Genomic DNA, 112789 nt, shown 5'->3' on the forward strand with positions numbered 1-112789 from the left:
GATGAAGGTACCGTTGTCCGTCATCAGGGGCATGTCGCCCATGTAGACGTCCTGCTCCTTGATATCGAGGACGGAGCGGGTTTCGGTTTCCTGGTCGACTTCGAAGACGATCAGGCGCAGCGTGACCTTCATCGGCGCGGCGTAGGTGATGCCGCGCTGGCGGCATTCGACGATGTCGTATTTCGGCTGTTCGAGCTCGTAATGCACGAAGTCGAGTTCGGCGGTGCCGGCGAAGTCGCGGATCGGGAAGACCGAGCGCAGCGTCTTTTCGAGGCCGGAGACGTAATCGATCTCCTTGTTCGAACGCAGGAACTGTTCGTAGCTCTCGCGCTGAACCTCGATCAGGTTCGGCATGTCGACGACTTCGTGGATGTCGCCGAAAATCTTGCGGATACGCCGCTTTGCGGTGCCCGACGATGTGTTGCGGGGTGCCTTCGCCTTGGTAGCCATAAAGGAGCTCGTGCCTCTTTTCGTGTGCCTGCAACCCCGCGCGGACAGGGTTGCCAATAGATGTCTCATGCGCGTGAGAGCCCAATCGCGAGACGCAAAAAGGCCGCAGAAAAAGCACACCCGGTCGGGCGGCGGCTGCAGCTCTTAGAGAACGTCGCGATATGGAAACGCCGCTTCCATCCTGGTTCCGATCCCCGCGCATGAATCGGACTCGCTCGAAGCGTGCGGTCGGGGGAGCATGTAGGAAGCGCGCAAGGGAAAGTCAAACGCCTGTTCGAAGGCGGCGGAAGCACCTTGGCGAAGAGGCTTTCCTACTGACGCGCCGGTGGGCCAGACAAGCCCCGCACCTGTAGTCGACCATCCCTCTTCTCAAACCCCCAAGCCCTCCCCCGCCAAACGCCATTGATGAATGTGTCAACCAAGCCAGATCGACCCAAGGCCCAGAAAAACAGCCAATTCCGGGGTTTTTCAAAGGCGACACGGTGTCGCCTTCGTCACCCGGGCAGGCCCTCAAACGTTGTCTATTATCGTTTTTCGATATTATCGATTGACAATAAATGCGACTCGCCTTATTGATTATCGATATTGAAGATCAAGGAGTTCGATAAATGACGCGTTTCACCAATCACCTCGCCGCAGTGTCCGCCGCTATCGTGATCACGGTCCTTTCGCTGCAGGCAGTCACCGCCGTTCCGCTCGCCGAAACGACCGTACTGGTCGCACCGGCCATTGCCTGACCCCTGCTTTAGGAGACAGCCATGACCCAGACGCTTCCCAATGACGGCCTGCTCAAGGCGGCGCGCATCGTCGCCCTGATCTTTCAATGTATTCTCGGCGTGGCGTTCGTTGCCCTGCTGATCGCGATCCCGATAGTCCTGATGAGCCAGGCCCATATCGTCGACGAGATGCTGCCGACCGCCACCGTGGCCGCGGGAACGGTGGCCGCCACGATCGCGACCGTCCTCTTCCTTGGCGCGAGCGTGGTCGCCATCGGATTTGTCTTCCTGCGCATACTTCGCCGCATCATCGGCTCGGTCGGGGAAGGCGATCCCTTCATCCTCGAAAACGCCGACCGCCTGCGCACGATGGGCTGGCTGGCCGTCTCGATCGAATTGCTCAAGCTTCCCGCCAGCGCCCTCGCCGTATTCATCGCGCAGCAGGTGAAGCAGGACACCTTCACCGTCGATGTCGAGCTTTCGATTACCGGCCTCCTGATTGCGCTGGTGCTCTTTATCCTCGCCCGCGTATTCCGCCACGGCGCCGCGATGCGCGAAGATCTCGAAGGGACCGTGTGATGCCAGCCGAAGACGAAGGAGCCACCATCATGGTCAAACTCGACGACCTCCTGCACGAACGCCGCATGACGCTCACCGAACTGGCCGAACGCGTCGGCCTGACCCTCGCCAACCTCTCGATTCTCAAGACCGGCAAGGCCAAGGCAATCCGTTTCTCGACGCTGGCGGCCATTTGCCGGGAACTGGATTGCCAGCCGGGAGACCTGCTTTCCTACGAGAATGCTTGACTCAGCCCCCGAAATCCTTAGAGGCCCGCCGCGAAGGCGGGTCTCTTTGTATTCGCCCTCATCCGTCCGAGACAGTTGGTGACCGGGATTTGCCGGTCTTAATTTCCAGCCTAGACGGGGAAAAGAGATTTTCCGGCAGGCTTGATGCCCGCCGTTTCGCGCCAGATGGCGCACTCCTTCCCCCATCAACGGACTCGCCCGTGTTGTTTCGACAGCATGGACAAACGTAGCCGATCCCGGCGGAGCCATCCGGCGGGGTCATAGTGAAGGAGTATGGCATGGATCGTTCGCAGAAAGCCGATGCGGTCGCCCAGCTCAACGAAGTCTTCAACCAGGCTGGCGTGGTCGTCGTGACCCGCAACCTGGGCCTTACGGTCGCACAGTCGACCGAATTGCGTACGAAGATGCGTGAAGCCGGTGCGTCCTACCAGGTTGCGAAGAACCGTCTCGCCAAGCTCGCTCTCGACGGTACCGATTACACCGGTATCGCCGACCACCTGACCGGCCCGACCGCCCTCGCTTACAGCGAAGACCCGGTTGCAGCTGCCAAGGTGGCAGTGGATTTCGCCAAGACGAACGACAAGCTCGAAATCGTCGGTGGTTCCATGGGAGCGGTTGCGCTCGACGAAGCCGGGGTCAAGGCACTCGCCTCGATGCCGAGCCTCGACGAACTGCGTGGCACGATCGTGGGCCTCCTCAACGCGCCGGCAACCAAGGTTGTCCGCACGGTCAAGGAACCCGTTTCGATGCTCGCACGCGTCTTCGGTGCCTATGGCGCCAAGGAAGCGGCGTAAGAGACCTCTCGCAAACGCGACTTATTCATCGGGGCAAACCAATCATCCGCCCCGGCCTATTTATTGGAGTGAAACATCATGGCTGATATCGCCAAGCTTGTTGAAGAACTGTCGAAGCTGACTGTCATGGAAGCCGCTGAGCTTGCCAAGGCACTTGAAGAAGAGTGGGGCGTTAGCGCCGCTGCTGCTGTTGCTGTTGCTGGCCCCGCCGGCGGCGGCGCAGGCGAAGCTGCTGCTGAAGAAAAGGACGAATTCGACGTCGTCCTCACCGGCGACGGTGGCAAGAAGATCCAGGTCATCAAGGAAGTCCGCGCCATCACCGGTCTCGGCCTCACCGAAGCCAAGGCTCTTGTCGAAGGCGCTCCCAAGGCGCTCAAGGAAGGCGTCAACAAGGCTGAAGCCGAAGAAATCAAGGGCAAGATCGAAGCAGCCGGCGGTACCGTCGAGCTCAAGTAAGCTTTTCGCTTACGCTTCGGTCTCTCACCCGAGAGATCACGAGAGGGCGGTACCGCAAGGTGCCGCCCTTTTTCGTCCCATGCACAAGTGCCGCTGACGAACGGAGGGCGAAATTTTACTTAAGTCTCAGTTTGGCTTAGAAAGTCTGCGCCTTTCCGGGAGAGACGAGACATGACCGTTCTTACATCCGCGGTAGCAATACTGGCTATGGGACTTAGCACGCCATCAATGGCCTATTCGGAGCAGGTCGAGACGATCGCGCTTGCCACGGCCTCCTTCCAGACGTGCGAGCAGCTGGGCTTCTCCGTCGACCGGAAGGGTATCTCGGACTGGATCGAATCTGCGCAGGAAAGCGCCATTGCTGCAGGATTGGACGAGACCGAAGTTCAATCCAGTCTGAAGTCCAGGATCGATTTTGAATGGCAAAGAGCGCTGGACCGTCATGCCCGCGACAAGCTTATGCAGCACTCGCCGGAGAATGTATGGCGCAACAACCGCTATTGGCAGTCGCGTTGCGAGAAGCTGGCTGACGATCCGGCAAGTTCCAGATATTTCTCGCAACCTGAAACCTGATCTGCGTCTAGGCGGAGCCCGCGGTAGCCACCTTCCAAAGTGCGTAAAACAAGCATCGTCATTGGCCGCTCCGCACCTGATTCATGACCTTCTTACATGCGGTAATTCAGCCGTAGCCCCATCATGTCGATGCCGGGGTTCTGTTCGGAATTGAACAGGCGCGCATTGCTGATGTGAACCCAGCTAGCCTCGATCGACCACCGCGGGTCGAGGTCCACACCGATCGCAATTTCCGGTTCGAACAGGACGCGGCTGCCGAGATCGGTGCGCATTTCGGTTGCGGGATCGACGCGAAGCTCGGGCGCATCGTGGATCACCAGCCCGACCCCCGGGCGCAGGTAGACCTTGCCGAGCTCCGCTTTCCAGCTCACGCCCACGCCTGCGAAATTCGTATCGCCGTCGGAGTTGACCGAGCCGAAGACGTAGGGCTGCGGCCCGCCAAGGCCCTCCAGCCCGGCGATCGGGTCGAAGCGGTACCCCAATTGCAGGTCGGCTCCGCCCTCGCCCGTATCGAAGGTGAAAGGCGTATCGACGCCGTGCGCATAGCCGCCGCCATAGATCTCGTCCGCCTGGGCGGTGGCAGGAAGGCCGAGGGCGAGGGTTGCAGCCAGCATCGCCGGTAGTCGAATGCGCATTGCAGGTCCTTGATCGTCTGGAATGGCAGGAAGCTAATCGCGCCATACTTTCCGCTGGCTGAAGCGAGAAAGGTTTGCGCGGCGTTAACCAGACCGCGAAACCTCGTCTTGACGGCAACGCTTTAGCTGGGAGGGCATGGTCGATGCGCCCAACCTGCCCCGCCGTTCACGATCCGGCATAACCCTCGCCCTCGCTGGCGCCGGGTTCGCGGCAATATTGGCGACGCCAGTGCAAGCAGCAAGCCCTCAGATCCTCCTCGCCGCCGCTCCCGGCATCGCGGGTGCTGCCGATTGCGATGCGGTTCAGCCTGCCGCTGCCGCACGATCGGGTGCGACACTATCGCGGCAGAGCAAGACCACAGCCATTCTCGGTCAGGCAAGCGCCCTCGACGCCATTCGCGCACAGCAGGAAAACCGGGAAGACCATCCGTTGTTTGCAGGCTCTCCGGCCCAGCCGCTCGAACCGGCTGCCGGCCCCGCACCTGCGAGACAGGCTGGCTGCGGCGTCGCGAGCCCCTTCGCAGCGCGCGCCGTGTTCGATCCAGTCCAGCCGTTGTCTTTCATGCCCCGCCCTACAGCCCAGCCGCCGATGGCAGCTGCTCCGGCAGTGGGTGGCGCAGAGGACCGCATCCTTGGCAGCAAGTTGGTACCAGTCGGGTCGACAAGCTTCGACAGCGCTTTCGCCAGGGTCAGCCGCGCACGCACGAACCTCGGCCCGACGCTCGCCGCTATCGGCGCGCCGCGTGTCGACCAGAAGGCGCTGGTCGCCTCGGTCAACCGCTGGGTCAATCGCAGCATTGCCCATGCCGAAGACCGCGAGCTGTTCGGCCGCGCCGACTATTGGGCCGATGCGGGAACCACACTGCGCCTCGGCAAGGGCGATTGCGAGGATTTCGCGCTTCTCAAGATGGAATTGCTCGCTGCTGCAGGCATCTCGCGGGAAGACATGATCCTGACGCTGGCGCGCGACCTCATTCGCCGCCGCGATCACGCCGTCTTGCTGGTAAAGACCGACGAGGGCTATCTCATGCTCGACAATGTCGGTGATGCACCGCTCGATGCCCGTGCCGACCACGGCTATCGCCCGGTCATGAGCCTCGGCGCCAGGCAGAGCTGGCTCCACGGATATTGAGATCGTGGCTGAGCGCGCTCAGCGCTCGGTCATGGCCCTGTCGAAAGCGCGGTTCACCGGCTTGAACAGATAGGACAAGACGCTCCGGCGTGCCGTCAGGATTTCGACATCGCAGATCATGCCAGGCACGATCGGCAGGCGGACGCCGCCTTTCTCGATGAATGCCCGGTCGGTTTCGATGACGACTGCATAATAGGCCTCGCGCTCGACCTCGTCGAAAATGCTGTCCGCGCTCACCTGCGCAACGCGCCCCTTGATCCCGCCGTAGATCGAGAAGTCATAGGCGGTGACCTTGACGTTTGCATTGTCGCCCACCTTGACGAATGCTCGGTCGCTCGGTGAAATACGGGCCTCAATCAGCAGCCTGTCGCCCACGGGGACGATCTGCATGATCTGTTCGCCTGCACCCACGAAGCCCCCTTGCGTGGTGACCTGAAGATCGTTGACGATCCCGTCCGACGGCGCGCGCAATTCGTTGCGGTCGCGCCGCGCTGAGGCACCGCGGATACTCTCTTCATTGACCGCGATACGCGTGGTGACTTCGCTGCGTTCGGCCAGTGCCTGCTGGCGGAAATCGGCCCGTGCCTGGCTGAGATCGGCCTGCGCCTGGCTGATTGCAGCCGAAGCTCTGCCCGCTGCCTGTCTTGCGGCTGCAAGCCTGCCCTGCAGATCGACGACCTCGCGCTGGGCTGTCAGCAGGTCGGTCTGCGGAACGATGTTCTGCGCTGCAAGCGGGCGCAGCATCTCGACCTGCTCGCGCGCCAGGCGAAGGCTGCTCTCGAGGCTTTGCGCGGTTGCCTGCGCTTCCGACAGGTCGCGGCGCCGCTGTTCGACCGCCGATGCGAGCGAACTCTCGCGGGCACGCGCCGTCGCCCGCCGCGCCTGCGCCAGTCGCGCTTCTTCCGCGCACGCCGTGCCCGGTTCGCACCCGATCTGGCCACCGGAAGCCTCGGAATCGAGCCGCTGTGCGCGTGCGGCCAGTCGTTCGTTTTCGGTCTGGAGCTCGCCGAGCGCGGCAGACGACTGCGTATCGTCGAGCCGCACGAGCAGGTCGCCCTTCTTCACGCTCTGCCCGTTGCGAACGAGGATTTCCGCCACCACTGCGGGTTCCGCCGGCTGGACGAGTTGCGCCTTGCTGGAAGGGATGACCTTTCCCGTACCCCGCGTGATCTGGTCGACCTGTGCAAAGGCCGCCCATGCAAACAGCAGCGCGATACCCACGGCTGCAATAACGATCAGGCGCTGTGCGGCGGGCATGGTGCGCCAGCTTGCTCCCAACTTCATGGCATGGTCCCGTTCGGCATGTCTGGCTGCGCAACAGCCTCACCCTGCTCGGTAAGCGTCGAGCGGTATCCCGCGCTCGCAGAAACCGGGTCGGGAATGGAGAGACGCCAGGTCTTGGTTGTATCGATGCGGCCACCGACATCGGCTGCGGCATGGCGGTCCTTGACGTCGGGCGCTACGGTCAGCCCCGGCGTAAACGTCTCTTCCATGACAACCTGTTCTTCAGCCTGCGCCGCGAGACGGAACCGCTCGAAATCGACCTGCGGGAGGTATTCGCTGCCGCCCCAGCCGCGGTAAAAGCTGGCGGCCCGGCCGGGCGAACCCGGGAAGCGGTAGAAGATATGCCGCCCGATCTGGGTGATCTTGCCGAGCGTGTATGCCCATTTCGGGACCACATAATCGGCGTGGTAATGCGTCGCGGTACCGACATCGGCAACGACATGCCCTGCGAGCGCGTCGCGAGCGATTGCCTTGGCTTGCTTCCACAGGTTCGCCTGCGGCGTACGGGTCAAGGCGCCATCGCAGGTGAAGCTGAACTGGCAGACCGGGCGGTTGTAGCCCTGGTAGACGACGCCGCAGACCGTGTTGGGATAGGCTGGATGCCGCACCCGGTTCAAAACGACCTGCGCTACTGCGCGCTGGCCCTTCTCCGGCTCGAGTGCAGCCTCGTAATAGACGGCTTGCGCAAGACACTGGTTGGCCGTCTTGTACGACGCCGAACTCATCGGAATGCCGGCAAAGCGGCCGGCGGTTTCCAGTCGCGCCTTCATCATCGGGATGGCGAGATTGCGACTCTGGGCATCGACGATCTGGGCTGCGCCCAATTCCTCGATCTCGACCGCCCCGGTAGTCATCTCGGCGATATCCCGCTGGAGCGACGGGGCGAGCTTCGCCATCGCCTGTGCCGAATTGGCGGGCGCGAGCAGGGACGAGGTGCCGACGAGCAGGCTGGCCAGCGCCAGGAATGCGAGAGCGCCGAAACGGCGCGCCTTGGTGACAGTAGCAGCAGTCATGATGCCGCTCCCTTAGCTGCACCCGCTTTCGCGAGGACCTCAGCAACGGGGCCGTCCGCTGCCACGCGGCCACGGTCGAGCACGATCAGGCGGTCGCAGATCGAGAAGAGCGCCGGACGATGGGTTGCGATGACGAGCGTCTGTTTCTTATCGAGCGAATTGCCGAGACGGTCGACGAACATCTTCTCGGTATCGCTGTCCATCGCGCCGGTCGGTTCGTCCAGGAACAACAACTCGCGCGGGGCGACCATGGCGCGGGTGAGCGCGAGGAAACTACGCTGGCCGCCGGAAAGCTGGCGACCATCTTCGCCCACCGCACGATCGAAACCGCCGCTGTCGCGGGACAGGAAGAAGTCCGCCCCGGTGGCGCGCATCGCAGCTTGCAAGTCCTCTTCCGAGATACCCATGCGGCCCAGCGTCAGATTGTCGCGGACGGAGCCCGAGAAAAGCGCGGCGTCCTGGCCGACGAAACCAAGCGCATCCCGCAACTGCTGGGGGCGGTACTGATGCACGTCGATACCGTTCACGAGCATGGCGCCGCCGGTGGGCCGGTATAGTCCGCACAGCAGGCGGCCGAGCGTGGATTTGCCCGATGCAACCCGCCCGACCAGCGCCACGCGCTCACCCGGTTCGATCGTCAGGTTGAGACCGGAGAGCGCGGGCTGCGCATTCTCGTCATAGGCGAACTCGGCATTGTGGAATTCGATGCGCGGGTTGCGAATAGCTGCGGGGGCTACGCTGGCGCCCAGGCGGCGCTCGTCCTCGCCCTCGAACAGGCGCTCGATACTGCCGAGCGTTTCCTGGGCCTGCCGTCCCCGTGTCAGTAGGAAGGCGATTTGCCCGGCGGGCGCCAGCGAGCGCGAAGCCAGCATCACGATAGCGATGATAGCGCCCATGGTGATTTGTCCGGAAGCGAACAGGTAATAGCCGCCGATGATCAGCGACACGGTCGAAATCTGCTGGAAGACCTGGGCAAGGCCCACAGCCAGAGAGTTGATCGACCGCAGGCGCAATTGGGAATGTCCGCCGATTTCGGCCAACTGGTGCCAGCGGGACAGCATCCCGCCCTCGCCGCCCATCGCCTTCAGCGTTTCAGCGCCGGTCAGGGATTCTACCAGCAGGGTCTGCTGCAATCCGTAATCGGCCTGCGCATCCTGCGAGGCTTCGACCACTTTCTTCTGGAGTATGTAGCCGGCGATCATCATGGCGAAGATGATCGTCAGCGGGACCAGCGCGAGCCAGCCGGCGATGATTGCGATGACCCCGACGAAAACCAGCAGGAAGGCAACGTCGACGACGAGCACGACCGACGTCGATGCGAAGAAATCGCGCACCACGGCATATTCCGCCACGCGTGCCGCAAGCGATCCGGTATGTCCCTTGCGCTCCGACAGCGGAACGGCGAGCAGGCGCGAGAAAATCTTCTGGCTGAGCTTGAGGTCCAGACGCTGCGCAATCTCGTCGACGATAGAGGTGCGCGCGCGGCGCAGGGCAAATTCGAGTGCGAAGGCCAGGACCACCCCGGTGCCCAGTACCCAGAGCGTTTCCTGCGCCTGGTTCGGGATGACACGGTCGTAGACGTTCATCGTGAAAATCGGCAACGCGACCGCGAGCAGGTTGATCAGCAGCGAGGCAAGCAACACCGGCATGAACGACCTGCGTTCGCGGCGCAGTTCGCCCCAGAACCAATGCTGGCGGGCCTTGGCATGCCAAGGCGCTTCGTCGGTGCGCATCTTGTCCGGATCGCCATGGATCGGGATCAGCGTACCGGAAAAAGCGTCTGCGATGCCGTCGCGTGCTTCCCAGATTTCGCTACCTGACTCGGGGCGCCAGACGAGCAATTCGTCGCCCTGCGTGTCGAGCAGCAGGACGTATTGCCGCTCGCCCAGCGCGACGATGGCAGGCAGGTCCTTCGCCGTCGAAGGCAGCTTGCGCCGCTTCTCGATATCGTAATTCAGCCCTGCAAGTTCGAGCGCGGCAGGAGCCTGGTGGAGGGGAAGCAGACCGTCACGGTTGCGCGGTAGCTGCGCCAACAGGTCGCGTGCGAAGGGAAGCCCGTAACGACGGGACCCTTCTGCAACGCACTCGACGAGCGGATCAAGGACCCGCCCGTCGATCTGTTCTGAAACCGTTTGTTCCATGGCCTCCACGAGCCTTAGCGTGTCAATCTCCGTCGACGCGCCTTTGCAGCTCGGCCTCTACCGGCGGGCCATAATCGAACCGCTGGCGTTCCTGCTCCATCGCACCGGCACCCGGTGCAATGCTCAGCGCATCTAGGAACTGGTTTGTAGCAGCTAACGTCTGGTACTGCGCAAACAATTGCGAGAAGCGTGCCGTTTCGAGACGTACCTGGGTGTTAAACCTAGTATTCTGCGCATCCAGCACATCGAGCAGCGAGCGGCGGCCGATGTTGAACTGGCTGCGATACGACAGCAGCAGGTCGTCGCTCACCTGGCTCTGGCGCGCGAGTTGTTCGGTCACGCGGCGCTGGGTGTAAAGCTGCTGCCAAGCGAGGCGAACGTCTTCTTCCGCTTCGCGCTGGCGGTCATGCAGGGCGTAGCGGGCAAGGCTTGCCTGCCGAACGTTTTCCTGCAGCTTGGCACGGTTGATCCCGCCGTCGAACACATCCCAGCGCAGCACGACGCGGGCCTGGATGTCGTTCGTTTCGCCGCGGAAACCGTCGATATCTTCACCGACACGGCCACGCGCTTCGAGGCCGATCGTGGGCCACAGGTCGCCTTCCGCGGAATCGACGAGGGCGTTCGCGGCATCAACATCGGCCTGCGCTTCACGCACCAGCGGGTTGTTGATCCGCGCAAGTCCGATTGCGCTCGGCAAGTCCGGCGGCATCGCGCTGGCAAGGTTCGGCGGCAGGGTTGCCGCCGATACGTCGAGCCCCGTGAGACGACGCAGCGAGATATAGGCGTTCTCGAGTTCGAGCCCCGCTTCCTCGCTACGGACCAGCGCCGATTGCAGGCGCTCTTCCGCCTGTTGCTGGTCGGCAATCGAGATCGAGCCTTCATCGACGCCGCGCGACAGGTCCGTCACGAGCGACTGGTGAAACGCCGCATTGTCACGCGCGGCAGCGACAACGCGCTGCTGCAGCAGGACGTCAAGGTACTGGCGGGCGATCTGCAAGGCGATGAACTCGGAGCGTTCGAGCACGCGCAGCGAGGCGCCATCGACGCGCGCCGCCTGCCGCAGAAGTTCGCCGCGGCGACGACCGAAGTCGAAAACGGTCCATTCTCCGGTGATCCCGGCCTCGAGCGGATAGAGCTCTTCGTCAGCAATACCCAGCGTGCGGCGGGTATTGTTCTCCAGGCGGCGGATACCCGCGCTGGCTTCGATGTTCACGCGCGGCAAGTACAGACCTTGCGCCTGGCGGCGTTCGAACTCGATCGCCTCCTTGTTGTACTGCGCCTGCAGGATCTGCGGGTTCGACTGCATCGCAATCGTGATCGCCTCCTGCATGGTGACGGCTTCGGTCACAGCATCCTGCGCCATGGCTGCCGGAGCTGCGCCTGCAAGCAGGAGCGCTGCGGTCATTGCTAGGGTTGTCGTACGCATTATTCGTCCCCCCTCTTATTCGCTGACCTGGATTTCGACGCGGCGGTTCTGCAACTCGCGCACGCCATCGGCAGTCGGCACACGCGGCGATTCCTCGCCCTGTGCCTGGGTCGTGATGCTGGAAGCCGGGATACCGCGGCTCGCCATCAAATTCGCCACCGCTTCGGCGCGGCGCTGCGAAAGGCCTTCGTTGTAGGCATTGCTACCGGCGCGATCGGTATGGCCGATCACGGTGAAGCTGTTCCAGTCGCAGGCGGGTGCATTCTCGACGACGTACTGGACCGTCTCGACCGCATCCTGCTGCGGCGTGGCGGAATCGAATTCGAAGAAGATCAGCCCCGGCGCGTCGCGGTTGCACACTTCCGGCGCCGGCTGCGGCGTCGGTAGCGGTGCCGGTTCGACGCGCGGGCGCGGGGCACGCTGCATCATGTCGTAGGCGAGTGCGCAACGCGAGAGGCTTACCTCGTCTCGCGTGCTGGACTTGAGATAGCCGAGAGCGATGCCGCACTGGGCCTTGGTTTCGCTGGCCCAGATGTAGCGCGGGTCGTTGGCGGCCACGACTGAAGCGTCGTTCGTCATCGCCAAACCTGCGTCGTAGCGCCGCTGTACTTCGGAGCGGAGCTCGTCCATGCCGAGCGCCATCAGGTCATCCTGCGCGAAAGCCGCGGAGGGCGTCAGCCCTACCGCAGCTCCTGCCAGCGTGAATACCGCTGTTATTTTCTTCATTGCAAGTTCCCCTGTTGCAGAGTTTCCTGAGTAATCATGCTGCCGTCCCTGCAAGGGCGGCATCGTCAAGCTGGTCGACGGTCAGGCCGTTTGCCAGCGATTGAGCGAGGCCCGGCTGGACCATCGTATCGAGCAGGCCTTCGGTCGGTACGGTCGAGTGCCATCCGTCGTTTGCCGCCCCGCTGTCGCCTGCAAAATGCGTCACGAGTGCATCGACGCTGGCTTCGGCGGTGAGGTCGGAAATCGCCTCACCGATGGCGGCCTTGGCGTCGAACGCCGCAATCGCACCATCAGGCAGCGGAGCTTCCATGAGCAGCAGTGCCTCCATCGAAGCTGCGGCATCGCCTGCGGCCATATCCAGACCATCGAAAGCATCGTTCGATGCAAATGCACCGACTACCGGAGCGTCATAGGCGGCATAGTCGATGCCCATCTCCGGAGCGTCAAAACCGAACACCGGAGTGCTGTTTCCAACCAGGGAGCCATCCCCGAGGATATTGGTCTCGAACGGAGCGATCTGGGCCGAGGCGAGATCGAAATCGGCCTCCTGGATGAACTCCTGCGTGAAGCCGTTCTCGTCACCGGACAGCTTCAGCGCGCCGTCCATTTCCATGAAGGAATAGCTCGTGGTCGAACCGTCCCCCTGGCTGTCGGGCGAGAACGCGTCGGTTCCCCCGGTATCGCCAATCATGAAGGCGGACGCTGCTGCTGCGATCATGGTCGTTTCCATGGTGCGGGCGCTGCTGGTCGTCGTCGTGGTGGTAGAAGCAGACACCGACGGATTCACCAGCAGGTGCTGCGTCGCAGTCTCGTCGCCATCGCTGTCGCGAACGGTGACACCGAAATCAAGCGTCAGAGTTTCGGAGTTCGTGACCGTACGGATCACACCGATATCCGTGATCTTGATCACGTCGTTGTCATCATGGCCGGCGAACGATTGGGTTGCACCGTTAGTGCCGCCTGCATCGCCGGTCGCCCGGTTGAAGGCGAGGCCAGTCCCTGTGACACCCTCTGTCGAAGGCACAAGCTGCGCACCCGTAATGACATAGTCATTACTTGTTTCACCGCCCAGCAGGTAGTCGTTTGCTTCGATGACAACGAAGCCGTCATTGCTGTCGAGCGGCGAGCTTAGGGTATACCCGTCAGGAAGCGTGTCACCCTGGCGGAAGATGTCCGCATTATCGACGACGATTGCCCTTGTCGTCAGAGTTACCGAGGGATCGTTCGGATCGGCAAGCTGGAGGACGACAATGAAATCCGTCGAGTTGCCCACAAGGTCCAAGCGCAGCGTCAGGCCAGTGGCAAAGGCTGTCGGAGCCTGATCGAGCCCATCTTGCGGAGCGCCGCCGCCATTGTCGAATGTGCCCGGATTATCGGTAAAGAACTGCAGGTTCAGGACCTCGCCACCCTGACCCTGGATCGTGTCGCCCGACACGCCATTCGCCGCACCAGAGATCGTCACATAGTCGAGATCACCGGAGAAGAGGTCTCCGTTGTTGAATACCGTGTCGTTCGGCGTCGTGCCGTTAAGGCTGTCGGCATTGGAAACGCCGACGAAGCGGACGTAAACCGGATCCGTGGCACCCAGCTGCAGGACTGTGTACTCGGCTTGAGAAGCAGGCCCGGTCAGGTTGTAATCGAATTGGCCTACGGCATCGCTCGTCTGGCTGATCGAATAGGACTCGATCGGCGCATCCAGCGTCACGACATACTCGCCGAGATCCTTATCGAAGGTGATCGTGCCCGATCCCTGCGACAGCGGATTGGTATCCGAATTGGGATTGGCGTCGTAGTCGAAGTCGAAATCGAAGACCGCGGAGTTCTCGTCCTCGCTGGTCCAGCTGACGGCCACGTTGGAAATCGCGATACCGCCAACTGCACCAGTCAGCGACACCGCTAGATCGGAAGTGAGAGCCGAATAGACACCGCCTGCCGGATTCTGGTCGGCACCGATGGCATATTCGAACGAGCCAGTGCTGGAAGTCGTCCCGCTAAGGGTCACGTCGGTCGGTGCCGAAAGGATGACCGGAGTGTCATCATCGACGAAGATGACGAGATCGCCGATTGCGTCGACAGTGTCGCCGTCCGCATCGGTCGCCTGCACCAGCGGACCGAAGTCGATACCGATATCGTCCTCGAAATTATTCTGCGGATGATCCAGCGGACCGAAGAGGTCGAACTGCCAGTCGCCGTTCGTCGCAAGGAAGAAAGTGAATACCGGCGAACCGTCCGCCGTCGCTGTAATCGAATTGCCGTTCACGAGGAATGCCAACGGATCTCCGCCCGAGGAGAGATTGAGACTGGTGAGGTATGCCTGCGCCGCGGCGACGTCGAAGCCATAGGTCAGCGGGGCATCGGCACCTGCATTGAACAGGCCCGCTGCGCTGCCGCTGGCCGTGTCCGTATAGGTGCCTGCGCCATTATCGGCATCAGACGGACCGCCTTCGATGCCGTTCGGCAACGCGTCTTCGTCGACGACGCCGCTTATGAGCACCGCATTCGCCGTCGGCGTATCGTCGTCGACATTGATCGTCAGCGTGCCATCGGCCGTGTCGAGATCGCCATCGGTCACGCGGTAGTTGAGCGTGAAGCTGAGGTCGTTCTCGTCACCTCCCGCTGCATGAAGCACGTTGGCATTTTGCGTGACCGTATATGCTCCGGTTGTCGGAACCAACGTCACCGTAACAACCGTCACCCACGATCCACCCTGGTCCTGCTGGACAAGGATATCGTCGCCGCTTTCTACATACCGGAAGTCTGCCGGTGCACCCGTCGTGAGGAAGGCGATCGAGCCGCCGTCGTTGCCGAAACTGTGTGACAGGGTTCCGCTGGTGCGGGCAGTGTCGGGATCCACGTCGCCCGTGCCGCCCGGATTGCCGCCGGTCTGCGTATCGTCATCCAACTGGACGGGCTGATTGGTACCGGTCGATGGATTATCGTCGACGAAACGCAAGTCCGAACCGATCTGGATCGTAGCAGTGTCGGTATCGCCGTCGCCGTCAGTCCCGGTCGCCGTCAGAGTGATCAAGTTATCCGATGCCAGGAAAACCGGTTCGTTCGCGTTCAGCGGGTTCGGGTGAACCACTGCACGGATCTGGTCGAGCGTCACCGTACCGTCGGCATCGACGGTCAGGGTGAACACCTGATCGCCGGTCGCGGCATCGGTAGCGTCGGTGCCTTCGCGGCCAACGACCACGCCGCCTTCCACGAAGAGGAACACGCTGTTGCCACTCGCCGTATCGACCAGGCCGCTATCGGCGCCGCTGGCCGAGATGCCGAGGGCGTAGCTTTCGCCGCCACCAACGGAGCCCGGGCCGTCGGCACCGAAATCGAAGGTGAAGACGTCGCCGAATTCCGCACTGGCATCGGTTCCCAGGAAGCTCTCATCGACCGAGAGAAGCGGGATTGCGCCGGTCACCGTCACGTCGGGACCATGGTCTGCGAAGCGGATATTGCCGCCAAGGTCGAGCGTTACGGTCTCGCTTGCCTTGTCGCCGTCGCGATCTTCGATAGTGGCGGTGCCGCGCAGCGTCACGAGGCCCGAGCCAAGGATTTCGAACTGGGTGTCGTAATCATTGGGCGAGCCCGGTAGATCGTGATCGATCTCCGCGTACTGCGTCAGGGTCACGATGCCTGTGTCTTCCGCCACCTCGATGGTGAAGACGAGCGAGCCATTGGCGCGGCCTTCGACCACATCGCCGTTCATAGCTATAGTCACTGCGACGCCGTCGCTGGTCAGGCCCGACGGGTTGCCAGAGACGAGCAGGTCATAGGACCAGTCAACCGAACCTGCGCCATCTGCGCCGTAATCGGAACTGGCGATCGAGAAAGCATCACCAAAATCGGCGCTGGAGCTGTCCACGCCTTCGCCACCGATAGTATCGGCATCGAAAGTTGTCAGCAGGACGGTGTCGTTATCGACGACACCCGCATCGATGCTCGGGCCGTCGTCGCGGAAGCTGAAAGCCCCGCCGATATTGGCTGTGGCATCGATGGTGTCGCCGTCGCCGTCGGTCACTGTCGCGGTCAGGGTGACAAGATCGTCAGCAAGGCCGCCGGTGGTATCGTCGGGATCGGTGTCGTCTGTATGCACGACAGCACGAAGCTGGGTCAGAGTGACGGTGCCATCGCTGGCTACCGTTATCGTGAAGACGAGGTCATCGCTCGTGACGCTGCGGCCTTCGATCGTGGCGCCGTTCATCGACACTTCGACCGCTTCGCCTGTGGCAGTGTCCACCAGGCTGGTGGTGGAGCCGGTCAGGCCGAGGACGTAGCCGCCGACGCTGCCCGGGCCGTCCGCATTGTAGTCGGGCGTGAACAGGCCGGAGAAGTCGGCATCGGCCGGAACGCCGAGATCGGTTTCATCGACCTCGATCGAATCCGCAAGCGGTGCGGCGGCCTCGAGAGTTGGACGGTCATCGGATACTCGGACCAGTACGCTGCCGGTAGCAGTATCGCCGTCGATATCGGTGGCGATTACATCAACCGAACCAAGCAGGCTGTTGTCATCAATCAGCGGGTTCGGGTGGCCAAGATAGTTGTCCTCCAGCGTCGCCGTGACCGTCGCGTCATTGCCCGAAATGCTGAGTTCAAGCGTGATGACAAGGCGGCCTCCATCGGAGCCGGTGATGGTCGTGTCATCGACGCGAACCCATGTAAGGCCGCCGAGCAGGCCCGACGTATCCCCGAAAACGAAGCTCGCGAACGGGTCGGAACCTTCGGTGAAGTTCAAGGTAAAGCTGTCGAAGTCATCGCCCGCGGGTGTGCTTCCGTCGGCGAGGTTCTGGTCGTCTACCGTGACCGAACCCGGATCGGGATCCGCAGGGCCGGTGCCATCTTCGATCCGGATCGGCTGGCTGGCCGTGTCGACATCGCCATCGCCGTCCGTCAGCGTATAGGTGAAGTCGGCGACGATCGGCCCGCCCGTCTGGTCGAGGCTATCGGTCGGGTTGAACGTCCAGTTGCCGTCCATGTCGATAGTATAGGTGCCATTCGCATTGGTCAGCGTTGCCACATTGCCGTCCTGCGGGACGGCAACGGTGTCCGAACCGACCGTAATCGCGGTAACGGTTGCGCTGTCAGCACCTTCCGTATCGGCGACCCCGTCGGTCATGACATTGCCGCCGATATCAGCTGCATCTTCGGCGACCGTGATCAGTGCCTGGTCGGTTGCAGTCGGGACATCGTCGACGATGCTGACCCGGATTTCACCGGTGCCGATGACGTTATTGTCCTGGTCAACGACCTGGTAAGTGAAGGTCTCGAAACCGGTAACGACAGTGGCATTGACGGTATTTTCGCCATTGTCGCCGCCCTGGTCGGGCGTAAGGGTGTCGCCATCGACCGGCGCGGTGAGCGTATAGGTATACTCGCCAGTCACCGGATCGAGGGTCAGCGTGCCGTAGCTTCCGGTGGCGCTCGAGGTCAGCGAATAGGTGAGCGTCCCGCTCGCACCGGTAACGGTGATCTGGCCGTTCGCGTCGATTTCGCTGTCCGAACCTGCGTCGCTTCCGATGCCGTCCAGTCCTGCTTCGAATACCAGCGCATCGTTGTCGGAAACATTGCCCGAAACGTTGTTGATCGTGATGACCAGCTGCGCCTCGGAGATATCGCCGTCGGCATCGATGATCTGATACGTGAAGGTATCGGTCGTATTGGCGTTGGTCGAATTGGCGAAGCTGTCGTAGGTGTAGTCGCCATTGGCCTGCACGGTCAGCGTGCCGAGCGAAGAGGTAACCGTGAACGGGCCGGTCGTATCGCTGTCGCCCGAGCCGTCGCTGGTTACGCCGACAATGCCTGCGAGGCCATCGGCACCTGCCACGTCGACACCGAAGCCGTCGTCGTCGGTGAGGATATTGCCATTCGTGCTGGCACCTTCCGATACGGAATTGGCATTGTCCTCGGCGACGGGGATGTCATCGACGATGGAGATGACGATCTGGCCCGGGGTTGCGTCGCTGTCGCCGGTGGCGTCGGTGACGCTCATGGTGATCGTGTCGCTCAGGGGGTTCACCTCGCCCTGGCCCGTGTGGGTCAGCGCTGCAGAGAGCGTGTATGTGTACTGGTAGGTGAAGTTGCCACCGCCATTGTCGACGATGCCCGTGATCTCGATCACGCCCTTGGTCGTCGTCAGCGTGTCGCCGATGGCCGGATCGGTCAGCGTGTTGCCGTTGTCCGCTTCCAGCGTGAAGGTGACGTCTTCACCATTGGTCACGAGATCGAAGCTGCCTGCAGCCGTCTCGCTGTTCGCACCGTGCTGGACGCCGTCTGCAAGACCGTCTTCAAAGACCGTCAGCGCATCGCCGGTGATGTCGGGAGCGTTGGGATCCTGGTTCAGCGTGATGACCAGCTCTGCCAGGTCCGTATCGCCGTCGGCGTCGGTGATCTGGTAGGTGAAGGTATCGCTCGTGACGCCCGAGGGGATCGAGGCGGTCGTCAGCGTATAGGTATAGCTGCCGTCCGGATTGATCGTCAGGTCGCCATAGGCGCTCGAGACCGTCACTGCGCCGCCAACTGCCGTCAGCGCGCCTGCATCGCCCTCTTCGCCGGTGCGCACACCGGTAACCTCGATACCCGACGTGCCATCGGTATCGGCGCCAAGCTCGTCGGGATTGTCGCCCACGCCTGCGCCGTCATAGACATTGCCGGTCGTGAAGTTGCCGAGACCCTCGACGACGCTGTTCGTGTCGTCCTCGGCCGTGGGAACATCGTCGATGACCTGGATGTCGAGCGATGCGGTATCCAGCGATCCGTCGGTATCGGTGGCCACCACTTCGAAGCTGTCGGTGACGTCGTCTTCGCCGGCAGCGTCATGCTCGAGCGTGTTGTCGCTCAGCTCGTATTCGTAGAACACGGTTGCCGAGACCACATCGCCATTGGCGTCGGTGGTTACGGTCACATCGGTGATCCGGGCGGTGCCGAACTCGCCGGTGATCGAGACCGGATAGGTCTCGCCATTGCCCCAAACCGCAGTGCCGCCAACCGTCAGCACGCTCAGCCCGTCGGGGCTGTCGACCGTGAAGCTGCCGTCCTGCACCAGTGCGGCCGCATCGGGCGACGAGCCTTCCGGCAGGTCGTCTTCGTCGACAATTTCTTCAGGCGTCTCGAGGTCGAGACCGTTGATGGTCACGATGTCGTCCGCGCCGTTGATCGTGATCGTCAGCGTGGTGGGGCGGTCGTCGCCGTCACCATCGCTCAGCGTGTAGTCGAAGACTTCCGTCAGGGTCTCGTTCGAGTCGAGGCCCTGGACCAGCGGGTTCGAATTATCGAGTTCGTAAGTGTAGCTGCCATCCGCATTGAGCGTCAGCGTACCGTAGAGACCGGCAAGCGGAGCGCCCACCGTGCCCGCATCGGTGCCGAACGAGAAAGCCGACACTTCGGCGCCGTCCGCACCCTGCGTATCTCCGCCATTGTCGCCATTGGCTTCGGCATCGGTGATGACATTGCCGCTGGCCGTGAGCGGACCGTCTTCGGTCACGCTGTCAGTATCCGGACGTACGGTGGGCACATCGTCGACGATGTCGATATCGAGATCGCCGGAGGTCGTGTCGCCATCCTGGTCGGTAACGGTCACTTCGAAGCTGTCGAAGGTGTCGTCGCCGTCGGTATTGGTGGTCAGCTCGTAAGTGTAACCGATCTCGCCTTCGGCGATCGAGGTCACGGTCAGAGTACCGAAGCTGCCCGTGAAGGTCTGGCCAACGGCGGTCAGTGCAGTGCCGCCGATCGTGATCACCGCCGGGCCATCGGGCGCGGTATAGGTGAAGGTGCCGCTCGTGAACTCGCCATCGGTCGCCGCAGCCGAACCTGCCGGAAGACCGGCCTCATCGACTTCGGTACCGGCTTCGCCGGCAACCGGAAGATCCAGCGTGACCGGGCTGTCAGCGATGGAGATGACCAGCGTGGCCGTGGCCGTATCGCCGTCACCGTCCGTGATTACGTAGTCGAAGCTGTCTTCGACATCGCCGGGCGTACCCGCATCGCGGGTGTAGCTGTAGGTGCCGTCGGCCGCGATCGTCAGCGTGCCGTATGCGCCCTGCACGGTTTCGCCCGCAGCGCCCGAACCGCCGGAACCGGTGAAGGACGTGACGTTTGCATCGTCTGCACCGACAGTGTCGTTGGAAAGTACGTTGCCGCCGACCGGGCCATATTCGCCCGCAGCAATCGCATTGCTGTCATCCTCGGCACTGGGCGCGTCGTCGATGATCGCGATGACCAGCGTGGTCGAAGCCGTATCGCCGTCGCTATCGGTAACGGTGAGCGAGAAGCTCTCGCTGTCCGGATCGGAGAGCGTATTGTCGAGCAGTTCGAAGCTGTAGCTGTAGGCGCCATTGCTTTCGGTGATCGTCAGTACGCCGCTGTCGGTCGCAACCTGTCCGCCAGCGGTCACATTGACACCGTTAATGACGAGCGAGGCAATTGTGTCGCCGCCGGTCGTGATCGAGATGACACCGGTTGCGATTTCACCGTCGCTCGCCGAATTCGAACCGGCGGGTTCGCCATCGCGAGCGCCCAGGGCGGCCTCGTCGACGTCATTGTCTCCTTCGACAGCAATTTCCGGAGTGGAATCGGGCGAAAGGGTCAGCGTTACGGTGGCGGTAGAAACGTCACCGTCGCCATCCGTAATAGCGTACTGGAACGTGACGGTTCCGGTCTCACCCGCACCCGGGGTGTAGGTGAAGCTGCCGTCGCCATTGTAAGCAAGGCTGCCGGTGCCGCTGAGCGAACCGTCCACTGCTTCAACGCCGGTCGCAAGATCCACGCCGTCAGCGCCAACCGTGTCGTTGGCGAGAACGTCGATGGAAATCGCTGCATTTTCGGACGACTGCGAAGCGCTGTCGTCGACCGCCTCCGGAACGTCGTCGACGATCGTGATTTCGAGATCGTCTTCGGCCCGGTCCCCATCGAGATCGGTAATTACGATCGGGAAAGTGACGGTCGTGCCGTCGGTATCGCCGGTGTTGTCGGTCAGTTCGTAATCGTAGGTGATGGTGCCGACGCCGGTAACCGGGTCGTAGGTATAGCCGGTAATGGTAAGCGTGCCGGTTTCGTCCGAAACGACGACCTGCGGCAGGTTGTCGGGGCCGAGGACAGTGCCGCCGATGGTGATCGTGTCGACGCCATCGGGCGAAGTGAAAGTGATCGTGCCGGTCGCAGTCTCATCATCACCGTCGAAGTTCGAACCTTCGGGCTCGTCATCGCGCGTATCGGTCGTCGGCGGGAGCTGGCCTTCCTCGACCACTGTCGCGTCATCGCCTTCGGGAACGTTGGTGATCACGTTCGGCGCATCGCCGATATTGATCGTCAGCGTTGCAGTGCTGGTGCTGCCGTCCGCATCGGTGATCGTATAGGTGAATTCCTCGCTGACACCGCCGGGGGTGTTGACGAAGCGATCGTAGGAATAGCTGCCGTCGGCATTGAGCGTCAGTTCGCCATAGGTACCGACCAGCGTGCCGCCAGGAGCTGCCGAGCCGCCATCGTTGGCAAAGCCCGTGACCGCGCCCGCTTCGGCATAGCCGTCGGCCCCGGATTCGTCGTTGTCGGTGACATTGCCGAAGATCGTGTCGTGCGAGCCGCCCGGCACTTCGTTGCTGTCGTCGCGCGCGATCGGTGCGTCGTCGACCACGTTGATCTGGAGCGTCGCGGTGGCGCTGTCGCCATCCGTATCGGTGACCGTCATCGAGAACGAACCGTCGACCGTTTCGCCGACAAGGTTGTCCGTCAGGGTGAAGGTAAAGCCGATCTCGCCGCCTTCTAGGTCGATGCTCGTGATCGTGATGAAACCCTTGTCGCCGACGAAAGTCTGACCGACTTCGGTGACCGCCACGCCATTGATCGCGACCGATGCGACGCCGTCGGGAGAATTGAAGACGATCGTGCCAGCGGCAGTTTCCAGGTTGGTTTCATCCCGGGTACCTTCGCTTTCGCCCACACCGTCGATAGTGCGCGCAGGCAGGCCCGATTCGTCGACGGTTGCGATGGCGTTGATGACGCCCGCCGGATTGTCGGGCGTTTCGACCACGATGTCGGGATCCTGGTCGACCAGGTAGGGAATTATCTCGCGCTCTTCGGGTTCGGGGAACTGGAGCTGCGTATAGGGAAGGAGGTCGCCGATATCGTAGGCGGCCTGAATGTTGCCGGGGTCGACTTCGAAATTGCCGCCCGAACTTTGCGGGTCGCCGGCAGCAGGCTGCGGCTCGTTGCCGGTCAGCAGTGCTGCGAGGTTGGCAGCTGGTACGGTGACACCGTCGACAACGATCTGGGGCACGATGATCGCGCCTTCGGGAATGACGATGCGCGTTCCGTCGTCGAGGACGATGACGAGATCGCGCCCTGCGGATGTCAGGTTTTCGAGCGAGGCCCCGTCGGGAAGAACGACCACGCCGTTTTCATCGGGGACCAGGACGATGTCCGCATTGGCACGAGTCGCCGCCGCCGTGGACCGGCTGCTGCCCGTGTCCATATCCTGGCTATCCTGTGCATCGGCGAAATCGCCATTCTGCTCGAAACTGTCCATCATCTCGGTCCTCTTCTCAGCCGGAAGGAGGAGCGAAATCTCCTCCCTAACGCGAGAATTGCCGAACATGATGCGAGCCGCGAAAGACCGGGAGACAACCCCCCGAAATCGTTTCGAGCAAGAAGCGGGAATGATCCCGTCCAGCAATTTTCGCGGCCCGACTTTTCATCTCGATCCGGCGAATCGACTTGCCGGTGAGATGTGTCGTTGCATTATGTGAAACAGTTCAGCGCCAATCTTTCAATGTTGTTAACTACTTGGGAGAGCCCCAAATCTGGCCTCGGCACGCCGAAAATGGCCCAGAAAGCCACTTAAATATCTGGTTTTCAAGGATACTTCTTCACTGTCCGGTTTTGGGACGAGAAACGAAGAATTATGCGCGTTTCAACCTGTCACCGACACCCGCTGCCGGAAGGTAACGTTCACACGATCGGAAAGCAGGAGGTACGGGACCCAGATGGCAATACTCACCATGACCGTGTTGATGTTCGCCATCAGCAAGGTCGAAAGCGGAGTGGCGACCTCGCTCGGCAAGCCGACGCCTGACAGGGACCATGCGATCGCGACCTGGGACAGGATGTCGAGCATCCACACATAGGCGAGCATCTTGGGGAACAGCGGAACGCGGCGCAGCGCGAGCACGAAGCACACCACATAGAAGAAGTTCATCATCGCCAGCTCCACGGCCATGGCGAGGTAGAGAGTATGACTCCACGCGGGCGCGTGCGCGAGAAGCGCGGGCTGGATCATGAAGAATTCTCCGGTGCGCATCACGACCCCGAACAACAGGCCGACAAGCAGGGAGGTCAGGAAGCCGGTCGTCCCATAGAGCGGGTGACGCTTCGCCTCGCGCTCGCGCAGGTTTCTCCAGCGGCCGAACAAGGCCAGACTAATGCCCGGAGCTTCGTCGTTCGATTGGAATGCATCGCGTGCCAGCCGAAAACCGAGCAGCGGGGCAATGATGATCGCCAGATAGGGGATTGCAGCGATCATGAGCCAGTCCGCACTCGCGCCAAACGCCGACGCCTTGGCCAGCTTTGCAGCGGAAAGCAGGACCATGACCGCTACCCAGGCCAGCGCGAGATGGGCGAGATGCGACTCGATCCAGCGGGTGATCGCGACGCTTCGCAGCGCAAGTTTTCCGGAATAGGTCCTCGACGCGGTGACCAATGGCTTCAGGGATCGAGCCCCTTCCTGAGTCACCACCCCCAGGAAGTTCCGAATCATTTCAATCTCCTAGCCGAATCATAATCGTGCGCCGCGCGCCGGATTCGGGTAAAAATGCATCACTCTTAGCTTTTGTTAACCTACGATCTTTACTTTTGCCCAATTTAAGTTACTAAAAAGTAGACAAATTGTAAAAGCGTTGCACCGAAGTTGACCGTAAGCAGCGTTTGAGTGAACTTGATTGTGCTCCGAGGGAGCCAGCGTGAAACGAACCGGTGCATCCGGTTACACAACAAAAACAGGTCGCGCCGGTTCCACAACGTTACCCCCCTCGGGCGGGCCATTCCGGAAATAGATGCCGGAGGTCCTGTGTATGAAATGACAGATCGTCTCTCCTGGCGGATGTCTTCAAGACTTGGGGTAATACTATGTTCAAGAACTACATCACTGAAGAAGCCGGTGCATCGGCAGCTGAATACGCTCTGATCCTCGCCATCGTCGGCGCTGTGATCGCCACGGCAACCATCGCGCTTCGCGGCGAAATCGTCACCGCGATCAACAACGCGAAGACGAACGTTGCTGACGCGAACGCTCAGAACACTGTCTAAGCAAAAATTAAGGTCCCGCCGGCATCATCGGCGGGACCTTTTCTCGTTTTTCACTCGGGGGGGTAAAGATCATGCGTGGCAGGAATCTGCTCATTGCCGGTATCGCCGTATTCCTCGGCCTCTTGGCCGTGTACCTGGCGAATGCCTATTTTACCGGAATGGAAGAACGGCAGGAAGCGATTGCCGAAGAGCAACAGCTCGCCCGCATCGTGGTCGCCACCCAGCCCATGAGCTTCGGCCAGCCGTTGACCGATACCACGGTCCGGCTTGCAAACTGGCCTGCGGACGCGGTTCCGGAAGGCGCCTTCACCTCTCTCGAACAAGCCATGATGGGCGGACGCGTCGCGCTTCGCCCGATCGTGCCCGGCGAGCCTATCCTCGCCTCCAAGGTCAGCGGCGACAATGGCCGCGCCACCCTGGCATCCAACCTTCCCGAAGACATGCGCGCAGTCTCCATCCCTGTTAACGCGGTTGCCGGCGTCGGCGGCTTCGTCCGCCCGGGCGACGTGGTCGACGTGATGCTGACCCGACAGATCCCCGGTGAGGGAACGCAGCAGCAGGACAAGATGACCACGGTCGTGCTCGAGAATGTCCTCGTCCTCGGCATGGACCAGGTGGCGGATGAAAACGCCACGGAGCCGGTCGTGACCAATACGGCCACCCTGCAGGTCGACATGTTCGGCGCGCAGAAGCTGGCCCTCGCCCGGGAAATCGGCAATCTCAGCCTGGCGCTGCGCAATGTCGAAAACCAGGAAGTCGGCGCGACCGAAACGGTCGTCGCGAACGATCTGGGCGGCGGCGGACGTTACATCAACCGCAGCACCACCGCCCCGGCACCCATGCTGGCGGCTCCTTCCTATTCCCCGCCGGTTCGCGGCGCTACTTCTGGGCCCCGACAGGCAAGTGCACCGGCCCGCCCGCGCGGCCCGACCATGAGCGTGGTGCGCGGCACCAATGCTGAAACCTATTCCGTGGAGACGCTCCGTGGCAATTAAGCATACAGCCCTTTCGGCTCTCGCCTTCGCAACGGCCCTGGGAGCGGCCACCGTTCCCCACGCGGCCACCGCCCAGTCTGGCTATGCCAGCGAATCCATGCATGCCGGCACCGTGGAAATCCCGGTCAACAAGAGCCAGGTCGTAACGGCCGATGTGCCGATCGACCGCGCCATGATCGGCAATGACTCGATTGCGGACATCCTGCCGGTTTCGGACCGTTCGGTTTACGTGCTGGGCAAGGAAATCGGCACAACGTCGCTGACGCTTTACGATCGTTCGAACCGCGTCATCGCAGTCATGGACATCGCCGTCGGCCCCGACGTGCTGAGCCTGCGCGAACAGATGGCCGATCTCATGCCCGGCGAAGGTGTCGATGCCCGTATGACCGGCGATTCGATCCTCCTGTCCGGAACCGTCAGCGATGTCGGCGTGGCCGACCGCGCAGTCCAGCTGGCCGCAGCCTATGCGGGCGAAGACAAGGTCGTGAACCTCATGACGCTCGGCGGAAGCCAGCAGGTCATGCTCGAAGTCCGCTTCGCGGAAGTTTCGCGCAGCATCGGCAAGGATCTGGGCGTCCGCACGTTCTTCGGCGCCAACAGGGTATCCGGCGCCACGGGCCCCGGCTCGCAGCTGACGCCGGGCGATGGGACCAGCAATTTCGGCAATGGCGACCTTGGCGTCGGTGACGTGACCAACGCGTTCGGTGTCATCACCCGCAGCTTTACCGACATTCTCGGACTGGATGTCGATGTCGCCCTCGACGCGCTGGAAGAAAAAGGCCTCGCCAAGACGCTTGCAGAGCCGACGCTAGTTGCTTTGTCGGGCCAGCAGGCGTCGTTCCTCGCCGGTGGCGAATTCCCGGTCCCGGTCGTCCAGAGCGGCGGCGTTGGCGGCGGTGGCCAGGCCGGTATCACGGTCGAATTCAAATCTTTCGGCGTCGGCCTGGGTTTCACCCCGACCGTCCTGTCGAACAAGGTCATCAACCTGATCGTCGAACCGGAAGTCAGTTCGATCGACCAGAGCGCGTCGATCACGCTCAACGGCATCCGCATTCCGGGTCTCCAGACGAGGCGCGCCAGTACGGTGCTCGAACTGCGCGATGGCGAAAGTTTCGCAATCGCCGGTCTGCTGCAGCGCGACTTCCAGACGACCGTCAACCAGGTTCCCCTGCTGGGTTCGATCCCGCTGATCGGCACGCTGTTCCGTTCGACCAGCTTCCAGAAGGGCGAGACCGAGCTGCTGATCATCGTGACGCCGCGCCTCGTGGCGCCGATCCGGCCCGAACAGGTCCAGCTTCCGACGGACCGCGTGAAGGACCCGATCCAGGCCGATGTGCTGCTGAATGGCAATGCGCACCGGACTAATGATCTGCCGCCCATAGCCGGCGACACCCCGGCCAACACGCAGCAGGGTACAGAAACCAATGCGCAGGAGGCAGCCGATGGCTACGAATACTAAGGCTCTTCGCTCAGCGCTGCTGACCGCCGGCGTGATTGCCACGGCAGGCTGCGCCACCGGTAGCGGAAACGATTTCATGGCCGATACCAGCTGGGGCGATGCCAATCGCCGCACCATGGCCGCCCAGGTCATCGATCCCAATCCCGTTTACGACACCGCGATCCCGCCGACGAGCGCCCAGAACGCCGTTTCCGCGATCGATCGCTATTACGACGATGCGGTCAAGGAGCCCGATGAGGTCTCCACGACCGAATCGCCGGATTAAGCCGGGTATGTTCGAATGGTTAGCGCAAGAAACCTCCTGAACAGGTTCCGTAGGGAAGAGCGCGGTGCAGTCGCCGCGACCTATGCGCTAGCCATCATCCCGCTCGTCGCCATGGCGGGAGTGGGGATGGATTACGCCCGCCTCATGGGCATGGATTCCGAACTGCAGAACGGCGCCGACCAGGCTGCCCTCGCCGCAGCCACGCAGCTCGACGGGAAAACAGGTGCCTGCAGCCGCGCAGCCACCGCAGCGGTGTCCCTGGTGTCGAACCTCTCCCTCCTTGCCAGCGGAAACAGCGCGGTCACGGTTCCCTCGGAAACTACGTGCGATGCCATGGGGCAGGTCCGCTTCTATCGCGACAAGGCAAAGACCCAGGCAGCGAACAGCGACGCCACCGCGCGGTATGTGGAAGTCGACGTCAACGCCAAGACGGTCGACTACGCCCTCCTTCCGGTCACCGGACTGCTGCCGGGTGCCGATCTGGATGCAACCGCCTTTGCCGGATTGGGATCGGCCATCTGCCGCGTTCCTCCCCTGATGATGTGCAGCCCCGACCCCACAAGGCCGTTCAATGCCGCCAGCAAGAAGGGCATGGGCGTCCGGATGACGGGCCAGGGCGGCAACAGCTGGGCACCGGGCGATTTCGGTTTCCTTGAAGTGGGACAGGGACAGCTTTCCCAGCTGGTCGACGCGCTTGCCCTCGATACCGGCAGTCTCAAATGCGCACCGATCGATGGAGGCACCGATCCGGAAACCGGCAATGCGCAGGTCCTTTTCGCGGCAATCAACACCCGCTTCGACATCGGCGACGGCAACGGCGGCCAGCTTTCGGTCTGCAACACCGGTAGTTGCCCTCCTGCCCGCAATACGGTCAAGGACCTCGTGAAGCCGGATGCCTCGCTCGGCAACAATGCCTGCCGCCAGCACGGCAGTGGCTGGCAATTGCCCCCGGTCGGCCGGCGTTTCCGCCCCGGCCCCGGAAACGGAACCGAAGCGCTAACGACCCTTTTCGATGCCGACGGAGTGATCGATGCGATCGGTGCTACTCGCGACCTGTGTCACTACAACAGCTACAATCCGCTCAAGGCCGACGGCACAAGGTTTTCATGCAGCGACTACAATGGCGGGCTGAGCGAGAAATTCGGTGACGGACGCTGGGCGATTTCCGATTACTTCAGGATAAACCACCCGGGTGTCTCGCCGCCCAACATCAACATGACCCGCTACGAGGTCTATTTGTGGGAGCTGGCGAACAACAACATGCCGTACAATGCGGCAGCTGGTGTCAACCGGCAGTTCGGACGCCCACTCTGCCTTCCGGGAACCTCTACAATCGATCGCCGCGTACTGACCATTGCGGTAGTGAAAAATTGCGACGCGATCAGGGGTGGGTCCACCGCCGTCGAAGTCGACGAATGGGTGGACATGTTCCTGGTCGAGCCGATCGTGGACGACCCCACAGAAATAGCCAACGGACGCGTTCGTGACGGCGTCTACATGGAAGTCATCAGGGAAGCGGCCGTCGGTGGCGGCGCGGGCAATCCTACGCCCCAGGCCATCCGCAAAGACGTGCCCTATCTGATCGAATGAACTGTCGCCGCGCCTTCCTGCCCTCCCAGAGCGGTGCCGCAGCTTCGGAGATGGCCCTCATGCTGCCTCTGCTCCTGGCGATCATGTTCGGCGGGTTCGAGGCCGGTCACTACTTCTATACCGAGCACAAGATCATCAAGGCAGTGCGCGAAGGTGCACGATATGCCGGTCGCCTCGGCTTTACCGGCGCGGGCTATGCCTGCCAGACGGCGGGCGGGCCCACCACCTGGACGGCTGCCGGAAATCCTTCGCTGTCGAATACGCGGGCCGTTACGGTATACGGCACTACCAACACGAGCGGCAGCCCCCGTATCAAGAACTGGGCCCTGACCGACGTCACCGTCGAATACCAATGCAACTCCGCCTTCACCGGCGGCATTTACAGCGCCCAGGTTTCGGGCGGCCCCGTGGTAAGGGTAACGGGCACCGCCAGCTATCCCTCGCTGTTCAACCAGCTCGGCTTCATCGATGGCTCCGCCCAAGTGACTGCGAGCGCCCAAGCACCGGTGAACGGCATATGAGCGTCCTCGCCAAATATGTCCGCGACGATCACGGAGCAGCGGCAGCCGAATTCGCGCTGATCGTGCCGGTCATGCTCGTGTTCCTGCTCGGCATTCTCGATGTCGGCTTCTACGCCTGGCAGATAAACCGGGCGGAGAAGGCGACCCAAATGGGCGCACGCTACGCGGTGGTCACCGAAATGGTGCCCAATGGGCTGGAGACCTACAGCTTCGTCCTCGACGGCAGTACCGTACAGGGGGCTGCGGTTTCCCAAACCGCATTCCCGGGCGTGGCCTGCACATCGACGGCTTGCACGTGCAAGGCCGCGTGTTCCTTCACACCGGGCTTCGACGGCACGGCCTTCAACAATATCGCAAACCGAATGCGCTTGTTCAAAAGCGAAATAACAAACGCCAACGTAAGGATTGATTACGATTGGTCAGGGCTCGGATACGCGGGCGATCCAAACGGTCCGGAGGTCGCGCCCATCGTGACCGTACGGCTCGTTTCCATGCAGCATCGCCCACTTCTTTCCTTCCTTCTCGGAACTGTCGATCTTCCCGATTTTGCCTACTCGCTGACGGCTGAAGACAGTTCGGGCAATGTCTCGAATTGAGAGCGCCATGACCGATTTTTCTGACACCTACGAAACGGACAACGGAATGACCCTTCCAGAAGGCGTGCACGTGTTCGCGCGTAAAGAGGCGCTGGGCAATGTCGCCATCCTTGAAGATTCGGTCACCTTGCACCGAATGGGCACGGCGGAGGAATTCCCGGCCGCGGCGGTAGACCAGGCTGCAATCGCAGTTGTGGAAATCGATTCCGAAGATCCTGCTTCGCTTGCCCGACTCGAACGGCTTCGCGCGAAGCGTCCCGGCCTTCCGGTGATAGCCGGGCTGCAGGATGCGCCGGTGAGAACCGTACGCTCCCTGCTGCGAAAAGGCGTTTCCGACGTGCTGGAACTGCCCTTCTCCAGTGAAGAACTGATCGCTGCGATCGTGGACGTGGCGCGCGATGCGAAACCCACCCAGCCCGCGATACCAACCAAGCTCGCACCGGTCGTCGCAGTGCTCGGCGCCGCAGGCGGCGTCGGCGCAAGCACTGTTGCCACCCAGCTCGCGACAATGATGAGTTCGCGCCTGGGCGAAGGAGCCCGCACCGCCCTGATCGATCTTTCGCTGCAGAGCGGCGATGCCGGCGCCTATCTCGACAAAAGCCCGCGCATGACCATCAGTCACCTGTTCGAGGCGATCGACAAGATCGATGATGAACTGATGCGCTCGGTTGCAGTCGATTGCGGCGATGACCTCGATCTGTTCGCGGCGCCCGACGACATCGATCCGATCGAAAGCGCGTCTGCGGATGCAATCGCCCGTATGCTCCGCGAGACCCGCAAGCGCTATAGTGCGGTTGTTCTCGACATGCCCTCGACGCTGCCCAACTGGGCGATGCCGATCCTGTTGTCAGCAGACGAAGTTGTGGTCGTGGGCGTAGGACGGATTTCCGCTCTACGCCACGTGAAACGCAAACTGTCGCTGCTCCAGATGCTGGGCCGTGACCGCGAGAACATCTCGGTCGTACTCAACCGTCTCTCGGGAGGTCTCTTCAAACGCTCCGACGTGACGCAGATGGAAGAACTCCTCGGCTACGACGTGGTGCAGACGCTCGAAGAAGATTCGCAGCTTGTCGAGGAGGCCCAGTTGCAGGGCGTCAGCGTAACAGCGCTGCAGAAGCGCGCGCGCCTCTCTCGCCAGATCGCCGACCTGGCCACTTCGATCAGTGCGAAGATCGGGAAGGAATACTGACATGTGGAAGACCAAACTCGACGAGACGTCGCACGAGACGCCGGTCACGCAGCAGAACGACGCCGACCTGATCTCGGCCGAAGACGAAGAGCGCATCCTTTTCGGCAAGAAGGACGAGCATACCGAGAAGATGCTCAAGCTGAAGCTGTCGATCCATCACAGCCTGCTCGACCGTCTCAACCTGGCTATGCTGGAGCAGACGCCGACGGAACAGATCAAGGCCCAGATTTCCAGCATCCTCCCCGAATTGCTCGCCGATTTCGATGAGCCCCTCAACCGCGAGGAGCGCGAGAAACTCGTCCAGGAACTGGTCGACGAACTCATGGGCCTCGGCCCACTCGAGCCTCTGCTTGCCGACGAGACGATTACCGATATCCTGGTCAATGGCCCGGAGACGGTCTTCGTTGAAAAACGCGGCATGCTTCAGCCGGTGCCGACCAGGTTCCAGGACGAAAAACACCTGATGCGCGTGATCCAGAAGATCGTCAGCGCGGTGGGCCGCCGGGTGGATGAAAGCTCGCCCTTCGTGGACGCCCGCCTCGCCGACGGCTCGCGTGTGAACGCCATTGTCGCTCCGCTGGCACTCGACGGTTCGCTGGTATCCATTCGTAAATTCGCCAAGAGCCCGATCAGCATTGCAAAGATGATCGATCTGGGCAGTGTTCCCGAACAGATGGCTCCTGTATTCGAGGCGATCGTGAAATCGCGTCGCAACGTCCTGATCTCCGGCGGTACTGGTTCGGGTAAGACGACGCTGCTCAATGCCATGTCCTCCTACATCGACGAGGCGGAGCGCATCGTCACCATCGAGGACTCGGCCGAACTCCAGCTGCAGCAGGCGCACGTCGCCCGCCTCGAGACGCGCCCGGCGAACATCGAGGGCAAGGGCGAGGTAACCCAGCGCGATCTCGTCAAGAACGCCCTGCGTATGCGCCCCGACCGCATCATCGTGGGCGAGGTCCGCGCCGGCGAAGCTTTCGACATGTTGCAGGCTATGAACACGGGCCACGACGGATCCATGACCACGGTCCACGCCAATACGCCGCGCGATGCGTTGAGCCGCGTCGAGCAGATGATCGGCATGAGCGGCATCGACATCACTTCCAAGAGTGCCCGAGCCCAGATCGCATCGGCCATCAATGTCGTCGTCCAGGTCGGACGACTTTCCGACGGCCGACGCAAGATCAAGAGCCTCTCGGAAATTACCGGGATGGAAGGGGAAACGATCACCATGCAGGAGATCTTCCGCTTCCGCATGACGGGGCGCGCCGACGACGGTTCTGTCCTCGGCCACTTCGAGGCCACCGGCATCCGGCCCAAATTCCTCGACGAAGCGGAATCGCACGGCATGCATCTTTCGCCCGAATTGTTCCGTCCGGACATGAAGCTGGGCTGATGACAACCGAGATCATCCGCATCGTCTTCCTGCTCGCGATTTTCGCGGCGGCCTTCCTGCTTTTCCAGACGGTCGGCAGGACCATAGCAGCGCGCCGTGCCCATACGGTGGCTGCCAACCGTCGCATGTCGCTAATCCAGAAGGGTACGACGCGCGAAGATCTATACGGCGAACTGCTGAAGAACCGGCCACGCGAGCACGAGGCCCTGCCGCCGCTTCTGCGCCGCATGGCGATCGGCTTCGAGCACATGATCTATACCTCCGGTATCACCTGGAGCATTTCGCAGGTCCTGATCGCCATGGCCGTAGGCATCGGCCTGCTCTTCATCATCGCCCTGGGCATTGCAGTCGGGGCTGGTGCGGAAATCGGCTTCGGCGCAGTGCAGCTGTGCCTTCTCTTCGCCATCGCTGCGGGCGCCGGCATCCCCTATTTCATCATCAAGCAAGTCGCGAACAGTCGGCGCAAGACAATGGAAAAGCAGTTCCCCGTGGCACTGGACATTTTCGTTCGAGCGCTGCGGTCCGGCCATCCGGTCGCTTCGGCAATCGAGTTGCTGACGCAGGAGATGGATGACCCGATCGGCTCGGAATTCGGGCTCGTCAGCGACGAGATCACCTATGGTGCCGACTTGACCACAGCCCTGGATTCAATGGCAGACCGCTGGAAGCTGGAAGACATGCGCATGTTCGTGGTCTCGCTGTCGGTCCAAAGCGAAACCGGGGGCAATCTGGCGGAAATCCTCGAAAATCTCGCCGGCGTCATCCGCGACCGCGCAGCGATGTACATGAAAGTCCGCGCGCTGAGCTCCGAAGGTCGAATGACGGGCTGGATGCTGAGTATCCTGCCGATCTTCGCATTCGTGACCACCTTCCTCGGCGCGCCGGAATTCTATCTCGACGTGGCGGACGACCCGATCTTCATCTTCGGATCGATCTTCCTTGTCCTCCTGTATTTCGTCGGTGTCTTCACCATTCGCAAGCTTATCGATCTGAAGGTGTGACATGCTAGAACTCGCCGCCACCAGCCTTGTCGTACGCCTTCTGGTCCTTGCGCTGATCTTTGCCATCGTGACCGGGGTTATCCTGATCGTGGTCAATGGCGTCGAAGCCCGCCGCAGGATGAGCCAGCAGATCGCGCGGCTCGATGCCCATGCCGCGTCGAACGAAAAAACAAATCTCGTACGTTCGGATTCCGATAGCCGCTGGGCAAAGATTGCCGACAGTATCGAACGCACCGGCCTGAGCCTGACCGACCCGAAGAACCACAAGCTCGAAAAGCAGCTCAAGATGGCGGGCTATTCAAGCTCTAGTGCACCGCGCATTTATACGATGGTGCGGATCGGCATGGTATTCCTGCTACCCGGCATCTTCCTGCTGCTCGTCTCGTTCAGCACCGAGCCGCCGGGCCTGCTTTCGATCTACCTGTATTGTTCGATCCTCGCGGCTCTGGGCCTCTACATTCCCAACCTTTTCATCCGCGCAAAGGCCGATCGGCGCAAGTCGGAGATCATCAACGGTTTTCCCGACGCGCTCGACCTCGTTCTGGTGTGCGTGGAGGCCGGCCTTGGCCTTGAATCCGCGATCGACCGGGTCGGCCGGGAAATGACACGGTCGCACCCGCTCATCGCGCACCTGATGATCGAAACCGTCCTGATGACCCGCGCCGGTGCATCGCGTGAAACCGCGCTGCGCCAACTGGCGGATTCCTCGGGCGTCGATGAAATCCGCTCGTTCGCGACGCTGCTTATCCAGTCGGACAAGCTTGGCACGAGCATCGCGAATACCTTGCGCGTCTACGCCAACGAGATGCGCGAAGCGCGCCGGATGAGAGCCGAGGAAAAGGCCCACCGCATTCCCGTGCTGATTTCCATTCCGCTTGTCGCTTGCATGTTGCCGACGATGATCGGCGTGCTGGTCCTGCCGGCCGTCATCATGTTCGTACGCGATATCGGTCCCGCTATGTCTGGAGGAGGATAAGATGAAGAAAGTTCCTGCAACACTCGCCGCGCTGGCGGTAGTCATGCCGCTGTCCGGCTGCCAGAGCTTCATCAATGCCTTCAATTTCGGCGACCATACTCGATCCACCCAGCCATTGTTCGGCCAGGCGGATCTGGAAGAGGGCCGCAGGCTTCTTGCCGATGGCCAGTATGGCAATGCCATCCCTGCTCTGCAGCGCGCAGCATTGAACCGCCAGACTGCGCCCGATGCTGCCAATGCACTCGGTGTCGCCTACGCCCGAATCGGTCGCGGCGACCTGGCAGAGCGCTATTTCCGTGCCGCGGTAACACTCGCTCCGCAGGAGGCGAAGTTCGCCGCGAATCTCGAGCGGTTCTACGCCAGCGACCTCGCGCAGGACATGCGCACGCTGCACGCCCAACGCGAGGAAGCGCGCAAGGCCTACAACGACTTCGCCAAATCCGAAGCTGCCATTGCCGAAGAACCGGTCAACGAACAGCGCCTCGTCACGAGTGGCGGCGAACAGCGCAAGATCACGCTGGAACGCGGCATGGCGACCGCTCGCATCGCGCTGGACGGCGCACAGCCTCGGAAGGCCCGCGTGAGGGTCCGCACTGCGGAAGCCGCCGAAACACCGGTGACGCAGGCCCCTGCCGTGAGGGTGCGGGTCAGCGGCCAGCCGGTCCGCCCGCGCGTTTCAACGCGTCCGACGGAGGTCCGGATACAGTCCTCCTCAAATTACCCGATGCGCGTGAGAATCGGGGATAGGAAAAACGAGCGCGACGCTCCCAGCGGCTATCCCATGCGGGTAAGCCTGCGGACACCGAATGCAGGCGACAACAGGGAATAACGAACAGCAATGGCCCTCGCGACCATCTCGTTCGGCGTTCTCGCCGCGCTTTCGTCTGTCGGTGCAATCACCGACATCGTGTGGCGCAAGCTGCCGAACATTCTCTCATTGCTCCTGGCCCTGACCGGTCTCGGCCTGGCACTTGCCATGGGCGGCTGGGCGGCGCTGGGCTGGCATGCCCTGCACGTGGTCGTTGCCTTCGTGATCGGCTATTGCATGTTCGTCTGGAATATATTCGGTGCGGGCGACGGCAAGTTCTACGCGGGGTCCGCAGCGTTTTTCCCCATTATGGACGCGCCTGCCCTGGCGCTGGCCATAGTCCTGTCAGGGGGCGTTCTCGCCCTTTTCTGGTTCACTCTCAAACGCTTCATCAAGGGGATGAAGCGCCGCAAGGATGACTTTGCAAAATTGCCCTACGGTGTCGCAATCGCGGTAGGTACTGTCGGATACGCCGCCCTGACCCTGCCGGCTTGAGCATGGGTTCGGGCGTGACGATAATCGAACCGAGGAGGGCAAGGCAAAAAGCCACCCTCCTCGGCGTCGTCGCGGCATTCGCGCTGGCCGGGTTGGCCGTTGTCGGCGCGAACTCCAAAGAAAGCCGACCGGAGGGAGAGTTCGGCGTTTTTCGGGTCGCCCTTCAAGCGAGCCAGACAAAGACGAAGCTTCCACCGATTGAACCATTGGTCCGCGAAGAGATCGGGCAGATCATTCCACCCGCCACCTCTCAATCGGAAGCGGAGATGCCAGACCCGATCGCACAGCCCTTGGCGCGAGAGGAGAAGGTGGCCGCAGGAGGGGGTGGAGATATCCTGAAGCTGTCCTACCGCCTTGAACCTGCATTCGACGCCGGGCCGGACGGCGTCGAGGTCCTAAAGCGGCTGGTCCGCGACGGAGCGGGCGAAACGGATTTGCCGATCTACCTGATGGGCGGAACGCGCGTCGAGATCGAGCGTGACAAGCTTGCCAGCGCACTTGCGGAACTCAAGCTCGACCGGCAGGTGGCCAACTTGCCCGATAAGCCCCGCCTTACTCTCGAAAACGTGCGAAGTTCGGGCGTCGATCTGAGCTATGACGCCATTCGGGATCGTCTCGTTCTAAAGGCCGCACCCGAGGAGGCCCGGCCTTAGCCGCCCCTAATCTTCTTCACCCCAATCGATCCGCACATCGACGCGGCTCTCGTCCACTCCTGCCGCATCGGCGATCCGGCGCCGGGCATCGCGGACAATGTCCGCCAGCGATCCCGATTCCAGCGCTTCGTTCTCGCGCACCGCAGGTGCGCCATAGACGAGTTCCAGCTCCGAAATTCCGAGTTCGACGGCGAGCCGCTGCATGGTGGTGTGGCGCGGTCGGACACGATCGCTTTCCCACTTCCACAAGGTCGGTTTGCTGACACCCGCCAACCCAGCGAGCGCTCGCATCGACAAACCCCGGTTCTTTCGCAGGCGCTTGATCCGTGAGCCCAGAGTTTCATTGTCGACGCCGTGTGTCTCATCGGTCTGGCCTGATGCGAGATTGGCCGCCTCGACTTCCTCATCTGTCAGCTGGTTAGCAAAACTGCATCCATAAAGCTGGTCGTCGAACCAGACGACCTTCGCGACCACCGGACCCACTTTCGGGAGGACCACTTCGAGCGGGTCGTCGAGCGACAGCTTCGCGCTTGTCTTGACCAGCATGCCACTTGGCGAAAGATTCAACACTTCCGCATCGAACGCACGCCCCGCCTGTCCAACCCCGGTATGAAGGCGCAGGACCAGTCGATTGGAACGACGCCGCGGGTCTTCGCTCCTCGCGGTGAATTCTGTAATTTCTGCTTCCTCGGCCAATCTAGTATTCTCGAAAAGTTCGTCTGTTTCACGGCACCGGTCCGTGATCGGCCCAGAGCCACCAGTGTGGCAAAGCGGTGCCAGTTTGTCACCGCGTAATCGAGCATGACCGACGGCCATTGGTTCGGACCTGCTCTTATCTTAACACGCGGCGATGCAGGATGCACAGCACGATAGGCCCGCGTCTTCGGAGGTCGATGGCTGGCGCCGCGAATTTCGCGCAACGCTGAGGCTTGGCTGGCCTTTAGCGGCAGCGAACCTGCTCCAGATGCTGACCTATGCCGTCGACGTGATTTTCATCGCCCGGCTTGGCGAGGCTCAGTTGGCAGCTTCCGCACTGGCGATTGCACTGTTCGGGCTCGTTCTTTGGGCGTTGTCGGGCCTCACCGGTGCCGTGGCGCCGGTTGCCGCAGCCGAACTGGGAGCCCGTGCACCGGCGCTCAGGCCGGTCAGGCGAAGCGTGCGCATGGCAATGTGGCTGGCGGTCTTTGCCGGAGCGATAGGGATGGGATTGTGCCTCGCGCTCGGTCCGATCATGCGGATGACGGGCCAGGAGGCCGGGATCATCGACCTCGCGATCGAATACAACACGATCCTCGTGCTCTCTCTGATCCCCATGCTGTTCAACAATGTCCTGCGCAGCTTTGTATCGACGCTGGACCGCCCCATTCTCGCAACAGCGATCACCGCCGGCGGCATCTTCGTCAACGCGCTGGCGAATTATGCATTCATATTCGGCAACCTCGGCGCGCCCGAGCTTGGCCTTCGCGGAGCGGCGGTCGCGACTATCATCACGACGATCACGACGCTGGCAGCATACATCCTCGTCATCCGCCTGGATCCGCGCCTTCACCGTTACCGTGTACTTGGTCGCTGGTGGTCGCCGGACTGGCCGCGCTTCATCCATATCGCACGGGTCGGAGCGCCGATCGCGCTGACAATCACCGCAGAGGCCGGGATATTCGGAGCAGCCGCATTTCTGATGGGCAACATCGGCGCAAGCCAGCTTGCCGCCCATACGGTGGCGCTCCAGATCGCCGCCCTCGCCTTCCAGGTGCCGTTTGGAATAGGGCAGGCTGCAACGATCCGGGTCGGCTACTTTTATGGCGCGCGCGATCCGGAAGGAATCAGGCGGGCGGGCTGGATGGCCATCGGCGTCGGAACCGGGTTCATGGCGATTACTGCACTGGCGATGATCGTGATCCCCAAACCCCTGATCGCGATCTATGTCGATCCTTGGGATCCGAAGAACGCGGTGCTGGTCGGCTTCGCGCTCAAATACATCGTCATCGCGGCCGCTTTCCAACTGTTCGACGGCATGCAGGCCGTGGCAGCCGGAGCCTTGCGCGGTCTGCAGGACACGCGGGTTCCGATGTGGATCGCAGCGTTCTCCTATTGGGTACCCGGTATCGGCACCGCCCTGGTGCTCGGCTTCTACACTCCGCTGGAAGGCATCGGAGTGTGGATCGGCCTCGCAACTGGCCTCACTTTCGCAGCGGTCCTGCTGGGCTGGCGATGGCATCGTCGGGACCGGCTGGGCCTGACCGGCCTTGCACGCTCACTCGACTAGGTTCAGCGCTTCAGCCACAATTTCGCACGGCCCGGGTTGGCCTTGCCTCCTTGCACTCCAACCGAGCGAAAAAATCGGCATCGGAAGCTGTTGACTCGGCTTGGCAGCATCCCCATTTGCGCCCCGCTGGCACTCTCGACGTGGGAGTGCCAATTCAGGTATTCACTCTCAGTAGAAAGGTCATCACCATGGCATTTCGTCCGTTGCACGACCGAGTTCTCGTGCGCCGCATCGAAGCAGAAGAAAAGACCGCCGGCGGGATCATCATTCCCGACAGCGCCAAGGAAAAGCCGAGCGAAGGCGAAGTCGTCGCCGTGGGCAACGGCTCCAAGGCGGAAGACGGCACCGTGACCCCGCTCGACGTGAAGGCGGGTGACCGCGTTCTCTTCGGCAAGTGGTCCGGCACCGAGGTCAAGCTCGACGGCGAAGACCTGCTGATCATGAAGGAAAGCGACATCATGGGAATCATCGGCTGATCGCCGACCCCACCGCTTTCTAACGACACCCAAGTATTCCAGGAGAAACACCAATGGCAGCCAAGGACGTAAAGTTCGGCCGTGACGCGCGCGAAGGCATCCTGCGCGGCGTCGACACCCTCGCCAACGCCGTGAAGGTCACGCTGGGCCCCAAGGGCCGCAACGTCGTGATCGACAAGAGCTTCGGCGCACCCCGCATCACCAAGGACGGCGTCTCCGTCGCCAAGGAAATCGAACTGAAAGACAAGTTCGAGAACATGGGCGCGCAGATGATCAAGGAAGTCGCATCGAAGGCGAACGACGCCGCCGGTGACGGCACCACCACCGCAACCGTTCTAGCCCAGTCGATCGTGACCGAAGGCATGAAGTCGGTCGCAGCGGGCATGAACCCGATGGACCTCAAGCGCGGCATCGACCTCGCGGTCACCAAGGTTGTCGAAGACCTCGCCGGCCGTTCGAAGGAAGTGTCGGGCAGCGAAGAAATCGCCCAGGTCGGCATCATCTCGGCCAATGGCGACCGTGAAGTCGGCGAAAAGATCGCCGAAGCCATGGAAAAGGTCGGCAAGGAGGGCGTGATCACCGTCGACGAGAGCAAGGGTCTCGAATTCGAGCTCGAAACCGTCGAAGGCATGCAGTTCGACCGCGGCTACCTGTCGCCCTACTTCATCACCAACCCGGAAAAGATGACGGTCGAACTCGAAAACCCGTACATCCTGATCCACGAAAAGAAGCTGTCGAACCTTCAGGCGATGCTTCCGGTTCTGGAAGCGGCTGTCCAGTCGGGCCGTCCGCTCCTGATCATCGCGGAAGACATCGAAGGCGAAGCGCTGGCCACCCTCGTGGTCAACAAGCTGCGCGGCGGCCTCAAGGTTGCAGCGGTCAAAGCTCCGGGCTTCGGCGATCGTCGCAAGGCGATGCTGCAGGACATCTCGATCCTGACCAAGGGCGAAATGATCAGCGAAGACCTCGGCATCAAGCTCGAGAACGTCACGCTCGGCATGCTCGGTGAAGCCAAGCGCGTCACCATCGACAAGGACAACACGACCATCGTCGACGGTGCCGGTTCGGAAGACGACATCAAGGCCCGCGTTTCGGAAATCCGCACGCAGATCGAGAACACCTCGTCGGATTACGACCGTGAAAAGCTGCAGGAACGTCTCGCGAAGCTTGCTGGCGGTGTGGCCGTCATCAAGGTCGGCGGTGCTACCGAAGTCGAAGTGAAGGAACGCAAGGACCGCGTCGACGACGCGCTGCACGCAACCCGCGCAGCCGTTGAAGAAGGCATCGTCCCGGGCGGCGGTACTGCCCTGCTCTACGCGACGAAGGCTCTCGACGGTCTCGAAGGCGCCAATGACGACCAGACCCGCGGCATCGACATCATCCGTCGTGCGCTGCAGGCTCCGGTTCGCCAGATCGCGACCAATGCCGGTCATGACGGTGCGGTTGTCGCAGGCAAGCTGACCGACGCCAACGACACCTCGCTCGGCTTCAACGCTGCGACCGACACATACGAAAACCTCGTGGCTGCCGGCGTGATCGACCCGACCAAGGTCGTGCGCACCGCGTTGCAGGACGCAGCTTCGGTTGCCGGCCTGCTGATCACCACGGAAGCTGCCATCGTCGACCAGCCGGAAGACAAGAGCGGCGCGCCCGGAATGCCCGACATGGGCGGTATGGGCGGCATGGGCGGCATGGGCTTCTAAGCCCAGCCGACCAGCCGACAGGCTAAGAAGAGGCCCGGCGGGAGCGATCCTGCCGGGCCTTTTCTATTGTTCGTGACTTGGACCGTACAGACCTGCGGAGTATCAGCTCTCGGCGGCCTCGGCAGCAGCGGCTCCCTCGATATCTGCATCGGGCGAGTTGGGATCGACGCAGACCTTGGCGATCAGCGGCAAGTGGTCCGAGCCCACATCCTCTCCGATCTCCAGTTCTTCGACTTTCACGCCATTCTTCACGAAGATCTGGTCCAGCGGCCAGCCGATGAAGGGGTAATCGGCCGGAAATGTCGGGAAGCTGCCGCGACCCGCACGCGGGTCGAAATAGTCCCCCTCGCGGGCGAAGCGCGATGTCGTATCCGACCACGGCACGTCGTTGAAGTCGCCGATAGCCAGCACGTTTTCCAGCTCGTCCGGGGTCTTCGCACCCGCCTTGGCGATATTCGCATCGCGCGTTGCGGTCGATTCACCCGGCAGCGGCGGACGCGGATGCAGACCGATCAGCTCGAAACGCGCGCCGTCGCCCATGCGAAGCGTCGCATAGAGCGTGGGCGTGTTGGAACTGGTGTTCGCCACCATGTCAGCCCGATCGGTCCGCAACCTCGTGGCGAATGCCATCCCGTATTTATTCTCAAGCGGCATATCCAGGCGATAGGAGTAGCGTGACAGCTGCGGGGCAAGCTGCTCGACCCACTTCTCGTTCGTTTCCATCAGCAGGAGGATGTCGGGGTCGATGCTATCGATCAGCCGCGCCGTGCGGTCATACTGATCGTTCGATTGCAGCACATTAAAAGCGAGCACACGGGCACAGCTCATCCCGTCTACTTCATCCGGCAGGGCGACCTGCGGCGAGGCCAAAGCCGTGTAGGGCCATAGCCGCCACAGGTTGATGCCGATGGTCACGAAAGCCAGCGCCAATGCCGTAATCCATCGCGGCTTGGCAAAGAAGATTGCCGCAACGCCGAAGATTCCGGCAAGGATCATCATCGGCTCGCGCAGGAAGTCGAGCATGCGGACAGCGCCGCGGTTGGTATCGTAAAGCGACACTAGCGACAGGATCAGGAAAAGCGCGAGAAATGCGAGAATCGCTTTCCCGGCAAGGCTCAGATTTTTCAACGGTATTCCCCCACAGCCTTGAAAATGGCTCGGGGTTTATACCTCGGCGATCCGTGATTGTTCCGCTTGGAGGGGTAATCAGCCCCCCTTGCGGCTCTCCTCTACCGCCCGGACCACTTCGTCGGGCCATGTCACCTGCGTCTGGGTTTGCGGGTTGAAGAGTCCGCCTTCGAATTGCGCCGCTTCCGCCGCCGCGATTTCCTCTGCGGTGAGGAATTCGCTCGGCTCGAGCGCGAAGATGTCGAGTCCGCGCGTGATCTCGGTCGCGTAGATTCGTCCGTTATACCAATACGCCGACCAGTAACCGCCGGTGACCAGTTGGTCTTCATCGATCGGACCACGGTCGAAATATGCGATTTCGAACGGATTTGCAGCATCGGTGAAATCGATCACCGAAATGCCGCCTTGGTACCAGGCCTGCACGAAGATATCGCGGCCCGGGACCGGAATGATCGAGCCATTGTGCGCGACGCAGTTTTCCTTGTCGCTTTGCGGCGCGGGCAGCTTGTACGTGCCGCGATATTCGAGCTTTCCGTCCTCGAGCGCATAGAAAGCGTTGGCACCCCAGTCCATCGGATCGCCCGCCTGGCAGCGCGGACGACCGCCCCCGCCCCACTCGTCGGTGAAGAGGACCGTGGAGCCGTCGTTGCTGAAAGTGGCGGAGTGCCAATAGGCAAAGCCCTTGTCGGTCACGTCGGCAATCCGGACCGGTTTGCGCGGGTCGGAAATGTCCATGATGATGCCATTGCCCGAACAGGCACCGGCGGCGAGGTTCTTGGCCGGGAAAACCGTGATGTCGTGACATTGGTTCGTGACATTGGTGTCCTGCGTGCCTTCGCCGTGATTGCCACCACGCCACAGGCCGGCGATCTGCCCGTCGGTCGCAAAAACACGCGGGCTATCGACGATCCGCGCAGCGGCCGGATTGGCGACCGGGATCTCGATTACGTCGATGCTGAAAAGGGCGGTTTCGTCGCCTGCGGTATCGAAGCAGCCGGCCAGCTCCTCGTCATCGCGGACATAAGACGTCCCCGAATTGTAGAGCACGATCGTCTCGTCATCGGCGGAGACGATGGAATGGGTGTGGCTCCCGCGACAGGTCTGGACGAGACCGACCTGCCGGGGCCGCGTAATGTCCGAAATGTCAAAGATGCGGATACCGCGGAAACGGTCTTCGCTGACCTTTCCATCAACGCCCTGCAGGCCGCAATCGACGCGCGCGCGGCTGTCCTGGACGCTCATGACCAGAAGGTCGCCGACGATGGAGACGTCGCCCTGACCGCCCGGGCAAACCGTTGAACTAACCAGCTGCGGAACGCCATCATCGCCTAGGCGGTAGGCGTTGAAGCCGTGATAGCTGCCCGCCACCAACAGATCGCCCGAAAAGGCCATGTCGGTATTGGCGAAGTCCAGCAGCGACCCGCGCTTGCCGAACTGCGGCTTGTCCTCTTCCTCGTCGTCGTCCTTCTTGGCATCGCTCTCTTCTTCGTCCTTTTCGATCAGCGGCTGCAATTGCGCCGGATTTTTGGGATCGAAGAAGCCTGCCGGCTTGGGCTGGGCCGCAACGAGGCGCAGGCCGGAGATCGCTTCGCCCGCATCACGCAGGCCGGCGGTCAGCGTCGCTCTCGGATCGCTGGACAGCTGGGCGAGCAACGCGTTCATACGGTCGATCTCGGCCTGCTGGTCGCTGACCACGTCATTGGTGAACTCGAACATCACCGGCTCGTAGGCACTGCCGGGCGCTTCGTGCAGGGTCTTGACCATTGTGAGTGCACCCTTGTGATGCTCGATCATCAGGCGCAGGAATTGGCGGTCGAAATCCGTTCCGCTCGATGCTGTCAATTCGGCAAGTTGGGCAGGCGTTGCCATGCCCTTCATGATCGAATGGCCTGCGTGGCCCGCATGCATGGAATGGTCCATCGCAATCGCTTCGCCGCGCGCTTCCAGCCACTCGGTCATGAACGCGATTTCGTCCTTCTGGGTGGCGAGAATCCCTGCCGCAATTTTGCTCACCGCATCGTTGCTGGTGCGATCACCGGCCAGTTCGGCCATCTGCACCGCCTGACGGTGGTGGGTAATCATGCCCTGCATGAAAGCGACGTCGCCCGGGGAATAGGAAGTGTCGGCAAGGGCAATCGCCTCTTCCCGGTCGATCACGCGCGGAGCCTCGCCCGGCGCTCCCGGCAGGACGATCGGCACTTCCTGCGCCAGCGCTGCGTGCGAAGTCGTGAGCAGCATGCCTGCAGCAAGAGTGCGAAGTGTCGTGTTCATGTCAGTCCTCTTTGAATCCCAAACCCTTGGCGCGCATAGTCCCGACGCCGCGAAGCGGGTCAAGCGCAAAGGTCGGGTGGCTATGTCGCTGGTCGATCATCGTCGGCAGTCCGGCGAAGTGCGACCGGATGACCATCATGTGGCGGACCAAATCGGGCGCTGGCTCGTTGGTGGGATGAACTGGAATAAACATCCGAGGAGAAACCGATGAAAGTGCCCCACAAGGCGCATGTCGCAATCGTCGACGGCGAAACATTCACGATCATGAGGAACAACGGCAAGCCGTTCGAACCCAAGCTTGGCGAAGCGACGAAGCCCGATCTCAGCCCCAGCAATTTCAGCGCCGGCGTCCGCCATCAGGACGATATGGGCCAACGCACGGGCGCTACAGATCTCAATGAACTCGCGCATGGCGCGGCCGCGGCCGAATGGCTGAACGCGAAGGCGATTTCGGGAGAGATTACCGACGTGCTGGTGATTGCCGATCCCAAGACGCTCGGCGAGATGCGACGCCATTATCACAGCGAACTGGAAAAGCGCCTGGTCGGTGAAATCAACAAGACCGTGACCGGCGAGACGACCGAGCAGATCGAAAAGGTTATTGCCGCGTCATAATTGCCGAAAGCCCCCTATAAAAAACAACGAGCGCCCGCGCGACACATTCTGTCGCGCGGGCGCTTGCGTTTCGACCGAGAGTTTCGTTAAGCAACGCCTAACCAAGGACTTGCTAGATAGGTGGGCATGCGGATGAGGAAACTAGGCAAGATACTTGTGACGGCGGCTCTGGCAGTCGGCGCGGCAACTGGCGCAAACGCGCAAACCACGAACTACCAGGCACAATTCGACCAGATGCTCGGCACGCAGGAGCGCGCGCCGCAGACGTTCGAGGCTATCTACGAAAACGCGCTCGAACAGACCATCGCCGAACTCGCCGATGGCTCGAACGGGCGGATCGGCGTTGCTGCAGTCGATCTTTCGACCGGCAAGACGGTTTCGGTGCTTGGCGACCAGCTTTTCCCGATGGCAAGCACGAGCAAAATTGCCGTGGCAGCGACGTTCCTCGAAGGCGTCGAAAAGGGCAAATGGAGCCTGACGAGCGAGTTTCCGCTGCTGCTTCCGCGCCGTTCCGCGAAATTCTCCAGTCCGCGCGCACCCGTCTACGAGGGCGAGTACATGAAGGCGATCGACCTGATCGAAATCATGATCACGCGGTCGAGTAACCCGGCAACCGATGCGTTGTTGCGGGTCGTCGGTGGCCCTGACGCGGTAAACGGCTGGATGCGCAGGCAGGGTATCGATCAATTCAGCATCGACCGCGACATCGCCACCCTTGTGCGCGACGATGGTGAATACGACCCGGCACAGCACATCGATCCGCGCGATGCAGCAACACCCAACGCGATGCTCGAACTCCTGACCGGCCTCTATCAGGGCAAGTACCTGTCGGCAGAGAGCCGCCGCGTATTGCTTGGTGCGATGAGCCGGACGCGGACCGGCAAGCGCCGTATTCCGGCTCTCATGCCGGCAAGTGTGAAGGTGAGCCACAAGACCGGATCGCTCAACAATACTTCGAGTGACGTCGGAATCCTCGAGACTCCGGATGGACGCGCAGTGGCGGTCGCCATCTATGTGACGGGCCAGGGCTCGCGCCTCAATCGCGAAGCCAAGATCGCCCAGATCGCCCGCGCCCTTCACGATGGCTATTCTGCCCAAAGCGGCCAGCGCAAGCGCGTCTGGACGAACGCGGAACACAACGGCGGTTAGTTTCCTTGCTGCAAGCCCGATGCCGCTAAGGTTTCGAGATAATGCTCAGGCACGAAAAAGGGCGACGCCTTGCGGCACCGCCCTTCTTGTTTCGTCGGTAAACCGGCGAAGCGTGCTGGATTAGTCAGCAGCTGCTTCAGCTTCGGTTTCGCCTTCGACTTCAGCTTCGACTTCAGCAGCAGCTGCGTCAGCTTCAGCAGCAACTTCTTCACCAGCTGCTTCCATGGATTCGCCAGCGGCTTCCATGTTGGCTTCTGCGTCGGCAGCAGCCGAGTCAGCGGTGTCAGCAGCTGCGTCTTCGGTAGCTTCCGAGCAAGCAGCGAGCGAGAGAGCAGCAGCCGAAGCAGCAGCGAAAAGAGCGATCTTACGCATAAAGAAAATTCCTTAAACAGCGAGTTTATGGGCCTGGGATCTGGAATTCCATGCCCCGGCGCAAGGTCCGAATTCGGGCCTCACGATGTCTAAATAATGGCGGGATTGTGGCGCTGCAAGCAAATTCGCCACATTCGCGCCCCAATTGCCACCAAATTGCCGGATTTCCGCCATTCCGGGGCCATATTTTTTCGTGTCCTTTGCGCTCCCCAAATGCCCGACTCGCTGCTAGTCACGCATGCAATGGCCGATAAAAACCACCTCTATCTTGTCGACGGGTCCGCTTACATATTCAGGGCCTATCACCGCTTGCCACCCCTGACCGATCCCGAAGGGACGCCGGTCGGTGCGGTCTACGGCTATACGACCATGTTGTGGAAGTTGGCCGAAGATCTCGACAAGGCGGACGGCCCGACGCACCTTGCAGTCGTGCTCGACAAGTCGAGCCATTCCTTCCGCAACGAGATTTACGACCAATACAAAGCCAACCGGCCCGATCCACCGGAAGACCTCGTTCCGCAATTCCCGCTGATCCGCGATGCGACCCGCGCGTTTTCGCTGCCCTGCATCGAGGAACCGGATGTCGAGGCAGACGACATGATCGCCTCTTACGCCCGCGCCGCGCAGGCCGAAGGTTGGGACGTCACCATCGTTTCGTCGGACAAGGACCTGATGCAGCTGGTCGGCGAGGAGAATGGCGCACGCATCGACATGCTCGATACGATGAAGAACGCCCGCATCTATATCGAGGAGGTCGAGGAAAAATTCGGCGTCCCGCCGGAAAAGGTCGGCGACGTCCTCGCACTGATGGGGGATTCGGTCGACAATATCCCAGGCATCTTCGGCGTGGGTCCCAAGACCGCCAGCAAGCTGATTGCGGAACATGGCGACCTGACGTCCGCGCTCGATGCTGCCGAGGACATGAAAAAGAGCAAGCTCAAGGAACGCCTGATAGAGCATCGCGAAGACGCCGAACTCAGCCGCGTCCTCGTCACTTTGAAAGAAGACTGCGGCCTCCCGGTCGATCTCGACGATATGAAGCTCGACGGCGTGCCGAGCGAACCGCTTGCCGCTTTCCTCGAAAAGCATGGCTTCACCAGCCTTCTGCGCCGCCTCGAAACCGGTAGCGGAAGCCCGGGCAAGTCGAACGACCTCAATCCCGCCAAGCAGGAAACCGCCGGAGCCGTGTCGGCGCCCGAGGGCTCTGTCCAGCCGCTGCCCGAGATGCCCGCTGTCGACCGTTCGGCTTATGAATGCGTCCAGACGCTCGACCGGCTCGAAGACTGGATCGCCCGCGCTCAAAAGGCTCGCCTGCTGGCAGTAGACACCGAGACCAGCGCACTCGACAGCATGGCCGCCGATCTCGTCGGCATCAGCCTTGCCATCGGGCCGAATGATGCATGCTATATCCCGCTCGCCCATGGTGGATCGGATATGTTCGCCGAGAAACCGGACCAGATCGATCTCGATGAAGCGCTTCAAGCCCTGCGCCCGTTGCTTGCCTCGGATGCGGTCATCAAGGTGCTGCACAACGGCAAATACGACCTCAATGTCCTTTCGCGATACGACGTGACCGTCTCTCCGGTAGAAGATACGATGGTCATCAGCTTCGATCTCGATGCTGGCCGCGGCCTCGACGGGATCGGCGGCGGCCACGGAATGGACGAATTGGCGGATCGGCACCTTTCGCACACCTGCCTAACCTTCAAGGAAGTCTGCGGCACGGGCAAAAAGGCGATCCCCTTCGGAGAGGTGCCGCTCGACAAGGCGACCGAATATGCGGCGGAAGACGCCGATGTAACGTGGCGCCTCTACCAGCATCTCAAGCGCCGACTGCCCCACGAGGGCGGCACGGCAATCTACGAGAGGGTCGACCGCCCGCTCGTCCCCATCGTGGCGCGCATGGAACAGCGCGGGATCAAGGTGGACCGTGCGCGGCTCGCCGGGCTGTCCCAGGAATTCGCGACCGAGACCGGTCGTCTCGAAGCCGAAATCCATGACCTTGCCGGCAAGGAATTTACGGTCGGCAGTCCCAAGCAGCTGGGCGACGTCCTGTTCGATACGCTTGGCTACAAGGGCGGAAAGAAGGGCAAGAGCGGCCAGTATTCGACCGATCAGTCGGTGCTCGAACGACTGTCTGGCGAAGGCGCGGAAATCGCGGACAAGGTCCTTGAATGGCGGCAGCTCACCAAACTCAAGTCGACCTATACCGACGCGCTCCAGGAAGCGATCAATCCGAAGACGGGGCGCGTACACACCAGCTATAGTTTGGTCGGTGCGCAGACCGGACGCCTGTCATCGACCGATCCGAACCTGCAGAACATTCCGATCCGCACGGCCATCGGCCGCCAGATCCGCGAGGCATTCGTGGCGGAAGAAGGCAATGTCCTGCTCGCCGCCGACTATTCACAGATCGAACTGCGCCTTGCCGCGCATATGGCCGATGTCGGCCCGCTCAAGGATGCGTTTGCCAATGGCGAGGACATCCATGCCCGTACCGCAACCGAAATGTTCGGCGAGGTGACGCGCGACACGCGCGCCCGTGCCAAGACGATCAACTTCGCGATCCTTTACGGCATCTCGCGCTGGGGGCTGGCCGGCCGCCTCGGGGTCGAACCCGATGAAGCGCAGGACATGATCGACACGTATTTCCAGCGTTTCCCCGGCATCCAGCGCTACATCATGGAGACACTCGAGACCGTGCGGGAGCGCGGCTATTCCGAAACGCTGTTCGGCCGCAAAACCTGGTTCCCCCGCATAAGCTCGAAAAACCAGGCGGAGCGCCAGGGGAGCGAACGTGCGGCGATCAATGCCCCCATCCAGGGGACCAGCGCCGACATCATCAAGCGTGCCATGATCCGCATGGAGGATGCCTTGGCCGAGGCAGGGCTGCAGGAGGTGAAAATGCTGCTGCAAGTGCACGACGAACTCGTCTTCGAAGTGTCGGAGGGCGATGTCGCCAAGGCCTCCGAGGTCATCGAAGAGGTCATGTCCTCAGCAGCGCGACCTGCGGTCTCTCTGGATGTTCCGCTCGGTGTCGAAATCGGCACGGGCAAGAGTTGGGATGCAGCACATTGAAGGAATTCGCAGCCCTTGTGCGCCGGGGACAGCGCTGGCCCAACGCGGTTCTGTCGCTGATCATTTTCGGCGCGATGTTCGCCCTGATTTTCCTCGTCTATCAGACGTTGGAAGGCGAGCGTCGCGAACGCGAGCAATCCCGCCTGACGGCCAGCGTATTGGCAGAACTACAGGAGGTTGAATATGCCGCGCTCAATGCCGAAACCGGCCAGCGTGGCTACCTGATCACGCTGGACCGGCGGTACCTGTCTTCCTATCAGCAGGGTAAGGAACAAATCGAACCGTCGCTGAGGCGCCTGCGCGATTTGCTGGGTGACGAGACAACGGTGCGCCAGGCCGAATTGCTCGACCAGATCGACGCGCTTGCGCGAGCGAAGTTCTCCGAAATGGAAGGATCGGTCATGCTGATCGAGGATGGACGGCTCCTCGACGCGCGGCGTGCGGTGCTTTCCGATGAAGGCCAGGAAGCGATGGAACGCCTGCGCAGGGCGGTCGACGAAATGCGCGTGATCGAGCGCGAGATACTTGCAAGGCAAGCCGCGGACACAGCCCGCCTCGAAGCGCGCATCCTGCCGCTATTGGGCGGTCTCATCATCCTGATCCTCGTGGCGATCCTGCTCGGCGTCCGGCTCGTATCGCGGGCTGCTCGTGCGGAAGCGGAGGCCGCTCAGGCAGTGGCCGTGGGCGAAGCGCGCGACCGGGCCGATCTCCTGGCACGCGAACTCAACCACCGAGTGAAGAACCTTTTCGCAGTGGTGCTAGCTATCGTGCAGATGAGCGCACGCGACAAACCCGAAGCCAAGCCGGTTACCGACAGCATCGCCGAACGGATCCGCGCCCTGCTCACCGCTCACGAGGTAAGCCAGGGTGCGCTGGACACCCAATTGGCCTCCCTGGAGGCGCTGATCGACACCTCGCTGGCGCCTTACAGGTCATCGACCCAGACGGCGATTATCGATGGGCCCGAAGTCCTGCTGCCAGCCAAGCGGATCACTCCGCTGGGACTTGTGTTCCATGAGCTGACGACGAATGCGGTCAAATATGGTGCATGGGCCCATGGCGGGACTATCGACGTCAGCTGGACCCGCAAGGATGACAGGATCAACCTCGTCTGGCGTGAAACGGGCGTGCCGCTTGACGGAGAGCCGGACCGTAAGGGTTTCGGCAGCCTGCTGATGAACAGCGCCGCACGGCAGTTCGGCGGTACTGTGGAACGCGATTTCACCAAGGACGGTCTTGTCGTCACGATCGACTTGCCTGTCGAACAGGGTGCGACTTCGCTTGCAAGCGATACGGAGGCTCCCTAGTTGCCTTCGTCGATGTTCGAGCGCTACGATCCACGAAACTGGCCGATTTCCTACGAAGGCCTTCTGCATACGGCCATAGTACTGACGGCAGCAGTCGTGTTGGCACTTGTCCTGCACTACCTCGTGTTCGCCGCACTGCGCAGGTTTACCAAGACATCCGACAGCCAGATCGACGATGTCATCGTCGAACGTGTGCGCAAGCCTCTACGCTGGGCGATCATCGGCTTTGCCATATCCATTGCCGCGGAGAACGATCATCTCGTCGGCGACGGATGGGACGTCTTCAGCTCGTTCCTGACGCCCTTCGTTCTCGGCTGGGTCGCCTATTCGCTGGTGAAGGGATTTGCAGCCGGGTATTCCCGGCAGGTCGAACTAACCGGCGATGAAGTCGCCACGCGATCCCTGCGCACCCGCATCTCGATCCTGTCGCGCACCGCGACCTTCGCGATCGTCATCATCACCATTTCGCTGGTCATGCTGAGCATTCCCGGCGTGGCCAAGGTCGGGACGACGCTGCTAGCATCGGCGGGTCTTGCTGCACTTGCAATCGGTGCCGCGGCACAGCCTGCCTTGAAGTCGCTCATATCCGGCTTGCAGATGGCGCTGACGCAGCCCCTGCGCATCGGCGACCTCGTCAAGGTCGAAGGCCAGGCGGGCCGGGTCGAGGAAATCCGCATGAGCTTCGTGACCGTGCGCACATGGGACGAACGTGTGCTGGTGGTGCCGACCTCCGTCTTCCTGGAAAATGCGTTCGAAAACTGGTCCCGCGTAAGCGAGAAGCTGACCGGACCGGTCATGCTGCATCTCGACCCGGCAACCGAGGTGGAACCGATCCGCGAGGAATTCGAACGCTTCGTAGAGGCTCATCCGCTGTGGGATGGACGCAATCTCGCCCTGCTGATGACGGAAGCCTATCCGGAAAGCATCGAGCTGCGCCTTTCGATGAGCGCGGAGACGATCGGAGACCTGTTCAACTTGCGCTGCGCCGTCCGCGAACACATGGTCGAGTGGCTGCGCGAGAACCAGCCGGATGCGCTTATCCGGCACCGGCTCGAAGTCGAAGCGGCGAACCAGCGGGTGATGGGCGGCTGAGCGACGCCCACCACCGCGTGGCTCAGTGCTTCTGGTCGCGGGTACTTTCGACCATACCTTCGTGAATGAAGCCGATCGGCTGCACTTCTGCGGCGCGCTTCTTCAGTTCGCCACGCATCTTGCGATATTCCGCTTCCATCTTCGAGGTTACCGTGGCGCGGCTGTCCTTCAGGGCTTCGGCAAAATCGGCGGCCGTTACTTCCTGCACATCGCCCCCTGCGCGCTGGAGCGCGTTGAGACCGGCACGGCGCACGACGTCTTCGAGGTCTGCGCCGGTGAAGCGCTCCGTTTTGCCTGCAACATCGGCCAGGGACACGTCCTCGGCTAGCGGCATATTGGCCGTATGGATGCCGAGGATCTGCTCGCGGCCCGGCTTGTCGGGCGTGCCGACGTAAACGAGTTCGTCGAAACGACCTGGTCGCAGCAGCGCAGGGTCGACCAGCGTCGGCCGGTTGGTGGCCCCGATGACAACGACCGACTGGAGTTCTTCCAACCCGTCCATTTCGGCAAGAATGGTATTCACCACGCGGCCGGTGACCTGCGGTTCGCCCTGCCCGCTCCCGCGCGCAGGGACGAGGCTGTCGATCTCATCGATAAAGATCACGCAGGGCGCCACGGCCCGTGCGCGTTTGAACATGCGGGCGATCTGCTGCTCGCTCTCGCCATACCATTTGGACAGTAGGTCGGAGCTTTTCATCGAGATGAAATTGGCCTTGGCCTCCTTCGCCACAGCCTTGGCAAGGAGGGTCTTGCCGGTGCCGGGAGGGCCATAGAGCAGGAAACCCTTGGCAGGCCTGATCCCGAGCCGGTGAAAAGCGTCGGGGTTCTTCATCGGGAGTTCGATGCCTTCCTTCAGCTTTTCGATGGCATCGCCGACGCCGCCAATATCGCTCCAGCCGACATTGGGCATCTGGACCATGACTTCGCGCATCGCCGAAGGCTGGATGCGCTTGAGAGCTTCAAGGAAATCCTCACGGGTAACGCACAGTTCGTCGAGCACTTCGGGCGGGATGGTCCGCTCGTCGAGGTCGATTTTCGGCATGATGCGGCGCACGGCATCGATCGCCGCCTCGCGGGCGAGTGCAGCAATGTCCGCGCCGACGAAACCGTAGGTTGCCTTGGCCAGTTCCTGCAAATCCACCCGATCGCCTAGAGGCATGCCGCGCGTATGGATGCCTAGGATTTCGCGGCGTCCCTGTTCATCGGGAACTCCGATTACGATCTCGCGGTCGAAACGGCCCGGACGGCGCAGCGCTTCGTCGATCGCGTCGGGCCGGTTCGTGGCGGCTATCACGACAAGGTTGGAGCGCGCTTCCAATCCGTCCATCAGCGTGAGAAGCTGAGCAACAAGGCGCTTCTCCGCTTCGCCCGGCACGCGGTCGCGCTTCGGAGCGATGGAGTCGATCTCGTCGATGAAGATAATCGCAGGCGACGACTTGGTGGCTTCCTCGAAGACCTGGCGCAGCGCCTTTTCGCTTTCGCCATAGCCCGAGCCCATGATTTCGGGGCCGTTGATGGTGAAGAAATTGGCATCGCTTTCATTCGCGACGGCCTGGGCAAGGCGCGTCTTGCCGGTTCCGGGCGGGCCGTGGAGCAACACGCCCTTGGGCGGATCGACGCCGAGCCGCGTGAACAGTTCGGGATAGCGCAGCGGCAGTTCGACCATCTCGCGCAATTGCTGGATGGTTTCGCCCATGCCGCCGACATCGTCGTAATTGATGATCGCGCGCGCATCGCGCGGCTCTTCGAATTCTGCGCGCAATTCGACTTCGGTATTCTCGTCGATATGGACGATGCCCTTGGGGCTGGTCGAAACCACCGTCAGCCTGATCTGCGTCAGAGCATAGGCGGGAGCGTTGAACATGCGGCGCACTTCCTGCGGCATGTTCTGCACCGGCTGCTGTCCGGTCGTGGCGACGAGGTCACCGGCCATGATGGGCTTTTGGAAGAAGTTGCGTTTCAAGGCCTGTGCCGGACCCTGCAGCCGCATCTCGCGGTTTGCAGGGGCGAAGACGACACGCGTGGCGGGACGGGATTCGGCAGCGGCGACCTTCACATGTTCGCCGGAACCCACTTCCGCATTCCCGCGCTGCAAACCGTCGAGGCGGATAACGTCGAGCGACTGGTCTTCGTCATAGGCGGCCATGGCGATTGCCACAGTGTCGCGCTTGCCGGTTATCTGGACGGTGTCGCCTTCGGTGATGCCGAGGGACTGGAAGGCGGAACGTGGCATGCGGGCGATGCCCTGCCCGCTTTCTTCCTGGCGTGCTGCGGCGACCTGGAGTCTTACCGTCTTCTCATCCACTGCAGTCGCTGCATCGGCATCGGCCATGCGGGTACTCTCCCTTGCATCAATTCGAATTCGTCATGCCAGAAATGGGCACAGGACACGAACTTGCAATGAGCGAAGGCCCCGAGGGGTCCGAAAACGAACCGCCAACGGGCAAGAAAAAACCCGGCTGGTATTCCGAGGAATGACCAACCGGGTCTGAAAGTCTTGGGAGAGGATGCCTGAAAGGCAGATGCACATATGCTGGGAAAGCGGAAATTGTGCAAATGCGAAAAGAACAAGGTTTGTTGCGCGAAACGCATCAGTTGGTTTGTAAGGGCCTGAATTAACAAGAATAGCCTTTTCGCGCCTGCAGCAGACACGGCCAAGGTGCCGCGCGGTTCTGTAAACGTCCCGCCCGGGTACATGACGCCTGACAGCGGGTCAGACCGCTTTGCACTCTACGGCTCCTGTGCAATGGACATTTATGGTCTCCGAAGCAGACAGTGTCAGGATCAATCTGCTGCGTACCGTCCTGATTTTCGGGATAGTGGTGGTGCATATTCCACCGGCGATGGTCGAAGCGCCCCCTCATTCGGACGTCTTCGGGATGGTGAAGTACAGCTTCTCCAGGGCGCTGTTTCGCGCCGCTGTCCCGGTCCTGACCGTCATTTCGGGCTATTTGCTATTCCTGCGACCCGAGCGGCTCGCGTACCGGTCGGTCGCAATCCAAAAGTCGCAGCGGCTCCTGTGGCCGTTCCTGCTCTGGAACATCCCTTTTGTAGCCCTTTTGTATGTGATCCAGTCGCGCGGCATGCTGGCGCATGATTTCCGCTTCCAGCTCTATCCTGCAGACATGAGCGTGCTCCTCGACGCTGCCTTTGCCTGGCGGGAAGGACCATTGAACTATCCGCTCAACTTTTTGCGCGATCTGTTTGTCCTGATGCTCGCCTACCCCCTCTTCCTGTGGCTGGCGCGCATTGCCGGCTGGTGGGCACTGCCGGCGGTTTGGCTGTTCTTCGTGTTCAACCTCGATGGGCCGATCATCAATCGGGCCCTGATGCCGGCATGCTTTTACCTCGGCGCGCTATTGGCCCTGCGGAAGGTGGATCTTCAAAAGCTGGACCGGTTCTGGCCTGTCGCCATAGTCGTGCTTATTGCCGCGAGCGTGGCCGTCGCATGGTTCGATATTCGCAACCTGACCTATTTCAAGACGCTCGCCGTTCCGCTGATCTGGATCTCCGCCGCCCCGCTCGCCGCGACCGGCACCGGCAAATGGCTGGCAGGGCTTGGCGAATACAGCTTCTTCGTTTTCCTCACGCATGGCTTTGCAGTCCTGGCGCTATGGCTTGTCTGGAGCCAGGTCGCCCCTCCCGGCGCCTATGCGATCTTCTGGGTGCTCGCGCCCTTCGTGGTCTTTGCGGGCGCCGCAATAGGCTTTGCCGTGTTGCGCACACTCTTTCCGCATCTCGCCGACATCCTGATCGGCAAGTTTGGCAAGACCAAGCCACGTCGCGCCACACAATTGCCCGAGGGGATTTCTGGCGATTGACCCGACCCCGCCCGTGCCGATAGGAGCCACGCGAAACCCACGGAGATTGCGTTGAAAAAGCTTTACCCAGATGCCGCATCCGCCCTCGAAGGCCTGCTCAGGGACGATATGCTGATTGCCAGCGGCGGCTTCGGCCTGTGCGGCATACCCGAACGCCTCCTCGAAGCGATCCGCGAAAGCGGGGTGAAGGGACTCACCTTTGCCAGCAACAATGCCGGGATCGACAATGAAGGCATCGGCATGCTCCTGCGCACGCAGCAGGTGAAGAAGATGATCTCTTCCTACGTGGGCGAGAACAAGGAATTCGAACGGCAATTCCTCTCCGGCGAACTCGAAGTGGAGTTTTGCCCGCAAGGGACGCTGGCCGAACGGATGCGCGCCGGCGGTGCGGGCATTCCCGGTTTCTACACCAAGACCGGAGTCGGCACGCAGGTGGCCGAAGGCAAGGAGGTCAAAACCTTCGACGGTGAAGATTACATCCTCGAACGGGGCATTTTCGCCGACCTCGCCATCGTGAAGGCATGGAAGGCGGACGAGACCGGCAATCTCGTCTTCCGCAAGACCGCACGCAATTTCAACCTGCCCGCCGCGACCTGCGGCAAGATCTGCGTGGTCGAAGTCGAAGAAATCGTGCCGACCGGCAGTCTCGATCCCGACTGCATTCACCTGCCGGGCGTATACGTCCAGCGCATGATCGTGGGCGCACCCTACGACAAGAAGATCGAATTCGTGACGACACGCGAAAGGGCCGAAGCATGACGCGCTCTGTTTTAACTTCGTTTGCCGCACTTGCCCTGGCCGGTTGCGTCACCACCCCTGCTCCCGAAGCCCCGGTCGCCTCGGCGGATGCGCCCGACACGATGCAGTGGCTCTATGGCTCGGGCGAAGCGGCCGGCGCCTCGATCCAGGCTTGGCGCAATATCGCCGATTACGCGATCGCCCGCTCGCGAGAGCGCCGCGTACCGCAATCGGTCGCCATGGGTATCGGCGGCGCGATCGCCGAGCCAGCAAGCTGTGCGCTGGGCGAAAGCTGGAAGCCGCTCGCCGTCGTTTTCGACGTCGACGAAACGGTCATCCTCAACCAGGGCTACGAATACTGGACCACCTCGACCGGCAATTCCTTCTCCAAGGAAACCTGGGAGCAGTGGGAGAAAACTGGCGCGAGTTACATCCGCCCCGTCCCCGGCGCGGTCACCGGCATCCGCCGCCTGCGCGAGGCTGGCATCACTCCCGTTTTCAACACAAATCGTGAATTCAGCCCCGAAGGCGCCGCGCGTGCGATCGCGGCCGCGGGTCTCGGCGAGGCAGTCCACCGCGACACCCTGTTCCTGCGCGGTGACGACGGCGTGAACAGCGGCGACAAGGACGGTCGCCGCGCCCTCATCGCGGACCGCTATTGTGTCGTGGCACTGGCCGGGGACAATCTCGGCGACTTCGCCGACGTCTTCAACGACGATACGCGCACCCCGCTCGAGCGGCGCGAACTGGCTGCACGTGGCGACCTTGCGCAACTGTGGGGCAATGGCTGGTTCGTCCTGCCCAACCCGGTCTACGGCTATTCGCTGAAAGGCACGGTGGAGCAGGTCTTCCCCGAAGGCACTCGCTGGACGCCCGAAACGGCACCGGCCGACGTCCCGGCAATCATGAACGAAGGCAATTGATATGAGCGAGACCGCAGAAAAGACCGGCTGGGACCGCGACCAGATGGCCGCCCGCGCCGCGCAGGAGCTGGAAGACGGCTATTACGTCAACCTCGGCATCGGGATTCCGACGCTGGTGGCAAACCACATACCCGATGGCATGCACGTCACGCTGCAGAGCGAGAACGGCATGCTCGGCATCGGCCCCTTTCCCTATGCCGGCGAAGAAGACGCCGACCTGATCAACGCCGGCAAGCAGACCATCAGCGAACTGCCGCACAGCGCCTATTTCGACAGCGCTGCCAGCTTTGCGATGATCCGCGGCGGCCATATCGACCTGACCGTCCTGGGCGCGATGGAAGTGGCCGAGAACGGCGACATCGCTAACTGGATGATCCCGGGCAAGATGATCAAAGGCATGGGCGGCGCGATGGATCTCGTCGCGGGCGTGAAGAAGATCATCGTGGTCATGGATCACAACAGCAAGGCGGGCGATCCCAAGTTCATCCCGGAATGCACCTTGCCGCTGACCGGCCAGAACGTGGTCGACATGATCATCACCAACCTCGGCGTATTCAAGCGGTCCGACCATGAGAGCCCGTTCCGGCTGATCGAACTGGCTCCGGGTGTAAGCGAGGAAGACATCGCCGCGAAGACGACCGCCCGTTACGAGGTCGCCCTGGGCTGACGTGGCCATGGCCGACTGGCTCGACAATCCACGCAACGACAACGCCCCGCTGGCCGGGCTGAAGGTGCTCGAACTGGCGCGAGTTCTGGCTGGCCCATGGGCGGGACAGATCCTTGCCGACCTCGGGGCAGACGTCATCAAGGTCGAGAGTCCCGAGGGCGACAATACACGCATATGGGGCCCACCCTGGATCGAGCACGAGGGCGAGAAGACGGCCGCCTATTACCATGGCTGCAATCGGGGCAAGCGCGGGATCGAGGCGAATTTTCGCGACGCGGATGATCTTGCCGCAATCAAGGCGCTGGCGGCTGGCGCGGACGTCGTGCTCGAGAATTTCAAACCCGGAGCGCTCGCCAAGTTCGGTCTGGACTATGCCTCGCTCGCCGAGGCGAACCCGGCGCTGGTCTATTGTTCGATTACGGGCTTCGGCCAGGACGGCCCGCGCCGTGACGAGCCGGGATATGATTTCGTCATCCAGGCGATGAGCGGGTTCATGTCCCTTACCGGCGAACCGGATGGCGAACCGATGAAGCATGGGGTCTCGATCAGCGACCTTGCCTGCGGCTTGTGGTCAGCCAACGCCGTACAGTCTGCGCTTTTGATGCGGCATCGCACCGGCAAGGGGCAGTGGATCGACATGAGCCTGCTGGATTGTTCGGTTGGCCTCTTGGCGAACCAGGCAATGAGCTATTTCGCGACCGGCGAAAATCCGCCCCGCATGGGCAATGCTCATGCACAGGTCAGTGCATACGGCGTTTTTCCGACGAAGGACGGATCCGTCGTGCTGGCTCCTGCCAACGATGCGCTCTTCCGCAAGCTGCTGGCACTGCTCGACCGGCCCGACCTACTGGAAGAGACGCGTTTCGGGACCAATGAGGGGCGGGTCGCAAATCGCGCCGAAATCGATGGCCTCATCGCGGGCGAGACCGCCAAGTGGTCCCGCGCAGACCTGCTTGCAGCTTGTGCCGAGAAGGGCGTGCCTGCGGGCCCTATCAATACCCTCGATGAAGTTTTCGCAGATCCGCAGGTAAAGGCGCGTGGTATGCGGATTTCGCCCGAAGGCGTACCCGGCCTCCGCAGTCCGTTCTCCTTCTCGGATGCCGAGATGACGCTTGATCGTCCCTCCCCGGCAAAGGGCGAGCACAACGCCAGCTAATCCGTAAATCTTGCAACCCTTATTGACGTCTCCCGTGATTTCTGTAATTACAGAAATCACAAAAGGAGCCGAGTCGTGGCCGAGTTCATGGAAATCCCCGAAGCGCGCGCATTCATCCTGCATTGGGGTGAGATGGGCAGCGAATGGGGCGTCAACCGCTCGGTCGCGCAGATCCACGCCCTGCTCTATCTGTCGGATCGACCGCGCCACGCGGAAGACATCTGTGACAAGCTGGGCCTCGCCCGTTCGAATGTCTCGAATGGCCTGAAGGAACTTCAATCCTATCAGATCGTGCGCCGCGTCCATGTCGAGGGCGACCGTCGTGACCACTTTGTCGCGGAAAGCGATCTATGGGACATGCTCATGAAGATCACGGCCGAGCGCAAACGACGCGAGATCGATCCGACGATCCAGCTATTGGGCGAGCTGTCCGAAAGCCTGGCCAAGCGGGACGACGTGCCCGAGCACCTGCGCGAACGTGTTGGCCGGATGCACGAATTCATCGGCAATCTCGCAGGCTGGTATGCCGATGTCCGGCGCCTGCCCAAATCCACTCTCGTGACCTTGATGAAACTCGGCAGCCGCGTTGCCCGTCTCCTGCCGGGCAGCAAGACGAAGACCTGACCCCAGCAGACATGAAAGGACCCGGTTCGAAGTGTTCTAACCATCTATTTCTCAAATTTCAGAAATTAGAGGAGAAACCTCATGTATCTCGTTCCCGCCTATATCGCCTATCTCGTTATCAGCATCGCCCTCACGATCTGGGTCGCGCGCACGCTTTCGAAGAATGGGATCGTTTTCCTCAAGGAATGCTTCGGACACGACGATAATCTCGCCCATTCGACGAACCACCTGCTTGTCGTCGGGTTCTATCTCGTCAACCTGGGATGGATTTTGCTGACTCTGCGCTTCGGCAGCGAGCCCCAAGGCGCGGCAGAGGTGCTCGAGTTTCTCTCGACGAAAATCGGCCTCGTGGTCGTCGCCCTCGGCTTCATGCACTTCTTCAACATGAACGCCGTCGCCAAGTTCGGGCGCAAGGTCGGCCAGTGGCTTCGCGAAGACGACTATGGCAACCAGCGCGAACCGCAGCCCCAAGGCGTCAAGCTCGGCTAAAGCGGTTCGACTGCAAGAAAAAGGGCGGCCTGTCGAGGGCCGCCCTTTCTCGTTTCTAGTTCAGGCCAGCGCCGCCTTGAGATCGTCGATCAGATCGGTGCGCTCCCACGGGAAGGCATCGCCGTCTGCCTGCCGCCCGAAATGCCCGTAGGCCGCGCTCTGGCGATAGATCGGCTTGTTGAGGCCCAGATGCATGCGGATGCCGCGCGGGGTCAGGCCGCCCAGCTTGTCGATCGATGCGATTGCATTCTCGAGTGCCTCGTCGGTAATGCCTTCGGTACAGGTGCCGTGCGTATCGACATAGAGCGACAGCGGCTTTGACACGCCGATCGCATAGGCAAGCTGGATCGTGCAGCGCCGCGCAAGGCCAGCCGCAACGATGTTCTTGGCAAGGTAGCGCGCGATGTAAGCGGCGGAGCGGTCGACCTTGGTCGGGTCCTTGCCGCTGAAGGCACCGCCGCCATGCGGAGCCGCGCCGCCGTATGTGTCGACGATAATCTTGCGGCCAGTGAGGCCTGCGTCGCCATCGGGACCGCCGATTTCGAAAGCGCCGGTTGGATTGATGTGCCATTCGGTGGTGTCGGACAGCCAGCCTTGCGGCAGGATGTCGGCAACGACGCCGCGCACATAGGACTTCAGTTCAGCTTCCTTCTCGCCTTCGTGATAGCCCTTGGCATGCTGGGTCGAGACGACGACCGCAGTGCATTCCTTGGGCACGCCGCTCTCGTAGCGAAGCGTTACCTGGCTCTTCGCATCGGGTTCGAGGAAGGGGGCCGCCCCGCTCTTGCGGTCGGCTGCAAGCCGCTCGAGGATCTTGTGGCTGTAATCCAGCGTGGCAGGCATCAGGTCGGGCGTTTCATTGCACGCGAAACCGAACATGATGCCCTGGTCGCCGGCGCCTTCGTCCTTGTTGCCGCTCGCATCCACTCCTTGGGCGATTTCCGAAGACTGGCCGTGGAGATGGTTTTCGAACGTCAGCGTCTTCCAGTGGAAGCCTTCCTGTTCGTACCCGATTTCGCGCACGGTGCGACGCACGGCCTTCTCGATCTCTTCCTTCGCGCCAGGTGCCCAACCGCCGTTTTCGGCCCATTCGGGGTTCTTCGCATCGTACATCGGCGCGCAGCGGATTTCGCCCGAAAGGATGATGCGCTGGGTGGTGGTCATGGTTTCGCATGCCACGCGCGCTTCCGGGTCCTTGGCCAGCATCAGGTCGACGATGGCATCGGAAATCTGGTCGGAGACCTTGTCCGGATGACCTTCGGAAACGCTTTCGGACGTGAACAGGTAATTTGCGCGCATCAGGACCCCGGAAAATAAGAGATATAAAGAAATCTTTATGTGTGCTGCGACACGTAACGGCCTTGCATCCTCATGGCAACCAGTGATCCGCCCAAGAGGAGCAGTCCCCAAAGCAGTGTGAGCCAGTGGCCCAGAGCCGAGAAGAGCGTGGGATCGGCGGGCGGCGGAACCATGGTATCGATGCGGTCGGCCTCGCCCCTGCCGATATGGCTGCGCACGGTGCCGCGCGCGTCGATCACGGCACTGATCCCGGTGGTCGTGGACCTGAGCACCGGAAGCCCTTCCTCGATCGCCCGCATGCGCGCTTGCGCGAGATGCTGCGGCGGACCCCAGCTACCGAACCAGCCGTCGTTGGAAGGGTTGAAGATGTAGTCGGGGCGCTCGTCCCGGTCGACGACCTCGCCTGAGAAAACGATCTCGTAGCAAATCTGCATGCCCGCCTTGCCGTATTGCTTTAAATCGACCGTCTGCGGCCCGGGTCCGGGAATGAAGTCGATGCTGCCGGCCACGAGCCTGCTCAGGCCGAGCGGTTCCAGAAGCGCGCGCATGGGAAGGTACTCGCCATAAGGAACGAGGTGCGCCTTCGCATAGCGGGGCCCGATCAGGCCGTCCGCGGTAATCGGGGTGATGGCGTTATAGGCCCCTGTCGCCTTGCGGTATCCGTCGACCTCGCCGATCTCCAGATCGACTGCGCCCGTCAACAGCAATCCGCCATCGCCGATCGCCTGGCCGATGCGGAAGCGCGCGAATGCCGGGTCGCCGCCCGCCGTCATCCGGTCATAATAGCGCTGCGGATAGCCTTCGCGCAGATAGTCCGGCACCCCGCTTTCTGGCCAGAGGATCAAGCGCCGCTCGACTTCGCGCCACTTCCGGCTGAGCGATGCGATCTGCCGGAACTGGTCCTCGAACTTGGTCGGATCGTCGATCTCTTCCTGCTTGAGATTGGGCTGTACCAGCGTGAGGGCAAGCGTCCCCTCGCGCGCAGTGCCTGCCGGCCAGAGCATGCCGAGGATGAAGATTGTGCCAATGACGCCAAGTGCAGCACGGCGCTTGCTGGCGACGAGCCACGCGGCCAGTCCGGCAAGCGCGACCAGCAGACCCGAGAGCGCGTATGTGCCCGTTACGGGCAGCAACAGGGCGAGGCCGGGCCGGGTCCAGTCGCCCAGAAACGCCATCGAGAACGGCCCCCAGGCATATCCGGTGAAGACCCAGCTCTTGAACCATTCCGCAGCGATCCAGAATGCCCCAAAGGAGAGGGCGAAGGCGGGAAGCGCATGTCTTCTTGCAAGGACCCACGCACCCCAGCTTGCGAGTGCGGGCCAGATCGCGAGGTATAGCGAGAGGAGCGGGACGGCGAGCCAGCCGAGCCACGCTGGCATCTCCGCCTGGTAGGTGAAAGCGGTCGCGATCCAGTTGTTTGTGAGGGTGAAATGCGCGACCCCGAAAAGCCATCCGGTGAAGAACGCGCTTTTGCCGTGTGGCCTGCGGTGCAGGAGCCAGATGAAAGCCGCCATGCCGGCAAGCGACAGCGGCCACAGCCCGAGCGGCGGATAACCGAGCGCCGAGACCAGGCCGAGCACAAGGGCGCTCCAGTAGGGATGCCGATCGATAAGGTCGGAAATGCGATCCATTGCCACGCCTGTTAACAACGGGCGCGGCAATGGCAATCGAAAGCGTCAGCCGTAGTGGCCGGTATCAGCCGACAGCGCTTTCCGCGTCGGCGTCTTCCGCCTTGCGGCGGCGGCGACGCGGGGCGGGCTTGTCGTCCCCGTCATCGTCGTTCGAGCCGATAGCGGGCGGCAGGGCCGCTGCATCGATCTCGCCCTCGACACCCTTTTCGCCCTCGATGCCCTTCGGGGCCTTGCGCGGTGCGCGGCGCTTCTTGGGCTTGTCTTCGCCGTCGTCGTTGCGGGTGGGCGAGTTATCGGAGCCGTCGTCGTCATCGCCGACATTGTCGCGCTGCCTGCGCTGACGGCCGCCAGACTGGTCCTGGCCATCATCGCGGCGCGAACGCTGGCGGCGGTTTTGGCGGCGATCGTCACCGTCGTCGTCATCGTCATCATCGGAGGAATTGCCGCCGCGCTCGTCGTTGCGCTTGGCCTTGGCTTCTTCCTGGCGGGCCTTGTTGTCGGCAATGACGCGGAAATAGTGATCGGCAAACTGCAAATAGTATTCCGCCTGCACACGGTCGCCATTGTGCTGCGCGTCCTGGGCAAGCTTCTTGTACTTGTCGAGCAGCTGCGGAGCGTTACCGCGTGCGCGGCTGTCGATCCGGTTGGCCGAATTGGCACCGCCCTGGTTGCGATTGTTGCGACCGCGACGGCGGTTATTACGATTGTTGTTCAAGGATACTCGTCCTCATCAATGGCGCGGCGCAGGACATAGCCCGCATGTGCCGCGAATCCCCTTACGCACGAGACGCCTTCTGGCGTCGTGCGTGCCCCTTTTCGTGCATGGTATACGGGGCCGAATGCCTCGCACCAGAACTGCAATGTCGGAGCTAGAACCGGTGGGACGAAATGACCCGCACACCACTGGCCTATGGCCAGATTTAGAGCCTCGAATCGCCTTTGCCAAGCCTTATCTAAGGATAAGTGCCCGGGGACGCCCCGCGAGGTCCCTGCGGAGCTCGGATTCGAAGCCCGATTCGGAGGCGATCGCAGAGACCTGTTCGGCCTGATTTGCGCCGATTTCGAGCACGGCGGCACCGCCTGCGAGAATCAGCTTGCCTAGCTGCGGGATAATCGCGCGATAGTCGTCAAGCCCCTCTTCGCCTGCAAACAGCGCACTGGCCGGTTCGTAATCGCGCACATCCGGCTCGAGCGCGGCATCCTGTTCGACATAGGGCGGATTGCAGAGGATCAGGTCGAACTGACCAAGATCCTGCGACCACCCGTCATCGAGCCAGCTGCTTGTCAGAAACCGTGTGCGAGGAGAAAGGCCGAGGCGTTCGGCATTCTTCCGAGCAACAGCCGTCGCGGCAGGCGAAGCATCCATCCCCACCCCGCTCGCGTCCGGAGCCTCATTGAGGAAGGCGAGCAGGAGCGCACCTGTCCCGGTCCCCATATCGAGCACGCGGCGCGCGGCGGGAGCGACTTCCAGTGCCGCCTCGACGATAGTCTCGCTATCGCCGCGCGGGATCAGCGTGTCCGGCGTGACGCGAAACTCCAGTCCGCAAAACTCCTGAACCCCGGTGATATAAGCCACCGGTTCATACGCAGCGCGCCGTTCGACAAGCCCGCCAAACGCAGGCGGTTCGTCCTCGCGCATCAGCGTGACGAGCATGCGAGAACGCGAGACGCCCAGCGAATGCGCCATCAGCAATTCCGCATCGAGCCTTGCCGTATCACTGGTTGCGGACAGCCGTTCCGCCGCCTGGCGGATCGCATCGGCGACCGTCATCGCGCGCGCTTATTCATTGAGGGCGGCGAGACGCTTGGCTTCGTCTTCCGCGATCAGCGCATCGATCAGCTCGCCCAAACCTGGCCCGGCGATGATCTGCGGCAGCTTCTGCAAGGTCAGGCCGATGCGGTGATCGGTGACGCGGCCTTGCGGGAAGTTGTAAGTGCGGATGCGTTCGGACCGGTCGCCGCTGCCGACCATGGCCTTGCGCGCTTCCGCCTCCGCACCCTGCGTCGCTTCGCGCTGGGCATCGTAGAGGCGCGTGCGCAGGACCTGCAGCGCCTTTTCCTTGTTCTTGTGCTGGCTGCGCCCGTCCTGGCAGGTGACCACCGTCCCGGTCGGCAAGTGCGTGATACGGATCGCGCTGTCGGTGGTGTTGACGTGCTGCCCGCCCGCACCGCTGGCACGGTAGGTGTCGATCTTGAGTTCGGTCGGGTCGATCTGCACATCGACCTCGTCAGGTTCGGGCAAAACCGCCACGGTGGCAGCCGAGGTATGGATGCGCCCGCCGCTTTCGGTTTCCGGCACGCGCTGCACCCGGTGGACACCGCTTTCGAATTTCAGTTTCGCGAAGACACCGGTGCCGGTTACATTGGCGACGACTTCCTTGAAGCCGCCGACTTCGGACGCGCTGAGGCTGACCGGCTCGACCTTCCAGCCCTGCTCGGCCGCGAAACGTTCGTACATCCGGTAGAGATCGCCTGCGAACAGCGCCGCCTCGTCGCCGCCCGTCCCGGCCCGGATTTCCAGCATGGCCGGCTTGTTATCGGCGCTGTCGCGCGGCAGCATGGCGATAGCGAGCTGGCGTTCGGCCTCGGGCAGGCGCTGGCGTAGCGCGGCCAGCTCTTCCTCGGCCATGGCCTTCATTTCCGGATCGGCGAGCATGTCCTCGAGCTCGGCAATCTCGGCGCGGGCGGCCTTCACTTCCGCCGCCACCTTGGCGACCGGCTCCAGCTCGGCATAGTCGCGGCTCGCCTGGACGAATTCTTCGCCCTCCAGCTGGCCCGACGCCATGCGCGCCTCGAGCTCGGCGAAGCGATTGGCGATCTGGTCAAGACGTTCGGCGGGGACTTTCATGATCAGTCGAGCAACTTCTCGATCCTGCCTCGGGCATCGTCATCGGCTTTGATACGCACGTGTTCGATACCGTCGCGCAGGTCGAAGGCGACAATCTTGTCCGCACCCGCTTTGACAGCCTTGTCGAAACGCTTGCGAGGGCTGCCAGTGGCCATCAGGTCGGCAGAGTGACCGGACGCCCTGATTTTTCCGATCGCAGCAATGGCGCTCTGGATCACTTCGTCGTTCTCGACCACCACGACCACGTCGGCGTTCGGCTCGCCCTTACCGCCCACCAGCATCGCCAGCCGCTCGATCCCCGCAGCCCAGCCGACCGCAGGCGTTGGCGCGCCACCGAGGCTTTCCATGAGCCCGTCGTAGCGACCGCCGCCGAGGATGGTGCTCTGGCTGCCGAGCTTGCCGGCGGCCTCGCTCCCCTCGTCGGGAATAAATTCGAAGGCGGTGTGGCGGTAATAATCGAGGCCGCGCACGAGGCTTTCGGCGCGCTGCCATTTTACGCCCGCCGCATCGAGGCCGCTGGTGACGGCTTCGAAGAAGGCCTTCGCCTCCTCGGTCAGGAAATCGTCGATCCTGGGCGCATCGGCAACGAAGCGCTGGTCGCGGCGATCCTTGCTGTCGAGGATGCGCAGCGGGTTCTTTTCCAACCGCTCCTGCGAATCTTCGCTCAATTCGTCCTTCACGGCGCGGAAGTATTCGATCAGCGCAGCACGCCAGGCTTCGCGGCTGTCGCCATCGCCCAGCGTATTGAGGTGCAGCGTGACGCCCTCGATGCCGAGTTCCTTCAGCAGCTGGTCGGCCATGGCCAGCAGTTCCACGTCCGCCTGCGGTTCTGCTGCGCCGATGATCTCCGCATCGATCTGGTGGAACTGGCGATAGCGCCCCTTCTGCGGGCGCTCGTAACGGAACAGCGGCCCATGCGTCGCGACCTTGAGCGGCGCATGCTGCTGCCACCCGTTGGAAAGATAGGCGCGCGCGATCCCGGCGGTGAATTCCGGACGCAATGTCAGCGAATCGCCGCCGCGGTCCTCGAAGGAATACATTTCCTTCGACACCACATCGGTCGTCTCGCCGATGGCGCGGCTGAAAACCTCGGTCTTCTCGAAGACCGGCATTTCCACGCGGCGGAAGCGATAAAGCCTGCGCACGCGTTCGAAAGTCTCGACCACGAAGGCGAAGGCTTCTGCATCGGCGCCGAAAATGTCCTGCGTTCCGCGGATAGCTTGGGGTGTTTTTGCCATGGGAGGCGCGATTAGGACTATCGTCCCCCTTCCGCAATGCTTCGCAAGCCGCTATCGGCCCCGCGAAGTCTTTCTGGGGAGAGGGGCCAGTGTCTTTTCCGCCTCGCGGCGGGACGGTGCCAGCCCGCTCCCCCACCCGGCCACCCAATGAGTATAATCCCATGGGTGGCCGGGTGGGGGAGTGGGCCGGAGCCGAAACCTTTTAGAAGAAGAGTATCCATGCGCATCGACATGATCCCCGTTGGCGACAATCCGCCCGAAAGCCTCAATGTCATTATCGAAGTGCCCACCGGCGGCGAACCGGTGAAGTACGAATTCGACAAGGAAAGCGGTGCGCTGTTCGTCGACCGCATCCTCCACACGCCGATGCGCTATCCTGCCAACTATGGCTTCGTGCCGCACACGCTCAGCCCCGATGGCGACCCGCTCGATGCGCTGGTCATCGCGCGCTCGCCCTTCATCGCAGGTTGCGTTGTGCGCGCCCGCCCCATCGGCGTGCTGAACCTCGAAGACGAGCATGGCGGCGATGAAAAGCTGATCTGCGTGCCGGTCGACACCACCTTCCCTTATTATTCGGACGTGGGCGAAACCAAGGACCTGCCGAGCATTATCTTCCAGCAGATCGAGCACTTCTTCACCCACTACAAGGATCTCGAAGCCGAGAAGTGGGTCCGCGTCGGTGCTTGGGGCGATGCTGCCGAAGCGCGCCGGATCGTGGAAGAAGCGATCGAACGCTACCAGGCGAGCAAGTAACTCACTCTACAGGCCGTGCGTGGTCGAGCAGGTCCTTGTCCTGCTCGCCCCCGGTTTGCCGCCGTTCTTCCTCGACCATCTCGACGATCTCGTCGACGGGCCGCACGTCCTCGTCGGCTTCGGTGACGGTGATCTGCGGGGCTTTCCGGCTCGCGGCTTCCTGCTCCTTCTCGCGCGTTCCTTCCGCGCGGTTTTCGAACGGCAGGGTGGCGGAGCGCGGATCGAAGCGCAGGCGGTAGATCGGCTCGGGCAGGCCGAAACCTGCATTTTCGAGCGCTTCCTTGACTGCCGGGATCGCCTGGCTTTGCGCCTTCCACCAATCGGTCTGGTTCTGGTCGATCCAGCCGAGGAAGCGGATCACCACATTCGAATCGCCGACTTCGATAATGCGCGCCTCGGGCGCAGGTTCGGGGAGGATGAAATCGAGCCCCTCAAGCACTTCGCGGCCAAGCTTGCGGGCGGCGCGCGCATCGTCGTCCGCATCGACGCCGAGGTCGAATTGGAACCGGCGCTGGGGGTTGCGGGTGAAATTGATGATGACCGCCTTGAACACCTGGCTGTTGGGAATGCGCAGGTGGTTGCCGTCGAGCGTCATCAGGATGGTCGCGCGACTGGTGAGGCGGATGACGCGGCCCTCCAGATCGCCGATCAGGACCCAGTCGTTGGCCCGGAAGGGCTGGCGCAGGCTCAGCATGAGCGAGGCGACGTAATTCTCGATCGTGTCGCGCAGCGCGAAACCGAGAGCGAGGCCGATTAGGCCCGCCCCGCCCAGTACCGCGCCGAGCAGAGCGGCCGCACCGATCATGTCGAGCGCCACGACAAGCCCGCCGACGACGAAGACGAAGCGGATCGCGCTGGCGATCAGTTCGGCAAGGAAGCTGTTCGGCGCGATCCTGTGCCACAGCGCCCCGAGGCCTGCGATCAGATAGCCGACCAGGGCAATGCCCGCCCATACGGCAAGCGCCAGCCCGATGAGCGGCAGCATGGCGAGGAACTGCGACCAGCGATCGGCCAGCGCATTCAGCCCCTCTCCCTGCGCCGCAATCGAGACATCGCGTTCGAGGTCGTTCTCGACCGTGACGACACCGCTTACGCGGCCGGCGATAGCCTCGGCCCGCGCAACGGCGTCCTGGTCCGGCACGACACCCGAAAGCGTTACTACACCCGAGCTGACCCCTACCTCGACCTGTCGGAAGGCGGGGAGCTCGGCGAAGATGCCTTCGATACGTCCGGCGATGCGTTCATCGGAGCCCTCGTCGATGGTCGCATCGATCTCCTGCTCGGGTGCTTGTGGGGGCGCTTCTTCGCTTGCCGGTTCGGGTGCGGACGGCAGGATGGCCAGCGCTGGCGTGGAAAAGGCCAGCGACAGGGCGGCGAGCCAGCGCATCATTCGCCCGCCACCGTCATGCCGTCGACGCGGATTGTCGGGACGTTGATCGATTTGTGCATTTCGAGATCGTTGGCAGGCGTCATGGCGCGAAACATCTCCAGTAGATTGCCGGCGATGGTGATTTCCGCAACCGGCCCGGCGATCTCGCCATTCCGGATGCGGAAGCCGGTTGCGCCGCGGCTGTAGTCGCCTGTGACCATATTGACGCCCTGACCGAACAGGCCCGTGACATAGAGGCCGTCGGCAATGTCGGCGATCAGGGCCTCCGGCGTCACCTCGCCTGCCTCCAAATGGCCGTTGCTGGCGCTGACGCCGGGCGAGCCTCCGCCCGAACGCGCCGCATGGCCGGAGAGGCCGAGGCCGAGCTGCCGGGCCGAAGCGACATTGCTCAGCCAGCCGAAAATCTTCCCGTTCTCTACCAGGGCGCGCGGTGTGCTGGCGACGCCTTCGCCATCGAAGGGGCGCGAGCGCATTCCGCGCACGCGCAAGGGATCCTCGACGATCCGGATGCCGCTGTCGAACAGGTCTTCGTCTTCGCGGCCGAGCAGAAAGCTCGCCTTGCGCGCAATCGCGGGTGCGCCCATCGCGCCGATGAGGTGGCCGAGCAGGCCGCCCCCGATGCGCGGATCGAAGACGACCGGCATCCTGCCGCTGGGTACCGAGCCAGGATTGACCTTGGCCACGGTCCGCTCCCCCGCCTTGGTTCCGATCTCCTGAGGCGACGGCAGGTCCGCGTGATGACGGGCGCTGCGCGACGCGTAGTCGGTCTGCATGCTGCTGCCCTCGCCAGCGATGACATTGGCGGAAAGCGAAAAGCCCGTGCCCGTGTAGCCGCGCTCGAAGCCTTCCGAGGTCACGAGCGCAACCACCGCCTGCCCGGCGCTGGCCGATCCGCCATTGCTGTTGGTGACGCCTTCGACTGCCCGTGCCGCTTCTTCGGTAGCACGCGCGGCTTCGCGAAGGGCGGCGGGTTCGATGTGCGTATCGTCGAACAGGTCGAGGTCCGGCATCTCGCCAGTGAAAAGATCCTTCTCTCTAGCCAGCCCCGCATAGGGGTCCTCGGGCGCATGACGCGCCATCTCGACCGCACGCTGGGCCAGTGCCTTCAGCCCCTCGGGTGCGAAATCGCTGGTGTGGATCGAGGCGGAGCGCTTGCCCACGAAGACGCGCAGGCCGATTTCCTCGCTCTCGGTGCGCTCGACCTCTTCGAGTTCGCCCAGCCGGACGGTCACGCTTTCCGAGGAGTCCGCACGCGCCACGGCGTCCGCCGCATCTGCTCCGAGGGAACGGGCCAGCGCCACGAGGTCGTCGCAGCGCGCCAGCGCGGTGTCGGTATCGATCATCTATGAATAACTCCGCTGAACCCAGTTGGGGTCCGGCTAGAGCGCGGAGGCCGCGCCTGCAAGCTCAGGCAAATGCCAGCTTGAACGCACCGGTCAGCAATGCGGGCAAGCCAATCGCCAGGGCCCACAGCATGATCTGGTCGCGGCGGAAGGCGCCCATCAGAGCCGGATCGGTCGCTTCGTCATCGGACAGGTTGACCCACCGCTTTTCGAACCAGCGGCAAGCCGGGATGATACCGGCGACGAGCACCACGAGCGCGAGATATGGGAGGATGGAGGACACGCCCTGCTTCATCGCGTGGACGGTCATGAAAATCTGCAAGGCGGTATAGACGATCAGCGCATAGGCGACATTGTCGCTCATCGCTTTGCGCAGGTCGCGGCGGTGTCCGGTCTCGTGCGCGTCGGCTGCGGCTGCGTCGTCGATTGCCTTGCCCATCAGGCGTCTCCCCGTATTTTCTCTCCGACTCGCATTGTTTCAAAATTGCGAAACTCTGGCAAGCGGCTTCCGATATATTGCCCGACCGTTTCGTTCGGGGCGCTTCATGACGTCCCCATGACGTCCATGCATAAATCCTGCCAGTTCGTCGATTCCCAAGCTGCGCGGGGTTTTCAGGGACGTCACGCATGCTATGGCCAGCCCATGGCAGATCTCACCATGAGCCCCGAGAACGATGCGGTGCACGATGCCGCTCCGCCCATTCCGCAGGGCGGCCTCGAAGTCATTTCCATTGCGAAAAGCTACGACAAGCGCGCGGTACTGACCGATATTTCGCTGTCGGTCGGCAAGGGCGAAGTGCTCGGCCTGCTAGGCCCCAATGGCGCGGGCAAGACGACGTGCTTCTATTCGATCATGGGCCTCGTTCGCCCGGATGCGGGCCGCATCCTGATGGACGGCGAAGACGTGACGAAGCTGCCGATGTATCGCCGCGCAATCCTGGGCCTTGGCTACCTGCCGCAGGAAACCAGCATTTTCCGCGGCATGACGGTCGAGCAGAACATCAACTGCGTACTCGAAATGGTCGAGCCGGACGCGGCGACACGAGAAGCGGAGCTGGAGCGCCTGCTCGACGAGTTCGGCCTGACCCGCCTGCGTTCCAGCCCTGCAATGGCGCTGTCGGGCGGCGAGCGCCGCCGCGCGGAAATCGCCCGTGCGCTGGCGGCGAAGCCCTCGATCATGCTGCTCGACGAACCCTTTGCAGGTATCGACCCGCTCTCGATCAGTGACATCCGCGATCTGGTGAAGGACCTGAAGACCCGCGGTATCGGCGTGCTCATCACAGACCACAACGTGCGCGAGACGCTGGAAATCGTGGACCGCGCCTGCATCATCTATGGCGGACAGGTGCTCTTCGCCGGAACGCCCGAGGCACTGGTGGCCGACGAAAACGTCAAACGCCTCTACCTCGGCGAAAACTTCACGCTGTGATCGCGGCGCGCGCCCGGAGCTGACTTATGGCGCTCGGTCCGAGGCTAGACCTACGGCAGACGCAATCGCTGGTCATGACGCCGCAATTGCAGCAGGCGATCAAGCTGCTGGCGCTGTCCAATCTGGAAATCGAAACCTTCGTCGCCGAAGCGCTGGACAGCAATCCGCTGCTCGAAATCGGGGAAACGCGGCGCGAGGCGGGAGAAGATGGGCCCGAGGCATCACCCGATGAACATGACAGCGCGCCGGGCCCGGACGGAGAAGGTGCGCTCGACATCGCCCAGCACGCGCTCGATCCGGAGGCCGCGCCTGGCGACATGGGCGATTGGGGACAGGCGGCCAGCGGCGGCGGTCTGGGCGAAGACATGCCCGACCTCGAAAATCGCACATCGGACGGGGTCACGCTGGCCGAGCACCTGATGGAACAGGTCGGCGCGCAAGCGCATGACGCGCGCGAGGCCCTTATCGCGACCCGCATCATCCACGAGCTGGACGACGCCGGTTACCTCCAGGCGGAACTCCGCCACCTGTCGGACGAGCTGGGCGCGCCGCTTGCAGAAGTCGAGCGCGCGCTGGAGCTGGTCCAGTCGCTCGATCCCACCGGCGTCGGAGCGCGGTCGATCAGCGAATGCCTCGCCCTGCAAGCCAAGGAAGCCGACCGCTACGATCCTTGCATGGCGCGGCTGATCGACAATCTCGACCTCTTGGCCAATGGCGATATCGCCCGGTTGAAGCGGTTGTGCGACGTCGATGACGAAGATTTCGCCGACATGCTGGCGGAACTCAAAGGATACGATCCCAAGCCCGGCTGCCAGTACGGCGGGGCGAGCGAGGCGGCGGTGGTGCCCGACGTGCTCGTTACCCCCAAAGGCAAGACCGGCTGGTCGATCCGCATCAACGAGGCGAGCCTGCCGCGCCTGGTGGTGAACCGCGAATATTATACCGAACTGGAATCGGGCGCGCGGGACAAGGCTTCGCGCAAATGGCTTAACGAACAACTTGGCGAGGCCGACTGGCTGATCCGCGCATTGGACCAGCGGCAGAAGACCATCCTCAAGACCGCCAGCGAAATCGTTAAGCGGCAGGAGGGTTTCTTCCGCGAAGGCGTATCCGCCATGCGCCCGCTCACGCTGCGCGAAGTCGCGGAAGAAATCGAGATGCACGAAAGCACCGTCAGCCGCGTGACGAGCAACAAGTACCTCCACTGCCCGCGCGGCACCTTCGAGATGAAGTACTTCTTCTCCAGCGGCGTCGCCGCCGCCGACGGCGAAGGCGCCAGCAGCGAGGCGATCAAGGCTCGTATCCGCGCGCTGTGCGACGGGGAGGACCCGAAGAAGGTCCTGTCCGACCAGAAGCTGGCCGACCTCCTCAACGAAGAGGGCTTCGACCTCGCCCGGCGCACCGTGGCAAAGTACCGCGAGGCCATCGGCATCGGCTCTTCCGCGCAGCGCCGGCGCGCGAAGAAGCTGAAATCATTGTGAGTCCCATCTGCAACACTGAAAAATGTTAACCCTTTTTACTCCACGTTAACCTTTTCCGTTCAGACCTGCTGTGGTTAACAACGGGCAACACCTCTTTACAGGGGGTTACCGCAAACAGGGGCAAGGGGGGACCAGACCCATGCGTGTACTGCTGATCGAAGACGAGCCGACAACCGCCAAGGCTATCGAGCTCATGCTGACTACCGAAGGCTTCAACGTCTATTCGACCGATCTGGGCGAAGAGGGTTTGGATCTCGGCAAGCTGTATGATTACGATATCATCCTGCTCGACCTCAACCTGCCGGACATGCACGGCTATGACGTGCTCAAGAAACTGCGCGTCGCCAAGGTGCAGACCCCGGTCCTGATCCTTTCGGGCATTGCCGAAATGGACAGCAAGATCCGCAGCTTCGGTTTCGGCGCCGACGATTACGTCACCAAGCCGTTCCATCGCGAAGAGCTGATCGCTCGCATCCACGCCGTTGTGCGCCGTTCGAAGGGCCACAGCCAGTCGATCATCCGCACCGGCAAGCTGGCGGTGAACCTCGATGCGAAGACCGTCGAAGTCGACGGCGCCCGCGTCCATCTGACCGGCAAGGAATACGCCATGCTGGAGCTGCTTTCGCTCCGCAAGGGCACCACGCTGACGAAGGAAATGTTCCTGAACCACCTTTATGGCGGCATGGACGAACCCGAACTCAAGATCATCGACGTCTTCATCTGCAAGCTGCGCAAGAAATTGAGCCATGCTTGCGGCGGAGAGAATTACATCGAAACCGTCTGGGGCCGCGGCTATGTCCTGCGCGACCCGAACGAAGAGGCGGAAGCCGCCTGAGAAGATCAACCGCTTGGACAGCGAGTGAAGGCCCGGCCCCCACAAGGGATGCCGGGCCTTTTCGCTATTGGTGCGGCCTGTCCAGCAGGATGCGGACATAGGGTGAGAGGCGGTGGCCCAGGCGGGTGAGCGGCGAGCGGCTGTGTCGCGCCACGAAGCGCCGCCAGTCGCGCCCGTGGATTGCACCGGCCTCCCGCCAGCGCGCGCGCAGTCTCGCCAACCTCGACAAGGCGGGGTCGAGCGAACTTCCCGCGACCGGGTTGGCGGCGCAATAGCCGACCGGCTTGCCCGCAAGTACGCAAGGGACGCCGGCAGCCCCGGCACGCAGGCCATAGTCGAGATCGCCGTAAATATGCTCGAACATCGGATCGAGCGAGCCGAGACGCTCGAAAGCCGCTGCCGACACCAGCACCGCATTGCCGCTGATCGTGTCGACCTTCTGCGGCGCGCCGTCGGGTATGGCCAGCCTCATCCGCAATGGCCTGCGGAGCGGTTCAGGCCTGAAATGTCCGCCGTACGTGACTTCGCCCTCCGGCAGGCGCGAAATCGTTGACCCGGCGCAGATCACCGCGCCGCGCTCATCCCGCGATTGCTCGGCATCGGCCAGCATGCCCTCCAGCGCGTGTGGCAGGAGTTCAACATCGTCGTTCAGCCAGAAATACCAGTCGTAGTTAGTGGCAGCTGCGTTTGCCCGCTCCCACGCCAGCCGCATCCCGCCGTTCCAGAACAGCGTGCCGTCACCTTCGATGACATCGGCCTGCGGCAGCAAGTCGAGCACCGCCCTGCCCGTCCCGTCCCGCGATCCGTCATCGACGAGGAAAAGATCTTCGGCCCGGAATTCAGCTTGGGCAGCAAGCGCACGAAGACAATCCAGGGTCGTCTCGCGCCGGTTGTGGCACGTCATCAGCACCGCGATGCGCGGACCATGCGGTTGATCGGATGCAGTGATAGCCATTTCGGCTAAACGCCTAGCTTGCGTTTCCCGCCCGCCACAAGCGGCAAGCCCTCGCCTGCCTCTGGACAAGTCGGGCGCAATCGGCTTAGCGCCGCGCCCCATGTCAGCATTCAAGGAAGGCGATCCGACCACGCTCAACCGGCTGTATGGCCGCAGCCAGGGCAAGCCCCTGCGCGCCGCCCAGCAGGAACTGGTCGACAAGCTTCTCCCGCAGATCGCCGTCCCCGCCGAGGGCCCAGTTACGTCCGAGCGCCTGTTCGGGTTCGAGCGCCCGCTGCATTTCGAAATCGGCTTCGGCGCAGGCGAGCACCTTGCCTATCGCGCCGATTTGTTGCCCGACCACGGTTTCATCGGGGCCGAGCCCTTCCTCAATGGCGTGGCGCAGGCGCTGACCCATATCCGCGACGGCGGGCTTGCCAATGTCCGCATCCAGCACGGCGATGCGCTGGAGGCGCTGGCCCGGGTGCCCGATGGCGGCCTCACCATGCTCTACCTCCTCCATCCCGACCCCTGGCCGAAGAACAAGCACGCCAAGCGCCGGATGATGAACGATGGGCCAGTACGCATGATCGCCGACAAGCTGAAGCCCGGCGGCGAGTTCCGCTTCGGCACCGATCACCCGGTTTACCTGCGCCACGCGCTGATGGTTATGCGCCGCTTTACCGACGAATTCGAGTGGCTGGTCGATGGCCGCCAGAGTTGGGAAAACCGTCCCTCTGGCTGGTGCGAGACGCGCTACGAACACAAGGCGCGCAACACCTACGGCCACGAGGTCTGGTACTTCCGCTTCCGCCGGAAATAAGCGCGGAACGCATGGCGGGGCGCGGCGATTGAACGGGTATACGCCCAAAGGAGCGCCCGCTTGATTACCACGACCAACCCCGCCACCGGCGAAACCATCGCCACTTACGAAACGCTTGACGACAACGGCATCGACGCGAAGCTGGAGACGGCGACGCGCGCCTACCGTGAATGGCGCACCAGCCCGATCGAGCAGCGGGTGGAATTGCTCGCCGCCCTCGGCGACCTTTACGAAAGCAACAAGGAAGAGCTTGCCCGCCTCGCCGTGACCGAGATGGGCAAGCCGATCACGCAGGCGCGCGGCGAGGTCGAGAAATGCGCGAGCCTGTTCCACTATTTCGCCGAATCCGGGCCGCCGATGCTGGAATCGGAATTCTGGGACCTGTCGGACGGCGGACGCGCAGAAGGACGCTGGCTGCCGCAGGGCCCGGTCCTCGCCGTCATGCCCTGGAACTTTCCCTTCTGGCAGGTGGTGCGCTTCCTCGCGCCGACCATCCTTGCGGGCAATGTCGGCGTCCTGAAACACGCCAGCATCGTGCAGGGTGTGGCGCACCGGATGGAAGAACTAGTGCTCGAGGCAGGCGGACCCGAAGGCCTGTTCCAAAACCTGTGCGTCTCCTCCGACCCCATCGGAGATGTGATTGCCGACACGCGTATCGTCGCCGCTACGCTGACCGGGAGCGAAGGCGCGGGCAGCGCGGTGGCCCAACAGGCGGGCAAGCACTTGAAAAAGGTAGTGCTGGAACTTGGCGGCAGCGATCCCTTCATCGTCATGCCGTCCGCCGATCTCGACCAGGCAGTCGAGGACGCGGTCTTCGCGCGCATCCAGAACAACGGCCAGTCCTGCATCTGCGGCAAGCGCACCATCGTCCATGCCGACATCCACGACGCCTTCGCCGAAAAATTCATCGCCGCGCTCAAGGACGTGAAGCTCGGCGATCCGATGGATGACGATACCGAGCTCGGCCCGCTGTCGAGCGAGGGTCAGCGCGACACCGTGCTCGACCAGGTCGCCAAGGCGAAGGAAGAAGGCTGCACGCTCCTGTTCGGGGGCGAAAAGCTGGACCGCGAGGGCGCATGGATGACCGCCGGACTGCTGACCGACGTGCCTCTCGCCAGCGAGACCGGGACCGACGAAATCTTCGGCCCTGTCGGCCAGATCTACAAGGCGACCGACATCGAGGAGGCGATCACTATCGCCAACGCCATACCCTTCGGCCTCGGTTCGGCAGTCTGGACCAATGACGACGAGGAGCGCGAGATTTTCGCCAACCGTATCGAGGCGGGCATGACGACCTTCAACGCCGTCAATGGCTCCAAGATCGAAGCGCCCTTCGGCGGCATCAAGAAATCGGGCTTCGGGCGCGAATTGTCGCACCACGGCCTGCATGAATTCATGAACCTGAAAACGCTGGTCTATCCGGCAAAAGGATAATCGAAATGAGCAAGACAATCCTCATCGTCGGCGCGTCGCGCGGCATCGGCCTCGGCCTCGCCAGGGAATTCAAGAGGCGCGGCTGGGACGTCATCGCGACCGAACGCTCCACGAGCGACGAGCTTCACGCACTCGATAACGTGCGCATCGAGACCATGGACGTGACCAAGGCCGAAACATTCGAAGGTTTCGATACCAAGGTCGATGCGGTAATCGTGAATGCCGGGATTACCGGCGCAAAGCACCAGTCGGCCGTCGAAGCGACTGCGGACGAGGTGGCCGAAGTCATGATGACCAATGCCTTCGGCCCTGTGCATCTCGCCAAGACCGTGCTGCCGCATATTGCGGACGGCGGCACGCTCGCCTTCATGACCTCGCTCATGGGTTCGATAGAAGACAGCTCTGGCGGGTTCGAGCTTTACCGCACCAGCAAGGCTGCGCTCAATATGCTGGCCAAGGGCGTTTCGGAGCAGGACGCCGGCCCGCGCGGCATCGCCACGCTCGCGCTGCATCCGGGCTGGGTCCAGACCGACATGGGCGGCCCCAATGCCAAGATCACCGTCGATGAAAGCGTGAAAGGCCTTGCCGATGTAGTCGAAGGGGCCGCGGGTAAGAGCGGCTTCCGCTATGTCGACTACACCGGCAAGGACCTGCCTTATTAAGGCTTAGAAGCGCACGCCGAGCCCGGCGACGACCTGGTCGGTCGTTGCATCGCCCTGGTCGATATCGGCCAGGTTGTTGTAGTTGGAGCGGCGATATTCGACGCGTGCCTCGAACGGTCCGGGAAGCTGGACCTGGAGGCCGCCGCCGAAGCGGAAACCGTCGGCGTTTTCATCGAGATCGGACAGCGATCCGCTCTCGGTGAAGGCGGTGGTGTCGAGCGCGGTGTAGCCGGCCTTGCCGTACGCAGTGATGCCCGGCGTCACGGCGAAACCGGCGCGTGCGCCGATGTAATACTGGCCGTTCGTTTCCAGGCCCTCGCGCGCACCGCCGAAGCTGTCGGGGAAGCTGGTCGTGCCATCGCTGGTCGAGATTTCGCCTTCCACGCCGACGAAGGCGCTGCCGAGCGAAAGGTCGTAACCGGCGGTAATGCCGTAGACCGCATTGTCGGCGCTGGCCGTCGCGCTGCCGTCTTCGGCATCGACGTCGAGGCCTTCATAGCCGCCGATGACGCCTACGTGCAGGCCGCCGGGAGCAGCGTTCTGCGCCTGCGCAACGGACGGGACGGCGATCATGCCTGCGCCAAGCGCAGCCATTGCGAATATTGTCTTCATGGGAATTTCCTTGTTCTGCGATCCCTGTTGCTGCGCCCCCTGTCGCCGCGCGGATTGCGCGCGCGTGAACCGCGGCGTCAGGATTGCAGATCGCTCGACGAATGGTGCCCGCAGCTAGGCGAGGACCTGGCGCAAGGTTGCCAGCAGCGCCTCTTCGTCGGCCTCGGTATTGTAGAGGTGCGGCGTCACGCGCAGCGACTGGCCGCGCGCAGAAACGAAGACCTTCGCTTCGCCCAGCTTTTCGGTGAGGCCGTCCGGCAGGCCGTCGGGAAATTCCAGCGACAGGAAATGTGGGCCGCGTTTGCCGACAGGGGAGGAGGTAAGACCCATTTCCTCTGCCTTGTCGGCAAGGCGAGTGGTCTTGTGTGCCAGAGTCTCGGCAATCGCGCCGACGCCGTGATCCAGCAGGAAATCGAGGGCGGCGCCTGCCCCCATCATCGAGGGAGCGTTGGATTTCTCGCCCATGTCGAACCGCCGCGCGCCCGGCTGATAATCGCCGCGATAGTCGACCAACCGGGTGAAGTCCTGCGATCCGGCGCGGTTGATCCAGTTGTGCTCGATCGGGCGTCCGCCGTGGTGCTTCGGATCGACGTAGAGAATGCCGAGGCCATAGGGCCCCAACAGCCATTTATAGCAGGCGGCGACCGCGAAATCGGGCTTTACGGCATCGAAATCGATCGGCATCGCCCCCAGCGATTGCGTCAGGTCGAGGACCAGTGCCGCGCCGAATTTGCGGCATTCCTCGCCCACCGCGACGAGGTCGACCACGCGTCCGTCGGCCCAGTGGCAATGCGGCACGGCGACGATGGCGGTATCCGCGTCGATCGCACCCAGCACGGCTTGGGTCCAGCAGGCATCGGCCTCGCGCCGGACCGCTATCACTTCCCCGCCCTCGCGCTCGGCCAGTTCCTGCCAGGGATAGACGTTGGACGGGAATTGTTCGCCCAGTGTCACCACGCGCCGCCCCTGTCCGACCGACAGGTTCGCAGCGGCATTCGCCATGCCGTAACTGACCGAAGGCACAACGGCGAGATTGTCAGGCGCTGTCCCCACCAGCCGCCCCGCTTTTTCGCGAAAGGTTTCGACCAGCGTGAAAAAGTCCTGCGGGTAGAAATTCCACGGCTGCTCCTTCAACCGCGCGCCCTCCACCATCGCCGCGCTGACCGCGTGCGACAGCGGCGCCATGTAAGCGCAGTTGAGGTAATGGACGTCCTCCGGAATCGAGAACAGGTGCCGCTGCGAGGCGATCACCGGATCAGCCCAGAACGCCCGCGCTCGCCAGCACCGCCAGCGTGAGGATATCGGGCGCGATGGCCGTCATGGGCGCGATCTGGACCGGCTTTTCCATGCCGATCATCATCGGGCCGACAGTGGTTTCCCCGCCCAGTTCGCGCAGCAGCTTGGCCGACAGGTTCGCCGATTGCAGACCGGGCATGATGAGCACGTTGGCCGGACCCGACAGGCGGTTGAAGGGATAGAGCTCCATCACCTTGGGGTTGAGCGCGGCATCGGGCGCCATCTCGCCTTCATATTCGAAGTTCACCGTATCGTCCGCATCGAGGATCGCCACCGCGTCGCGGATATTGCCCAGCCACTGGCCCGACGGATTGCCGAAGGTGGAATAGGACATGAAGCCGACGCGCGGCTCGTGGCCCATGCGGCGCGCAACCGCTGCAGTCTCGCGCGCGATATGCGCCAGCTGCTCTGCCGACGGGCGCTCGTTGATCGTGGTGTCGGCAAGGAAGGTCGTGTGGTTCTTGCCGATCATCATGTGGATGCCGAAAGGAACCGCGCCGGGTTTTTCGTCCAGCACCCTGCCCACTTCGCGCGCGGTCTGGGCGAAGGTTCGCGTGAGGCCCGAAATCATGCCATCGCCATGGCCCAGCGCCACCAGCAGGGCGGCGAAGACATTGCGTTCCTGGTTGACCATGCGGGCGACGTCGCGCTCGGTATAGCCGCGGCGTTGCAGGCGCTTGTAGAGATAGTCGACCATGGCCGGGACCTTGTCCGAAACCTTGGAATTCTCGATGATCCAGTCGTCGGGATCCTCCACCGCCAGTTCGATGAGCTTTTCGCGAACCTTGTCGGTCCGGCCGACCAGGATCGGCTCGCCATAACCGAAATCGCGGAACTGGATCGCGGCGCGCAGGGCCACTTCCTCTTCCGCTTCGGCGAAGACCATCCGCTTGGGATTGGCCTTCGCGAGGTCGTAGATATTGGTGAGCGCCGCCGTGGTCGGGTTGAGCCGCGCTTTCAGCTTGTGGCGGTATTCGTCCATGTCTTCGATCGGGGCCTGGGCGACACCGGAATCCATCGCCGCCTGCGCCACCGCGCTGGAGACGACTTCCATGAGGCGCGGATCGAAGGGTGCGGGAATGATGTATTCCTCGCCGAACTGGTGCGTCACGCCATAGGCGGCCGCGACTTCCTCGGGCACGCGTTCACGCGCGAGTTCCGCAATCGCGCGCGCGGCGGCGACCTTCATTTCCTCGTTGATCGCGGTCGCCTGAACGTCGAGCGCGCCGCGGAAGATGAAGGGGAAGCCGAGGACATTGTTGACCTGGTTGGGATAGTCGCTGCGCCCGGTCGCGATGATCGCGTCGGGGCGGACCGCCTTGGCGTCTTCCGGCATGATCTCGGGCACCGGGTTGGCCATGGCGAAAATGATCGGCTTGTCCGCCATCTTCTCCACCCATTCCGGCTTCAGCGCGCCGGCAGCCGACAGGCCGAGGAAGATGTCCGCCCCGTCGAGCGCTTCTTCGAGGCTGGTTGCCGAAGTCGCGACGGCATGCGCGCTCTTCCACTGGTCGACGCCTTCGCGGCCCGGAGTGATCGGGCCGGACCGGTCGCACACGATCACGTTCTCGTGCGGGATGCCGATCGCCTTGATCAGCGCGGTACAGGCAAGTGCGGATGCGCCCGCGCCGTTCACCACCATCTTGCAGTCCTTCAGCTCGCGCCCGCTCAGATGGCAGGCGTTGATGAGGCCCGCAGCGGCAATGATCGCGGTGCCATGCTGGTCGTCGTGCATGACCGGGATGTTCATGCGTTCGCGCAGCGCCTGCTCGATGATGAAGCATTCGGGCGCGGCAATGTCTTCGAGGTTGATGCCGCCGAAGCTCGGCTCCATCAGGGCAACCGCCTCGATGAACTTGTCCGGGTCTTCTGTATCGAGTTCGAGATCGATCGAATCCACATCGGCGAAGCGCTTGAACAGAACCGCCTTGCCTTCCATCACCGGCTTCGACGCGAGCGCGCCAAGGTTGCCGAGGCCGAGGATCGCCGTGCCGTTTGAAATCACTGCAACAAGGTTCGAGCGCGCGGTATATTTCGCCGCGTCCTGCGGGTTGGCCGCAATCGCTTCGACCGGCGCCGCCACGCCCGGCGAATAGGCCAGGCTGAGGTCGCGCTGGCTCGCCATGGGCTTCGACGCGATGATCTCGATCTTACCGGGACGGATCGTCTCGTGATAGAACAGCGCCTCGCGCGTGGTGAATGCGGTCGGTTTTTCGTCGGCCATGAATGTCCCTGTGTCGGTTATTGCCTTCGCCCTAAGGGCATTTGGCTGCAAGTCATAGGGGGAAAGACGGTTTGCGCCGCTTCCCGAATCGCGCGCCGCCCAGCTACGGCATGGGCATGTCCGGCAAACCCACCCCGATGATGGAGCAATACCTCGCGCTCAAACGCGAAGCGGGCGACGCGCTGCTGTTCTATCGCATGGGCGACTTCTTCGAACTGTTCTTCGACGATGCGCGCGTGGCGGCGGGCGTGCTCGACATCGCGCTGACCAGCCGCGGGGAACATGGCGGGGAGCCGGTGCCGATGTGCGGCGTGCCGGTCCATTCGGCGGAAGGCTACCTCGCGCGCCTGATCAAGGGCGGGTGCCGGGTCGCTATTGCCGAGCAGACGGAAACGCCGGACGAGGCGAAGGAGCGCGCCAAGCGCGAAGGCAAGCCGGTGTCGAAGGCGCTGGTCGCACGCGATATCGTGCGCTTCGTCACGGCCGGCACGCTGACCGAAGAAGCCCTGCTGGAGCCGCGCCGTGCGAACCTGCTGGTCGCGATTGCCCCGGTGCGCGATGCGATCGGGCTGGCGTCCTGCGACATCTCCACCGGCCGTATGGAACTGGAAGAATGCGCGCCCGACCGGCTCGATGCTGCGCTGGCTCGCTTGGGCGCGAGCGAAGTGGTCGCCCCTGACGATTGGGAGCCAAACTCCGAGGAGGTGATTGCCCGCCCCCGCGCCGATTTCCGCAGCGAGGATGGCGAAGCGCGGTTGAAGGACCTTCACGGCGTCGCGACGCTGGACGGCCTTGGCGATTTCACGCGTCCCATGCTGGCGGCCGCAGGCGGGCTGATCGCCTATCTCGACCATACCGGGCGCGGCCAGCTGCCGTTCCTCCTGCCGCCGGTCGCGCGCGGATCGGGCGCGCACCTGGCGATGGATGCGGCGACGCGGACCAGCCTCGAAATCCTCGCCGCGCAGAATGGCGGGCGCGAAGGCAGCCTCATCGCCTGCGTCGATCGCTGCGCCACGGGGGCCGGTGCGCGGCAATTGGCCGAGGACCTCTCCGCGCCTCTGGCCGATCTCGGCGCAGTCGAGGAGCGGCTCGCCGCCGTCCATCACTTCCACGCCGACCCGCTGCTGCGCGCGGACCTGCGCGCCATCCTGCGGCAGGCCCCCGATATCGGGCGCGCCCTGGGCCGTATCGTGGCGGGGCGCGGCAGCCCGCGCGATCTCGGGCAAATCCGCGACGGTCTGTCTGAGGCGCGCCGCGTGCGCGACATGCTCTCGCAAAGCGCGGACCTTCCCCCGCTGCTGGACCGGATGCTCGGCGCGCTCGGCGGGCATGGTGCGCTGGTCGACCATTTGTCGCGCGCGCTCGTCCCCTCTCCGCCGACCGAACGCAGCCAGGGCGGTTTCATCGCCGAAGGTTATGACCACGCGCTCGACGCGCTGCGCGAAACAAGTGGCAATGCCCGGCGCGCGATTGCAGCGCTGGAAGCGAAGTACCGCGAAGAGACCGAGACCGCCTCGCTCAAGATCAAGCACAACAAGGTGCTCGGCTATTTCATCGAAGTGCCCGCCAAGCACGGCGACAAGCTGATGGCACCCGACAGCGGCTTCACCCATCGCCAGACGATGGCCGGCGCGGTGCGCTTCAATTCGGTGGGCCTGCACGATGAGGCCAGCCGCATTGCCGAGGCGGGCGCCCACGCCCTCGCTGCCGAGGACGCGCATTTCGAGCAGCTGGTGAGCGAAGTGTGCACCGACCGCGAAGCAATCGCCGCGACCGCTGCCGCGCTCGCCCGGATCGACGTGTCCGCAGCGCTGGCGGAACGCGCAGTCGAAGGCGACTGGACGCGGCCCGAGATGCACGACGAGCCCTGCCTCGAAGTGACAGGTGGACGGCATCCGGTGGTGGAGCAGGCGCTGGCCAAGGCGGGCGAACGCTTCGTCGCCAATGATTGCGCGCTGGGGCCTCATGACCGGCTGTGGCTTATCGGCGGCCCGAACATGGGCGGTAAGTCGACCTTCCTGCGGCAGAATGCGCTGATCATGTTGCTGGCACAGGCGGGCAGTTTCGTCCCCGCGACCTCTGCAAGGATCGGCCTTGCCGACCGGCTCTTCAGCCGCGTCGGGGCGAGCGACAACCTCGCGCGCGGACGCTCCACCTTCATGGTCGAAATGGTCGAGACGGCGGCTATCCTGAGCCAGGCGACGGACCGCAGCTTCGTCATTCTCGACGAAGTCGGACGCGGCACGTCGACCTATGACGGCATGGCGCTGGCCTGGGCCGTGGTCGAGGCGGTGCACGAACAGCTCGCCTGCCGCTGCCTTTTTGCAACGCATTATCACGAGCTGTCACGCCTAGCCGACACCTGCGACGCGCTCAGCCTCCACCATGTCCGGGCGCGCGAATGGAAAGGCGATCTAGTCCTCCTGCACGAACTGGCCAAGGGCGCGGCCGATCGCAGCTACGGCCTCTCCGTCGCCAAGCTGGCTGGCGTCCCGGCCCCTGTAATCAAGCGGGCAAAGGCCGTGCTCGACAAACTGGAGAAAGGCCGCGCGGAAACCGGCGGGCTGGCCGCAGGGCTCGGCGACCTGCCGCTATTCGCGGCCAGCGTGGAGGCGACCGAGGAGAAGGACGACGGCCTCGGCGCACTGATCGATGCCATCGACGTCGATGCGCTTAGCCCGCGCGAAGCGCTGGAAAAGCTCTACGAACTGAAGGCGCAGGCGGCGGAAAGAAAGGTTTAACCGGGGCGGCGCTATAGGTGCTGCCCATGGAAGCCAGCGTCTTTACCAAGCAGCGCAAGAAGCTCGTCATGATCGGGCTGTTCCTCCTGTCCGTCGTCCTAATGGTCGGGCGCGAGGAAGACCCCGGCATGCTCCAGCAGATCGCCGAGCAGACCGGAGACCAGACGCAGGCCCCGCCGGTTGCACAGCCCGGCGCGCCCGTGCAGCAGCAAGCTGCCGCCCCGCGTCCGCAGGTCCGGCAGGACCCCGCGCTGGACGAGTGGTATTCGCAGGCCGGCACGCTGAACGCGCCGATGGAACCCTCGCCGCAGGACAACAGCTGGCTGATCAACGACACCGAGCCGCTCGTTTCCACCGAACCGGTCGGTTAAGCGACCGGGGAACCTGCGTCTTTCCCATTCGCTGAACCTGAATGGCACAGGACGATCCCCCCAAAGACACCGACAAGAGCACCGAGTGGGCAGAGTTCCGCACGGACCTTGCCGAAGACCGCAACATCATGGCGATGGAACGGACTTTTGCAGGCTGGATGCGCACTGCATTCGCAGCAATCGGCATCGGGCTGGGCTTTCGCGCCGTTTTCGGCGAGTTTCAACCGCCCTGGCTAGCCAAGGCAATCGCTACAGTGTTCATCTTCGGGGGAGGATGGCTCGCGGTGACCGCAGAACGGCGCGCATGCAAAACACTCGCGCGGCTCGACTCGCATAAGTTCGAGGCGATCAGCACGCCGAACTTCAAATTCATGGCCTACGCCGTCGCCACAGGCTCCGCGATATTGATCGCGGGCCTGTGGATCCTGAATGACGGCGATCTGACCGGTTAGCTGCCGTCGCCGCGCAGGCCGTCGGGCTTGTGCTCCTTGCCGTATTTATCGACATTGTCGTCATGGTTCGGTTCGCCGCGATAGGCATCCATGTCGATCCGGCCCGAGCTTTCCATGTCGCGCATGTGATCGATCGTGTCCTGCGTGGAATCGCCCATCAGGCCCGACTTGTTGTCGCTCTTCTCGCTTTCGGTCGGCGAAGTCGTTTCAGTCGTCACCTGCTGTGCCTGTTCGGCCACTTCCTGGGCCTGGCTGCGGTGATCGTCCTGTTCGTCGTTATGCGTTTCGGGCGCGAGGCCCGACTGGCGCATTTCCTGGCTCTCTGCCTTGGTATCGGTCATGCAAAATCTCCTTTGCACGACCAACGGGCGGCGAGGCCGGGAAGTTCCTAGCGCGTGGGGACCGGAGCCTCGCCCGCATAGTCGTAGAAACCGCGGCCGGTCTTGCGGCCGAGCCAGCCGGCTTCGACATATTTCACCAAGAGCGGGGCCGGACGATACTTGCTGTCGCGCGTGGTGCGATAGAGCACCATCAGGATGTCGAGACAGGTGTCGAGGCCCACGAAATCTGCCAGCTGCAGCGGGCCCATCGGGTGGTTGAGGCCGAGGCGGCAACCCTTGTCGATGTCCTCGATCCCCGCAGTCGACTGGCCGAGGACGAAGATCGCCTCGTTGATCATAGGCAATAGGATGCGGTTGACGACGAAGCCCGGCTCGTCCTGGCTCAGCACCACTTCCTTGCCCAGCGCTTCCGCGAAGCCGCGGGTACGCAAGGTGGTTTCCTCGCTGGTCGCAAGGCCGGGAATGACTTCGATCAGGCCCATCACGGGGACGGGATTGAAGAAGTGCAGGCCGATGAAACGCGCCGGGTCGGGCGAATAATTCGCCATGCGCGTGATCGGGATCGAGCTGGTGTTCGACGCCATGATCGCATCGGCGCGCAGTTTCTCGCCCGCCTTTTCGAAGATCGCCTGCTTGATCTCTTCCTTCTCGGTCGCGGCCTCGATGATCATCTCGGCCTCGTCCATGCGCGCATAGTCGCCGACGGGCGTGATCCGGCCCATGGTCGCTTCGGCATCCGCGATTTCAATCTTGCCGCGCCCGACCAGCTTGCCGAGGGCCTTGTCGATCTTGCCAACGGCAGTCTCTGCCACTTCCAGGTTCACGTCGGCGAGCAGCACCTGCATACCGTGCTGCGCAATGGTCTGCGCAATGCCGGAGCCCATCTGGCCCGCACCGATGATGGCGATCGTCTTGCTCACGTGATTTTCCCTTCGCAGATGCAGCAAAGGCGCTGCACTAGCGAGAAGGAACGCCGCTGGCTAGCGCCGCTTCAGCGATTTGCGCCGGGAACCCACTTCACATCGTCCGCGCCGTTGGAATTGGCTACACGGGCGAGCACGAAGAGATAGTCGGACAGGCGGTTGATATAGGCCAGCGCCTGCGGATTGACCGCCTCGCTGGCGGCAAGGGCAACGCAGGCCCGCTCCGCACGGCGCACGGCCGCACGCGCCACGTGAAGGCGCGCCGAGGCCTCGCTGCCGCCGGGGAGCACGAAACTGGTCAGGGGTTCGAGATGCGCATTGGCCGTGTCGATAGCCTCTTCCAGCCATGTCACCTGGGCGGCGACGATACGCAGCACCATTTCGGAAGGCGCAAAATCGTCGCCCTCTTCGGCAGGGGTCGCAAGGTCGGCACCGAGGTCGAACAGATCGTTCTGGATGCGGAACAGCGCTTGTGCATGTTCGCTATCCGCTAGCGCAACGGCCGCATGGCCGAGCGCGCTGTTCGCTTCATCCACCACCCCGATCGCGTCCATGCGCGGCGCGTGCTTGGCAAGGCGCGAGCCGTCGACGAGGCCGGTCGACCCGTCATCGCCGGTGCGCGTGTAGATCTTGTTGAGCTTGACCACCCCTAAGCCCGTTCGATGCGGATCAGGCGGCGACGGCGAGCATGATCGCCATGATCACGATGGCCACCGCCTGCCATTTGACGCGCGCCATCATCGCCTTGTTCTGCTTCAGCTGCATTTCGGTCGCATCCACCTGCTCGCCGCTCTGCAAATCGATCTTGGTCGATTGGAGGAAAGCCACCACGCCGCGCACGAGGGACACGACGACCATGATCATGGCCGCGAGGATGAGGATTACGAAGACTGTGTTCATGGGGCCTACCTAGGTACTGACGAGCGAAATTCCAGCTGGAAACTGTTCAGCGCGCAGCGCGTCGGCAAGTTCCCGCCCGTCCTCTCCGCCAAGCCTGCGATCGGCCAGGCTGGGCGATCCACGCCGCTTGGCGAGCTTCTGCCCGCTCTCGTCGACCAGGATCGGATGATGGTGCCAATCGGGCACCGGCAGGTCGAGCAGCGCCTGCAGCACACGGTGCACATGGGTAGCCGCGAACAGGTCCTGCCCGCGCGTGACCAATGTCACTCCGTCCGCCGCATCGTCGAGCGTGGCGGCAAGGTGATAGCTGGCCGGCGCGTCCTTGCGCACAAGCACCACGTCGCCGAGCGGGCGCGGGTCGGCCCGGATGAGACCAGCCAGCTCGTCTTCCCAGAAAATCTCGCCCACTTCGGCCATGGCACGGTCCACGTCCAGCCGCAGGGCAGCGGGCTTCTCCGGATCGAGCAGGCGGCCCTTGCAGGTGCCGGGATAGATCGCGCCTTCGGGCCCGAAACGAGGTTCGGCCGCCTGGATATCGGCGCGCGTGCAGGTGCACGGGTAAAGCAGGCCGCGATGCAGCAGATCGCGCGCGGTCTCCTCATAAGTCGCCAGCCGGGTCGATTGCGCGGGCACTTCTTCCCATTCCAGCCCCAGCCATTCGAGATCGGCGCGGAATTCGTCGGCCAGTTCGGGGCGCGAGCGTTCGCCGTCGATATCCTCGATCCGCAGCAGGAAACGTCCGCCCCGCTCGCGCACCAGATCGTGCGCCACGATGGCCGCATAGGCGTGGCCAAGATGCAGCGAGCCATTGGGGCTTGGGGCGAAGCGGGAGACGATCACGTGACGGGACTCGCGGGATAAGCTTGTGGATAGCCTGTCTGTAACAGTCTTGACCCTTTTGTTTGCAAGTGCATTCTCAACCTCATCGGGGAGGGACGCACACGTGTCTACGACTGATGTTCAAGGCTGAGTTACTCGAACGCGCGGCTCGTTTCCGCAGCGCCGACGAGGATCCGACACGAAATCTGGAATCGTGTCCCTCGCTCGTGCTCAACGCGGATTACACGCCGCTATCCTATTATCCGCTGAGCCTGTGGCCCTGGCAGACCGCAATCAAGGCGATCTTCCTCGACCGCGTGGACGTGATCGAGACCTACGAGCGCGAGGTCCATTCGCCCAATCTCGACATGAAGATTCCCAGCGTGATCGCGCTGAAGCAATATGTGAAACCGTCCGAATTCCCGGCCTTCACACGCTTCAACCTGTTCCTGCGCGACCGCTTCTCCTGCCAGTTCTGCGGCGACATGAACAATCTGACCTTCGACCATGTCGTGCCGCGCCGCCTGGGCGGGAAGACGACGTGGGAGAATATCGCCACCGCCTGCGCGCCCTGCAACATGAAGAAGGGCGGCCGCACGCCCAAACAGGCGGGGATGACGCTCTATCACGAGCCGATCCGCCCGACCCACTGGCAATTGCAGCAGCACGGCAAGATGTTCCCGCCCAACTACCTGCACGAAACATGGCGGGACTGGCTCTATTGGGACATCGAGCTGGAAGCGTAAGCGCGGCGATACTGCCGGACTGCTGGTCGCCGACTGCTACGGGCGTCCAGCCTCACATCACTGCGAGCCTGGACGCCTATCGCGGCTGTTCGAGGAGCGATGCCCTCGGCCTATTTCACTTCGCGGCGGCGAGCGCTTCGAGCAGTTTTTCGGCCGCCGGTTCGCTCGAGGGCGGGTTCTGGCCGGTGATCAGCAAGCCGTCCTGCACGACATAGGGCTCGAACACGCCGTCCTTGGAAAAATCGCCGCCCTGCTGTTTGAGCACGTCCTCCAGCAGGAAGGGAACCACGTCGGTCAGGCCGACCGCTTCTTCTTCCTCATTGGTGAAACCGGTGACTTTGCGGCCTTTCACGATCGGGTCGCCCTCCGGAGTGGCGACATTCTTGAGCACAGCCGGCGCGTGGCAGACGAGCGCCACCGGCTTGCCAGCCGATAGTGCGCCTTCGATGGTCGCCTTGGAATCGGCGCTTTCGGCAAGGTCCCACAGGGGTCCGTGACCGCCGGGATAGAACACGCCGTCAAAATCGGCGACATCGATCCCGGCAAGCTTGTGGGTCGATGCGAGATGCGCCTGCGCTTCTTCGTCGCTCTTGAACCTCTTGGTTGCATCGGTCTGGGCATCGGGCTCGTCGGACTTGGGATCGAGCGGGGGCTGGCCGCCGGCAGGGCTCGCCAGGGTGATGTCGTGCCCGGCATCCTTGAGCACATAATAAGGGGCAGCAAATTCTTCGAGCCAGAAACCAGTCTTCTTGCCGGTATCGCCAAGCTCGTCGTGGCTGGTGAGAACCATGAGGATTTTCATACGGCTAGTCCTTTCGCACAGTGGGGGAACGCCCGTCGCATCGGGACGGAGCCTCGGGATTGGAACACGCGAGGCACGGTTCGGTTTCGCCCCGCCCCTCCTCATCGCTGGACCCGCTGCGCGGAGGGGACCATAAGCGAGCCGCGGGTCGCTCCCACGCGGTAGGCTGCGCGCCCATGAGAATTTATTCAACAGCCATTGAATAACCCGTTCGCGCGATTATGTTGCGGCGCACAAGGAGCGATCGATGGCTGAGCGACGCGGGCGGGGACGCCCGAGCGATACACTAACGGATACGAGTGCAGCGATTGCGCAGGCAGCGCTGCAGCGCTTTGCCGCGCGCGGTTTCGAGGCGACGTCGCTGCGCGAAATCGCCGGTGACGCCGGGGTCGACGTCGCGCTGATTTCCTACCGTTTCGGCGGCAAGCTTGGCTTGTGGAAGGATATCGTGTCGACGGCGGGGGTGGACCTGCGCGAGGCTCTGGAGCAGGCGCTCGGCGACAGTGATCCCGGCAATGCCCGGCAGCAGCTCGACCATTCGACACGGGCTTTCCTCGCCTACCTCCTCGCCCGTCCCGAAATCCCCCGCCTGCTGCTGCGCGACATCACGATCGATAGCGACCGCTCGCAATGGCTGCTCGAAACCCTGTCCTTACCGCTCCACCGGCATTTCATCGACTTGGCGCAGGCGGCTGCGGACGAGGACGGGAAAAAGCCGACGCACCTCCAGTTCCGGGTGGCGAATTTCATATATTCCGCTGCCAGCACGGTCGCGCGGCGCGAACGCCTCGGCAAGCTGGTCGACGGCGTGGGAGACGACGACCAGTTCGCAGCCGCGCTCGAAGGCGTTCTGCTCGGGGAAGGTCTCGGATTGTGACCGACCGCGCGCCCCTTATCGACCATGTGGACGGGTACCGGTTCAAGCCGCACGAGATGCCGATCCTTCCCGGTTCTCCGGCCAATCCCGACCACCCCCCGGCACGCCGCGCGGCCTATCTCGCCATCGGCGTCTTCATGGCCCTGGTGGGCGGTGCGCAAAACGGCTTCTTGCTCGCCAATGCGCCGGCTCTCCAGGCCGAGTTCGCGCTCACCCCGGTCGAGACCGGGTGGCTGACCGTCGCCTTCTATTCGACCTATGCCACGATGAGCATGCTGTTGTTCCGCGTGCGCCAGGAATTCGGCATCCAGCCCTTCGTGCGATGGGCCATGGCGGGACTGGTCGCAGCCAATTTCGTGCAGATGATCGGCCCCGGCTATTATCCCGAGCTCGCCGCGCGCGCTGTTGCGGGCATTACCGCCAGCGGCCTGTCGGCGCTCGCGATCTATTACCTCATGCAGGGCCTGCCAGCCGCCATGCGGGTTGGCGGGCTGGTCATCTCTCTCGGCCTTACCCAGGTCGCTTTCCCGCTCACCCGCGCTTTATCGCCCGCGCTTCTGGTCGATGGCGACATCACGCATATCTTCCGGTTCCAGTTCGCGCTCTCGCTGGTCGGCTTCGGCATGGTTTACATGCTTCGCCTGCCGCCCGGCATCCGCAAGCCGACCTTCGAAAAGCTCGACATTCCGAGCATCGCGCTGTTCGTGATCGGCGTTGCCGCGCTGTGCGCATTCCTGATCCAGGGCCGCATCCAGTGGTGGGACACGCCCTGGCTGGGTTACGCGCTGGCCGCCAGCGTCCTCGCGCTGGGCGGATGCTTCCTGATCGAAGCCAATCGCAAGAGCCCCATGCTCGACCTCAGCTGGCTGTCGAGCCGCGCGATCCTCGCCCTCGCCCTGATCGGGGCGACGGTGCGCATCCTCGTCGCCGAACAGGGTTTCGGGGCCAGCGGAATGTTCGCCGCGCTGGGTTACGGCAACGAGCAGCTGACCGGCTATTTCTGGGTCCTCGCCGGGGCGACATTCGGCGGCATGGCGCTGTCGGTTGTCCGGCTCGATCCCAGGGACCTCACGCGGCCCGTGCTCTTCGCGATCCTCGTCATCGGCATCGCTGCCTTTGCCGATACGCGCACCGGGGTGATGACGCGGCCGCAGGACCTCTACCTCACGCAGGCCGCCATCGCTTTCGCAGCCGTTTTCGCCATGGGGCCGATCATGATGGAAGGGATGCTGCGCGCCCTTGCGGCAGGCCAGAGCTACGTCATCAGCTTCATCGCGATATTCTCGCTCTCGCAATCGATCGGCGGCCTTGCCGGGATTTCGCTGCTGTCGGCCTTCCACACCGTGCGCCTCAAGACGCACCTCATCGATGCCGGCAGCACGCTCACGCTGGCCAACCAGCAGCTGGGCGAGGCTCTCGGCAATGCCGCACGGCGCGCCGCGCCGCTCCAGGGCGATCCCGCGCTCCGCCAACAGGAGGCTGCGGCGAATATTTCGGCAGAGGTGGGCCGCGAGGCCGCAGTGCTCGCCTTCAACGATGTTTTCTTCCTCATCGGCACGCTGTCGGCTGTGACCTTCGCCGTCGTCTTCGTGCCGTGGCTCCTCAACAAAATCCGCGGGCGCAACCCGCTCGCCAAGGAACTGGCCTTCATGGAGGCCATGCTCGCAAGGACCAGACAATGACCGACCCTACCCAGCCCGAAAACCAGGCCGACAGCGACGCCATGCCCGCTCCCGAACGCGAAACGGGCTGGTCGCCCAACCCGTCCCGCCGCCGGATCGTGGTGGCGACCGCGGCGATCCTGATCGGCGTGCTGGTGGCGCTGTTCGCCTGGGGCCTGCCTCCTTTCGCAGGGGGCGACGAGACAACGAACAACGCCTATGTCCGCGGCCGTACCACGGTCGTCAGCCCGCAGGTTGCAGGCTATCTCGTGGACGTCCCGGTGGTGGATTTCCAGCGCGTGCAAGAGGGCGACCTGCTGGCGCGGATCGACGATGCACCCTTCCAGCAAAAGCTCCAGCAGGGCGAGGCCAATACGGCAGCGCAGGAAGCCACGCTCGCCAACAGCGCCCAAAGCCTGCGGTCGGCACGCGCACAGCTCGAAGCGCAGGACGCCGCAGTCGCAGCGGCGCGTGCGGGGCTGGAGAAGGCCCAGGCCGACATGAACCGCATCGCCGAACTCGTCGGCGAAGGCTCGGTTTCCCTGCGCGAGCGCGACCAGGCGCGTGCAGCCCTGCAACAGGCACAGGCAGGCGTAAGGCAGGCGCAGGCGCAGCGCGCCATCGCGGCGGAAAACGTCCGTTCGGTCACCGTTGGGCGGGGCGCGCTGGAAGCGCAGGTCGCTGGAGCCGAGGCTTCCAAGGGCCTTGCCGAATTCGAGCTGTCGCGCACCGAGATCCGCGCGCCGCGCTCCGGGCGGCTGAGCGAGGTCAGCGCGCGCGTCGGGCAGCTGGTCACTGCCGGAACGCAGCTCATGTACATCGTGCCCGACGATTTGTGGGTGGTCGCCAACTTCAAGGAAACGCAGACCGCGAATATGGCCGTCGGCCAGCGCGCCACGCTGGAAATCGATGCACTCGGCGGCATCGAGCTGACCGGCCGCGTACAGAGCATCGCGCCTGCCGCCAGCAGCGAATTCAGCCTCGTCAAGCCGGACACCGGCGCGGGCAATTTCGTGAAGGTGCCCCAGCGCATCGCCGTGCGGATCGTGCTCGACAAGGGACAGCAGGCGGCAGAGCGGCTCGGCCCGGGCATGTCCGTAGTCGCCACCGTCCATACGAAGGACTGATCATGAAGTGCAGATCGCTCGCCCTAGCGGCCACCACCGCCCTCGCCCTCTCGGCCTGCGCTCCTGCATTGCAGGACGCGCCCATCGGCGCGGCAGTATCCCCGCCGACCGAATGGCGTACGCAGCTTGAAGTGACCGCCCCTGTCGAGCGGGAGTGGTGGGCCGGTTTCGGCGACCCGCAACTTGTACGCCTCGTCGAACAGGCACAGGCGAACAATCCCGACTTGCAAGTCGCCGCAGCCCGCGTCGAAGAGGCGCGCGCGACCGAGCTTGGCTCACGCGGCTTCCTCCTTCCCGCCATCGGTGTCGGCGCCGAGGGCGGCGTGCGGCGCGAAATATCGCCTTTCGGCCAGCCGCAGACGACGCTAGCGTCACAGCCTGCATTCCGAGCCAGCTACGAGCTCGATCTCTTCGGCAAGAACGCCGCCCGCGTGGATGCCGCCGAAGCCGGTGTTGCCGCAAGCGCCGCAGCCGCAGAAGCGGCACGCCTGTCGGTGAGCGCAGCGACTGCCAGCGGCTATATCACCCTGCTGGCGCTCGACCGGCGGCTCTCGGTGCTGGAGGAAACGCTGGTGGCACGGGAGGAAGCGGTGAAGTTCGCCCGCGACCGGGCCGAGGTCGGCTACACCTCTCAGCTGCCCCTGAGGCAGGCTGAGGCGGAATACCAGGCGACCGCGCAGCTCGTCCCGCAACTCAAGGCGCAGATCGCGCGTCAGGAAAACGCGCTTTCGGTCCTGACCGGCGAATTGCCGGGCGCGATCGAGCGCGGCGGGACGTTCGAAGCTCTGCGCCGGCCACCGGCACCTGCAGCCCTTCCTGCCGAATTGCTGCGCCGCCGTCCCGATGTCGCTGCCGCGGAGTACCGCATTGCCGCCTCGGATGCACAGATGCGCCAGGCGCGCGCGGACTTCATGCCTTCGATCGATTTGGGGGCGACGGCGGGGATGGTGCTTTCCGACCTGCTCGCCGATCCGGTGGGCGTCTGGTCGCTGGGCGGCAGCATCCTGGCTCCGATCTTCCAGGGCGGGAAGCTGCAGGCGCAGCTCGACGGAGCGACGGCGCGCAGGGACCAGGCGGCATGGGCATACCGTTCGACCGTCCTGTCCGCGTTCGGGGAGGTTGAGGACCGCATGGCGGTGCTGGCCAATCTGCAGGACCAGCAGGTCGCGCTCGAAGCCCAGCAGATAGCCGTTGCCGACGCGCTGCGTCATGCGCGCAACCGGTACCGGGCCGGCTATTCGCCCTATATCGAACAGGTCGATGCACAACGCGCCCTGCTTGGCGTCGAATTGTCGCTGATCGAGGTGAAGGCCAATGAACTGACCGCGCTGGTCGGCCTTTACCAGGCCGTCGGCGGTTCGCCGGAATAGGACTGACGGAGTAATTCCGGGTCGGCGGTGAAGCGGCCGCCGGGGAACAGATTGCGAGACATCTCCGAGTCTTGAAAGATTGGCGGCGCGCCGATTTGCCTGTCCTGCTCGGGTGTGAGACAATCCGCATCGATGACGAGGGGGAAAGCGAAATGTCAGGCAAGAGTTTCGGTGTGTTCGTATCTTTTCTGGCGCTACCAGCCCTGTACAGCTGCAATGACAGCGGAGAAAGGCCGCAAGCAGTTCAGGATGACCTGATAAACACGGAATATCCCGAAGATGTCGCCGAGATAGAGGCCGTTCTTGCCGACATTCAATTGACTATTCGCGAAGGCGACATTGACAGGCTGATATCCCATCACGCTTACAGCCCCAAATTCTCGGACTTCCAAGATGGTGGTATGAGGACCGGTGCGACCGAGAACGAAAGAAATGAGCGCGAATTCTTCGGAGGGGCTAGCAGCATCGAAAAGTTTGAATATGCCGATCCGAAAATCTCAGTCTATGGCGATGTCGCCGTCGCAACTGTCCATCCTGATGTCGAAATGACCTTTGGTGATCAGGCAATTGCTGCAAGACGTCAGCTTACTTTGGTTTTTGCAAGGACCGAAGGCGGCTGGAAAATCGTGCATGAGCATAACTCGCCTCTGAACTCGGAGGCCTGAACGATGTTTCCAAGCAGCTCTTTTCAAACGTTGCAGGCGATCAGGTAACCGCTGAGCGTTCCTGGAATTCGGCGCGTTGCCATTCGCCGCTTTCCAGCACTTCGGCCAAGTGGCGCGCTGCCTCCGCAATGTCCTCGAACCGCAGGTAAGCCGGCGCGAAGCCGAAGCGCAGGATGTCGGGATCGCGAAAGTCGCCGATCACGCCGCGCGCGATCAGGGCCTGGCAGATAGCATAGGCTTCTTCATGCCGGAACGAGAGCTGGCTGCCGCGCTGCGCCGGGTCGGGCGGACTGACGAGTTCCAGATCAACGCCGTTTTCCGCGAGGCATTGGCGGAAAAATTCCGACAGCTTTTGCGATTTGGCATAGAGCCGCTCGATCCCGATTTCGGCGATAATATCGACGCCGACTTCCAGCGCCGCGAGGCCGAGAATTCCGGGAGTGCCGCACAGCAGGCTGTCGACCCCGGCGGCTGGCGTGTAGTCGTCGCTGAAGGCAAAGGGCCTTGCATGCCCCATCCAGCCCGACAGTGGCTGGCGAAGTGCAGAGTCCTCTACATTATCGGCTACATGGTGTTTAGCAGCGACGAAGGCATATGCAGGCGCTCCGGGGCCACCGTTCAGATATTTATATCCGCAGCCGACGGCAAAATCCGCTTTGCAATCAGCAAGATGCACCGGAAGAGCCCCGCCCGAATGCGACAGGTCCCACAGCACCAGCGCACCTTTGTCGTGTGCAGCGCGGGTCAGCGCTTCCATATCGAATAGCTCGCCGGTCTTGTAATGCGCATGGGTGAGGAGAAGCAGGGCTACATCCTCGTCGAGCGCATCGAGCAACTGGTCGCGCTCGACCAGCCGCCGCTCCGCAAGCCCCTGTTTTTCCAAGCCTTCGATCATGTAGACGTCGGTCGGGAAATTGCCCGGCTCGCTCAATACGACCTTGCGCCCGGGCCGCATCGCGAGGGCTGCAGAAATCAGCTTGTAGAGGTTCACCGAAACGCTGTCGCACGCGATGACCTCGTGCGGCTGCGCGCCGATCAGCGGTGCGATCTTGCCGCCGACGCGCTGGGGGAGATGGATCCAGTCAGCGCTGTTCCAACTGCGGATGAGGTCGCGGCCCCATTCCTCGCGCACCACCTGCTCCAGCCGCGCCGGCGTGGCGCGCGGAAGGCAGCCGAGGGAATTGCCGTCGAGATAGACGACACCTTGGGGCACGTCGAACCGCTCGCAAAATTGCGCCAGCGGATCGGCCGCATCGAGACTGCGCGCGCGCTCAAGCATCGGGAATCTCTCGCAAAATAGCGCGGGTCAGGCCCGCATCGCCGCCTCCGACCTTGAGCGGCAGGGCAATCAGTTCGTACCGCCCTTCCTCCACCCCGTCGAGCACGAGCCCTTCGAGAATACGCATGGCATTTTTCGCCACCGTCTTGTGGGCATCCATCGTCTTGGAATCCTGCGGATCGACGCTCGGCGCGTCCGTGCCGATCAGCTTGACGCCCTGCAGCGCCAGCCATTCGACCGCCTCTGCCGAAATCGGCGTCCAGTCGCTGCGCCATTCGTCATGCGGAAAGCTGTCCCAGGTACGGAAAAGCACGCGGTCCACGCTGTCGAGATGCGGAAGGTCGGCGACGTCGATTTCGCCGGAAACGCCGCGGGCATCCACAACAAGGCAGTGCCCGATGAAAGGGTCGAGCTCCATGCTCGCGGCATCCATTCCGTCGGCGGCATAGTGCAGCGGCGCATCGGCGTGGGTGCCGGAATGCGTGGTCATCGTCATCTTGCCGACATTGACCGGCGAGCCGTCCTCCATCCGCCACGTCAGCTCGAAACCGAACTCGGTATCGCCCGGCCAGACCGGCAATCCGGGGCGCAGGACCTGGCTGATATCCCAGATCCGGAGCGGGCTGCGCCACGAACTCATATCGCGGTCCTAACGCTCAGCAATTCGGGGAAGAAAGCCGCTTTCAGCACGCCGGCGAGGTAGGGCACGCCCGGCGTGCCGCCGGTGCCGCGCTTGAAGCCGATGATCCGCTCCACGGTCTTGAGATGGCCGAAGCGCCAGCGCTGGAAATGGTACTCCAGGTCGACCAGTTTTTCGGCCAGTTCGTAGAGGTCCCAGTGCTCCTTGGGCGAACGATAGATTTCGGCCCATGCCGCCTCGACTTCGGAGGAATGCTCCCATACGGCTCCGACATCGCGCTCGAGGACCGCATCCGGAATAGAAAAGCCGCGCCGGGCAAGTAGCGCAACGACCTCGGCATAGATGCTCTTGCGCTCCATTTCCGCGCGCAAATCCGCCGCCACTTCGGGCGTCGCTTCGTGCATGGTGATCATGTCCGGATTGCGCCCGCCGAGAAGGAATTCCATCATGCGGTATTGCGCACTCTGGAACCCGCTCGACCCGCCGAGATGGGGGCGGATGGTCGAATAATCGTGCGGCGTCATGGTGCTGAGCACGTCCCAGCTCTGGATCAGCTGACCTTGCGCCCGCGCCACCCGCGCCAGCATCTTGAACGAGGGGCGCAGGCGGTCTTCGACAATGCAATCGCGCGCCGCGAAAAGCTCGTGCAGGCACAGCTTGAGCCACAGTTCGCTGGCCTGGTGGACGATGATGAACAGCATCTCGTCATGCGCATCCGAGGAAGGATGCTGGGCGGAGAGGATCCGATCTAGGTCGAGATAGCTGGAATACGTTACGTCCTGCGTCATGCGCCCTGCCTTATGGCTGGGACGCACAAGGCGCAATGGTCGCGGCCGAAACTACTGGTCGATGACCCGCGTTTCAGGATGGTGCTTGTCGAGATGCTTGCGGATGGTGCGCAGGTTCTTGGTGTTGGACCTGTAAAGCACGTCGAACGCATCGCCGATCAGCGGCACCGCACCGACCGCCGTGTCGAACCCTACCCGGCCGAGCATGTGCCAGAGCTTCCATTTCGGCAGGCCGAGGTTGCGGGCTTCCCACACGATATAGCTGCCCATGGCGGCGGTAATGATGTCGCCCACCACCGGTACAAGGCCCACGATCGTGTCGAGACCGATGCGGTAGTTCGTGCCCGGCAGGACCATGCTGCGTTCGAGGATCATCTCGAGCGCTTCGACCCGGCGACGGATCGATTGCGGATCGCTGCCGGTGGGCAGATCGAAGGCGAAACCCTGCGCATAGGCGCGATTTTCGGTGCGATCCTGGCCGCCCTGATAGGGCTCTATCGGAGTGAGGCGATTGTCTTCCATTGCCCTTAGATGGGCGCGCGGGTGAGCGGGAACAAGGGATGGAAGGCCCACGGGTTCTCGGAAAAGCCTTCCACGTCGGAGCGCACCTGCGCCCAACGGATCGGCGCACCGAGCGGAATATAGTAGTTCAGGGAAGTCAGGCTTTGCTCGGCCTCCGCCAGATAGGACGCTTCCTCGTTCGGGTTCTGGGCATCGACGGAAAGCGATACGAGGAAGTCGACGTCTTCCGAGCAAACCTGCGGCGAAACCTTGCAATTGAACTGGTTTAGAAACCAGCGGGCACCGGCAAACCGCGCCACCCGGTCTCGCAGGACGAGGTCTGCCGAACGCCTGTTTTCCGCGCGCTGCGCAGCGATCCCGACCTGGCCGAGGTCGGCTTTGAGACGTTCGAACAGAATATCCGAACCGGGCCCGTCGGGCAGGGCGATCGAGATGCCCGGCGCACGCCCATTGGCGCTGGTCCATGCCGCAGCCCTTTGCGCCGCCCTGTTGCGCCGCTGGTCGAGCGATAATCCTTCCCACCGGGCCGGAGCCTGGGCAACGGCAGTTGGAAGATCGTCCGGCACGATGCGGTACGATGCATTCCAGCCCTCGATACTCAGCGCACTGGCAATCGCGCCCCGGTCGATGGCCAGGGCGATTGCCTCGCGGTTTTCGCTCGAGGCGAGGAATCCTTCGCGGCGGACCACGTCGAAGCCCAGTAATCCGATCGCGGAGTCCAGCCGCACGCTGGCGCGGGCGAAAGTGCTGGTGGATGCCAGCGGCAAGTCCTGCATCCTGCCTCCCAGCATGAGGTCGTACTGGTTCTGCGCAAAACCCTGAGCCGCGGCTTGGGCGCCAACGGATTGGAAACGGATCGAGCGCAGCCTCTCTTCCCAGTCCTGCTGCGGCGGAAGGCCGCGCTGCTCGGGCGGCATCACCTCCAGCGTGACCGCATCCTCGGATCTTGCCGCCACCATCGGTCCCGTGCGCGCAAATTCTCCGCCAATTCCGAGTTCCGGCTGGGCGAGCAGCTGCAGGAGGCCGGGCATTGGGCTCTTCAGGCGGATTTCGACCACCCTTCCCGTCATCGCCCGCACGTCCGCGACCTTGGCAAGGTCCAGCCCGAGACTGGTTCCCTCGAGCCGGGATAACGTGCGCACCAGCGAATCCCTGACGCTATTGGCAGTCAGGCGCGATCCATCCGGCAGATCGAATTCGGTGATCCTGAAAATATAGCTCTTGCCATCGTCCGTGACGATCCACCGTTCGGCGATGGCAGGGACGACCTGTCCGTCCGAATTCATCCGCACCAGGCCCTGATGGGTTGCGCCGCGGATATGCTGAGCGGCCGGACCGATCCTCAGCCCCTGTTCGAAAGCGTCTTCGGGCGAGCCGATGAAAGCGACATCGACAACCCCGTCGTCCTCGCGATTGTCGCAGGCGGCCAGGGCCAGGATTGCGATAAGGGCTGCTGGAAAACGCATGACGCTGGGTTAGCAGCGACACCGTTTCGCGCAAGCGGGTCAGATCTTGCGAAGTCCGGCGTTGTATTGCGCGTAACTGCCGGCGGGGCGGGCGTAACGCGGCGCTTCCGACTGCGACTGGCCAGGTGTCGAACGAGCCGCCTTCGCATCGATGTCCTGTTCGAACGCGATGCCCATGCGGTTGCCCTGCACCCACGCGACCGTGCCGCGCACAGGGTGGATGTTCCGCAGTTCGACGACCACGCGATCTCCGCGCGACAGCATCAGGTGACCTTCCGCCATCATTCCGCCGTCCGAGAGATTGCGCACCTTGACGCGCGAGAGTTCGTTCGCGCTGTCCAGGCGGATTTCCGCAGTCAGGAAAAGGCTATCCCGATTGAGGTGTCGCGTGTCGATCGAAGGCAAGGCCAATCGCTCCAAGGCTGCTCGTTCCGGGCATGGCATCGAGCCATGCGTCCTAACGCGGCAAGCTACTGTTCGGCCGTGAAGAAATGGTTACCTCTCCCGCAAGATTTACGTTGCGATCAGGTGTCGCGCGAAATCTTTTCTCGGCGCTCGTGAGCCGTTTGAGCTTCCACGGTCATCGTTGCCACCGGACGGGCGATGAGGCGACGCAAACCGATGGGATCGCCCGTCTTTTCGCAATAGCCATATTCGCCTTCATCGATCCTGCGCAGCGCCGCATCGATCTTGGCGATCAGCTTGCGCTGGCGGTCACGTGTACGAAGCTCGATGCCCCAGTCGGTTTCGGACGAGGCACGGTCGTTGAGATCGGGTTCGCGGATCGGCCCGTCCTGAAGAGATTGCAGCGTCTGGCCGGCCGCATCGTGAATGGATTTCTTCCAGTCGAGCAACAGCACGCGAAAGAAATCCAGCTGCCGTTCGCTCATGTACTCTTCGTCATCGGACGGGACATAATTGTCGTCGACGGCGGCTTTCGCCTTTGCAAGCTTTTCGGAGACACTCGAAGCCGAAGTGGCCATTGATCCCGTATTCCTTCTACCCAAGGTACTCGAAGCTGCTCCTACCCGCCGGGCCGAATTTTTCCGGTCCCGTGCTGCTTCCTAGATGGCGCGGCCTATAGGTCGCAGCTTGGCGCCGCACAAGGAGCAATCCGGAGACTTCCAGAGCCCTGTGGCAAATTCGACGCATCGAAAGCGCCGATGCGGGAATCCGCGTTAACCTTTTATTGACCATAAGAGGCGAGGACTGTCCTCACCCGGCGGGGGGCCGGGGCAATGGGGGAAGTTCGAAATGACCGTACTCACGAGCATCGAAGGCGGCGCAGGCCGTATCGACCAGAGCGATGAAGGCGCAGCAACGATCGCCGAATGCCTTGCGCAGTTTGCCCAAGGCAGCATCGACGCGCTTTACGATTTGGGAGTCGCTTTCTCGACCGGAAGCCACGGTGTCGTTTGCGACATGATCGAAGCGCACAAGTGGTTCAACATCGCTGCATCCAAGGGCCATGAAGAGGCAGCATGGTGCCGCGCCGACGTGTCCGATGAGATGACCGCACGCGAAATTTCCGAGGCCCAGCGCCGCGCCCGCCAGTGGCTCAGCGAAGGACAGCGCAAAGTCGCCTGAACGCCGGTCAGCCGCGCTTGAACGGAGTGCGGCGATCGAGGTAATTGCGATCCGCGGCAACGCCCTTGCGCTCGCGCTCGAGGAAATCCGCGATGGCTTCGCGAAAGCCGGGGTCGGCGATCCAGTGAGCGGAAGTGGTTTCCACCGGCTCATAACCGCGGGCCAGCTTGTGACCGCCCTGCGCCCCTGCCTCGACGCGTGACAGGCCGAGTTCGATCGCCGCATCGATCGCCTGGTAATAACACAGCTCGAAATGCAGGAAGCGCACGTCCTTCGTGCATCCCCAATAGCGCCCGTATAGTGCTTCGCCGCCGATGAAATTGAGCGCGCCGGCAATCGGCTTGCCGTCTTCGAGCGCCAGAACCAGCATCAATTTCTCGCCCATTCGTTCTCCGAACAGGTCGAAGGCATCGCGGGTGAGATAGGGACGTCCCCATTTCCGCGCGCCGGTATCCTGGTAAAATACCCAGAACGCATCCCAATGCTCGGGCCGGATATCGTCCCCCGTCAGCCGGACGATTTCGAGACCGGCTTGCGCGGCTGCCCGCTCCTTGCGCAAATCCTTGCGCTTGCGGGAGGTGAGCGAGGCGAGAAAATCGTCGAAACTTGCATAGTTGCGGTTCATCCAGTGGAACTGGATGTCGTTGCGCAGCAGCCAGCCGGCAGCTTCGAAAAACCGGATCTGGCCCGGCTCGATAAAGGTCGCATGAGCCCCCGAAAAACCGTTCTGGAGGCACAATTGCTCGGCAGCTTTCAGGAGCGGAGCTGCAAGGCTGTCGTCCGACAGCAACAGCCGCGGACCTGTGGCGGGTGTGAAAGGCGCAGTGATCTGGAGCTTGGGATAATATTCGCCCCCTGCCCGCTCGTATGCATCGGCCCAGGCGTGATCGAAAACGAACTCGCCCTGGCTGTGACCCTTGAGATAGGCGGGCAAGGCAGCGAGCGGCGGGCCATTTTCGGACGCAATGATGACCGGTGCGCTCTGCCAGCCGCTGCCCGCACCGACGCTGCCTGAATCTTCCAGTGCCGTCAGGAATTCATGACGCATGAAGGGATTGTCGCCCGCCAGCGCATTCCAGGCATCTTTCTCGATCGCACCGACCGATCCTGCAACCCTTGCGGCAAGTTCGCCTTCGCTCACGCCAGGCCATCCCCTTCCGCGATGAGTGCGTCGGCGTACCTCTGACCGGTGTCATGGGTCGCGGCGGAATTGACCGTCCAGGTCAGGACCGGAAAACCGCGCTCCTTCAGGGCAGCGACCATGGGATTGGGAAGCGCAGCGACGTGATAGGCGATGAAGTCCGGCTTCGCGATCCACAGGGCAAGATGCCGCTGCCAGGCCTGCTGCGTCATCCCGTGCTCGTCCTCGCGCACGACGAGGCCGCGCACCGTTTTCGGCGAGTGTTCGGCAAACCAGCGGCTGACACGGGGATCGAAACTCATCACGGCGTGACGCCCGGCGTAGCCTGCCAGTGCATCGCGCACCGCGCGGCAGCTTTCCTCGATATCGTAGCGGCGACGGGACTTGATCTCGACCAAGATCGGGACACGTGTGTCGACCAGATCGAGCAGGTCGCCCAACCGCGCGAGCTTATGCTCGCTATCGAGGAAAGCGATCTGCGCCAGCTCGTCGGCACTGTAGTCGGATAGTGGGCCGGAAATGCCGGTTAGCCTGTCCAGCTCCCAATCGTGGACCAGCATGGGTGCATGGTCGCGGCTGCGCTGGATGTCGCATTCGATGCCCAGCCCCGCTTCGACTGCAAGCTCGAATGCGGCGAGGGAATTTTCCGGCACGCCGTCCCGGTGCATCCCCCTGTGCGCATAAGTCCAGTCGCGCAGCCAGCCGATCCGCGCCGGGTCCGGCGCCGGAACGATCAGGCGATCAAGCGGGGCGAAGAGCGACAATCGCGTCGACCTCTACTGCTGCATCGAGAGGGAGGACCGGGACGCCGACAGCGCTGCGCGCATGGCGCCCCGCCTCACCGAAGACTTCGAACATGAGGTCGCTCGTTCCGTTCACCACCTTGGGCTGGTCGGTGAAGTCCGGCGTACTCGCGACGAAGCCACCAAGCTTGACGATCTGTTCGACCCGCTCGAGCAAGCCGGCGGCCTTGAGCTGCGCCATGATCATCAGGCCGCAGGCGCGCGCCGCCGCCTGCCCCTGTTCGAGCGACACATCCGCGCCTAGCTTGCCGGTCACAAGCTTGCCATCGACGAAGGGAAGCTGGCCGGAAATATACGCGGTCTGGCCGGACACTACGAGCGGCTGGTAGCTGGCTACCGGTGCGGCCGCTTCGGGCAAGGTAATGCCCAGTTCTTCCAGCCTTGCTTCGATGGTCATGCGGTTTCCTTTTCGAGTTCTTCCTTCAGCCACGGAAGGGCGTGTTCCCAGGTGTCGATCCGCGCATCGGCATGGCCGGAGGTATGCGCGCAGTCGATATGCGGTGCCAGCATCGGCTCGCCGCACAGGTGCAGCGTCGTGATCTGGCCGATCGTATCACGCGCAGAACGGTGATGCTGGGCAAGATCATCGATAAAGATCGCCTTGGTCGGATTGTATTCGTCGAGAATGCGCTGGAGCGCCGGTCCCTTGGGGCCCTGGTTCGTGAAGACGCGGGCGTTGAGGCCATGGTCGGCAAGCTGCTGGGTGCGCATCTGCTGGCGCTTGTCCACGAGGTTCGTGAGGATCACCACGTCCGCCTGCTCGCCGAGTTCGTTGATTCCCTCGATCGCGCCGGGGATCGGCGACTGGCGGTGCATCTCGGTATCGAAGAACTTGCCCAGCATCCGCCAGATGTCGTCGGGCGCAAGGATCTCGCCGGTTTCCTGCCACCTCAGGGCCTGCGAGAAATCATTGCCGTTCATGCGGAATTCGACGCCCTGCGTCTCGTCCAGCCAGTCGCGAAAGGGCGACACCATGTAGAGGAGGACTTCATCGCAATCGGAGATGATCAGGGGGCGGCTCATGCAGACAGGCTCCTGTGGGCAGCGACAAGCGCTTCGGGCGTCGTGCCCAGCGCATCGGCTGCCGAGATAAGGTCGGGTTCGTGATTTGCGAGGAATTCAAGCACGGCCGCCTGCACGTCCCGCTCGCCGATACCGTGGCGAAGGCATTCGGGCGTCAGGCCGGTAAGGGACAGCAACCGCTCGGCGCGCCGGTCGTCGACCAGCGCCCAGCCGAGCGCCTCAAGCGCCAGGACTTCGGGTGCGCGGGTTTCGCCGGATTTGTCGTTGGATAGAATTGTCAGCCCTTTCGCTTGTCACTATGCCCCGGTGCCAGATCGCAGGAGACGGCAAGCACGTGGCAAAGAGAATACTCGTTGTCGAGGATAACGACCTCAACCGGAAATTGTTCTGTGACGTGCTGAAGGCCAACGGCCACGAGGTCGTGCCCGTCGCCGACGGCAACAATGTCATCGCCACAGCCCGCAAGTTCGCGCCCGATCTCGTCATCATGGACATCCAGCTGCCCGGCGTGAGCGGGGTGGATTTGATCGCCGAGCTGAAGGACAATGGCGACCTCGCCAAGGTGCCGGTGCTCGCCGTAACGGCCTATGCGGGCAAGGGCGACGAGGAGCGCATCCGCGGCGCGGGCGCGGAAGATTACCTCGCCAAACCGGTATCGATCGGCCCTTTCATGGCCGCCGTGCGGCGCCTTGTCGGCGAGTGAGATAGCGCGCCCACGCTTGACAAGCGGGGCCGGAAACCGCTTTGCCGCCCATTGATTATCTACTGCAAGCGCCGCGGGTCGCCCCTGCCGCTGTAACATTACAAGGACTGGACCCTTCATGGACCGTGCCGAAGTCGACGCAAAAATCCGCGAAATCGCAGAACCCTTCAACAAGAAGGGCGTCACCATCACCGAAGACACCAGCTTCCAGAACGACCTGGAATTCGACAGCCTGACCGTCATGGATTTCGTCGCGGAGATCGAGGACGAATTCGACATCATCATCAGCATGAACCAGCAGGCCGAGATCGAGAAATACGGCCAGCTCGTCGATGCCGTGACCAAGATGCAGGCCGACTGATGAGCGAGGGTATTTCCCAGCCGGACCAGCCGCAGACGCTCGAGGGACACAAGGGCGACAAGGATCTCTTCTCCAAGTTCGACGACATCATCGCGATGCGCCAGGGCTTGCTCGACAGCGGCGTCGAGGACCCGTTCAACCTCGTCATGGAAAAGGTCCTCTCGCCGACCCGCGCCATCTGCAACGGGCGCGAGACGATCCTGCTCGGTACCTATAATTACATGGGCATGACCTTCGACCCGGACGTGGTCGAGGCAGGCAAGCAGGCGCTGGCCGATTTCGGTTCGGGCACGACCGGCAGCCGCGTGCTGAACGGCACCTACCAGGGGCACAAGGACGTCGAGGAAGCGCTCAAGGACTTCTACGACATGGACCATGCGATGGTCTTCTCCACCGGCTACCAGGCCAATCTGGGGATCATCAGCACCATCGCGGGCAAGGGCGATTACATCGTCCTCGACATCGACAGCCATGCCAGCATCTGGGACGGCTGCGCGATGGGCAATGCCGAAGTCGTGCCCTTCAAGCACAATGATATCGAAGCGATGGAAAAGCGCCTCAGGCGCATACCGGGGGATGCCGGCAAGCTGGTCATCCTCGAAGGCGTCTATTCGATGCTGGGCGATGTCGCGCCGCTGAAGGAAATGATCGCGGTCGCGAAGAAATACGGCGCCATGGTGCTGGTCGATGAAGCGCACTCGATGGGCTTCATCGGCGAAAACGGGCGCGGCGTAGTGGAAAGCGCCGGGGTGATCGACGACGTCGACTTCATTATCGGCACTTTTTCCAAGAGCGTGGGCACAGTGGGCGGATTCTGCGTCTCCAACCATCCCAAGTTCGAGATCATGCGCCTGGTGTGCCGTCCCTATGTCTTCACCGCCTCGCTCCCGCCGAGCGTCGTGGCGACTGCCTGCACCTCGATACGCAAGCTCATGCACGGATCGAACAAGCGCGCGCATCTCTGGGAGAATTCCAAGAACCTGCACAAGGGGCTGAAGGACTTGGGCTTCCAGCTCGGCACCGAAGAACCTCAAAGCGCGATTATCGCGGTCATCATGCCCGACCTCCAGCAGGGTGCCGCCATGTGGGAAGCGCTGATCCAGAACGGGCTTTACGTGAACCTTGCCCGGCCGCCGGCAACACCGGCGAACATGACCCTGCTGCGGTGTTCGCTTTGCGCCGAACACAGCGAAGAGGAAGTGGGGGAGATCCTCGAAATCTTCGAAAAATCGGGCAAGGCCGTCGGGATAATCTGACTAGGCGGGAACGCGCGTCCCCGCCTGCTCGTCTCCTTCCATGAAGGAGAACGATCAGATGAAGACTACCAATAGCGGCAGCGCGACATACGAAGGACTTGGCAAGGACGGCAAGGGGCACGTCTCGACCGGATCGGGCGCCCTCGCCGCGCAACCCTATGGCTTCAACACCCGCTTCGAGGATGCGCCCGGAACCAATCCCGAAGAGCTTGTCGCCGCTGCCCATGCAAGCTGTTTCACCATGGCCCTGTCGTTCAAGCTGGCCGAAGCAGGCTTCACCGACGGCCGAGTGGTCACCAGTGCAGAGGTGACGCTTGAAAAGCAGGATGGCGGCTTCACCGTCACCCGGTCCGCCTTGTCCACGAAGGGCAAGGTCGAGGGTATGGACCAGGCCAAGTTCGAAGAACTGGCCGCCGATGCCAAGGCCAATTGTCCGATCTCAAGACTGCTGAATTGCGACATCACTCTCGAAACCAAGTTCGAAGGCTGAATCCAGTTTTTCGCGAGAAAGGCCGGCCGGAGGTTGCGAAACGGCCGGCCTTTCCCGTCAGGCGACCTTGGCCGTCGCCTCCTCTCCAACCGATGGTTCCATTTCCCGGTTCTCGGGGAAGATCGGCCACATGAGCTGCTGGCCCAATGTCGCGGGCGCGAGGTTTTCGACGCCATAACTCTTGGGGAAGCTGCGCGTGATCTTCGCGGTGCCGAATAGGACATCCCAGAAGAACAGCAGGTTTCCGTAATTGCCCTTGTACTGAACCGCCGGATCGTCGGCATGGCGGCCGTGGTGCGCATGGTGCGTGGCAGGCGTCGAGATCGTCCGCTCGACCACCCACATCACGGGCGAGAGCCACTTGATCTTGTAGAGGGGCTTGTCCCAGGCGACATCGGAATGCGCGCCGGTGATGACCAGCAGCTTTACCACGATATAGCCGGCATAGACCCAGCCAAGGCCGAGGTAGATCAGCACTCCCGACAACCAGATGCCCGGCATCATTGCGTAATAGAATATGTTGTTTCGGTACACGAGCCGCACGCTCATGTACTTCGCGTTATGGTGCGCGCGATGCAGGTTGTAGAGCCAGTGGAAACTGTGGCTCGCGCGATGCCACCAATACTGCATCATGTCGTCGAGGATCAGGAACAGCCCGATCGCCAGGAAGATGTTGATGCCTGACAAGGCGCCTTCCCATTGCGGTGCGATCATACCTGCCAGTGTGGCCGAGGTGAACAGGACGGCAGGCTGGGTCAGGCCGAGCAGCATGACCATGCTGACCGCTTCCACGATTCCGTCATCGCGGGTCTGTTCGGATTTGCGGAACAGGTTGGTCCGCCACAGCTCCAGCAGGGCGAAGCCGAGGTAGATGCAGATGATCGCAATGGTCGAAGCAGGCATGGGTATCTCCCTTGTCGAATCCGGGCCTAGCGTTTACCGAAGCGAAATAATGTTAAATGTTTTACATTCTGACCTGACTCGGCGCTCGCTGGTGTCGCCCATGCTGTTTTCCAGCCTCGACCCGGCCTTGCAGGCCCACCTGCTGCGCGGGTCGGCGGAGCGGCGCTACGAAGACGACCAGATCATCCAGCAGCGCGGCGAGATGGCCGATGGTTTCTGGCTGATCGAGGCGGGCGAGGTCATGGTCGGCCAATTCCTGCGCGAAGGAGATTTCCGCGCGGTCGCCCTTCTCGGCAAGGGCGATTCCTATGGCGAGCTTGCGGTATTCTCCAACCGCCCCCGCATCGTCGATGCCGTGTCGCGCGGGCAGAGCACGCTGCGGCATATCTCGGCCAACCGCTTCCTCGATGCGCTCGGCAATTACCCCGCCTCGATGAGAGCGCTGCTGGGCGCCCTCTCGCACCAGTTGCAGGACACTCTGTCGCTGCTCGCCGGGATGCGGCGCGGGACCAATCCGGCAAGAATGGCCGAACTGCTCGTGAATCTGGCAGGGGAGGTCCGGCGCGAAGCAAGGGTCGAAATCACGCAGCAGGAACTTGCCGAACTGCTCGGCATCACGCGGGTCACGGCCAACGCCGCGCTCAAGATCCTGCAACAGGCCAGGCTGATCGAGCGCGGGTACGGCACGATCATCGTGCGCGACCGCGACCGCTTGATGCAATTCGCGCTGGACTAGATCAGCTGGCGTCGATGGCTGGCGGGTTGCTGCACACGCCGCCTTCTTCGTCCTCGCTGCCGCCAAGCTGCGTGAGGACCAGCACGCCGCCTACCACCAGGACGACGAAGGCCGTGGTGACGAGGCCGAGGTACTTGTCGATCACCTGCTTGATCGGCGCCCCGAAAACGCGGAACAGGATGCCCACCGTCATGAAAATGAGGGCGCGGGCGAACAGGCTCGACAACACGAAGGTGACGAGGTTCATGCCGACGAAGCCCGCGGTAATGGTCAGCAGCTTGAATGGGACCGGTGTTGCCCCGGCGATAAGGATCGCTTCGAAGTCGTATTCGCGCAGATGACACGCCGCGACAGGGAATGCCTCGGTCAGGCCGAGCGCCCCGATCAGCCACGCCCCCACGGTGTCGTACAATCCCCACCCGATCGCATAGCCGAGCATGGCACCCGCGACCGAGGCCAGCGTCGCGACCAGAGCGAACTTCACCGCCTTCTTCGGTTCGGCAAGGCACATGAGGCCAAGCAGCGGATGCGGCGGGATCGGGAAGAAGGAGGATTCGATGAAGCAGAAGAATGCCAGCCACCAGACCGCATGCGGATGCGCGGCCTTGTCCATTGTCCAGTTGTAGAGGCTACGCAGCATGTTCGGTTGACCCTCGAAATCGAAGCCAGCGGACTAAGGCAGAGGAGCCGAGTAGGCAAGCGCCACCGTATAACCTATTTGGTTCTTTTTTCTTGACATCGTGACGCTATTTGGCTAGACAAATCAAACATCGCGATAGTGTGATTCACTCGAAAGGGCGGCCGACAGGTCGCCCTTTTGCGTTTCATACGTCCGCCGGATCGGGAGGGAGCCATGGGAAAATCACGATCTTCTGCCCGCCACGCCTGGGAAGCCGCGTTCCTCAAGGCATTGCGTGAATATGGAAAGGTCAATGCAGCTGCGCACGCCGCCGGAATAACCACCGGGCCGCCCTATAACAGGCGCAAGGTCAGCGCCTCCTTCGATGCACAATGGAAGGAAGCGCTCGCTGTCTACAAGAGCGGGAAAAGCAAGCGCATCCGTAATAGCGAGGACCGCCCCGCCCCGCGCCAGTGGAAACGCGTCTTCCTCGACGCGCTCGCGGAAACGTCCAATGTCGCAGGCTCGGCAAGGCAGGCGGGTATTGCCCCGCGCGTGGCCTATCGCACCCGTCGCATTTGCGACGACTTCGCCGCCGACTGGCGCGCCGCGCTGTTCGAAGGATATGCCAATCTGGAAATGGAAGTGCTCGGATACCTTCGCGATCCGGCCCCTACTCACAAGATGGATGTTACCGCGGCGCTGCGCCTGCTCGCGGCCCACAAGGAAACGATCGCGCAGGAACGCGCCACCCGCGCCAATGTCAGCGCCGCCGAGGTCCGTGCCTCCATCGAACGCAAGGTCGACGAATTGCGCAAGAAGGTCGCCGGACGCGACATCCAGCCGGAGCGCCCGCACCCATGAACCGACCACTGTCGCGCCCCGAGGTCTGGGCGAGGCTCGAGGAGGAAGAGCTGGCCGACCATGTAGGGGGCATGAGTGAGGGAGAGCTCGGCGAGTTTGCCTATGACTTTCAGAACCATGCGCATGACGGCCAGCTGCCTCCGGAGGGCGACTGGTACATCTGGCTCGTCATGGCAGGACGCGGTTTCGGCAAGACGCGCGCCGGGTCCGAATGGGTACGCAGCATCGCCGACCGCGATCCCCAGGCGAGAATTGCGCTGGTGGCGGCCAGTCTCGGTGAAGCGCGCGCCGTCATGGTCGAGGGCGAAAGCGGGATCATCGCCTGCTGCGCGCCCGACAAGAGGCCGACCTTCGAGCCCTCGCTGTGGCGGATCAGCTGGCCCAACGGAGCCGTTGCCACGCTCTATTCGGCCGCGGAACCCGAGGCCTTGCGCGGTCCGCAGCATAGCCATGCTTGCGGGCCAGGCGCAGAAGGAGTTTTTCGTCAACGAGGCGCTGGCCCGGATCGACATGCTGCTCAACCCAGTCGTTGAGGGAATCCTGTCGGTTCCGCCGGCCGAGCCCACCTCGGGAGCATGCTATATTGTCGGTGAGCAGCCGACGGACGAATGGGCTGGTCTTGCCGATGCAATTGCAGGATGGATCGATGGGCAATGGACCTTCGCCTCGCCGTCACCCGGATTGGCAGTACACGAAAAGTCGAGCGGCACATCCTTGCTTTACTCGAATGGCTGGCAGCGCCTGGAAGCGCCAACCACTCCATCCGGAGGAGACGTCGTCGACGCGCAAGCCCGCACAGCGATCGAGGAACTAGTCGCGCTATTAAGGCAACGCGGCCTATTCGCATGATAGTTCGGAACCGTATCCCGAAGTCATCGTTAGGGGGTTGTCTGAGAGTGAGATATCGCTCGGACAGCTTTGTATTTCGACGGGAATCGCGACATTCTTGCAACAGTTCCCGTCCAATGCCTGCTTGCCACGTGTGAGCGGGAAAGTTAGATAACCACCACTCGGTGGCTCCAATTCGCAAAAAGGGGAAATAAATAATGCGGAATTTCGTCCTAGGAATGGCGATGGCCTCTACGGCCCTTGCATCGCCTGCCCTCGCACGAGATAATTCGTGGTACATCGGCGCCGAATTCGGCCCGATGATCGCGGAAGATCTCGACTTCAACCTCGTTGATGAAGACGGCGCAACGCTGGATACGCTCAGCGTCGATCTCGACACCGGCTATGACGGTGGCGGCTACGTCGGTTACGATTTCGGTGCCTTCCGCCTGGAAGCAGAAGTCAGCTACCGTGACGCCGACACCGATACGGTC

General features: G+C 62.7%; 109 protein-coding genes and 1 pseudogene (2 of these 110 cut by a window edge). 62 read left to right on the forward strand and 48 right to left on the reverse strand.

Features of this window, described 5'->3' with window-relative positions; translation table 11 throughout:
• A protein-coding gene (gene rpoB / locus K3179_RS03900) for a DNA-directed RNA polymerase subunit beta (protein WP_221562556.1) crosses the window boundary here: on the reverse strand, nt 1-450 show its 5' portion. 3732 nt of this gene lie to the left of the window's left edge; the window shows 450 of its 4182 coding nt (coding positions 1-450); the start codon lies at nt 448-450; its stop codon lies off the left edge, out of view.
• A 608-nt stretch (nt 451-1058) separates the two neighbouring features.
• Between rpoB and K3179_RS13500 the strand changes: the two genes are divergently transcribed.
• The 6 genes from K3179_RS13500 (at nt 1059) to K3179_RS03925 (ending at nt 3795) form a co-directional block, all read left to right on the forward strand.
• Complete coding sequence (locus K3179_RS13500) at nt 1059-1187, forward strand: hypothetical protein (RefSeq protein WP_269800151.1); 129 nt, start codon at nt 1059-1061, stop codon at nt 1185-1187.
• A gap of 21 nt (nt 1188-1208) precedes the next feature.
• Entirely contained in the window at nt 1209-1745 is a 537-nt protein-coding gene (locus tag K3179_RS03905; protein ID WP_221562557.1) for a DUF2975 domain-containing protein, read from the forward strand.
• Complete coding sequence (locus K3179_RS03910) at nt 1745-1972, forward strand: helix-turn-helix domain-containing protein (protein WP_090477482.1); 228 nt, start codon at nt 1745-1747, stop codon at nt 1970-1972. The genes K3179_RS03905 and K3179_RS03910 overlap by 1 nt, the downstream gene beginning before the upstream one ends.
• A 278-nt stretch (nt 1973-2250) precedes the next feature.
• Nucleotides 2251-2766, forward strand: a complete 516-nt coding sequence (rplJ, locus tag K3179_RS03915; RefSeq protein ID WP_221562558.1) for a 50S ribosomal protein L10 — start codon at nt 2251-2253, stop codon at nt 2764-2766.
• A 78-nt stretch (nt 2767-2844) separates the two neighbouring features.
• Nucleotides 2845-3222, forward strand: a complete 378-nt coding sequence (gene rplL / locus K3179_RS03920; protein WP_100260321.1) for a 50S ribosomal protein L7/L12 — start codon at nt 2845-2847, stop codon at nt 3220-3222.
• 171 nt (nt 3223-3393) lie between these two features.
• Nucleotides 3394-3795 (forward strand): hypothetical protein, encoded by a 402-nt coding sequence (locus tag K3179_RS03925; RefSeq protein WP_221562559.1) that lies wholly within the window; start codon nt 3394-3396, stop codon nt 3793-3795.
• Between the two features lie 92 nt (nt 3796-3887).
• Here K3179_RS03925 and K3179_RS03930 read toward each other — a convergent pair whose 3' ends face one another.
• Nucleotides 3888-4430, reverse strand: coding sequence for an acyloxyacyl hydrolase (locus tag K3179_RS03930; RefSeq protein ID WP_221562560.1), 543 nt, complete (start codon nt 4428-4430; stop codon nt 3888-3890).
• Nucleotides 4431-4659: 229 nt separating this feature from the next.
• Between K3179_RS03930 and K3179_RS13560 the strand changes: the two genes are divergently transcribed.
• The gene (locus K3179_RS13560; RefSeq protein ID WP_221562561.1) at nt 4660-5562 is read left to right on the forward strand and encodes a transglutaminase-like cysteine peptidase; all 903 of its coding nucleotides are present in this window, start codon (nt 4660-4662) and stop codon (nt 5560-5562) included.
• 18 nt (nt 5563-5580) lie between these two features.
• Here the strand turns inward: K3179_RS13560 and K3179_RS03940 are convergent, their stop codons facing one another.
• The 7 genes from K3179_RS03940 to K3179_RS03970 all read right to left on the reverse strand — a co-directional run bounded on the left by K3179_RS03940 (nt 5581) and on the right by K3179_RS03970 (nt 23892).
• Entirely contained in the window at nt 5581-6846 is a 1266-nt protein-coding gene (locus K3179_RS03940) for an HlyD family type I secretion periplasmic adaptor subunit (RefSeq protein WP_221562562.1), read from the reverse strand.
• The gene (locus K3179_RS03945; RefSeq protein WP_221562563.1) at nt 6843-7859 is read right to left on the reverse strand and encodes a cell wall hydrolase; all 1017 of its coding nucleotides are present in this window, start codon (nt 7857-7859) and stop codon (nt 6843-6845) included. The genes K3179_RS03940 and K3179_RS03945 overlap by 4 nt, the downstream gene beginning before the upstream one ends.
• A complete protein-coding gene (locus K3179_RS03950; protein ID WP_221562564.1) occupies nt 7856-10000 on the reverse strand; it encodes a type I secretion system permease/ATPase in 2145 nt (714 codons plus the stop codon). The genes K3179_RS03945 and K3179_RS03950 overlap by 4 nt, the downstream gene beginning before the upstream one ends.
• 22 nt (nt 10001-10022) lie before the next feature.
• Nucleotides 10023-11426 carry a TolC family protein gene (locus K3179_RS03955; RefSeq protein WP_247712790.1) on the reverse strand — a complete coding sequence of 468 codons (1404 nt, stop codon included), beginning with the start codon at nt 11424-11426 and terminating at the stop codon, nt 10023-10025.
• Between the two features lie 15 nt (nt 11427-11441).
• Entirely contained in the window at nt 11442-12152 is a 711-nt protein-coding gene (locus K3179_RS03960; RefSeq protein ID WP_247712791.1) for an OmpA family protein, read from the reverse strand.
• 34 nt (nt 12153-12186) lie between these two features.
• Complete coding sequence (locus K3179_RS03965; RefSeq protein ID WP_221562565.1) at nt 12187-22668, reverse strand: DUF5801 repeats-in-toxin domain-containing protein; 10482 nt, start codon at nt 22666-22668, stop codon at nt 12187-12189.
• A gap of 381 nt (nt 22669-23049) precedes the next feature.
• Nucleotides 23050-23892, reverse strand: coding sequence for a DUF2569 family protein (locus tag K3179_RS03970; protein ID WP_221562566.1), 843 nt, complete (start codon nt 23890-23892; stop codon nt 23050-23052).
• Between the two features lie 368 nt (nt 23893-24260).
• Between K3179_RS03970 and K3179_RS03975 the strand changes: the two genes are divergently transcribed.
• The 14 genes from K3179_RS03975 to K3179_RS04040 all read left to right on the forward strand — a co-directional run bounded on the left by K3179_RS03975 (nt 24261) and on the right by K3179_RS04040 (nt 36384).
• Complete coding sequence (locus K3179_RS03975) at nt 24261-24440, forward strand: Flp family type IVb pilin (RefSeq protein ID WP_221562567.1); 180 nt, start codon at nt 24261-24263, stop codon at nt 24438-24440.
• Nucleotides 24441-24511: 71 nt separating this feature from the next.
• Nucleotides 24512-25435 (forward strand): Flp pilus assembly protein CpaB, encoded by a 924-nt coding sequence (gene cpaB, locus K3179_RS03980; RefSeq protein ID WP_221562568.1) that lies wholly within the window; start codon nt 24512-24514, stop codon nt 25433-25435.
• Nucleotides 25425-26894, forward strand: a complete 1470-nt coding sequence (locus K3179_RS03985; RefSeq protein WP_345721990.1) for a type II and III secretion system protein family protein — start codon at nt 25425-25427, stop codon at nt 26892-26894. Before cpaB ends, K3179_RS03985 begins: the two co-directional genes overlap by 11 nt.
• Entirely contained in the window at nt 26878-27159 is a 282-nt protein-coding gene (locus tag K3179_RS03990) for a hypothetical protein (RefSeq protein WP_221562570.1), read from the forward strand. Before K3179_RS03985 ends, K3179_RS03990 begins: the two co-directional genes overlap by 17 nt.
• A gap of 15 nt (nt 27160-27174) precedes the next feature.
• Nucleotides 27175-28749, forward strand: coding sequence for a TadE/TadG family type IV pilus assembly protein (locus K3179_RS03995; RefSeq protein ID WP_221562571.1), 1575 nt, complete (start codon nt 27175-27177; stop codon nt 28747-28749).
• Nucleotides 28746-29270 carry a TadE/TadG family type IV pilus assembly protein gene (locus tag K3179_RS04000; protein ID WP_221562572.1) on the forward strand — a complete coding sequence of 175 codons (525 nt, stop codon included), beginning with the start codon at nt 28746-28748 and terminating at the stop codon, nt 29268-29270. Before K3179_RS03995 ends, K3179_RS04000 begins: the two co-directional genes overlap by 4 nt.
• The gene (locus tag K3179_RS04005; RefSeq protein ID WP_221562573.1) at nt 29267-29866 is read left to right on the forward strand and encodes a TadE/TadG family type IV pilus assembly protein; all 600 of its coding nucleotides are present in this window, start codon (nt 29267-29269) and stop codon (nt 29864-29866) included. The genes K3179_RS04000 and K3179_RS04005 overlap by 4 nt, the downstream gene beginning before the upstream one ends.
• Nucleotides 29867-29873: 7 nt before the next feature.
• Nucleotides 29874-31055, forward strand: coding sequence for a CpaE/TadZ family protein (locus tag K3179_RS04010; protein WP_221562574.1), 1182 nt, complete (start codon nt 29874-29876; stop codon nt 31053-31055).
• Nucleotide 31056: 1 nt separating this feature from the next.
• On the forward strand, nt 31057-32451 hold the full coding sequence (locus K3179_RS04015) for a TadA family conjugal transfer-associated ATPase (RefSeq protein WP_221562575.1): 1395 nt from the start codon (nt 31057-31059) through the stop codon (nt 32449-32451).
• Nucleotides 32451-33452 (forward strand): type II secretion system F family protein, encoded by a 1002-nt coding sequence (locus K3179_RS04020; RefSeq protein ID WP_221562576.1) that lies wholly within the window; start codon nt 32451-32453, stop codon nt 33450-33452. Before K3179_RS04015 ends, K3179_RS04020 begins: the two co-directional genes overlap by 1 nt.
• A 1-nt stretch (nt 33453) precedes the next feature.
• A complete protein-coding gene (locus K3179_RS04025) occupies nt 33454-34428 on the forward strand; it encodes a type II secretion system F family protein (RefSeq protein WP_221562577.1) in 975 nt (324 codons plus the stop codon).
• Nucleotide 34429: 1 nt separating this feature from the next.
• The gene (locus K3179_RS04030; RefSeq protein ID WP_221562578.1) at nt 34430-35257 is read left to right on the forward strand and encodes a hypothetical protein; all 828 of its coding nucleotides are present in this window, start codon (nt 34430-34432) and stop codon (nt 35255-35257) included.
• A 9-nt stretch (nt 35258-35266) separates the two neighbouring features.
• Nucleotides 35267-35731, forward strand: a complete 465-nt coding sequence (locus K3179_RS04035) for an A24 family peptidase (protein ID WP_221562579.1) — start codon at nt 35267-35269, stop codon at nt 35729-35731.
• Nucleotides 35732-35997: 266 nt separating this feature from the next.
• A complete protein-coding gene (locus K3179_RS04040) occupies nt 35998-36384 on the forward strand; it encodes a hypothetical protein (RefSeq protein WP_221562580.1) in 387 nt (128 codons plus the stop codon).
• A gap of 6 nt (nt 36385-36390) precedes the next feature.
• Here K3179_RS04040 and K3179_RS04045 read toward each other — a convergent pair whose 3' ends face one another.
• Nucleotides 36391-37200: a PilZ domain-containing protein gene (locus tag K3179_RS04045; RefSeq protein WP_247712792.1), complete on the reverse strand. Its 810-nt coding sequence runs from the start codon at nt 37198-37200 to the stop codon at nt 36391-36393.
• Nucleotides 37201-37234: 34 nt separating this feature from the next.
• Between K3179_RS04045 and K3179_RS04050 the strand changes: the two genes are divergently transcribed.
• The 3 genes from K3179_RS04050 to groL all read left to right on the forward strand — a co-directional run bounded on the left by K3179_RS04050 (nt 37235) and on the right by groL (nt 40829).
• A complete protein-coding gene (locus tag K3179_RS04050) occupies nt 37235-38650 on the forward strand; it encodes an MATE family efflux transporter (RefSeq protein ID WP_221562582.1) in 1416 nt (471 codons plus the stop codon).
• A gap of 188 nt (nt 38651-38838) precedes the next feature.
• Complete coding sequence (gene groES / locus K3179_RS04055; RefSeq protein ID WP_090477425.1) at nt 38839-39126, forward strand: co-chaperone GroES; 288 nt, start codon at nt 38839-38841, stop codon at nt 39124-39126.
• A gap of 53 nt (nt 39127-39179) precedes the next feature.
• Entirely contained in the window at nt 39180-40829 is a 1650-nt protein-coding gene (groL, locus tag K3179_RS04060; protein ID WP_221562583.1) for a chaperonin GroEL, read from the forward strand.
• Between the two features lie 102 nt (nt 40830-40931).
• On the opposite strand, the gene K3179_RS04065 is transcribed toward groL, so the two are convergent.
• From K3179_RS04065 to K3179_RS04075, 3 genes are all read right to left on the reverse strand, one after another.
• On the reverse strand, nt 40932-41957 hold the full coding sequence (locus tag K3179_RS04065) for an endonuclease/exonuclease/phosphatase family protein (protein ID WP_221562584.1): 1026 nt from the start codon (nt 41955-41957) through the stop codon (nt 40932-40934).
• 78 nt (nt 41958-42035) lie between these two features.
• Complete coding sequence (locus K3179_RS04070; RefSeq protein ID WP_221562585.1) at nt 42036-44228, reverse strand: DUF305 domain-containing protein; 2193 nt, start codon at nt 44226-44228, stop codon at nt 42036-42038.
• A 1-nt stretch (nt 44229) separates the two neighbouring features.
• A complete protein-coding gene (locus K3179_RS04075; protein ID WP_221562586.1) occupies nt 44230-44421 on the reverse strand; it encodes a hypothetical protein in 192 nt (63 codons plus the stop codon).
• A 14-nt stretch (nt 44422-44435) separates the two neighbouring features.
• On the opposite strand from K3179_RS04075, the gene K3179_RS04080 reads away from it, so the two are divergent.
• Entirely contained in the window at nt 44436-44843 is a 408-nt protein-coding gene (locus tag K3179_RS04080) for a baeRF12 domain-containing protein (protein ID WP_221562587.1), read from the forward strand.
• Between the two features lie 126 nt (nt 44844-44969).
• A complete protein-coding gene (locus K3179_RS04085) occupies nt 44970-45992 on the forward strand; it encodes a serine hydrolase (protein ID WP_221562588.1) in 1023 nt (340 codons plus the stop codon).
• A 120-nt stretch (nt 45993-46112) separates the two neighbouring features.
• On the opposite strand, the gene K3179_RS04090 is transcribed toward K3179_RS04085, so the two are convergent.
• Nucleotides 46113-46364: a hypothetical protein gene (locus K3179_RS04090; protein ID WP_090477415.1), complete on the reverse strand. Its 252-nt coding sequence runs from the start codon at nt 46362-46364 to the stop codon at nt 46113-46115.
• Nucleotides 46365-46607: 243 nt separating this feature from the next.
• On the opposite strand from K3179_RS04090, the gene polA reads away from it, so the two are divergent.
• From polA to K3179_RS04105, 3 genes are read left to right on the forward strand one after another with little or no spacing between them, the layout of a single operon-like run.
• A complete protein-coding gene (polA, locus tag K3179_RS04095) occupies nt 46608-49442 on the forward strand; it encodes a DNA polymerase I (protein WP_221562589.1) in 2835 nt (944 codons plus the stop codon).
• Nucleotides 49439-50749, forward strand: coding sequence for a sensor histidine kinase (locus tag K3179_RS04100; protein ID WP_221562590.1), 1311 nt, complete (start codon nt 49439-49441; stop codon nt 50747-50749). Before polA ends, K3179_RS04100 begins: the two co-directional genes overlap by 4 nt.
• A 12-nt stretch (nt 50750-50761) precedes the next feature.
• Nucleotides 50762-51841, forward strand: a complete 1080-nt coding sequence (locus K3179_RS04105; protein ID WP_221562591.1) for a mechanosensitive ion channel family protein — start codon at nt 50762-50764, stop codon at nt 51839-51841.
• Nucleotides 51842-51863: 22 nt separating this feature from the next.
• Here the strand turns inward: K3179_RS04105 and K3179_RS04110 are convergent, their stop codons facing one another.
• Nucleotides 51864-54173, reverse strand: a complete 2310-nt coding sequence (locus tag K3179_RS04110; protein WP_221562592.1) for a CDC48 family AAA ATPase — start codon at nt 54171-54173, stop codon at nt 51864-51866.
• A gap of 424 nt (nt 54174-54597) precedes the next feature.
• Here K3179_RS04110 and K3179_RS04115 point away from each other — a divergent pair, with 424 nt between their 5' ends.
• From K3179_RS04115 to K3179_RS04145, 7 genes are all read left to right on the forward strand, one after another.
• Nucleotides 54598-55662, forward strand: a complete 1065-nt coding sequence (locus K3179_RS04115) for an acyltransferase family protein (RefSeq protein ID WP_221562593.1) — start codon at nt 54598-54600, stop codon at nt 55660-55662.
• A 51-nt stretch (nt 55663-55713) separates the two neighbouring features.
• Nucleotides 55714-56421, forward strand: coding sequence for a CoA transferase subunit A (locus tag K3179_RS04120; RefSeq protein ID WP_221562594.1), 708 nt, complete (start codon nt 55714-55716; stop codon nt 56419-56421).
• Nucleotides 56418-57323, forward strand: coding sequence for a 5'-nucleotidase, lipoprotein e(P4) family (locus K3179_RS04125; protein ID WP_221562595.1), 906 nt, complete (start codon nt 56418-56420; stop codon nt 57321-57323). The genes K3179_RS04120 and K3179_RS04125 overlap by 4 nt, the downstream gene beginning before the upstream one ends.
• A 1-nt stretch (nt 57324) precedes the next feature.
• Nucleotides 57325-57990: a CoA transferase subunit B gene (locus tag K3179_RS04130; protein WP_221562596.1), complete on the forward strand. Its 666-nt coding sequence runs from the start codon at nt 57325-57327 to the stop codon at nt 57988-57990.
• Between the two features lie 7 nt (nt 57991-57997).
• Complete coding sequence (locus K3179_RS04135; RefSeq protein ID WP_221562597.1) at nt 57998-59146, forward strand: CaiB/BaiF CoA transferase family protein; 1149 nt, start codon at nt 57998-58000, stop codon at nt 59144-59146.
• 87 nt (nt 59147-59233) lie between these two features.
• Nucleotides 59234-59770 (forward strand): GbsR/MarR family transcriptional regulator, encoded by a 537-nt coding sequence (locus tag K3179_RS04140; protein WP_221563017.1) that lies wholly within the window; start codon nt 59234-59236, stop codon nt 59768-59770.
• An 81-nt stretch (nt 59771-59851) separates the two neighbouring features.
• Nucleotides 59852-60259 (forward strand): hypothetical protein, encoded by a 408-nt coding sequence (locus K3179_RS04145; RefSeq protein WP_221562598.1) that lies wholly within the window; start codon nt 59852-59854, stop codon nt 60257-60259.
• A 60-nt stretch (nt 60260-60319) separates the two neighbouring features.
• Here the strand turns inward: K3179_RS04145 and metK are convergent, their stop codons facing one another.
• The 6 genes from metK to hisS form a co-directional block, all read right to left on the reverse strand.
• Complete coding sequence (metK, locus tag K3179_RS04150) at nt 60320-61558, reverse strand: methionine adenosyltransferase (RefSeq protein WP_221562599.1); 1239 nt, start codon at nt 61556-61558, stop codon at nt 60320-60322.
• A 35-nt stretch (nt 61559-61593) separates the two neighbouring features.
• On the reverse strand, nt 61594-63189 hold the full coding sequence (gene lnt, locus K3179_RS04155; protein WP_221562600.1) for an apolipoprotein N-acyltransferase: 1596 nt from the start codon (nt 63187-63189) through the stop codon (nt 61594-61596).
• Between the two features lie 64 nt (nt 63190-63253).
• Complete coding sequence (locus K3179_RS04160) at nt 63254-63904, reverse strand: DUF4167 domain-containing protein (RefSeq protein WP_221562601.1); 651 nt, start codon at nt 63902-63904, stop codon at nt 63254-63256.
• Nucleotides 63905-64138: 234 nt separating this feature from the next.
• Nucleotides 64139-64960: a peptide chain release factor N(5)-glutamine methyltransferase gene (gene prmC, locus K3179_RS04165; RefSeq protein WP_221562602.1), complete on the reverse strand. Its 822-nt coding sequence runs from the start codon at nt 64958-64960 to the stop codon at nt 64139-64141.
• A 9-nt stretch (nt 64961-64969) separates the two neighbouring features.
• Nucleotides 64970-66037 (reverse strand): peptide chain release factor 1, encoded by a 1068-nt coding sequence (gene prfA, locus K3179_RS04170; RefSeq protein ID WP_221562603.1) that lies wholly within the window; start codon nt 66035-66037, stop codon nt 64970-64972.
• A gap of 2 nt (nt 66038-66039) precedes the next feature.
• On the reverse strand, nt 66040-67275 hold the full coding sequence (gene hisS, locus K3179_RS04175; RefSeq protein WP_221562604.1) for a histidine--tRNA ligase: 1236 nt from the start codon (nt 67273-67275) through the stop codon (nt 66040-66042).
• Nucleotides 67276-67494: 219 nt separating this feature from the next.
• Here hisS and ppa point away from each other — a divergent pair, with 219 nt between their 5' ends.
• Nucleotides 67495-68028: an inorganic diphosphatase gene (ppa, locus tag K3179_RS04180; RefSeq protein ID WP_221562605.1), complete on the forward strand. Its 534-nt coding sequence runs from the start codon at nt 67495-67497 to the stop codon at nt 68026-68028.
• 1 nt (nt 68029) lies between these two features.
• On the opposite strand, the gene K3179_RS04185 is transcribed toward ppa, so the two are convergent.
• The 3 genes from K3179_RS04185 to K3179_RS04195 form a co-directional block, all read right to left on the reverse strand.
• Entirely contained in the window at nt 68030-69418 is a 1389-nt protein-coding gene (locus K3179_RS04185) for a mechanosensitive ion channel family protein (protein ID WP_221562606.1), read from the reverse strand.
• Nucleotides 69415-70761, reverse strand: coding sequence for a TldD/PmbA family protein (locus K3179_RS04190; RefSeq protein WP_221562607.1), 1347 nt, complete (start codon nt 70759-70761; stop codon nt 69415-69417). The genes K3179_RS04185 and K3179_RS04190 overlap by 4 nt, the downstream gene beginning before the upstream one ends.
• A 64-nt stretch (nt 70762-70825) precedes the next feature.
• Nucleotides 70826-71200 carry a hypothetical protein gene (locus K3179_RS04195; RefSeq protein ID WP_221562608.1) on the reverse strand — a complete coding sequence of 125 codons (375 nt, stop codon included), beginning with the start codon at nt 71198-71200 and terminating at the stop codon, nt 70826-70828.
• A 219-nt stretch (nt 71201-71419) separates the two neighbouring features.
• On the opposite strand from K3179_RS04195, the gene lptB reads away from it, so the two are divergent.
• From lptB to ctrA, 3 genes are all read left to right on the forward strand, one after another.
• Entirely contained in the window at nt 71420-72190 is a 771-nt protein-coding gene (lptB, locus tag K3179_RS04200) for an LPS export ABC transporter ATP-binding protein (protein ID WP_407692144.1), read from the forward strand.
• 26 nt (nt 72191-72216) lie between these two features.
• On the forward strand, nt 72217-73671 hold the full coding sequence (gene rpoN, locus K3179_RS04205) for an RNA polymerase factor sigma-54 (protein ID WP_221562609.1): 1455 nt from the start codon (nt 72217-72219) through the stop codon (nt 73669-73671).
• A 139-nt stretch (nt 73672-73810) separates the two neighbouring features.
• Nucleotides 73811-74506, forward strand: coding sequence for a response regulator transcription factor CtrA (ctrA, locus tag K3179_RS04210; protein WP_090477376.1), 696 nt, complete (start codon nt 73811-73813; stop codon nt 74504-74506).
• Nucleotides 74507-74570: 64 nt separating this feature from the next.
• On the opposite strand, the gene K3179_RS04215 is transcribed toward ctrA, so the two are convergent.
• Entirely contained in the window at nt 74571-75461 is an 891-nt protein-coding gene (locus tag K3179_RS04215; protein ID WP_221562610.1) for a glycosyltransferase family 2 protein, read from the reverse strand.
• A gap of 100 nt (nt 75462-75561) precedes the next feature.
• Here K3179_RS04215 and trmB point away from each other — a divergent pair, with 100 nt between their 5' ends.
• From trmB to K3179_RS04230, 3 genes are read left to right on the forward strand one after another with little or no spacing between them, the layout of a single operon-like run.
• Nucleotides 75562-76263: a tRNA (guanine(46)-N(7))-methyltransferase TrmB gene (gene trmB / locus K3179_RS04220; protein WP_221562611.1), complete on the forward strand. Its 702-nt coding sequence runs from the start codon at nt 75562-75564 to the stop codon at nt 76261-76263.
• Nucleotides 76264-76323: 60 nt separating this feature from the next.
• Entirely contained in the window at nt 76324-77697 is a 1374-nt protein-coding gene (locus K3179_RS04225; protein WP_221562612.1) for an NAD-dependent succinate-semialdehyde dehydrogenase, read from the forward strand.
• Nucleotides 77698-77702: 5 nt separating this feature from the next.
• Nucleotides 77703-78359 carry an SDR family NAD(P)-dependent oxidoreductase gene (locus K3179_RS04230; RefSeq protein ID WP_221562613.1) on the forward strand — a complete coding sequence of 219 codons (657 nt, stop codon included), beginning with the start codon at nt 77703-77705 and terminating at the stop codon, nt 78357-78359.
• A gap of 3 nt (nt 78360-78362) precedes the next feature.
• Here K3179_RS04230 and K3179_RS04235 read toward each other — a convergent pair whose 3' ends face one another.
• From K3179_RS04235 to K3179_RS04245, 3 genes are all read right to left on the reverse strand, one after another.
• Complete coding sequence (locus tag K3179_RS04235) at nt 78363-78971, reverse strand: outer membrane protein (protein WP_221562614.1); 609 nt, start codon at nt 78969-78971, stop codon at nt 78363-78365.
• A gap of 114 nt (nt 78972-79085) precedes the next feature.
• Nucleotides 79086-80222: an aminotransferase class V-fold PLP-dependent enzyme gene (locus K3179_RS04240; protein ID WP_345722006.1), complete on the reverse strand. Its 1137-nt coding sequence runs from the start codon at nt 80220-80222 to the stop codon at nt 79086-79088.
• Between the two features lie 4 nt (nt 80223-80226).
• A complete protein-coding gene (locus tag K3179_RS04245) occupies nt 80227-82491 on the reverse strand; it encodes an NADP-dependent malic enzyme (RefSeq protein ID WP_221562615.1) in 2265 nt (754 codons plus the stop codon).
• 116 nt (nt 82492-82607) lie between these two features.
• On the opposite strand from K3179_RS04245, the gene mutS reads away from it, so the two are divergent.
• From mutS to K3179_RS04260, 3 genes are read left to right on the forward strand one after another with little or no spacing between them, the layout of a single operon-like run.
• Nucleotides 82608-85232, forward strand: coding sequence for a DNA mismatch repair protein MutS (gene mutS, locus K3179_RS04250; protein WP_221562616.1), 2625 nt, complete (start codon nt 82608-82610; stop codon nt 85230-85232).
• A gap of 26 nt (nt 85233-85258) precedes the next feature.
• The gene (locus K3179_RS04255; RefSeq protein ID WP_221562617.1) at nt 85259-85603 is read left to right on the forward strand and encodes a hypothetical protein; all 345 of its coding nucleotides are present in this window, start codon (nt 85259-85261) and stop codon (nt 85601-85603) included.
• Between the two features lie 41 nt (nt 85604-85644).
• Nucleotides 85645-86055, forward strand: a complete 411-nt coding sequence (locus tag K3179_RS04260) for a YidH family protein (protein WP_221562618.1) — start codon at nt 85645-85647, stop codon at nt 86053-86055.
• Here the strand turns inward: K3179_RS04260 and K3179_RS04265 are convergent.
• The 5 genes from K3179_RS04265 to gluQRS all read right to left on the reverse strand — a co-directional run bounded on the left by K3179_RS04265 (nt 86052) and on the right by gluQRS (nt 89059).
• Entirely contained in the window at nt 86052-86396 is a 345-nt protein-coding gene (locus tag K3179_RS04265; RefSeq protein ID WP_221562619.1) for a hypothetical protein, read from the reverse strand. The two genes, K3179_RS04260 and K3179_RS04265, sit on opposite strands and share 4 nt — an antisense overlap.
• Before the next feature lie 47 nt (nt 86397-86443).
• Nucleotides 86444-87316, reverse strand: coding sequence for a 3-hydroxyacyl-CoA dehydrogenase NAD-binding domain-containing protein (locus K3179_RS04270; RefSeq protein ID WP_221562620.1), 873 nt, complete (start codon nt 87314-87316; stop codon nt 86444-86446).
• 71 nt (nt 87317-87387) lie between these two features.
• The gene (locus K3179_RS04275; RefSeq protein WP_221562621.1) at nt 87388-87966 is read right to left on the reverse strand and encodes a cob(I)yrinic acid a,c-diamide adenosyltransferase; all 579 of its coding nucleotides are present in this window, start codon (nt 87964-87966) and stop codon (nt 87388-87390) included.
• Nucleotides 87967-87988: 22 nt separating this feature from the next.
• A complete protein-coding gene (locus K3179_RS04280; RefSeq protein WP_090477353.1) occupies nt 87989-88219 on the reverse strand; it encodes an HIG1 domain-containing protein in 231 nt (76 codons plus the stop codon).
• A 9-nt stretch (nt 88220-88228) separates the two neighbouring features.
• The gene (gene gluQRS, locus K3179_RS04285) at nt 88229-89059 is read right to left on the reverse strand and encodes a tRNA glutamyl-Q(34) synthetase GluQRS (protein ID WP_221562622.1); all 831 of its coding nucleotides are present in this window, start codon (nt 89057-89059) and stop codon (nt 88229-88231) included.
• Between the two features lie 116 nt (nt 89060-89175).
• On the opposite strand from gluQRS, the gene K3179_RS04290 reads away from it, so the two are divergent.
• Nucleotides 89176-89784, forward strand: coding sequence for an HNH endonuclease (locus K3179_RS04290; protein WP_090477349.1), 609 nt, complete (start codon nt 89176-89178; stop codon nt 89782-89784).
• Nucleotides 89785-89899: 115 nt separating this feature from the next.
• Here K3179_RS04290 and K3179_RS04295 read toward each other — a convergent pair whose 3' ends face one another.
• Nucleotides 89900-90586, reverse strand: a complete 687-nt coding sequence (locus K3179_RS04295; RefSeq protein WP_221562623.1) for a type 1 glutamine amidotransferase domain-containing protein — start codon at nt 90584-90586, stop codon at nt 89900-89902.
• A 247-nt stretch (nt 90587-90833) separates the two neighbouring features.
• Here K3179_RS04295 and K3179_RS04300 point away from each other — a divergent pair, with 247 nt between their 5' ends.
• From K3179_RS04300 to K3179_RS04320, 5 genes are all read left to right on the forward strand, one after another.
• Nucleotides 90834-91463 (forward strand): TetR/AcrR family transcriptional regulator, encoded by a 630-nt coding sequence (locus K3179_RS04300; protein WP_221562624.1) that lies wholly within the window; start codon nt 90834-90836, stop codon nt 91461-91463.
• Nucleotides 91460-93145 (forward strand): MFS transporter, encoded by a 1686-nt coding sequence (locus K3179_RS04305; RefSeq protein WP_221562625.1) that lies wholly within the window; start codon nt 91460-91462, stop codon nt 93143-93145. Before K3179_RS04300 ends, K3179_RS04305 begins: the two co-directional genes overlap by 4 nt.
• Nucleotides 93142-94251: an HlyD family secretion protein gene (locus K3179_RS04310; protein ID WP_221562626.1), complete on the forward strand. Its 1110-nt coding sequence runs from the start codon at nt 93142-93144 to the stop codon at nt 94249-94251. Before K3179_RS04305 ends, K3179_RS04310 begins: the two co-directional genes overlap by 4 nt.
• Before the next feature lie 2 nt (nt 94252-94253).
• Nucleotides 94254-95621 carry an efflux transporter outer membrane subunit gene (locus K3179_RS04315; RefSeq protein WP_221562627.1) on the forward strand — a complete coding sequence of 456 codons (1368 nt, stop codon included), beginning with the start codon at nt 94254-94256 and terminating at the stop codon, nt 95619-95621.
• Nucleotides 95622-95692: 71 nt separating this feature from the next.
• A complete protein-coding gene (locus K3179_RS04320) occupies nt 95693-96286 on the forward strand; it encodes a nuclear transport factor 2 family protein (RefSeq protein ID WP_221562628.1) in 594 nt (197 codons plus the stop codon).
• Nucleotides 96287-96326: 40 nt separating this feature from the next.
• On the opposite strand, the gene kynU is transcribed toward K3179_RS04320, so the two are convergent.
• From kynU to dksA, 7 genes are all read right to left on the reverse strand, one after another.
• The gene (gene kynU / locus K3179_RS04325) at nt 96327-97565 is read right to left on the reverse strand and encodes a kynureninase (protein WP_221562629.1); all 1239 of its coding nucleotides are present in this window, start codon (nt 97563-97565) and stop codon (nt 96327-96329) included.
• Nucleotides 97558-98205 (reverse strand): arylformamidase, encoded by a 648-nt coding sequence (kynB, locus tag K3179_RS04330; protein WP_221562630.1) that lies wholly within the window; start codon nt 98203-98205, stop codon nt 97558-97560. Before kynB ends, kynU begins: the two co-directional genes overlap by 8 nt.
• A complete protein-coding gene (locus K3179_RS04335) occupies nt 98202-98993 on the reverse strand; it encodes a tryptophan 2,3-dioxygenase (protein ID WP_221562631.1) in 792 nt (263 codons plus the stop codon). The genes kynB and K3179_RS04335 overlap by 4 nt, the downstream gene beginning before the upstream one ends.
• 51 nt (nt 98994-99044) lie before the next feature.
• Nucleotides 99045-99515, reverse strand: coding sequence for a DUF4112 domain-containing protein (locus K3179_RS04340; RefSeq protein ID WP_090477337.1), 471 nt, complete (start codon nt 99513-99515; stop codon nt 99045-99047).
• 5 nt (nt 99516-99520) lie between these two features.
• Nucleotides 99521-100981 carry an ABC transporter substrate-binding protein gene (locus K3179_RS04345; RefSeq protein WP_221562632.1) on the reverse strand — a complete coding sequence of 487 codons (1461 nt, stop codon included), beginning with the start codon at nt 100979-100981 and terminating at the stop codon, nt 99521-99523.
• Nucleotides 100982-101020: 39 nt separating this feature from the next.
• On the reverse strand, nt 101021-101386 hold the full coding sequence (locus K3179_RS04350) for a PilZ domain-containing protein (RefSeq protein WP_221562633.1): 366 nt from the start codon (nt 101384-101386) through the stop codon (nt 101021-101023).
• Nucleotides 101387-101505: 119 nt separating this feature from the next.
• Nucleotides 101506-101964 carry an RNA polymerase-binding protein DksA gene (gene dksA / locus K3179_RS04355; RefSeq protein WP_221562634.1) on the reverse strand — a complete coding sequence of 153 codons (459 nt, stop codon included), beginning with the start codon at nt 101962-101964 and terminating at the stop codon, nt 101506-101508.
• 271 nt (nt 101965-102235) lie between these two features.
• On the opposite strand from dksA, the gene K3179_RS04360 reads away from it, so the two are divergent.
• On the forward strand, nt 102236-102568 hold the full coding sequence (locus K3179_RS04360; protein WP_221562635.1) for a hypothetical protein: 333 nt from the start codon (nt 102236-102238) through the stop codon (nt 102566-102568).
• Nucleotides 102569-102575: 7 nt separating this feature from the next.
• Here K3179_RS04360 and K3179_RS04365 read toward each other — a convergent pair whose 3' ends face one another.
• From K3179_RS04365 to K3179_RS04385, 5 genes are read right to left on the reverse strand one after another with little or no spacing between them, the layout of a single operon-like run.
• Nucleotides 102576-103709 (reverse strand): GNAT family N-acetyltransferase, encoded by a 1134-nt coding sequence (locus K3179_RS04365; protein WP_221562636.1) that lies wholly within the window; start codon nt 103707-103709, stop codon nt 102576-102578.
• Nucleotides 103706-104473: a glycerophosphodiester phosphodiesterase family protein gene (locus K3179_RS04370; protein ID WP_221562637.1), complete on the reverse strand. Its 768-nt coding sequence runs from the start codon at nt 104471-104473 to the stop codon at nt 103706-103708. Before K3179_RS04370 ends, K3179_RS04365 begins: the two co-directional genes overlap by 4 nt.
• Nucleotides 104451-104909, reverse strand: a complete 459-nt coding sequence (locus K3179_RS04375; RefSeq protein ID WP_221562638.1) for a RidA family protein — start codon at nt 104907-104909, stop codon at nt 104451-104453. The genes K3179_RS04370 and K3179_RS04375 overlap by 23 nt, the downstream gene beginning before the upstream one ends.
• Nucleotides 104906-105535: an HAD family hydrolase gene (locus tag K3179_RS04380; protein ID WP_221562639.1), complete on the reverse strand. Its 630-nt coding sequence runs from the start codon at nt 105533-105535 to the stop codon at nt 104906-104908. Before K3179_RS04380 ends, K3179_RS04375 begins: the two co-directional genes overlap by 4 nt.
• Nucleotides 105532-105816, reverse strand: coding sequence for a DUF3572 domain-containing protein (locus K3179_RS04385; RefSeq protein WP_247712864.1), 285 nt, complete (start codon nt 105814-105816; stop codon nt 105532-105534). The genes K3179_RS04380 and K3179_RS04385 overlap by 4 nt, the downstream gene beginning before the upstream one ends.
• Before the next feature lie 53 nt (nt 105817-105869).
• Here K3179_RS04385 and K3179_RS04390 point away from each other — a divergent pair, with 53 nt between their 5' ends.
• The 4 genes from K3179_RS04390 to K3179_RS04405 all read left to right on the forward strand — a co-directional run bounded on the left by K3179_RS04390 (nt 105870) and on the right by K3179_RS04405 (nt 108345).
• Nucleotides 105870-106238: a response regulator gene (locus K3179_RS04390; RefSeq protein WP_090478469.1), complete on the forward strand. Its 369-nt coding sequence runs from the start codon at nt 105870-105872 to the stop codon at nt 106236-106238.
• A gap of 118 nt (nt 106239-106356) precedes the next feature.
• Complete coding sequence (locus tag K3179_RS04395) at nt 106357-106599, forward strand: acyl carrier protein (RefSeq protein ID WP_160596069.1); 243 nt, start codon at nt 106357-106359, stop codon at nt 106597-106599.
• Complete coding sequence (gene spt, locus K3179_RS04400) at nt 106599-107855, forward strand: serine palmitoyltransferase (RefSeq protein WP_221562640.1); 1257 nt, start codon at nt 106599-106601, stop codon at nt 107853-107855. The genes K3179_RS04395 and spt overlap by 1 nt, the downstream gene beginning before the upstream one ends.
• 58 nt (nt 107856-107913) lie before the next feature.
• On the forward strand, nt 107914-108345 hold the full coding sequence (locus K3179_RS04405; RefSeq protein WP_221562641.1) for an OsmC family protein: 432 nt from the start codon (nt 107914-107916) through the stop codon (nt 108343-108345).
• 57 nt (nt 108346-108402) lie between these two features.
• Here the strand turns inward: K3179_RS04405 and K3179_RS04410 are convergent, their stop codons facing one another.
• Nucleotides 108403-109248: a sterol desaturase family protein gene (locus tag K3179_RS04410; RefSeq protein ID WP_221562642.1), complete on the reverse strand. Its 846-nt coding sequence runs from the start codon at nt 109246-109248 to the stop codon at nt 108403-108405.
• 100 nt (nt 109249-109348) lie between these two features.
• Between K3179_RS04410 and K3179_RS04415 the strand changes: the two genes are divergently transcribed.
• A complete protein-coding gene (locus K3179_RS04415; RefSeq protein ID WP_221562643.1) occupies nt 109349-109984 on the forward strand; it encodes a Crp/Fnr family transcriptional regulator in 636 nt (211 codons plus the stop codon).
• A 1-nt stretch (nt 109985) separates the two neighbouring features.
• On the opposite strand, the gene K3179_RS04420 is transcribed toward K3179_RS04415, so the two are convergent.
• Nucleotides 109986-110624 carry a YqaA family protein gene (locus K3179_RS04420; RefSeq protein ID WP_221562644.1) on the reverse strand — a complete coding sequence of 213 codons (639 nt, stop codon included), beginning with the start codon at nt 110622-110624 and terminating at the stop codon, nt 109986-109988.
• A 213-nt stretch (nt 110625-110837) separates the two neighbouring features.
• Between K3179_RS04420 and K3179_RS04425 the strand changes: the two genes are divergently transcribed.
• The 4 genes and pseudogenes from K3179_RS04425 to K3179_RS04440 form a co-directional block, all read left to right on the forward strand.
• Nucleotides 110838-111467, forward strand: a complete 630-nt coding sequence (locus tag K3179_RS04425; protein WP_247712793.1) for a hypothetical protein — start codon at nt 110838-110840, stop codon at nt 111465-111467.
• Nucleotides 111464-111919 (forward strand): annotated as a pseudogene (locus tag K3179_RS04430) (terminase large subunit domain-containing protein); the annotation flags it as partial. The gene K3179_RS04425 and the pseudogene K3179_RS04430, both read left to right, overlap by 4 nt.
• A gap of 58 nt (nt 111920-111977) precedes the next feature.
• Complete coding sequence (locus K3179_RS04435; protein ID WP_247712794.1) at nt 111978-112316, forward strand: DUF2793 domain-containing protein; 339 nt, start codon at nt 111978-111980, stop codon at nt 112314-112316.
• A 197-nt stretch (nt 112317-112513) separates the two neighbouring features.
• A protein-coding gene (locus K3179_RS04440; RefSeq protein ID WP_221562646.1) for an OmpA family protein crosses the window boundary here: on the forward strand, nt 112514-112789 show its 5' portion. It continues 855 nt past the right edge of the window; only the first 276 of its 1131 coding nucleotides appear in the window; the start codon lies at nt 112514-112516; the stop codon falls past the right edge of the window.

Origin of the sequence: Qipengyuania intermedia (genome assembly GCF_019711615.1) — a bacterium.
Classification (GTDB): Bacteria; Pseudomonadota; Alphaproteobacteria; order Sphingomonadales; family Sphingomonadaceae; genus Qipengyuania; species Qipengyuania intermedia.

What these genes read in the sequence shown, in the direction of transcription:
- K3179_RS13500 (WP_269800151.1), top strand. Translation starts at nt 1,059, where the DNA reads ATGACGCGTTTCACCAATCACCTCGCCGCAGTGTCCGCCGCTATCGTG.
- K3179_RS03905 (WP_221562557.1), top strand. Translation starts at nt 1,209, where the DNA reads ATGACCCAGACGCTTCCCAATGACGGCCTGCTCAAGGCGGCGCGCATC.
- K3179_RS03910 (WP_090477482.1), top strand. Translation starts at nt 1,745, where the DNA reads ATGCCAGCCGAAGACGAAGGAGCCACCATCATGGTCAAACTCGACGAC.
- rplJ (WP_221562558.1), top strand. Translation starts at nt 2,251, where the DNA reads ATGGATCGTTCGCAGAAAGCCGATGCGGTCGCCCAGCTCAACGAAGTC.
- rplL (WP_100260321.1), top strand. Translation starts at nt 2,845, where the DNA reads ATGGCTGATATCGCCAAGCTTGTTGAAGAACTGTCGAAGCTGACTGTC.
- K3179_RS03925 (WP_221562559.1), top strand. Translation starts at nt 3,394, where the DNA reads ATGACCGTTCTTACATCCGCGGTAGCAATACTGGCTATGGGACTTAGC.
- K3179_RS03930 (WP_221562560.1), bottom strand. Translation starts at nt 4,430, where the DNA reads ATGCGCATTCGACTACCGGCGATGCTGGCTGCAACCCTCGCCCTCGGC.
- K3179_RS03940 (WP_221562562.1), bottom strand. Translation starts at nt 6,846, where the DNA reads ATGAAGTTGGGAGCAAGCTGGCGCACCATGCCCGCCGCACAGCGCCTG.
- K3179_RS03945 (WP_221562563.1), bottom strand. Translation starts at nt 7,859, where the DNA reads ATGACTGCTGCTACTGTCACCAAGGCGCGCCGTTTCGGCGCTCTCGCA.
- K3179_RS03950 (WP_221562564.1), bottom strand. Translation starts at nt 10,000, where the DNA reads ATGGAACAAACGGTTTCAGAACAGATCGACGGGCGGGTCCTTGATCCG.
- K3179_RS03955 (WP_247712790.1), bottom strand. Translation starts at nt 11,426, where the DNA reads ATGCGTACGACAACCCTAGCAATGACCGCAGCGCTCCTGCTTGCAGGC.
- K3179_RS03960 (WP_247712791.1), bottom strand. Translation starts at nt 12,152, where the DNA reads ATGAAGAAAATAACAGCGGTATTCACGCTGGCAGGAGCTGCGGTAGGG.
- K3179_RS03965 (WP_221562565.1), bottom strand. Translation starts at nt 22,668, where the DNA reads ATGATGGACAGTTTCGAGCAGAATGGCGATTTCGCCGATGCACAGGAT.
- K3179_RS03970 (WP_221562566.1), bottom strand. Translation starts at nt 23,892, where the DNA reads ATGATTCGGAACTTCCTGGGGGTGGTGACTCAGGAAGGGGCTCGATCC.
- K3179_RS03975 (WP_221562567.1), top strand. Translation starts at nt 24,261, where the DNA reads ATGTTCAAGAACTACATCACTGAAGAAGCCGGTGCATCGGCAGCTGAA.
- cpaB (WP_221562568.1), top strand. Translation starts at nt 24,512, where the DNA reads ATGCGTGGCAGGAATCTGCTCATTGCCGGTATCGCCGTATTCCTCGGC.
- K3179_RS03990 (WP_221562570.1), top strand. Translation starts at nt 26,878, where the DNA reads ATGGCTACGAATACTAAGGCTCTTCGCTCAGCGCTGCTGACCGCCGGC.
- K3179_RS03995 (WP_221562571.1), top strand. Translation starts at nt 27,175, where the DNA reads ATGGTTAGCGCAAGAAACCTCCTGAACAGGTTCCGTAGGGAAGAGCGC.
- K3179_RS04000 (WP_221562572.1), top strand. Translation starts at nt 28,746, where the DNA reads ATGAACTGTCGCCGCGCCTTCCTGCCCTCCCAGAGCGGTGCCGCAGCT.
- K3179_RS04005 (WP_221562573.1), top strand. Translation starts at nt 29,267, where the DNA reads ATGAGCGTCCTCGCCAAATATGTCCGCGACGATCACGGAGCAGCGGCA.
- K3179_RS04010 (WP_221562574.1), top strand. Translation starts at nt 29,874, where the DNA reads ATGACCGATTTTTCTGACACCTACGAAACGGACAACGGAATGACCCTT.
- K3179_RS04015 (WP_221562575.1), top strand. Translation starts at nt 31,057, where the DNA reads ATGTGGAAGACCAAACTCGACGAGACGTCGCACGAGACGCCGGTCACG.
- K3179_RS04020 (WP_221562576.1), top strand. Translation starts at nt 32,451, where the DNA reads ATGACAACCGAGATCATCCGCATCGTCTTCCTGCTCGCGATTTTCGCG.
- K3179_RS04025 (WP_221562577.1), top strand. Translation starts at nt 33,454, where the DNA reads ATGCTAGAACTCGCCGCCACCAGCCTTGTCGTACGCCTTCTGGTCCTT.
- K3179_RS04030 (WP_221562578.1), top strand. Translation starts at nt 34,430, where the DNA reads ATGAAGAAAGTTCCTGCAACACTCGCCGCGCTGGCGGTAGTCATGCCG.
- K3179_RS04035 (WP_221562579.1), top strand. Translation starts at nt 35,267, where the DNA reads ATGGCCCTCGCGACCATCTCGTTCGGCGTTCTCGCCGCGCTTTCGTCT.
- K3179_RS04040 (WP_221562580.1), top strand. Translation starts at nt 35,998, where the DNA reads ATGCCAGACCCGATCGCACAGCCCTTGGCGCGAGAGGAGAAGGTGGCC.
- K3179_RS04045 (WP_247712792.1), bottom strand. Translation starts at nt 37,200, where the DNA reads ATGGCCGTCGGTCATGCTCGATTACGCGGTGACAAACTGGCACCGCTT.
- K3179_RS04050 (WP_221562582.1), top strand. Translation starts at nt 37,235, where the DNA reads ATGCAGGATGCACAGCACGATAGGCCCGCGTCTTCGGAGGTCGATGGC.
- groES (WP_090477425.1), top strand. Translation starts at nt 38,839, where the DNA reads ATGGCATTTCGTCCGTTGCACGACCGAGTTCTCGTGCGCCGCATCGAA.
- groL (WP_221562583.1), top strand. Translation starts at nt 39,180, where the DNA reads ATGGCAGCCAAGGACGTAAAGTTCGGCCGTGACGCGCGCGAAGGCATC.
- K3179_RS04070 (WP_221562585.1), bottom strand. Translation starts at nt 44,228, where the DNA reads ATGAACACGACACTTCGCACTCTTGCTGCAGGCATGCTGCTCACGACT.
- K3179_RS04075 (WP_221562586.1), bottom strand. Translation starts at nt 44,421, where the DNA reads ATGTTTATTCCAGTTCATCCCACCAACGAGCCAGCGCCCGATTTGGTC.
- K3179_RS04080 (WP_221562587.1), top strand. Translation starts at nt 44,436, where the DNA reads ATGAAAGTGCCCCACAAGGCGCATGTCGCAATCGTCGACGGCGAAACA.
- K3179_RS04085 (WP_221562588.1), top strand. Translation starts at nt 44,970, where the DNA reads ATGCGGATGAGGAAACTAGGCAAGATACTTGTGACGGCGGCTCTGGCA.
- K3179_RS04090 (WP_090477415.1), bottom strand. Translation starts at nt 46,364, where the DNA reads ATGCGTAAGATCGCTCTTTTCGCTGCTGCTTCGGCTGCTGCTCTCTCG.
- polA (WP_221562589.1), top strand. Translation starts at nt 46,608, where the DNA reads ATGGCCGATAAAAACCACCTCTATCTTGTCGACGGGTCCGCTTACATA.
- K3179_RS04105 (WP_221562591.1), top strand. Translation starts at nt 50,762, where the DNA reads ATGTTCGAGCGCTACGATCCACGAAACTGGCCGATTTCCTACGAAGGC.
- K3179_RS04110 (WP_221562592.1), bottom strand. Translation starts at nt 54,173, where the DNA reads ATGGCCGATGCCGATGCAGCGACTGCAGTGGATGAGAAGACGGTAAGA.
- K3179_RS04115 (WP_221562593.1), top strand. Translation starts at nt 54,598, where the DNA reads ATGGTCTCCGAAGCAGACAGTGTCAGGATCAATCTGCTGCGTACCGTC.
- K3179_RS04125 (WP_221562595.1), top strand. Translation starts at nt 56,418, where the DNA reads ATGACGCGCTCTGTTTTAACTTCGTTTGCCGCACTTGCCCTGGCCGGT.
- K3179_RS04130 (WP_221562596.1), top strand. Translation starts at nt 57,325, where the DNA reads ATGAGCGAGACCGCAGAAAAGACCGGCTGGGACCGCGACCAGATGGCC.
- K3179_RS04135 (WP_221562597.1), top strand. Translation starts at nt 57,998, where the DNA reads ATGGCCGACTGGCTCGACAATCCACGCAACGACAACGCCCCGCTGGCC.
- K3179_RS04140 (WP_221563017.1), top strand. Translation starts at nt 59,234, where the DNA reads ATGGAAATCCCCGAAGCGCGCGCATTCATCCTGCATTGGGGTGAGATG.
- K3179_RS04145 (WP_221562598.1), top strand. Translation starts at nt 59,852, where the DNA reads ATGTATCTCGTTCCCGCCTATATCGCCTATCTCGTTATCAGCATCGCC.
- metK (WP_221562599.1), bottom strand. Translation starts at nt 61,558, where the DNA reads ATGCGCGCAAATTACCTGTTCACGTCCGAAAGCGTTTCCGAAGGTCAT.
- lnt (WP_221562600.1), bottom strand. Translation starts at nt 63,189, where the DNA reads ATGGATCGCATTTCCGACCTTATCGATCGGCATCCCTACTGGAGCGCC.
- prmC (WP_221562602.1), bottom strand. Translation starts at nt 64,960, where the DNA reads ATGACGGTCGCCGATGCGATCCGCCAGGCGGCGGAACGGCTGTCCGCA.
- prfA (WP_221562603.1), bottom strand. Translation starts at nt 66,037, where the DNA reads ATGAAAGTCCCCGCCGAACGTCTTGACCAGATCGCCAATCGCTTCGCC.
- hisS (WP_221562604.1), bottom strand. Translation starts at nt 67,275, where the DNA reads ATGGCAAAAACACCCCAAGCTATCCGCGGAACGCAGGACATTTTCGGC.
- ppa (WP_221562605.1), top strand. Translation starts at nt 67,495, where the DNA reads ATGCGCATCGACATGATCCCCGTTGGCGACAATCCGCCCGAAAGCCTC.
- K3179_RS04185 (WP_221562606.1), bottom strand. Translation starts at nt 69,418, where the DNA reads ATGATGCGCTGGCTCGCCGCCCTGTCGCTGGCCTTTTCCACGCCAGCG.
- K3179_RS04190 (WP_221562607.1), bottom strand. Translation starts at nt 70,761, where the DNA reads ATGATCGATACCGACACCGCGCTGGCGCGCTGCGACGACCTCGTGGCG.
- K3179_RS04195 (WP_221562608.1), bottom strand. Translation starts at nt 71,200, where the DNA reads ATGGGCAAGGCAATCGACGACGCAGCCGCAGCCGACGCGCACGAGACC.
- lptB (WP_407692144.1), top strand. Translation starts at nt 71,420, where the DNA reads ATGAGCCCCGAGAACGATGCGGTGCACGATGCCGCTCCGCCCATTCCG.
- rpoN (WP_221562609.1), top strand. Translation starts at nt 72,217, where the DNA reads ATGGCGCTCGGTCCGAGGCTAGACCTACGGCAGACGCAATCGCTGGTC.
- ctrA (WP_090477376.1), top strand. Translation starts at nt 73,811, where the DNA reads ATGCGTGTACTGCTGATCGAAGACGAGCCGACAACCGCCAAGGCTATC.
- K3179_RS04215 (WP_221562610.1), bottom strand. Translation starts at nt 75,461, where the DNA reads ATGGCTATCACTGCATCCGATCAACCGCATGGTCCGCGCATCGCGGTG.
- trmB (WP_221562611.1), top strand. Translation starts at nt 75,562, where the DNA reads ATGTCAGCATTCAAGGAAGGCGATCCGACCACGCTCAACCGGCTGTAT.
- K3179_RS04230 (WP_221562613.1), top strand. Translation starts at nt 77,703, where the DNA reads ATGAGCAAGACAATCCTCATCGTCGGCGCGTCGCGCGGCATCGGCCTC.
- K3179_RS04235 (WP_221562614.1), bottom strand. Translation starts at nt 78,971, where the DNA reads ATGAAGACAATATTCGCAATGGCTGCGCTTGGCGCAGGCATGATCGCC.
- K3179_RS04245 (WP_221562615.1), bottom strand. Translation starts at nt 82,491, where the DNA reads ATGGCCGACGAAAAACCGACCGCATTCACCACGCGCGAGGCGCTGTTC.
- mutS (WP_221562616.1), top strand. Translation starts at nt 82,608, where the DNA reads ATGTCCGGCAAACCCACCCCGATGATGGAGCAATACCTCGCGCTCAAA.
- K3179_RS04255 (WP_221562617.1), top strand. Translation starts at nt 85,259, where the DNA reads ATGGAAGCCAGCGTCTTTACCAAGCAGCGCAAGAAGCTCGTCATGATC.
- K3179_RS04260 (WP_221562618.1), top strand. Translation starts at nt 85,645, where the DNA reads ATGGCACAGGACGATCCCCCCAAAGACACCGACAAGAGCACCGAGTGG.
- K3179_RS04265 (WP_221562619.1), bottom strand. Translation starts at nt 86,396, where the DNA reads ATGACCGATACCAAGGCAGAGAGCCAGGAAATGCGCCAGTCGGGCCTC.
- K3179_RS04280 (WP_090477353.1), bottom strand. Translation starts at nt 88,219, where the DNA reads ATGAACACAGTCTTCGTAATCCTCATCCTCGCGGCCATGATCATGGTC.
- K3179_RS04290 (WP_090477349.1), top strand. Translation starts at nt 89,176, where the DNA reads ATGTTCAAGGCTGAGTTACTCGAACGCGCGGCTCGTTTCCGCAGCGCC.
- K3179_RS04295 (WP_221562623.1), bottom strand. Translation starts at nt 90,586, where the DNA reads ATGAAAATCCTCATGGTTCTCACCAGCCACGACGAGCTTGGCGATACC.
- K3179_RS04300 (WP_221562624.1), top strand. Translation starts at nt 90,834, where the DNA reads ATGGCTGAGCGACGCGGGCGGGGACGCCCGAGCGATACACTAACGGAT.
- K3179_RS04310 (WP_221562626.1), top strand. Translation starts at nt 93,142, where the DNA reads ATGACCGACCCTACCCAGCCCGAAAACCAGGCCGACAGCGACGCCATG.
- K3179_RS04315 (WP_221562627.1), top strand. Translation starts at nt 94,254, where the DNA reads ATGAAGTGCAGATCGCTCGCCCTAGCGGCCACCACCGCCCTCGCCCTC.
- kynU (WP_221562629.1), bottom strand. Translation starts at nt 97,565, where the DNA reads ATGCTTGAGCGCGCGCGCAGTCTCGATGCGGCCGATCCGCTGGCGCAA.
- kynB (WP_221562630.1), bottom strand. Translation starts at nt 98,205, where the DNA reads ATGAGTTCGTGGCGCAGCCCGCTCCGGATCTGGGATATCAGCCAGGTC.
- K3179_RS04335 (WP_221562631.1), bottom strand. Translation starts at nt 98,993, where the DNA reads ATGACGCAGGACGTAACGTATTCCAGCTATCTCGACCTAGATCGGATC.
- K3179_RS04340 (WP_090477337.1), bottom strand. Translation starts at nt 99,515, where the DNA reads ATGGAAGACAATCGCCTCACTCCGATAGAGCCCTATCAGGGCGGCCAG.
- K3179_RS04345 (WP_221562632.1), bottom strand. Translation starts at nt 100,981, where the DNA reads ATGCGTTTTCCAGCAGCCCTTATCGCAATCCTGGCCCTGGCCGCCTGC.
- dksA (WP_221562634.1), bottom strand. Translation starts at nt 101,964, where the DNA reads ATGGCCACTTCGGCTTCGAGTGTCTCCGAAAAGCTTGCAAAGGCGAAA.
- K3179_RS04360 (WP_221562635.1), top strand. Translation starts at nt 102,236, where the DNA reads ATGACCGTACTCACGAGCATCGAAGGCGGCGCAGGCCGTATCGACCAG.
- K3179_RS04375 (WP_221562638.1), bottom strand. Translation starts at nt 104,909, where the DNA reads ATGACCATCGAAGCAAGGCTGGAAGAACTGGGCATTACCTTGCCCGAA.
- K3179_RS04380 (WP_221562639.1), bottom strand. Translation starts at nt 105,535, where the DNA reads ATGAGCCGCCCCCTGATCATCTCCGATTGCGATGAAGTCCTCCTCTAC.
- K3179_RS04395 (WP_160596069.1), top strand. Translation starts at nt 106,357, where the DNA reads ATGGACCGTGCCGAAGTCGACGCAAAAATCCGCGAAATCGCAGAACCC.
- spt (WP_221562640.1), top strand. Translation starts at nt 106,599, where the DNA reads ATGAGCGAGGGTATTTCCCAGCCGGACCAGCCGCAGACGCTCGAGGGA.
- K3179_RS04405 (WP_221562641.1), top strand. Translation starts at nt 107,914, where the DNA reads ATGAAGACTACCAATAGCGGCAGCGCGACATACGAAGGACTTGGCAAG.
- K3179_RS04410 (WP_221562642.1), bottom strand. Translation starts at nt 109,248, where the DNA reads ATGCCTGCTTCGACCATTGCGATCATCTGCATCTACCTCGGCTTCGCC.
- K3179_RS04415 (WP_221562643.1), top strand. Translation starts at nt 109,349, where the DNA reads ATGCTGTTTTCCAGCCTCGACCCGGCCTTGCAGGCCCACCTGCTGCGC.
- K3179_RS04420 (WP_221562644.1), bottom strand. Translation starts at nt 110,624, where the DNA reads ATGCTGCGTAGCCTCTACAACTGGACAATGGACAAGGCCGCGCATCCG.
- K3179_RS04425 (WP_247712793.1), top strand. Translation starts at nt 110,838, where the DNA reads ATGGGAAAATCACGATCTTCTGCCCGCCACGCCTGGGAAGCCGCGTTC.
- K3179_RS04435 (WP_247712794.1), top strand. Translation starts at nt 111,978, where the DNA reads ATGCTGCTCAACCCAGTCGTTGAGGGAATCCTGTCGGTTCCGCCGGCC.